The organism is Pseudomonas sp. 31-12, from assembly GCF_003151075.1.
Lineage (GTDB): Bacteria > Pseudomonadota > Gammaproteobacteria > Pseudomonadales > Pseudomonadaceae > Aquipseudomonas.
In genome coordinates, this window is the sequence record NZ_CP029482.1 from 4,003,121 (window position 1) to 4,118,463 (window position 115,343).

The following is a 115,343-nucleotide window of genomic DNA, read 5'->3' on the forward strand; positions in this document are numbered from 1 at the left end:
GATCACCACGCGGCTCAAGACAAGATCGCCGTGATGAAGGCACTGGGCGCCGAAGTCCGGTTTGTCGCGGGGACCTACCGCGAAGATGAAGTCGCCGTGGTCGAGCGCCAACGGTTAGCGGCCGAACTCGCGTCGCAGATTCCGGGCGCGGTGTTCATGAACCAATCCGACAATGCCGCCAACGCCGGCGGGTATAGCGATTTCGTGCGCGAAACCATTGCCCAGGCCGAAGGTCGTGTCGGCGCCTACGTCGGTTGTGTCGGCACCGGCGGCTCGATGACAGGAATCGCTCGAGGGCTGAAACTGCACAACCCCGACACCGTCACTGTCGCTGTCGAACCGGCCGGTTCCATCGTCTTTGGCCATCCCGGCTATCCGTACTATCAATCAGGCACCGGCACCCCGGCCGGGGACACCGTGGGCCTGGTGCTCGACTACAGCTGCATCGACCTGGGTGTGCAAGTCACCGATTCCCAAGCCTTCGAAACGGCACGGTACATCGCTCGCAACCTGGCCTTGCTGGTCGGTGGATCCACTGGTGGCGCCATCTTCAAAGCACTGGAACTGATTCACAAAGGCGTGCTGACCGGCAACGTCGTGGTGCCGATCGCCGATGGCGGCGAGAAGTACCTGCGCACAGTATTTGACGACAAATGGCTGGAAGAACGCGACCTGCTGGACCCGAATGTCGCGCCGCAACTGGATATCTGGCTGGGTAAAACCCAATGGCTGGACTCCGTCTCCACGCCTCTGCAATTGAGCGTCGCATGACGCTTCTCCCACACAGGAACGCCTCTCAATGAAACCGCTGAAAGTCGCCATCTGTGGCGGAGGCAGGACCGGTCACCTCAATGCCATCCTGTTCAAACAGCTGCCCAATGTTCAGGTCTCGATGCTCACCAGCAACCTGGAGATCGTTGATCAACACGCTCGCCATACGCCGATGCAGGCGTTGATGCCGGACGGCTCGACGCTGAGCGCCCGGCTGGACCGGGTGACCACGGATGCCAGCGCAGCCGTCGAGGATGCCGACATCGTCATCATTACCGTGCCGGCCCATGCCCGGCCGCACACCCTGCAAGCGATTGCCCCGCATCTGAGTTCGAGCAAACCGGTGTACATCGGTGCGATCCCCGGCTTCTGCGGTTTCGACTGGCTGGCCGAAGCCACGCTGGCCGACCGGCCGAACCTGGTGATCTGGGGCATGAAAGATGTCCCGCACACGGCGTTCGATCTCAAGCCCGGGCTGTCGATCAAAATGGGCGGCGGCAAAAGCCAGTTATACGTGGCGACCCACGCCAGGGAGTCGCAAGCCTCCCGCCAGCACCTGCAGGACATGCTCACCGTGCTCTACGGCCCGTGCGTGACGATGCTCGACAACTACCTCGAAATCACCCTCACCCCGGGCAACCCGATCATGCACAGCTCGGTGATTTACGGGCTGATCGGGCCCTACGGCCAATGGCATCGCAAGATCTTTCCCCAGCGCATGTGCTGGTGGACCGAATGCCCCGAATTGGGCGCCTATTTCCTGGAGCGCATGGATCAGGAAAGTCAGGACCTGTGCGCCGTCATCAGCCAGCGAATGGGTGTCGACCTGTCTTCGGTCAAATCCCTGAAGCAGGAAATTGTCGAGGCGTACGGTGAACAGATTCGCGACCAGAGCAGCATGCTGTCGATCCTGCGCACCAATCAGGCCTACAACGACATCCTTGCGCCCATGGTGCCCGCCGATGACAACCGCGCCGGTTACGTGATCGAACGCGAGAGCCGCGCCTTCAACGAAGACGTCGCCTACGGCCTGGTGCTGCTGGTGGAAATGGCCAGGCGTTTCGAGCTCAAAGTTCCCTACATCGAGGAAGTCCTGCACTGGAGCGTTTCCTACATGCAAGGCCTGCGCGATTCGGCGCTCGATTACTTTCCAAGCCAATGGCCGCGCACGGCATGAGTCGCGCCCTCGCCTCTTCATTTACTTATCGACGAGCAGATAGCTGATATGGATGACCTCAAAACACTGATCGCCTACTCCCGCAAAAACGCCATGCGACGGTTGATTCGTTGCCTGTTTGCCGAAAACATTCTGGACCGTTCGACCCTGGTTTTTTCCGCCGAGGGGAACCAGGCCACCTACCCACTGAAGAACGCCCCTGCCCACGTGTTTTTCACTGAAATCGCCATGGGACCGGCCGACACCCTGGTCAACGACGGTGACGTGGTGCTGGTGACCGATGAAGGCGTCCGCCAGGTGATTCACAGTCATCAGGACTTGCTGTACGTGCTGCGTGACAGCTTCGACTTCGAACCGACGGATGAAGGCATGGCCGGGCTCAAGTCGGACATGGAAAACAGCCTGCTGAACGATGCCCATGCTCGCCAGTATCGCCAGGAATGGAACGCGCGCCTGGCCGACGCCGCCAAAAGCCATGGCCTCGACAGCCTTACCGACTATCTTCGCCAACACGCCAGCACCAAAGATGCGGCCATCCTGCTGGACCAATGGGGCTCGCTGGAAGGTCACCCGTATTATCCGACGTGGAAATCCCGCCCGGGCCTGAGTGACGCCGAAGTCGAGCAACTGTCGCCTGAATTCAACGCCCACGTACCGCTGCGTATTGCAGCGTTGCGCGCCGACATGGCCAAAAGCGAAAGCATGCCGCACGTCACCAGTTACCACGCCTGGTTTGCCACGAACTTCCCGGTGCAATGGGAACAATGGAAGGCTTCGCTGAATGACAAAGGCCTGGACGAAACCCGGTGGCTACCGCTGCCGATTCACGCCTGGCATCTGCAGGCCTACGTGCTCAAGACGTTTGCCGCGGAAATCGAAGAAGGCATCCTGATCACTGAGGGGCCGGACCTTCAGACCCTGCCGACCATGTCGTACCGCACGATGATGCCGGTGCTCGACGAAACAGCGCCGCTGATCAAATTGCCGATCGCGTTGTGGATGACCAGCGAGCTGCGCAGCCTGCAAGCGAAGTCAATTCACATGGGGCCGCGCATCAGCACGGTGATCACCAAGATCCTCGCCGCCGAAAACGGCTTCGACCAGCAACTGGAGATTTTCCCGGAAGAGATCGGCGTGCGTTATAAAAACGCGATCACCCAGGACGATGCGCCTGGCCGTCATCTGTCAGTGGTCTATCGCGCCAGCCAGCAGGCGTTTGAACGCAGCGACGATTGCCTGCCGATTACCGTGGCATCGTTGTTCACCCGGTTGCCCGGCAGCGGTCGTCCGCTGTTTACCGACCTGATCGAACGCGACGGCGTTCGGGCCAGCGCCGACACGGTCGAGACCTGGTTCCGCCAATACGCCAACGTGGTCACCCGCCCGGTGGTGGCGATCTATCTGCTGTACGGCATCGGGCTTGAAGCACATCAGCAAAACACCATGGTGCTGTTTTCCCCCGATGGCAAAGCACGTAGTCTGCTGATCCGCGATTTCGGCGATGGCAGGACCTATGCTCCGTTGCTGGAGGAACGCGGTTACACCCTGCAACCGCATGTTCAGCCCGGCATCTTGCCGACGGTGTTCGTCGAGGATATCGAGCCGGTGCGCATGTTCGTACTGGACGCGGCGTTCCTCACGCACCTGCACGAAATGGCCCTGTGGCTGACGAAGGAGTACGCGTTGAACAACACCCGGATGTGGGAGATCTTGCGTGAAGAAACCGAGAACGCCTTCGCAGCCGTGCGTGACCGGGTCTCGCCAGCGCTGTGGGAAGTCGAGCGCAAAGCGTTCGTTCAGGACCCATGGCCCACCCGGTCGTTGTTGCGCATGCATTTGATGCAGTACTCCAACTATCGTTTGCAGCACACGCTGACCAACCCGCTTGATGCTGTTTAACCACCGAGGCTGACTCATGTCCCATGCAGGTCCCATCCAGGGTTCGCGAGTAAGAATCCTGATTTATCTTCTGTTCGCGATCCAGCTCATCTCCATGGGCGCGATGGAAATGAGCGGGCCGTTCTGGCCCGTCCACCTGCGTGGGCTGACCGCTTCGGAATCGGTATTCAGCTTCGCCAGCATCGCCGTCTACGTCGGTCCGATGCTGGGCATTATCCTGACCAGCGCCTTCTGGGGCCGTATCGGCGATCGCTACGGCCACAAGCTGATGATGATCCGCGCCCTCGCCGGTTTGTCATTGACCCAGCTTGGCCTGGCCCTGTTCAGCGACATCTGGGTGATCCTGATCCTGCGCTTCCTGCAAGGCGCTTTCGCCGGGTACATCGCCCCGGCACAGGCTTACGGTGTCAGCATCGAAGCACCCTCGCGGCGGGCGCGATTGTTTGCGATCCTGCAGATATCGACCAACGTCGGCTCGTTGCTCGGCGCCGTCGTCGGTGGCCTCATCCTCGATTACGCGACCTTCTTCTGGATCAACATCATCGCTTCGGTCCTGTGCGCCATTTGCACCGTGGTGGCGGCCGTGACGTTGCCGGATGTTCCGCCCGTAAAGAAAACGCCGGTCGTGGACACGGCGACTCCGGTCAGGCGCTCAGGCAGCGTCTGGCAAGGTTCGCCCCTGTTGTCGCTGCTGGGCGTCATGGGCATTCTGCTGTTGGCGCGGATGCTGCCGCAGACCTCCTTCTCGCTGTATGTCAGCTCGGTGTTCGAGGTCAGCAACTCGGTCGTCGGCTTGTGTTACGGCTTGCTGGCACTGGGTTTCATCCTCTCGGCCACCGCGTGGTCGCGCTACTTCGAGCACCGCACCCAACAGGAAACCCTGCACCGCATCACCTACATTGTCATCGGCTGCGTGGTCCTGACCGCGGTCGCTGGTGTCACACGCAGCCCCGCCGTGTTTGTCATTGCCTACTTCATATGGGGCGTACTGCTGGGCGCCACCACACCAGTGCTGATGGCCCTGATCTCGAAAACAGCCGACAGCTCACAACAGGGCTATGTGCTGGGGATTGCGCAGAGCACCGCGCAATTCGCCTCGATTGCGGGGATCTCGGCCGGTGGTTTGCTCAGCCAGGTCTATGGCTTGCAGTACACCTACCTGTTTGTGTGTCTGGCCTATGTCGTCGCGCTGATTCCCATCATCGCCCTGCGTTACTGGCCGGTGGTCATGCAAACGAGCCAAGCCCCACCCGGCGACTGATTTAGGAGTCTTGCGTTGAACATTGCACAACTGCGTGCCGACACCCCCGGTGTCGAGCAGCTGATTCACTTTAACAATGCCGGCGCGGCCTTGATGCCCGACCCGGTGATCGATGTCATGACCCGCCACCTTCAATTCGAAGCCAGACTCGGTGGCTACGAGGCGGCCGGGCAACGTGCGGCTGAACTGGAGAATGTCTACGGCGCCATCGGCCGCCTGATCAATGCTGACCCCGACGAAATCGCCGTCATCGAAAACGCGACCCGCGCCTGGGACATGGCCTTTTATTCATTGCCGCTGCAACCCGGTGATGTGGTGCTGACCTCCACCACCGAATACGCCGGCAACTTCATTCCTTATCTGCAGCTGAAACAGCAGCGCGGCATTGAAATCCGGCTCATTCCCAACGATGAACAGGGCCAGGTTTCACTTGGCGCCTTGCAGGACATGCTGGGCGATGAGCGCGTCGCGTTGGTGTCTTTGCCGATGATCGCGACCAACGGCGGACCGGTTCAGCCCATCGAGCAGATCGGTGCGCTGGCCCGGGATGCCGGCGTGCTGTTTTTGCTCGATGCCTGCCAGGGTGTCGGGCAAATGCCGATCGATGTGCGCAAAATCGGCTGTCACCTCCTCGCCGCGACCAGCCGAAAATACCTTCGGGGGCCCAGGGGCATGGGCTTTCTATACGTTGAAAAGTCGCTGTGCCAAAACCTTGAACCGGCGTTTCTCGACCTGCATGCCGCATCGTTGCTGACGCCAGACACCTTCAAGATCCGTGACGATGCCCGCCGCTTCGAAAACTGGGAATGCAACGTGGCCGCGAAACTGGGCCTGGGGGCAGCGGTTGAATACGCACTGGCACAAGGCATCGAGCCGATGTGGCAGCGCATTCAGCAACTGGCGAACCACTTGCGGCATCGACTGGCCGAAGTCCCTGGCGTCACACTTCGCGACAGAGGTGCCCTCACGTCCGGGATCGTGACGTTCACGCGCCAGGACAGCAGCGCCGCACACGTACAGCAATGGCTTGCGGGACAAGATAAACGGATCAACGTCTCCACCTCGACATTCCGCTCAACCCTGCTCGACATGCAGCAACGAGGTTTGCAGGAAGTCAGCCGCGCCTCGGTCCACGCTTACAACACCGAAGGCGAAATCGACGCCCTGATTGAAGCGCTGATGCGCATGCCGCGAATCTGAAAACGGGATGCAGAATCGCCCTTGCGTCGGAGCGTCTTTGTCACTTAGCATTGGGAATACTTCTCAATTGCAAAAAAGCCGCCGCCATGAGCGATACCCTTCCCGCGAATAACAGCAATCATCTGCGCGCGATCGAAGCCCTGTACAGCGGCCATCACGGCTGGCTGTACGCCACGCTGCGAAAAAAACTGGGTAACGCCATGGATGCGGCGGATCTGGCGCAGGACACCTTCACTCGCATACTGGCCTCCCAGGTCACGGTCATCGAGCAACCCCGGGCCTACCTGAGCTGCGTGGCCAAGGGCATTCTGGTCAATTGGTATCAGCGCAAGGCACTTGAACGCGCCTACCTTGATGCCCTCGCGCACCTGCCCGCGCCCGAAGTGCCTTCGCCGGAATTGCGCTTCATCGTGCTGGAGACCCTGCACGAGATCGACGCGATGCTCGACACCCTTCCCCCGCTGGTCAAACGCGCATTTTTGCTGTCGCAGATCGGCGGCCTGAAATACGACGACATTGCCGAGCAGTTGAACGTCTCGCTGATCACCGTCAAGCGCTACATGAAGCAAGCCTTCGTGCAGTGCCTGATGCTGGTGGAATAAATGCTCACTCGGCGCAATGACCCGCAGCTCGACCCCAAGGTGCTTGAAGAAGCAGCCGAATGGCTGATGCGCTTGAGTGAAAGCGAGCTCAGCGACGCCGAGCATGCCGAATGGGAATGCTGGAAGGCCAGCACGCCCGAACGTAATCGTGCGTGGTCGCGCGCGCAGTTGCTGCAGAGCAAGCTCGGCGGGCTGCCATCGTCCTTGGCGATGTCGGCACTGGATCGCCCGAGCAATCCCGAACGTCGCGTCGCCCTGGGCAAACTGGCGATGCTCCTGGCCGTTCTGCCTGCCGGTTGGGGCAGCTGGAAACTGGTGGAATCACAGCAATGGTCCGCCGATTACCGGACGGCCGTGGGTCAGCGACGCGAATTGACCCTCGCCGACGGGTCGAATATCACCCTGAATACCGACACCGCCATCGATGTGATCTTCGACGCCAATCAGCGGCTCATCAACGTGCGCGAAGGGGAAATACTGGTGCAGACCGCCCCCGATACTTCGCCGCTGGCACGCCCCTTCCTGGTCAGCACACGCCAGGGCCGAATGCAGGCATTGGGCACGCGATTTACGGTTCGCGAACTGCAGCCCCGCACCCATCTTGCTGTACTGGACGGCGCGGTGAGGGTCGAATTGTCAGATAGCAGCCAAGCAGTCCCGCTGATCATCAACGCCGGACAACGCACCGATTTTTCATCCCGCACGTTTGGCCAGGTGACCCCGACAGACCGCTACGTCGGGGCCTGGACCCAAGGCATGCTCATGGCCGACAAGATGCGTCTTGCGGATTTCGTCGCCGAGTTGGCGCGTTATCGCAGAGGCTTCGTGCGGTGTGATCCGACCATTGCCGAGCTGCGCATTTCCGGCGCCTTTCCGATCAGCGATACCCAGCGCACGCTGAACATGCTGGTGCAAACCTACCCGATACTCGTCACCGGTCACTTGAGCGGTTACTGGGTGACGCTCTCTCCCGCCTGACCTCGTGCCAAAAAAGTTGCCGCAAGGGTGATACTTTTTTTGATCTCAACTGGCAAGGACAGGAACAACCTTTTCACCTCGTCCATAGGTCATCCATTCATGCTCGTTGCGCGGCAACCACGGCCGGACCGTCTGCTCAAGCCAGTGATTCGCAGTGTGTTGCTCAGCCTTGCCTTGGCCGGTGCCGCGTGCCCGCTTGTCTTGGCCGCCGTACCGTCGCAACAGGACTCCACGGTTGTCCGCGCCTACAACATTGCTCCCGGACCGCTTGGCGCAACCCTGTCGAGTTTTGCCGTGGATGCCGACATTGCCTTGTCGTTCCAGCCCTCGATCACCGAAGGCCTGGTCAGTCCGGGGCTGTCCGGTACTTACTCCACACAGGAGGCGACTACACGGCTGCTGGCCGGAAGTGGCCTGGAAATGGTTTTACGCGACGACGGCAGCTACACCCTGGTGGTACACCAGTTGACCCTGGAAGAAACGGCGATCAATGGCACCGACCGACGTACCCAAGGCTTGCCCCCGGTGTATCCGGGAGGCCAGGTCGCCAGCGGCGGGCGCCTCGGCATGCTGGGCAATACCGATGTAATGGACGCACCCTTCAGCGTCAGCAACTACACCTCGACGTTGATCAAGGATCAGCAGGCGGTCACCGTGGGCGATGTGCTGGAGCGTGACTCCTCGGTGCGTTCCACGGGCCAGACCGGAGGCATAGTCGATTCGTTCTTCATTCGTGGATTTCCGGTCGGTGAAGGCAATCTCGGTGAACTGGCGTTCGACGGGGTTTACGGTGTGGCCTCCAACTACCGGGTGTTCACCGAGTACGTCGAACGCATCGAAGTGGTGAAAGGTCCTGGTGCCCTGCTCTATGGCATGTCACCCAACAGCGCCGTTGGTGGCGTGATCAACGTCGTGCCCAAGCGTTCTCTTGACGAGGATTTGACCCGGTTCACCGCCAGTTACGCCATGGATTCGCAGCTCGGCGGCCACCTCGACGTCAGTCGACGGTTCGGTGAGGAACGCCGGCTCGGTGTTCGGATCAACGGCAGTGTCCAGCAAGGCGACACGGCCATCGACAAGCAAACCCGGGACATCGACATCGGCGCCATCTCCCTGGACTATGCGGGTGATCGCCTGCGGACTACCTTGGACCTGATCAGCCAGCAAGAACAATTTGACGCCGCGTCCCGACCGTTTCTCATCGCTCCCGGCGTACCGATCCCCTCTGCGGCCAACGGTCGTACCAGCGTGAGCCAGGACTGGGGTTGGTCCGAAACCCGTGATCAGTCGGCGTTGTTCGGCGGCGAATACGACCTTGACGATGCCCTGACCGTATTTGCTCACGCCGGTGGCGGCAAATCGGAGGTAGCGCGGATGTCCGATCAGACTCCGACGATCATCAATGCGGCCGGCGACACCTCTTCGATTCCCGGCTACTACAAATTCGAAGTCCAGCGCTACACGGTCGACGCTGGTGCCCGCCTGCGCTTCGAGACCGGGCCGATCAGTCACAGCACCGCACTGCAAGTCACCCGTTATCGCGATGAGTTGTCCCGAGGCATCATTTCCGGCCCGGCAATACTGTCGAATATCTACCACCCGGTGGACCGTCCAGAACCCTCGATCGCCACACCGGACACCCCGAAAGTCTCCGAGAGCGAACTGTCAGGCGTGGCCCTGGCCGACACCCTTTCAGTGCTGGACGAGCGCTTTCAAGTCACCGTCGGCTTGCGCAAACAGAACATCAAATCCGATAACTACAATGCGGCCGGGACGGTCACGACCTCCTACGACAAAAGCAAAACCACGCCGCTGTTCGGCGTCGTCGCCAAACCCTGGGACCACGTGTCGTTCTACTACAACTACATCGAAGGCTTGAGCAAGGGTGACACCGCACCGTCCGCCGCCTCGAATGCGGGGGAGATATTTTCACCTTACATCTCCCGGCAACAGGAAGTCGGGGTCAAGGTCGACTACGGCAGCTTCATGTCCACACTTGCGCTGTTCCAGATCAAGAAGCCCAGCGGCGAATTGGCCTCTGGCGTGTTCTCGGTACAAGGCGAGCAACGCAATCGCGGTGTGGAGCTCAATGTGTTTGGCGAGATCGCCCCAGGCACCCGCCTGCTCGGTGGCGTAACCCTCCTCGACGGCGAACTGACCCAGTCCGGCGTTGCCGCCAACCGTGGCAATAAACCGGTCGGTGTCCCTGACGTTCAGGCCAACCTCTGGGCCGAATGGGACACGCCGTGGGTCGAGGGCCTGACGCTGACCAGTGGCGCGATCTACACCGCCAGCCAGTACGTGAACCAGGCCAACACCCAGGAACTGGATGCCTGGACCCGCTTCGATGTCGGTGCGCGCTTCGCGACCCGCATTGCGGAACACCCGACCACATTGCGCGCCACCGTGCAGAACGTGTTCGACCGCGAGTATTGGTCGGGCGTCGCCTCGTACGGAGCGTTCTCCCAAGGTTCACCCCGCACCCTGCTGCTGTCGGCCACCGTCGATTTCTGAAACGTTCGGCCCGGCGACTTGCGTCGTTGTCCGATCTGACTTCTGTAAAGGAATAAACCATGGTTACCTTCTTCCGACGATCTCAAACCTTCGCTGCGCTGCTGTTCGCAGGACTGCTGGGCCTGTCGCTGTGCGCTCTGACGCCACGCCACGCGCTCGCCGCCGACCCGGATCCCGCGCTCGCCACGGTGACCGATTTGCTCGGGCGCAAGGTCAAGGTTCACCTTCCGGTCAGGCGGGTCATTCTCGGCGAGGGTCGCCAGTTGTACCTGGTCGCCGCGCTGGATACGCAAAACCCCATTGAACGCATCGTCGGTTGGCGCAAGGACCTGATCCAGTCGGACCCGGACACCTACGGCGCCTATCTGCGCAAGTTTCCCGCCATCGCCAAGATCCCGACATTCGGCGGTTTTGAAGACGGCACTTTCGACATCGAGCAGGCGATCTCCCAGCAACCCGATGTGATCATCCTCAATATCGAAGCGCAGCACGCCACCGAAGACGCGCGCTACATCGAGAAACTCGACGCCCTGGGGATTCCCGTGGTGTACGTCGACTTTCGCAACAACCCGATGCAAAACACCGAGCCGACCATGCGCCTGTTCGGCCAGCTGTTCGGCAAGGAAGCGCGCGCCGAGGCCTTTATCGATTTTCGTAACCAGCAGATCCACCGAGTCACCGACGTCATTGAAGCGCGCCACCCTTCCCGCCCCAGCGTGTTTATCGAGCGCATCGGTGGCTACACGGATGATTGCTGCCTGAGTTTCGGCAACGAGAATTTCGGACTTTTTGTCGACATGGCCGGTGGCAACAACATTGCCCGAAACATCATCCCCACCACCTTCGGCCAGTTGAACCCCGAGCAAGTCATCGTCGCCAACCCGGACCAGGTGGTTGTCACCAGCGCCAACTGGGAAGCCTTTGCACCCGGTGGTCATTGGGTCGGGGTAGGCCCCGGTGCAGACATGACCCAAGCCCGGCACAAACTGGGGTGGTACACACAACGTCCCGCCTACGCGGGCATCAAGGCTCAGGACGACCACGCCTTTCATGCCATCTGGCACCAGTTCTACAACAGCCCCTACCAGTTCGCGGCCATCCAGCAACTGGCGAAATGGTTTCATCCGACGCTGTTTGCCGATCTCGATCCGGACGCGTCATTGCGCGAACTGCATGAGCGATTTCTGCCGGTGCCTTACGAGCCCGGCTACTTTGTCAGCCTGGACAAGCCTGAGGTGAAGCAATGAGTTCATTGAACGAAGCAATGGTCGTTCAACGCGACACCTACCGTCGACTGGTGCTGCGCAAACGCCTGATCCTTGGCGGGCTCCTGGTGTTATTGATTTGCAGCGTGCTGCTTGACCTGGCCCTTGGGCCAGCGAGCTACAGCCTCACTGAAGTGCTCGGCGCGCTGTTTTCGCCGGACACCGCTTCAGCGCAAGTACGCGTGGTGATGTGGGAAATCCGTCTGCCCGTGGCGCTGATGGCCGTCGCGGTCGGTGCCGCGTTGTCATTGGCGGGCGCACAGATGCAGACGATCCTCAACAACCCGCTGGCCAGTCCGTTCACCCTGGGCATTTCTGCTGCCGCCAGTTTCGGCGCTGCCATGGGGCTGGCCTTTGGTGTGGCGCTGTTCCCTCTGGCGGCGCAGTACATGGTGCCCGTGAATGCGTTCATCATGGCCATGCTGTCCGCGCTGCTGATCCACTTCCTGAGCCTGCGCCGTGGTGTCACCGCCGAGACCATCGTGCTGCTCGGCATTGCCCTGGTGTTTACCTTTAATGCGCTGTTGGCCCTGGTGCAGTTTTTTGCCACCGAACAAGCCGTCGCGGCCGTCGTGTTCTGGACCATGGGCAGCCTGACCAAAGCCACCTGGCCGAAACTCGGTGTGATTTGCCTGGTCATCCTGATCACCCTGCCGATCTTTGCCAAGCGCGCCTGGGCATTGACGGCCCTGCGGCTGGGCGATGACAAGGCCGCGAGTTTCGGGATCAACGTGCGCAGTCTGCGTTTTCAGACGCTGATCATGGTCAGCCTGCTCGCCTCGTTCCCGGTGGCCTTTGTCGGCACCATCGGGTTTATCGGACTGGTCGGTCCGCACATCGCACGGATGCTGATTGGCGAGGATCAACGGTTCTTCCTGCCAGCCTCTTTGCTAACGGGCTCGCTGATACTTTCCGCCAGTTCGGTCGTCAGCAAAACCCTGATCCCGGGCGCGATTTTCCCCATCGGCGTCGTCACGTCACTGATCGGCGTGCCGTTCTTCATATCTCTGATTCTCAGCGGGAAGAAAAACTCATGGTGAAGATCCAGCTCGATAACCTCGGCGCCCGTTATGGGCAGCGCGAGATCATTTCAGGCGTCACCACGGCCGCCTTCACGGGGGGTCAGGTGGTTGCCGTGGTCGGGCCGAACGCAGCGGGTAAATCCACCTTGTTCAAACGCATGGCCGGGCTGATTGACGGGCCGGGCCAGGTCATTCTGCAGGACTCGAAAAAGGGTCATCAGGGCATCAGCTACATGCCGCAGGGCCTGAACGCCAGTGCCCGCCTGACGGTCTACGAATCAGTGCTGCTGGCGCGTAAGCAACTGACACCGGGCTGGGTCGTCCACGACGATGAATTGAAGCTGGTCGACGAGATTCTCGGCGCGCTCGGAATTACCGAACTGTCCTTTCGCAACCTCGGTGAACTCAGCGGCGGCCAGCAACAGTTGGTGTCCATCGCACAAACGCTGGTGCGCGAACCGGAGATCCTGCTGATGGACGAGCCGACCAGCGCACTGGACATGCACCGGCAGGTGCAAGTACTGAATTTCATGCGGGCACTGGCTCGAAAACGCGAGGTCATCGTGTTCATCGCGATCCACGATCTGAATCAGGCGTTGCGCTTTGCCGACCAGGTATTGGTGATCGCCAACGGGACGACCCAAGGCAGTGGACCGAGCAACGAAGTGATTACCGAGCGGATGCTGCGTAACGTTTACAAGGTCGAGGCGCGGATAGAAACCTGCAGTCGCGGGCAGCACCATATCCTGATTGACGATATCGTTTGATCACGTGAGCCATCCCGGATTGAGTGACGTGTCAACCACTGGCGGCCGAGCCGGATTCAACGAGGATCCGGACTCAGGGCTGGCGCTGGACCATTGAGAAAAGCACTCCAGACTTCATAAGCATCGTGATGTCGTTTAGTCGCAACGTCCCAGTCGGGCCCGGAAACACAACGGGATGACACCAGCGTCATCATGCCCATCGTGGCAGCATCCAGTTCGATCAGCAGTGCATGAGAATGGATTCTGAAGTCTTCTAGCGAAGTCATAATGTAAGTCCCAGCGGATATCACCGCTATCGAGAAGCAAGCACCTCTCAGGGTGTTGAGTGCCACCACCCCGAATAATTCATATTTTCCAACGTCATCCTGCAATCACCTGTTGCTCTCCTCGATTGTCCCTTTCTGGTTGACAGTCAAACCGTTTTCACCCTCTTTTCCCCCTTCCTGCAGATCATTAATCTGAGCCCATGTTGAACGAAGCCACTTACCCCTCTCGATAAAGGATTTCATCATGAGCAACGCCACTTACAACCGCCTGAACAAAGACGACGCCGTAGTGTTGATGATCGACCACCAGACAGGTCTGATCTCGCTGGTGCAGGACTTCTCGCCCAACGAGTTCAAAAACAACGTACTGGCCCTGGCTGACGTGGCGAAGTTCTTCGAACTGCCAACCGTCCTGACCACCAGCTTCGAACAAGGTCCCAACGGCCCACTGGTACCGGAGCTCAAGGAAATGTTTCCGGACGCGCCTTACATTGCCCGTCCTGGCCAGATCAACGCCTGGGACAACGAAGACTTCGTCAAGGCGATCAAGGCGACCGGTCGCAAACAGCTGATCATTGCCGGCGTGGTGACCGACGTCTGCGTGACCTTCCCGACGCTGTCGGCCCTGGCTGAAGGATTTGAAGTGTTCGTGGTCACGGATTCTTCCGGCACCTTCAACACCACCGTGCAACAGGCGGCGTGGAACCGCATGACCCAAGCCGGTGCGCAAATGATGAACTGGTTTTCGGTAGCCTGCGAGTTGCAGGGCGACTGGCGCAACGACATCGAAGGCCTGGGCAACCTGCTGTCCCAGCGCATTCCGAACTACCGCAACCTGATGAACAGCTACTCGGCATTAGCAGCCCGCCAGGCGTAAACCTGACGCGCAAAAACCAAGGCCCGCTTTTGCGGGCTTTTGGCCGTCTCCTGCCTGTACACCCCGATTTTCAATCGAACCCCTCCTACCCCGAAAGGTCTGCATCTGTATTGCCCCTCTGGATTAAGCTGCCATGTCTGCGCACCACAGCCTTGTTGTACTCGCTCGGGGCGGATATGCCGCTCGAGGCGTTCTTTACCTGATCATCGGCATCTTCGCGTTATTGGCGGCTCAAGACTCGACTAAACCGAAGGACAGTCACCGGAGCCTCGAGGCAGTGTTAAGCCAGCCTTTCGGTTATGTATTGGTCGGATTGGTGGTGGCCGGCCTGCTCGCATTCGCCTGTTGGCGAGTGTTGCAAGCCATACGCGACGTCGATCATCACGGTAACGATATGAAGGGGCTGGTCATCCGGGCAGGATTGTTCGCAGGAGGTTTGGTCAACGGCGCGCTGGCGTTTTTTGCGTTGGGCTTGCTGATCAGCGGCATCCGAAACTCGGGGGATTCGGGCGGTGGGCAAACCAAGGATCTATTGGCAGATCTGTTGTCCTGGGAACACTCGAATGTATTGGTGTACCTTGTCGCACTCATCCCTCTCGGCGTAGGCATCGCTCACATCATCAAAGGCTGGAAGTCCACGTTCGAACAATATTTTGAAGCGGACGAAGACGTGATGCGCTACGTCCGCCCGGTCTCTCGGTTCGGCCTTATCGCCCGTGGCGTGGTGTTTATCGAGATCGCCCTGTTGCTGATCATCAGTGGCTCCCGCTATAAAGCCATGGACCCACCCGGCATGAAGGAGGCGCTCGATGCGCTGCAGAATCTGCCGGCCGGCGGCGTGATTTTGATGGTGATGGCCTTGGGCTTGATCGCCTTTTCGGTCTACAGCTTGTCCGAAGCCGCCTGGCGCAAGATCAACATGGATGTGCCTGGCGTACCGGGCGCATAACGGCATGAACGGCATGAACGGCCGACAGCATCTTGCAAACCCACACCGCTGACCTCAACCAAAGGACTGATGATGACCTTTCTGATTTTTCTTCTGGCCTGCGCGGCCGCGGCCAGTACAGGCATTCTTTTCAAACCGGGCCAATGGTACGAATCGCTCGTCAAACCCAGTTTCACGCCACCCAATTGGCTGTTCCCGGTCGCCTGGTCGATTATCTATCTGCTGCTGGCCTGGGCCGGGTACCGGTTGTCCCTGATACCTGGAAGTCAGGTGGTGCTGGCGTTATGGGCGGCGCAGATTGCCCTGAATACGCTGTGGACACCGGTGTTCTTTGGCGCGCACCGCATTTTCGCCGCCATGGTGATCCTGGCGCTGCTCTGGCTGGTGGTGGCAGCCATGGTGGTGATGGCAATGCGGCTGGATGTAATCACGGGCCTGATCCTGTTTCCATACCTTGTGTGGCTGTGTGTGGCGGCTGCGTTGAATTTTTCTATCTTGCGCAATAACCGCTGATGGAGCATTCCGAACTCGCTACTCAAACACCTTGGCCTGCTGGCGAGCAGACGTGGGCGCAAGTGCGCAACTTCAACAAGAAGCTCGCCTGGTTGCCGCGCTTTCGCATCCGCAATCGCATCACGCCTCGGGTGATCCAGGCGCTGCTGCGCGCCAGCCAGATCGGCGGCGCGGGTCAATTGCTCAAGCATGGGCTCAAGGCGCAAACAAAGGTGATTGGGGCGGGCGGCGTGCCCGTGCGGATCATCCGGCCGAAAGGCAAAGCAAAGGGCGTTGTGCTTGATTTCCATGGCGGCGGATGGGTGATCGGCAATGCGCAGATGAATGACGGTTTTAACGTTGCCATGGTGAATGAGTGCAACGTCGCAGTCGTCTCGGTGGATTACCGGCTTGCCGTATCGACTCCGATTGAAGGCCTGATGGAGGACTGCCTTTCTGCCGCTCGCTGGTTACTGAAGGACTGCACCGAGTTTGCGGATCTGCCCGTCATTGTCGTGGGCGAATCGGCCGGGGCTCATCTGGCGGCGGCAACGTTGCTGTCGCTGAAAAAATCGCCCGGCTTGCTGCAAAGGGTGAGCGGCGCGCTGTTGTATTACGGCGTCTACGATTTGACTGGAACCCCGAGCGTTCGCGCAGCACCCCCTGAAACGCTGCTGCTGGACGGTCCTGGCATGGTTGAAGCGTTTCGCATGCTGACGCCGGGCCTGAATGACGAGGAACGCCGGCAGCCACCGTTATCACCGCTGTACGGCGACTTTACGGATTTCCCGCCGGCGCTGCTGTTTGCCGGCGAGCTGGATCCCCTGAGAGACGACACTCTCGACATCGCCGAGCGCTGGAGGCAATCGGCACCTGTCGAGATGCACTTGCTGCCGTCTTCTCCCCACGGGTTCATTCATTTTCCGACGGCGATTGCACAGAGCGTGCTTGCGTACAGCCGGCAGTGGATAACGGCTCGAATCGACGGGTGAGGTCAGTCCGCTGTGACTCACGATTCGCCGTCAACCAGCCTCACCCTGTGGCAGTCAGAGGGTCCGAGTTTATGCCCACTTGATGAACGAACATCCATCGGCATCAGAGGTTGGCCAGACGCGTTGTCCAGCAGTACAGAACGCGTCTCCTGGGGCTGGAACAGGTAACGTTCGCCCCACTGCCTCATGCTGACCACCACCGGAAAGATCTCCCGTCCTTTGTCCGTCAGGACGTACTCCTTGTAGGCGCTTCCATCTGATGCGGGTCGAACGTCGAATACCCCGACCTCAACCAAGGTTTTCAGGCGCGAAGCCAGAATATTTTTGGCCACGCCCAAGCTTTTCTGAAATTCACTGAAGCGGCGAATGTCGTCAAAAGCGTCGCGAATGATCATGAGCGACCAGCGATCCCCGATGGCCTCCAGTGTTCTCGCTACCGGGCATTCGCTGCTCTGCGGTGAAATGCCTTCAACCATCGTATTTACCTTTTGGATAAGGGTTGCCAAGTCTGCCGACCAAGCTGGTTGCAATTTGAAACTTGATTCAGCAATATTCGAATCCAGTTTTTATTTGAAACCAGTTTAACGCCATGGAGGCGTGCATGACAGCAGATACCGACACAGTCGCCCAACGTAGCACCAGGCAGCCTTCGGGATTGCCGCCTGGGGAAACCAGGACCGACCAGTCTGCGGGGCTTTCTCCGGCGCTCACGTTATTGTTTTCGGTCACCTGCGCACTGGCCGTCGCCAACGTCTACTTTGCCCAACCCCTGCTCGCTTCAATGGCTGAAAGCCTTGGCGTCAGCTCAGGATTGATCGGAGTGGTGGTGACGGCCACTCAGGCTGGATACGCACTGGGGTTGCTGTTCATCGTACCGCTGGGCGACCGGGTCAACCGTAAAAGGCTGATTTTGACCCAAGTGATACTGTCTGCCATTACGCTGGCGGCCGTCGGCGCCTCACAGCAATGGCTGGCGCTTTTAGGCACCATGATCGTGATGGGTTTACTGGCCGTGGTGGTTCAGGTGCTTGTCGCCTATGCCGCCGCGCTGGCAACGCCCTCGCAACGTGGGCAGGCAGTGGGGACCATCACCAGCGGAGTTGTCCTGGGCATTCTGCTGGCGCGGTTTACCTCTGGACTGATTGCAGACATCGCTGGCTGGCGCGCCGTTTATTTCGTTTCCTCAGGATTGATGCTGAGCCTCGCGGTGGTGCTATGGAAGTCGGTGCCTGCCGCCGTGTCGGCACGCAATCAGGACACCTACCCAGCGCTCATCGGGTCGCTCTTCAAGCTGTTCATGACCGAACCGGTTTTAAGGATCAGGGGTTTGTTAGCCTTGCTGATCTTCGCTGCGTTTTCCGTGCTGTGGACCGCCATGGTGCTACCGCTGAGCGCCCCGCCACTGTCGCTTTCACACACCGCCATCGGCCTGTTTGGCCTGGCCGGCGTCGCCGGTGCCCTGGCGGCGAGAAGAGCCGGCCAGTGGGCCGATAGAGGTTGGGGACAACGCGTGACCGGCATTTCGCTGGGGCTGCTGACGCTTTCCTGGTTGCCCATTACTTTTGCCGAGACGTCCTTAGTCGCGCTCGTCTGCGGTGTGGTCTTGCTCGACTTCGCGGTGCAAGCCGTACACGTCACCAACCAGAGCCTCATTTTTGCGGCACGCCCCGACGCCCAAAGTCGCATGGTCGGCGCCTACATGTGCTTCTACTCGGTCGGCAGCGCGCTCGGCGCGGCATCCGCAACCCAGGTTTATGCGCTCTGGGGCTGGACGGCTGTGAGCCTGCTGGGCGCGTTGATCAGTGCTGCAGCGTTGCTGCTGTGGATGCTTACGAGCCGACGCTCAATGACCCTTCAAGGAAGATCAGCATGAAAGCCAGACACTTACTACTCGCCATCTCGATTACAGCCATTTGGGGCGTGAATTTCTCGGTGATCAAACTGGGCCTCACCACCGTTGACCCGCTGATTCTTGCCGGCATTCGCTTCACGCTTTGCGCACTGCCAGCGATCTTTTTCATTCCGAAACCCGACGTACGGACAGCGTGTCCTCCGTGCCGTGCTCAGGCATCAACCGGGTTGATCCGCGACCGTGATCTGCGTCAGCCCTACCCGCTCGGCCTGTTGCAGAATCTGCGCCGGCGTCGCGTCTGCGGTGGGCATCATCAGGCTGTTCTCAGCGTCCCCATAATGCAGCTGTAGCAAGTGCATCGCGGCCTCATGGACGGGCAGCTGAGGCTGTTCCAGTTCAAACAGGTAGGTGCGGGGTTCGCCGTTGAACAGGTAATTCAGGGTCCATTCGTGCATGGTGGAATCCTCTTATTGGAAAAGTGCAGCTGATTATCCTGACTTAACGATCAGCTTTTCGTTCAACTCTTCGACCAGGAAACAGCCATAGGAAAACTCGTCGAACTCTGATGGAGCCGTCGTTACCATGGAAATCGTTTCAACAGGAGGAATGCAATGGAGCTGAAGTTCAGTCACGTCGATGTACTGGTCAAGAATCTCGAAGAAGCCTGCGCTTACTACGCACAGATTCTGCAAGCCAGGATCTCTAAAACGCTCGTCTGGGAACGCGGTGGCCTGCACGTGCGCTACGCGATTGCGTTGATCGGTCAGGAGCGTTTCATGCTGGTGCAGCCGTTGGCGGGGAACCTGAAGGATCTGCTGGATTGCGCGGGCGAAGGCATGATTTACCGCCACTGCTACTCCACACCGGACATCGAGAAGGCCTATGACGACTTGATCGCCGCGGGTGTTCAGCCAGAAGACGAAAACGGAAAACCACTTGCCCGCGCGAACCTGCAATCCCCGTCAGGGACCCGCATCATCTGGTTGCCCAAGCGCTTTGGGCACTTCTCCATCGAGATACTGGAAGACAAGGCGCTGGAGGCATTTATCGAGGAGGCGTTTGCTTAAGGGAGGAGGCGGCGAATGCCCGCTTCCGCCCCGCCCCCGCTTCACGCCCTCAGGAAGTCATGTCCATTTTAGCGGCCGTCAGTCGTAGAACGGCTCAACCGACACCCGACTGCCGACAAAAAAGCTGTCGGCCACCAACCGCAGCGGCTGGAGGTCCAGGTCGCTGGCTTTGTCGCCAATCAGCTGTTGGAAATGTCGATACACCGCCGCGTACTCGCCCTCCTCCGAGACGGCCTGGCGCACGCCGTCGATAGTCAGGAGTGCACCACCGTTGTCCAGGCGCAGGGTGCCTTCGGTGCTGCGGATTTCGATGCTCCAGAGTTCGTCATGACCGTGGTCGAAATCGAACTCCGCGCGGACATCGAGGTGACGCGCGTCAGACATTTTGATCGAAGCGGCAATCGGCGACTGGCAGTTATTGGGGACTCGCAGTTCGGCAGACTCGACGAACAGCGGCAGCGCCAGCAAATGGGTGACGATCGACAAGGCATTGATGCCCGGATCGAAGACGCCCAGGCCTCCGGGTTGCCAGATCCAGGCCTGGCCGGGGTGCCATTTGCGCACGTCTTCCTTCCAGTCGATCTGCACGCTTTGCAGGGTGCGGGTGGCCAACCAATCACGGGCGGCCTCGATACCCGGCGCGTAGCGTGAATGCCAGGCGAACAAACCGCTGACGCCTTGTTCTTCGGCCTGGCTCACCAACGCCATCGCCTCACCCAACGTGGCGCACGGTGGTTTTTCTACCAGCACGTGTTTGCCTGCAGCCAGCGCTTGTTGCACCAAAGCAAATCGTCCCTGCGGCGGTGTGCAAAACGCAATCGCATCGACCTGCGGGCCGTTTTCGAGCAACTCGCTCAGGGACTTAAAGTTCTCGACCCCGGCGCAAGGCTGCCCTTGCGTGGCGACAGACACCAACTGGAACGCGGGGTTGGCGTGGATAGCGGGGACGTGTTGATCCTGGGCAATCTTGCCGTAGCCCACCAGACCGAGACGGATCGGTTGCATCGATGACTCCTGATTGTTTTTGTATTGGTACGCAAGCCGGCAAGATTACGTTTGTACAGCGGCGAAGTCATTGATGACGTGCTGACGCTGCACCCAACAGGCGAATTTGAACGCTGCCAGCGCCTGGAAACGACCTTTACCCGGGTCCGCCAGCTATTGCCAACCGCCTCCAGCAGCGCTCTGCGCCGTCCATTCGGTGCCCCCCCCCCAAGAAGGCTGCTATGTGCGCCAGCGAACAGACGAACAGCCCTTCAGGTCTCCACACTCAAGTTGAAAAGCTACGTCCGGCAAGTACTGCCCGGTGCTGGCGCAATGCGTTGGCGTACCTATCAAAATGCACGCAATCGCATCATGCGTTTCAGGCTCAGGACCTTATGAACAGCATATGGACACGCATACAGAAGGTATTTCCCCGCTCGTCCGGCTTTTGGCGGACTCATCTGTTTCCCCAGCCCCGATTCAAATACGAGCCCATCTTGCGCTCGGAGCTTTTTAGCGCCGACCAGATGGCCAGTCACGGCATCGCCCTGGCCGGGCAGCATCGCCTGACAACGCTGTCTGCGCGGGACTCGATGCTGCACCGGCTCGATGATAACGAGCAGTTGCTCAAACGCAGCTGCACGGCGCTGACCAGCGCTCAATTGTCCAGCCGACGAGTGACTCCGGCAGCGGAATGGTTGCTGGACAATTACTACCTGGTCGAAGACCACATCCGCACTGCCAGGACGCACCTGCCCAAAGGCTACAGCCGTGAGTTGCCACGCCTGATCAACGGCCCGTCCGCGGGACTGCCACGCGTCTATGACATCGCACTGGAGACCATTTCCCATGGCGACGGTCGGGTCGACGAAGACAGTCTGAGCCGCTTCATTTTCTCTTATCAGACCGTGATGCCACTGGCGCTGGGCGAACTGTGGGCAATACCGATCATGTTGCGCCTGGCGCTGATCGAAAACCTGCGGCGCGTGGCCTCGCGGGTCATGGCCAACGCCGACGAGCGCAATCTGGCTGATGACTGGGCCGAACGCTTGATCGAAACCTCGGAACAGGACATCAAGAGCGTGGTGCTGACCGTTGCCGACATGGCTCGCTCCGCACCGCCGATGACCCCCGCCTTTGTCGCCGAATTCACCCGCCGCCTGCAGGGCCAAAGTGCAGCCCTGGCCCTGGCGCTGAACTGGATCGAGCAAATGCTCGGTGAGACCGGCTCCAGCATCGAACGCCAGGTGCAGCTCGATGCGCAACAACAGGCAGCGGATCAGGTGTCCATAGGCAACAGCATCGGCAGCTTGCGTCTCTTGTCCGCCACGGACTGGCGCGAGTTCGTCGAGTCAATGAGTCACGTCGAACAGATTCTCCACGAAGACCCGGCGCAGGTTTACCGGGCGATGGATTTCAAAACCCGTGACAGCTACCGGCATGTCATTGAGCGCCTTGCCCGACGAAGCCCCCAGCACTCGGAAATCCAGATCGCCCGCGCCGCGATCAATCTCGCCGCAGCCGGAGCCGCCTCGGTCTCCTGCCCAGTGCTGGCTCACCACGTCGGGTATTACCTGATCAGCGCCGGGTTGCCGACCCTGGAGCGACGGCTCATCGCCCGAGTACCGCTTCATGAGCGCTGGAAACGGCTGTTGCAGCAGTCGCCGCTGGTGTTTTACCTGGCGCCGGTGGCTTTCCTGACGCTCATCTTCGCCTGGCCCCTGCTGGCTTCTGCACAGCGCGATGGAATGCCCGATGCGGCGCTTCTGCTGATGGCGATTCCATGCCTGATCATGACCAGCCGACTGGCAATCAGCCTGATCAACTGGTTAGTGACGTTCAGCCTGTTGCCGACGACGCTGCCGAAAATGGATTTTGCCAACGGTATTCCCGATGGCGCGCGAAGCCTGGTGGTGATCCCGACGCTGATCGCCAGCCTGGCCGATGTGGACGAACTGGCGGAAGGTCTCGAAGTGCGCTTTCTCGCCAACCGCGACAGCAACCTGTATTTCGCGTTGCTCAGCGATTTCCTCGATGCGCCTGAAGAGTCTCAGCCACAAGACGCCGAACTGCTCACACAGGCGTCCCGTGCAATCACCCTGCTCAATGAAAAATACGCGGATGGACTCGGCGACCGATTCTTTCTGTTGCATCGGCCACGGCGCTGGAACGCGAGCGAACACGTTTGGATGGGCCACGAGCGCAAACGCGGCAAGCTGATCGAGCTCAATGCCCTGCTGCGCGGCAATGGACAGGACCGTTTCAACGCCATTGTCGGCGACATCACGCCGTTGCGCGGCGTGCGTTACGTCATCACGCTGGACACAGACACCCTGCTGCCGCGCGATGTCGCTCGCCAATGTGTGGCGGCGATGATGCACCCGTTGAATCGTCCGTTGTTCGACAGTGCTGGCGAGCAGATCATTTCCGGCTACGCGGTGTTGCAACCGCGAGTCGGCATCGGCCTGACCAGCGCCACGCGCTCGATCTACGCCCGGCTGTTTGGCAGTGATGCCGGTGTCGATCCTTACACCCGGACGGTGTCGGACGTTTACCAGGATCTGTTCCAGCAAGGTTCCTTCATCGGCAAGGGCATCTACGATGTCGATGCGTTCACCTGCGCACTGGAAGGCTGCTTGCCGGATAACCAGATTCTGAGCCACGACCTGATCGAGGGGTGTTATGCACGATCCGGCCTGCTCAGTGACGTGCAGGTCTACGAGCAATACCCCTCGCGCTACGGTGCCGATGTCAATCGCCGGCATCGCTGGATACGCGGCGACTGGCAGCTGCTGCCGTGGACTTTACCCTGGGCGCGCAACGCCGATGGCAAATGGGTGCGCAACAGGCTGAGCGTCATGGCACGCTGGAAGATTCTGGATAATCTGCGACGCAGCCTGGAACCGCTGGCGCTGTTGTTGATGTTTGCATGGGGCTGGTTTGCCAGCAGTCAGCCCATGAACTGGACCCTGACAGTCATCGGGTTGATGGTGATTCAACCGTTGCTCCGGGCGGTGACCGATCTGATGCAGGCCCCCGCCGATGTGTCCTTTGGACAATACCTGAGGGCGTTGCTGGCAGATCTTGCGAAGGACCTGGCCCGGGCATGCCTGACGCTCGCCTGGCTGCCCTTCGAGATGTTCTACAGCGCCGATGCAATCCTGCGCTCGCTCTGGCGAATCGGCTTTAGCAGACGCCGGCTGTTGCAATGGCAGCCCTCGCGCGAGGTGGAGCGCACGACCGATAACCGTCTGTCCGGCCTCTATCGCCAGATGTGGATCGAGCCGGCATCGGCCCTCATCGCGGTGGCCCTGTTGGTGAACGACCCGCAGACGCTGGCCATCGCCAGTCCGCTGCTGTTGTCGTGGCTGGTGGGCCCCTGGATCGCCTGGCGGCTCAGTTTGGCGCCCAGGCAGTCGGTGTTTGCCCCCTCGGCAGATGATCTGCGTTTCCTGCGGTTGCTGGCGCGCAAAACCTGGGCGTTCTTCGATCAATACGTCGGGCCGCAAGATCACTGGCTGCCACCGGACAACGTGCAGGAACAACCCCGGCCTGCCGTTGCCCATCGGACCTCGCCGACCAACATGGGCATGTCCCTGCTCGCCCATCTGGCCGCTCGCGATTTCGCGTACTTGAGCACCGAACGACTGCTGTCCCGGCTTGCGGCATCGCTGGACAGCATGGACGGACTGGAGCGTTATCGGCAGCACTTCTACAACTGGTACGACACGCTGACCCTCGAACCGCTGCGCCCGCATTACGTCTCCACCGTCGACAGCGGTAACCTGGCGGGCCTGCTGCTGACCTTGCGCACCGGCATCGAGCAGCTTGCAGACGCCCCGCTGTTCAGCCCTGCCGTGATCAAGGGTCTGCGCGATACCCTCGATATCCTCATAGAGTCCCAACGCGCTTCAGGGACGGATGAAAACGCCCTGAATCAATTGCGAAAAAGCCTTGAACAAGGCTCGCAAACGGCGACCACTGACGCGTTGGCAGAGCTGCTGCAAACCTCTCACCTGATCGTCACAGGCCAGCAAGCGGACACCGATGAGGAAAGCCTCTACTGGCGAGAAGCGTTTACCCGTCAATGCATCGACTGGACAGAAGAACTGCAACGCTATCGCCTCCCTACCCCCCTGGTGACGATGGAGTCGCCTGGCACCTTGCGTCAGCTGGCAGCGCTGAATTGCGCTGACTGGGCAATCGACCATCACCCTCGAATCGAGCAGGTCCGCACCGACGCCAGGGAGCGCCTGAAGACCCTGGAACGTCTGGCCTTATTAGCGACGTCATTGGCGCAAATGGATTTCTCGTTGCTTTACGACAATCAGCGTGACCTGTTCGTCATCGGTTACAACGCCGAAGAATGCCGGCTCGACACCGGCTATTACGACCTGCTGGCATCCGAGGTGCGGCTCACCAATTTCGTGGCCATCGCCCAAGGACAGATTCCCCAACGCGCCTGGTTCACCCTGGGAAGACTGCTGGGCGAAAACGCTGGCATACCGACGTTGCTGTCCTGGTCGGGGTCAATGTTTGAATACCTGATGCCAATGCTGGTGATGCCCAACTATGAAGGCAGCCTGCTGGACCAGACTTGCCGCGCCGCCGTGTCGGTGCAAATCGAGCATGGCAACAGGCTGGGCATTCCCTGGGGCGTTTCGGAATCGGGTTACAACACCGTCGACGCGCACTTCAATTATCAATACCGCGCCTTCGGCGTTCAGGCGCTCGGGCTCCAGCGCGGGCTAAGCAATGACGTCGTCATAGCGCCTTATGCCAGCGCCCTGGCGTTGATGGTCGATGCCGATGCGGCCTGCAAAAACCTGCAACGCCTTGCCCTGCAAGGCTCTTCGGGGCGTTTCGGCCTGTATGAAGCGGTGGATTACACCGAGGCCCGCTTACCGCGCGGCCAACCCTTCGTCGTGGTCCGGTCGTTCATGGCGCACCACCAGGGCATGAGCCTGCTGGCCTTGATCAGCCGACTGCTCGATCAACCGATGCAACGGCGATTCGAGTCCGACCCGGCGCTGCAATCAGCCCTGCTGCTGTTGCAGGAGAGGGTGCCCAAATCCGCCGCGCCCTACCTGCAAACCGCCCAGGCGCCGGCACTCGGCGATGTTGGCCAAGGCCAGGATTCGGGGCTTCGGGTGTTCTCGGATCCGGGACGCAAACGTCCAGCCGTGCAATTGCTCTCCAACGGTCGCTACCACGTCATGCTGACCAGCGGCGGCGGTGGTTACAGCCGCCGCAATGAAATGGCCGTCACCCGTTGGCAGGAAGACACTTCACAGGACAATTGGGGGATGTTCTGCTACCTGCGCGATGTCCAGACCAACACGGTGTGGTCGGCTGCGCATCAACCGACTTTGCATAAACCCGAGAGCCACGAGGCGATCTTCTGCGACTCCCGGGCAGAGTTTCGCGCACGCAACCTGGATTTCGACACGCATCTGGAGATTGTTGTCTCGCCTGAAGACGACATCGAACTGCGCCGCCTGCACATCACCAACCGAGCCTCATCCGCCAAGACACTGGAGATCACCACCTACGCCGAAGTCGTGCTGACTTCTCCCGGCAACGACGCGATGCACCCGGCATTCAGCAAGCTGTTCGTGCAGACCGAATTACTGCCGGCGCTCCAGGCCATTGTCTGCAGCCGCCGCCCCCGGGCCAACGATGAACCGACGCCGTGGATGTGCCATTTGCTGGCTGCACACGGGGTGGACATTGATGCGATCTCGTACGAAACCGATCGCGCCCGGTTCATCGGCCGAGGGCGCAGCCTGGTGTCACCTGCCGCCCTGGATGCCGATTGCCAGCGCTTGTCAGGCAGTGCAGGCCCGGTGCTTGATCCGGTGGTCGCGATTCGCTGCAGGATTACCCTGCAACCCGGCCAACAGGCAACCATCGACCTGGTCACCGGAGTCGCCGACAGTCGCGACGATTGCCTCTATCTCATCAACAAATACCGCGACCGTCACCTCGCCGACCGGGTGTTCGACCTGTCCTGGACCCATAGCCAGGTGCTTTTGCGTCAACTCAATGCCACGTTGTCCGACGCCCGTCTGTTCGAGCAGATGGCCTCGTCGCTGCTTTATGCAAACGCCTCGATGCGCGCCGACAATGCAGTGCTGATTGCCAATCGACGCAATCAGCCGGGACTCTGGGGTCAGGCCATTTCCGGCGATCTGCCTATCGTTCTGCTGCAGATCCAGAGCCTGGACAATATCGCCTTGGTGCAGCAGTTGATTCAGGCCCACGCCTACTGGCGGCAAAAAGGGTTGGTGGTCGACCTGTTGATCTGGAACGAAGATCAGGCGGGCTATCGCCAGCAACTGCAGGACGCGATCATGGGCCTTATCACCTCCGGCAGTGAAGCCGCTTTGCTGGATCGTCCGGGCGGGATTTTTGTGCGCCCCGCGCAGCAGATGTCGACAGAAGATCGCGTGCTGGTCCTTTCGGTGGCCAGGCTGGTGCTGAGCGAAGAGCTGGGCAGTCTCGCGGAACAGATTCATCGACGCAAAGGATTGCCGTTGCACGCGCCGTTTGTTGCGAGCCGGCATTATCAGGCCGGGCCGGCACCGGTACGACCGAACCGTCCCTCACTGCTGCTGGGCAATGGATATGGCGGTTTCAGCGACGATGGCAGTGAGTACATTGTCACCGGGCTGGCAGCCAATCCGACACCCGCGCCCTGGGTCAATGTGATTGCCAATGCACACCTCGGCACCGTGGTCTCGGAAGCCGGCAGTGCGTATACCTGGGCCGAGAACGCCCATGAATTTCGCCTGACGCCGTGGCACAACGACCCGGTCACCGATCGGAGCGGAGAAGCCATTTACCTGCGCGATGAAGAGACCGGGCACTTCTGGTCGGCATCGCCTCAGCCCTGCCCCGGGCAAGGCCCATACCGGACCCGCCATGGTTTCGGCTATAGCGTGTTCGAGCATGAAGAGGACGGCATTTACAGCGAGCTGTGGATCTATGTAGCGCTGGATGCGCCGATCAAATTCTCGCGACTGTTATTGACCAACCGCTCGGGACGCAGCCGATCATTGTCGGTCACCGGGTATGTGGAATGGGTGCTGGGCGATCTGCGCAGCAAGTCGGCGATGCATGTGGTCACCCAATCGGATCCCGCCAGCGGTGCCTTCTTCGCCCGCAACGCCTACTCGGTGGAGTTTTCCGAGCGGGTGGCCTTCTTTGACACCGACACAGTCGATCACGGTATCAGCGGCGACCGTACTGAATTCATCGGCCGCAGTGGCAGCCTCGCCTCACCGGCAGCGATGCAACATGAAGGGTTGTCTGGGCGCATGGGGGGCGGCATGGACCCTTGCGCCGCCCTGCAAGTGTCGGTTGATCTCAACGATGGCGACAGCAAGGAAGTCATCTTGCGCCTTGGGGCGGCCTCGTCCAGCAATGCCGCTACCCAACTGGTGCAACGCTATCGGGGCAGACTGGCGGCCGCAGCAGAATTGCAAAAGGTACGGGAACACTGGCGCTCATTGCTCGGGGCCATTCATATCGAAACATGCGAGCCGGCGGTCGATGTCATGGTCAACGGCTGGTTGATGTATCAGGTCATCGCCTGCCGATTCCAGGCCCGAAGCGGCTACTACCAGTCGGGTGGCGCCATCGGTTTTCGCGATCAGTTGCAGGACAGTATGGCGATGATCCATACCGATCCGGCCACAGTGCGAGCGCATCTGTTGCTGTGCGCCGCCCATCAGTACGTGGAAGGCGACGTGCAACACTGGTGGCACCCGCCGATGAATCGAGGGGTTCGCACCGCCTGCTCCGACGACTTTTTGTGGCTGGTGGCCGCCACCAACCGCTATGTCGAAATGACCGCCGATGTGGATGTACTGGAAGAGCCCGTCGGGTACCTGGAAGGACGCTTACTGGCGGCTGGCGAGGAGTCCTACTATGACCTCCCGGGCGTATCGCACCTGCGAGAATCCCTTTACCAACACTGCGTGCGCGCCATTGAACATAGCCTGCGCCGCGGTCATCACGGGCTGCCGCTGATGGGCTCGGGTGACTGGAACGACGGCATGAATCGCGTCGGCCATCTGGGTGCAGGAGAAAGTGTCTGGCTGGGCTTCTTCAGTTATCAGGTGCTGGAGCAATTTGCGGTGACCGCCCGCCTGCACGGTGATCACGCATTTGCCAGGCGCTGCAGCGACAGCGCGGTGACACTGCAACGCAACCTCGATCAAAGTGCCTGGGACGGCGCCTGGTATCGCCGTGCCTGGTTCGATGACGGGCAAGTGCTCGGCTCGGCGAGCAATGAAGAATGTCGCATCGATTCCATTGCTCAAAGCTGGTCAGTGCTGTCAGGGGCCGGACCTGCCAACCGCCAGATCAAGGCCATGCAATCCTTGGATGAGCATCTGATCAAACGTCGCATCCGCGCCGTGTTGCTGTTTGATCCACCGTTCGACAAGGGCACCCTGGACCCGGGCTATATCAAGGGCTACGTGCCTGGCGTGCGCGAGAATGGAGGTCAGTACACCCATGCCGCCGTCTGGGCGGGCATGGCGTTTGCGCAGTTGGGTGAAGCCGGCAAATCGTGGGAACTGCTGAATCTGATCAACCCTGCCGCGCCGGCCAACAACGCTCGAATCGACACCTACAAGGTCGAGCCCTATGTCATGGCCGCGGACGTCTACGGCGCCGGTCCCCATGCCGGGCGCGGTGGCTGGACCTGGTACACCGGTTCCGCCGGCTGGATGTACCGGCTGATTGTCGAATCATTGCTGGGCGTACTACGCAGCGGCCGTACGCTCAGAATCGAACCGTTGATGCCCGCTCACTGGCCGGGTTTCATCTTGCACTACCGCTTTGGCAAAACCCTCTACCACTTTGATGTGCGTCAAGGCAGTTCGGCCTTCACCTCGATGACCCTCGACGGCCAGCCATTGACTGACGCAGCGCTGACACTGGAGGACGACGGCCTGGAGCGCTGGGTTCAGGTCGATTGTCGCGCCCGATCACCCAGGCCTCAGGCGCTGGAATACGAGCACACCGCCGATGAATAGACATTGACCACCCGCCGGATGCGCATGGGAGTACCCTGAGTCGGCACACCCCTGTTCCGCCAAGGATGCTCTGCCATGCCTGCTTCTCCCAAGCCAAGCGACAATCATCTCCTTGCAGCGCTGCCGGCCGACGACCTCCAGCGCCTTGTTCCGCACCTGGAGCAGGTCAGCCTGGCGCTAGGCGATGTGCTGTATGAACCGGGAGACACCTTGCGGCACGTTTACTTTCCGACGGACTCCATCGTGTCCCTGCTGCATGTCACGGAAAACGGCTCATCAGCAGAGATTGCCGTGGTCGGAAACGAAGGGCTGATCGGTATTGCGCTGTTCATGGGCGGCGAAAGCACGTCTAGCCGCGCGGTGGTGCAAAGTGCCGGAACTGCGTTTCGTCTGCCCGGGCAAAAACTCAAGAAAGAGTTCAACCGTCATGGCGACCTGCTCCTGCTGATGCTGCGTTACACCCAGGCGCTGATCACACAGATGTCACAAACCGCCCTGTGCAACCGCCATCATTCGATCGATCAGCAACTGTGTCGATGGCTCCTGCTGTCGCTGGAACGCCTGCACGGCAATCGCCTGAACATGACCCAGGAGCTGATCTCCAACATGCTGGGTGTGCGCCGCGAAGGCGTCACCGAAGCAGCCGGCAAACTACAGCGCCAAGGCGTCATCGAGTACAGCCGAGGCCAGATCACCGTACTGGATCGAGCGCGCCTCGAACGACTGAGCTGCGAGTGCTACCTTGTGGTCAAGACCGAGACCGATCGGCTGCTGCATTACACCCGCCGTCAGGACGAGTGATGCGTTCAGACTGATTGCCAGCTGCGATACCGACTTCTGTCAATCGTTCAGTACCGATAAGTTGCCTGCACCGAAATGCCATTCGCACTGTTTTCATAGTAGGCGCGGTATTCCGGTTGCAAACCGGAGTTGTTCGACTGCTTGACAGAGACTTTGGAATCCCAGAGATAACCATAAGCAAAGTCTATCGTCAGATCGGGGTTCGGCGAGTAAGCGCCGCCAAGGGTCACGGCCTGGCGATTCCCGACCGGAATGCGCACGCTGCGATCGGCATTTCTGATGGGCGACGGATCATAGGCGTAGCCTGCGCGCAACAGCCATTGCTGGTTCAATTGATAGGATGCGCCTACCGCAGTGGACCACGTGTCGCGCCAGTTCATTTCTTCAGTCACACGGCCCAGGCCGGCCGCCTGGCCCAGGGGGGAAAGACCGCTGTTGATGGCCTCGACCTGCTGGATCCGGCTCCATCGTGTCCAGGTAGTCCCCAGGTATCCGGTCCAGCGACTGTTGAATCGATGGGTGATGGACGTGTCCACTGATTCGGGCATGGTCAGATCCAGCTTGGCGTCATAACTTCCGTCCAGCGGGACAACGCTCGGGGAACCGGAAACGTCGGTATGCCCCTTGAGGTGATAGTTCACCTTCGAGTGATAGGTAATCCCCCAACTCGTTGCCTCACTGAAATCGACCAACAGGCCGACGTTGTAGCCAATCGCCGTGTCGTCGCCTTTGATGGTGACCAGGGTGTCCTGACCGTTGTTCAGGGCACCAGTGGCCAGGTAATTCTGAAGCTTTGCATTGAAACGGTTCAGGGTCGGCCCGCCACCAATGGACACGAAATCATTGATCCGCCAGGCAAGGGTGGGCTGAAGGGTTATCTCCTTGGTCGTGCTATAGGAACCATGGTAACGGCCTTGAAAAGAGCGCTCGTAATCATTGATCAGGCCACTCGGGGCATAGAGGCCCAGCCCCATCGAAAAACGCTCATCAAGGGGTGTCGACATATAGGCGAAGGGCACGACGCCCAAAGGGACCGAATCCCCTTTGTTGGTTCCTGCTGCACTGCTTTGCGCATCACTGATGTCGTCACTCACCGACACGAGCGCAGCCCCGCCGGAAATCTCGCTGCGTTTCAATTTGGTCAAGCCGGCAGGGTTTCCGTAAATAGTGCTGGCATCCAGCGCCGAAGACGACCTTCCCGCATACGCCGTTCCTGCACTGCTTGCACTTTGTTCGTTAAGGGCAATGCCATTGGCGCTTGCAACTGTAGAGGCGCCAAAGAGTGCCATGGCACCGGTGAACTTGATCCAGGCAACGCACTTTCGCTGAGCAAAGAGACACGGAATCACACGGCTTTTGAGTTTCATTTTCCACCTCTGGTTTATTGTTTTTATTGATTTCACGCAGGCAAGGCTTCGCCGTCCTGTGCACTTTTCAGTGCCGGTTGGCGTTGATCGACGTTGTGTAAAAGGCCCTGGCTAAACAGCGCCAGGGCTTGATGGCCGGATTAGAATCAGGGACTTAACCAAGCCACTCGATTTGAAAGCTGTAGCGCCCCAGGAGCGGAGCCAATAGTTCCTGGCCAGTTCCGGCCCGGATGCAGGCGACATGCCCACGGCGATTGTCCTGCACGACCTCGACAGCAATGTCCAAAAGCCCCAGGCGCCCTGCTTCCTGACGGACGACTCTGGCAATCTCGCGCTGCTGCAAGGCGGGTTTGAATATCTTGCCGACGGCCGTCAGTGGCAACGCACCAAGGATTTCAATGCGCTTGGGCACTGCTGCTCGCTCGCTGATGTGCAGATGCGCAAACGCCTCAAGTTCTTCGGCGTTGCACACTTGCCCGGGGCGCAGCTGAATGTAGGCTACCGGCACTTCGCCCGAGTAGGCATCGGGGCTGCCGATGGCAGCGGCCAGGGCGACGGCGGGATGCGCTTGCAGAGCCTCCTCGATTTGCTTGGGATCGATGTTGTGACCGCCGCGAATGATCAACTCCTTCTTGCGACCGGTCAGCCAGAAGTAACCCTGCGCATCCTGACGACCCAAGTCGCCCGTATTCAGCCAGCGCTGACCGTCGATATCGATCCAGAGGCCGTGGTTATGACGCTCCTCCAGATAGCCTTCGAAAAGATTCGGGCCGCTGATCGTGATGAGGCCGATCTCATCCACTTCGGCGTCACGCAGGTACGCTCCAGCATCGTCGAGCAAGACCGCGCGCATCTTCTGGTAGGCGATCCGTATCCCGATGGAGCCGATACTACGCTCGCCATGGGGCGGATTGATTGAGGAAACGCAGGCCCCTTCAGTCAGGCCGTAACCTTCCAGGATCTTTACCCCGGTCCGGCGCTCGAACTCGCGGAAAAGCTCGGCCGGCATGGGCGCGGCGCCACACATTGCAAAGCGAAGACTGGAGAGGTCGCGGCCCTGCCATTCGTTTTGCAGCAGTGCGGCATAGACAGTCGGTACGCCGGAAAAGAGGTTGATTCCGAAGTGCTCGACCATCTCCCAGAACCGTGCAATCACCCCCTCGCCACGGTACCCATGAGGTGTCCCGAGTATCACATGATCGCCTTGAGTCCACGACATCAACCCGGTCACCATTTGTCCATTGACATGAAACAGCGGCAGGCCACAAAAGATCACCTGTCCACCACTGCGTGGCTGCAAGTGAGCGGCCACGGCCCATGCATTGAAGACTTCCGAGCCATGGGTACGCGCGGCGATCTTGGGCAGCCCGGTGGTGCCGCCCGTACAGATGTAGGAAGAGCACTCATCCGGGCGGATTTGCCGACCGCTCTTCAGGTGGGTGTGCGGCTGAGTGCTCATCAGCGATTGCCAATCGTGGATCTCGATATCGCGGTGCTGGCCTCGCTCCATCAGTGCCGCGGCTTTCAGGGCACCACGCACCGGCTCGGGGGCATAGGGTTCCATGCTGACCCAGACCACCTGCCGGACCGTGGGTAGCTGATGCAGCTGCGAAGCCAGTTTGGGCCACAGATCGCTGCCCGGCGTCGGCGCGAGTGTCACCACCACGGATACCTTCGCGGCATTGAGCAAGCTCGCCATCTGCGTGGCCTCGAGCAGCGGATTGATAGCCATGACGATGCCGGCCGCCTCCCCGCCCCAAATCGTGAAATGGGTTTCCGGCAGATTGGGCAGGATGAAGGCCAGCACCTCACCCGATGTTATGCCCAGGTCATGGAAGGCATTGGCCGCGCGGGTGATCTCCGCGAAGAGCCGGGCGTAATCCCACTCAAAGGTGTGTTTGAAATCCGCAGCATCAGCGAAGAAACTAAGCGCCGGTGCCTGCGGGTTGCTCTCGGCCGCCTGGCGCAGCGCTTCATACGTGCTGGAAGCCAGGCCACGCTCCGACAACGGGACTCGTTCGAGACGTTCGATGTCGCACAGGGTCTGCACCACCATCAGGCTTGCTCCACGACGCGGTTGCGTTGCACGCCGAGGTCGACCACGCCATCGGCGCTGCGAATGCGTGCCTCGACCACGTCTCCGGCCTTGAGATATTGCGTGCGCCCCTCTTGCGCCTTGAGGAAAAGTTTCCATTTGGTGGCTTCTGGCATCAGGGCCGCAATGCGCTGTTTGGCAGGCGAAGGAATCGTCAGAGCGCAGCCCGCAGGCGTGCCGGTAGCGATCAGGTCGCCAACGTCGAGATCTTGCACGGACGAGAGCTCGGTCAGGGTTTCAGCGGGGCCGTAAACCAGGTTGGCCGTGCTGTCGTTCTGTCGCACCTGGTCGTTGACGGTCAGGCGCAGTTGCAATGCTTTGAGGTAATGCATGTCCTTGGCATCCAGCAGACAGAGGTACGGGCCGACCGGACCAAAAGTGCGGAAGCTCTTGCCCTTGTAGAACTGCATCTGCGGAATCTGAACGTCTCGCGCCGAGTAGTCGTTTACGATGACGACGCCTGCAATGAACTCATGCAGATTGGCGTCGGTGACAGCAACAGCACCGGTGATCGCGCGCTTCATCACCAGACCCAGTTCAATTTCGTAATCGAGGAAGCGCACGGTGCGCGGCTTGATCAGGTCGCTGTCAGCCGCCACCAGGCAACTGGTTGCCTTGCTGAAGATCATGTTGAATTTCTTCGCGTCGGGGTCCATGCCCGACTCGATCATGTGCTGACGGTAATTGGCGCCCTGGCAGACGAACTGCTGGTTACGGGTCACCGGCGACAGCAGCTTCACTTCGCCCTCCGCAAGCTCTGTACCTTTTAAGTGAGCGAGGTCATCGATACTGTTCTGGCGAATGAAGTCACCGGTGGTTTCAAAAACACCGGGGACCACCGTAATACGGCCCTGGCGAAGCACGCCCCAGTGGATACCGTTCTCAAATTCGAAGCGGACGATGTGTACAGCAGACATTGAAGGTACTCCTGGAGCGGCGTTTGTCCCGGGCTCGGTGGCGCGGGAACTATGGTGTTGTTCTGAAACGGGGCCGGCAACGGTGTAGACCCACGCACCGCCAGCAATCAAAGCGCCGGCTTTAAGTACGTCCCGTCGACGAAACCGGGTTGAGTTTTTCGACATGGCGGCTCTACCCGAACATCCGCATGAGGGTCATCAACTTGCGCAAGGTCAAATCCGGGCTGCGTCGTAGGTTGCGGATCAGTGCACGCAGGTTGGCCAGGCTTATCTTGGGTTTGGTAAAACTCTTGGGCATGCGCTGCCCCCACTGGGCCATTGCCTCTGGGCTTACCGGATGAATACCCGTCGGCCGAGTGGCCGTGAACAGATCCCCGTCGCAGTAATGCTCGTGCTTGTCGCCCCATGGGTCTTGCCAGTAATCGAAGATCTGGCTGCCCAGAATGTGCCGGCCGATGCCCCATGAGTGTTGCCAACCGCGCTCGCGCAGGACGCGTTGCCCCATGCCCACCGCGTCTGCATCGACGACTTCATAGGCGCTATGGCTGTAGGTCGCCATGAACCCTTGCGCAATCGCGAGCGTATGGTGATCCGCGGGACTGTCACCAAGATCAAGGCGCATGAAAGTGACGATAGGCGTGCCGTCGGGAAGCACCTGCACATCGCTGGGAATCAACCCGAAATGCTCCGTATACCAGGCGCAGGTCGCCTGATAGTCGGCCACTTCAATGACGATGTGGCCAAGTTTGAGGACTTCAGGGGGCGCAATCGGCGGGCGCTGCGTGGCATTGATTCGTGGCTGCTCGTGCGCCAGATTCCAGTGCAGAGGCGCTCTGTGTGCCAGCGCCTTGCCGGGGGCCTGGTCGCAAACCGCTTCCACGATAAAACCGGAAGGATCGGTCAGCCGGACGGAAAACCCTTTGCCAGGATGCTCCGACTTTTCTACCGATGACGCCCCTGGAATTTGAGCGAGCTTTTCCAGATCTTCAAGCGACGACACTGCGAGTCCGAAGCCGATAAATCGTGCCTGCTCGGCACGATGGACACGGTAGCAATAGGAAGTGGCGTCGGTGGCCCGCAGATACAGCGTATCGGCGTCCTGCCGATTGACCGTCAGGCCGAAGTCGGTCAGGAACCGCGCCGCCTCATTCAAGTCCGGCCGTTGAAAGATCAGGTGAGTCAGATCCCGGGCCTTCACGGTCGGTTGTGGATGCCGGGAGGGTTGTGGTGTCGCCAACCGGTGCAATTGGTTTATGTCATTCATTGTTTTTGTTTTCCGGTTTTTTCAGGGCAAAGCAGTCCCGAACCCCTGAAAAAACAGGGGTGTTTTCTAGTTGAATCAGTTAGGGCTCAGTCCAGAGACGGAAGCGCCGGCAACTCTATTGTCGCCATCGCGCGTGCCTCATCCGGTGGCACACCCAATGCCCGCAGTACCAGCTCGGCGGTGTCAGAGCCCGATTCGCGCCACGTCCGGTGACCTTCCAGCACCAAGAAAATCGAGCCCAGTACGCTGCTCGATATCAGCGTCAGCACTGAGAGCAACTGCGCCTGCTGAAACGTGTAGCGCCCGGTGGAAAGCCCGCTCAGAAGGTCCGTGGTCGCCTGGCTGCTGAACATTTCGCGCAATGACGCATTGCTCATGGCGAACTTATGGATGAATGCCCCCCACTGGGAATCCTCGTGCGCTCGACGGATGAAGAATCGAATGCCATTGGCCAGGCGCTGCGCCGGATCGGTGAGGGAATCGAAGCTCTTGTTGACGCGCTCATGCATCTCCCTCGCCAGTTGGCCAGCGACGGCTTCGAACAGGCTTTCCATGTTGTCGATGTTGCTATAGACGGTTCCACGCGCCACGCCGGCCTCTTGTGCGAGGTCGAGAATGTTCACTTGTGAGGTGCCTCTTTCAGCGAACAGCCGAAAGGCGGCTTGATGAATGCGGCGCTGTGTTGGATTCAGGGATTGCACGGTGCTCTCTCCAGGATTACCTTATGGCCATATTGAACACGCGTGTTCAGTTATCGTCAACAACGTTTTGGCGCTGAAGCACGTCCAACTCAACGGAAACCGTTATATGCCGATGGAAACGGATGGATACGACTAGACCGCCGGCAGGTTTGGCACATGAAAAATGAACACGCGCGCTCAGCTGCACCGTATCTCTGACAGGTGATCAATTTGGTTTGCTGAATCACATCAGATCAGGTGGGTAGCGGCTTACCAGCGATTTTCCGGGCTTTGGCGGGTGTCACGCCCAGAGCCTGGAGCGTCATTTCCGCGACCCGCACATCGTGCTCCGCGCCCGCACGCCCTTCGACAACCGAGCGCATTGCTCCGGTTGTGCAGGATAAGACGATGTCCAGGGCGACCCCTTCGTCCACGTAAGCAAAAGTGCCCGCGCGCAGCCCCTCACGCAGATCGCCCAGGACATGGGCAGCCAGACGCGAGCGCATGGTCTGGTCGAAATGGATGATGCGCAGCAGCGCATTCGCCCATTGGTGGTCGGCGGCGGCCCGACAGACAAACATGCGAACCCCAATCGAAAGCCGCTGCGCACCGCACTGCTCGTCCGCGCTCAAGACGGATATGGCATCGGAAAACTCGGCGGCCATGGCAATGCCCACGGCCTCCAGTACTTCGTCGCGCGTTCGAAAATAGTTGTAGATGGTGCCGTTGGATACCGCAGCTTCCGCGGCGACTTCGAGCAACGCGATTTCCCCCACTTCCTTGCGTGCAACAAGACGCAACGCCGCGTCCACCAGGCCGCGACGGGTGCGCTCGCGTTTCTTGTGGCCTCTCGTGAGAGGTTCTGGTTCAGCAGCTTCTAAAGGAAGAATGGGGGAATGCATGATCAGGCTCGTAATCTGGTGGGCTCGTTGATAGTAATGGAAACGCTATCAACCGTGGCGTCTTCGCTACCCAGCAGGCTCCTGCAATCTCGAAGCAGACTGCCCACCTCTGCGCCTGGGGCGTGATGCATGATGATCCGGTCGGGACGAACCGCGACCAGCGTTCCTTTGGGAGCCAGTGGCAGGATGTCATGGTTCATGTCTTCAATGAAGTCACAGCCGCCGCCGGAGCGTTGGCCGCGTGTTCTGACCTCGAGGAAATGGCCGCCCATTTTTCCCCAGGCAATGATCTGATCAGGGGTGAGCAGTGACAACGGGTCTACACCGAATCCAACCAGGGTCAGGTTGTCTCCAAGCGCATCGTCGCTCAGCTTGATCTGCTTTTGCAGGGTGCGAATCCAGGCTTGGGGAAACAGGCTGCCACGCACCAGTTTGTCGCCCCGCCGATGCTGCACGAACAGGCCGTGTGTGAAGGTGTTCTTCGGCTTGATGTCCAACTGCTCGAAGTACCTCCTGGTCGCGGGGGTCAACGCCAGCGTGCGCATCAGGCCGTGGATGAAGAACGCTGCAATCTTGTTCCTGGGCATCACCAGACGACCCATGAGTTTTGCCAGATTGATCATCGCCTGGGCATGGGGACGGCGCTCTACGTCATAGGTATCGAGTATTGCAGGGGCGGCATGGCCGCGAAGAACCCAGGCCAGTTTCCAGGCAAGGTTGGCGCCATCTCGCAGCCCCGCTACCAGGCCTTGCCCGACAAATGGAGGGGTGATGTGCGCAGCGTCGCCAGCGAGAAAAACGCGACCCTTGCTGAATCTTTTGCAGCAGCGCGCGTGGAATCGATACACCGCCTTGCGCTCGATTTCCAGCTCCTGCGGGTTGATCCATGGCGCGATCAACCGGGCGATGCTTTCCGGGCTTTCCAGTTCTTCCCGGCATTCACCGGGTTGCAGCATGAACTCCCAACGCTCCCTGCCGCCCGGGGCAGGCATGTGCGGCGTTGGGCGCTGCGGATTACAGATAAACTCAATGTGATCAATCGCTGACTCATGCCGGTTTTTGACATCGACAATCAGCCAATCCTCTGCATAGGTCTGCCCTTCGAACTCCTGGCCGATCAGTGCTCTGATCCTGGAGCTTGCGCCATCCGCACCGACCAGGTACTGGGCGCGAACGGAATGCGATTGCCCGTCTTGATCCCGTACGGAGGCGACAATGCCATCCGCCTCCTCGACCAGACTTTCAAGCTCGAAGCCACCCAGGCTGGTCACTGACTTCAACCGGGAAACCTGGCTGCGCATCGCGTGTTCGAGGTCGGGTTGATAGAACGTAACCAGCTTCGGATGACCGTCGATGCACCCCTCGGTATTGGCGCGACCGAATTGCCCGAGCACCGGGGAGTGCATTCTTACTTCAGGAATAGCGATCTTCTCGAAAGCGTCTTCCGACAAACCAGCGAGTTGCAGGATGCGCAACGCCTCGTTGTCCAGCGCAATGGCGCGAGGCATCAGGACGACCTCATGGGTCTTGTCCAGCACCAGGGTCGTGACCCCATAGCGGCCGAGCAGCGCCGCAATGGTTGCACCTACCGGACCGTTACCGATGACCAGCACGTCGACGGTGGAGGGAGGCAATTGGCAAACGTTCTTGTTGTTGTTCATCTCGAGCCCTTGTTGTGATTGAAGTCGTGAGGCACGCAGGTCTCATCGTCAGGCAGGGTCAAGGTATTCAATATTGAAACTAATTTCAATATTGAAATTGCTGTCATTACATTCGAAAGATCATTTCCGGACCACCATGAGAGAAATTCGAGGCGTCAGGCGCTTGCAAATCGAGTTCGAGTTGAAGCGAAGAATGCCCACTCATCGATTCCAAGGCGCTTCGTCAACAGCTTCAATGCCGTATTGCGCGCGGGCCTTGGCATGAGCCTGCGTATCCACCATGGCGAGCGCCGCCAGCACGATGTGATAGCGATCGACTTCAAAAAAGTCGCGCAAGGCCGAACGCGTGTCGCTACGGCCAAAGCCATCAGTTCCCAGGCTATTGAAGGGCGCCTGTACATAAGGCGCGATGAGTTGCACATACCCGCGGACATAGTCACTGGCTGCAACGATCGGAACGAGTCCTGGCAGGCAGGCCTGCACATGACTCGTGAACGCGAAGTCCCCGCCGAACAGTTGCTGACGTTGCACTTCACGTGCGTCGCGAGCCAATTCGGAAAAACTGCTGACACTCCAGATTTCGCTGCTCAGTTGCCATTGTTCGTCGAGGATCTGTGCCGCCGCTATCACCTCGCGCAAAATAGCCCCCGAGCCCAGCAGGCGGACTGCGGGGGTATCGGCGCCCACTCGTTCATACAAGCGCATGCCGCGGATGACATCCTCATACTGGCTCGGCTCGAGTGACGCCTGAACGTAGTTTTCGTTGGTCACTGTCAGGTAGTAAAACTCATCCTTTTGCTGCTCGAGCATGCGTCGACATCCATGATCAATGATCACGGCTGCTTCACTGGCAAATGCCGGGTCATAGGCCCGGCAGTTGGGCACAGTCGATGCTATCAACTGGCTGGAGCCATCCTGATGCTGCAGCCCCTCCCCGGCCAGCGTCGTCCGCCCGGACGTGGCGCCGATCAGAAACCCTCGCGCGCGCTGATCGGCAGCGGCCCAGATCAAGTCGCCGATGCGCTGGAAACCAAACATGGAGTAATAAATGTAGAACGGCAGCATGGCTTCGCCGTTGACGCTGTAAGACGTTGCCGCGGCCGTCCATGATGAGATTGCGCCGGCCTCGGTGATGCCCTCCTCCAGCAATTGCCCGTCGGTCGACTCCTTGTAGTACAACAGGGCATGGGCATCTTCCGGCTCGTAAAGTTGCCCGACTGACGAGTAGATACCGATCTGGCGAAACAGATTGGCCATGCCGAACGTGCGCGCCTCATCGGCGACGATGGGGACGATGCGGGGTCCCAGTTGTTTGTCCTTGATCAGGTGGGTGAACAGCCGCACCACGGCCATCGTTGTTGAAATTTCTCGATCATCGGCACTCAACGCGAAGCGCGCATAACTGTCGAGCGGCGGGACGCCAATGGTCGCTGCCTGGCTGCTGCGCTTGGGAAGGTAGCCGCCCAGCGCACGACGTTGCTGATGGAGATAACGCAACTCGGGACTGTCATCTGCCGGTCGGTAGAAGCGAAGCTCCTCCACCGCTTGATCGTCCAGCGGCAAGGCGAAACGATCACGAAAGGCTTTAAGGGCATCGACATCGAGTTTTTTCTGCTGGTGAGCGGTGTTGCGCGACTCACCGATCTGGCCCATGCCATAACCCTTCTTGGTTTTCGCCAGGATCACAGTCGGCCGGCCCTTATGCCGCCTGGCCGCCTCGAACGCCGCGTGCAACTTGCGAAAATCGTGTCCGCCCCGGCGCAGGGCTTCGATCTGCTCGGTGCTCATGTGTGAAACGAGTGCTTGCAGTTGCGGATCCTGGTTAAAGAAATGACTGAGGTTGTAAGCACCGTCATTGGCGCCCAGGGTCTGGTATTGCCCATCCACCATCTGCGAGAAATGACGCAACAACGCTTGCCCGTGATCCCGGGCAAACAAGGCATCCCAGTCAGATCCCCACAGCACTTTGATTACATTCCATCCGGCTCCGCTGAAAAGCGATTCCAGTTCCTGGATGATCTGGCCATTGCCCCTGACCGGACCGTCCAGGCGTTGCAGGTTGCAATTGATCACAAAGGTGATGTTGTCCAGGCTTTCACGTGCCGCCAGTGACAGCGCAGCGATCGACTCGGGCTCGTCCATTTCGCCATCGCCAAACACGCCCCACACCCGGCGGCTATCCGTCGTTGCAATGCCGCGGTGCTGCAAGTAACGCAGGAAGCGCGCCTGGTAAATCGCATTGATGGGGCCGATGCCCATCGAGCCCGTCGGAAACTGCCAGAAGTCAGGCATCAACCAAGGGTGCGGATAAGAGCATAAGCCTCCGCCGTCGACCTCTTGCCGATAGCGTTCCAGTTGCGCCTCTTGCAGACGCCCTTCCAGAAAGGCTCGTGCATAGACGCCGGGCGCAGAGTGCGCCTGGAAGTACACCAGATCGCCCCGCCCCTCGGCGTTATCGGCCCGGAAGAAATGATTGAAGCCGACCTCGAAAACTTCTGCGGCCGAGGCGAAACTGGCAATGTGGCCACCGAGTTCGCCGTAGGCTTTATTCGCTCGCGCCACCATCGCCAAGGCATTCCAGCGAATGATCGAAGTGATGCGTTCCTCCATCACCAGGTCGCCGGGGTACACCGGTTGTTGCTCTACCGCCAAGGTGTTCTGGTAGAGCGAATGGGCGTTGGACGCTGATTGAATCCCGAGGCGGTTGGCTTGCTCGGCCAGACGCTGCAACAGGAAGCGGACCCGCGGGGCGCCTGAGACCCGGGCGACACCCGCCAGGGCGTCAAGCCACTCGTTGGTCTCGATGACGTCAATGTCCTCGTGGACAGGTGTTGCAGCCTGTGGCTGTTGCGCAGAATCTTTCACAGCAGAGCCCTCGATACATAGGACTGACCATCAGACGCACTGAGTGCGTCTGGCCGGTTAAGTAGCTGATGCAGCACTGAGTCACTCTAAGTCGAAATCTGCTCAAGGAATATAAGCTGCAAGGGTTCGGCCAGCAGGTCGTCGCTGGCGGCGGCAAACCGCTGAAAGTACGGCATGGCAAAATGCGCATCGAGTGCAGCCGGATCCTTGAAGGCCTCGCGCATGAAGAACGTGCCGGGTTCATCCTGTCGTTCAAACAAGACGTAATCCAGGTTTCCTGGCTCCTCTCGTGTCGGTTCGATCAAGGCCAGGAGTGCTGCTTTCAAGGCCTGCTGCTTACCCGCTTTAGCCTTGAGGACCGCAATCGATAAGTGGAACCTGGGTTCCCGCGCCGATATAGCCCGGCGCTGGGCCATTGAAGGCGAAGGCATCGCCTACAAGTCCTGGCTGGATGTGAGCGCAGATGTCACGGCAGGACGACTTGTGGTGTTGATGGAGAATCATCCGGGTGAGGGTTTACCGCTGAGTCTGGTCTGTCCCCATCGCAAACAGGTATCCCCGGCTGTTTCCCGACTCCATGCCAGTTCGTGACACTAAAGCCAGTTTGACTGGTCACGCCACTTTCCTGCGGGCAAAACAAAACCCCAATTGCTTTCGCAATTGGGGTTTCGGAATTTAATCTTGACGATGACCTACTCTCACATGGGGAAACCCCACACTACCATCGGCGATGCATCGTTTCACTGCTGAGTTCGGGATGGGATCAGGTGGTTCCAATGCTCTATGGTCGTCAAGAAATTCGGTAGCCAGGTCGTGGGCCCTTGCGGGTTCACGCTCCAGCGAATGGGTATGTGACAGCTTGGTGTTTTGTGAGTATCTCGAACTTTCGGTTCGTTTCGTCTTCACACACCGCAATCTGGTGCTCTTTCGCCTTTGGGCTCGAAGCAAGCAAATTGCTTGGGTGTTATATGGTCAAGCCTCACGGGCAATTAGTATTGGTTAGCTCAACGCCTCACAGCGCTTACACACCCAACCTATCAACGTCGTAGTCTTCGACGGCCCTTCAGGGGACTCAAGGTCCCAGTGAGATCTCATCTTGAGGCTAGTTTCCCGCTTAGATGCTTTCAGCGGTTATCTATTCCGAACATAGCTACCCGGCAATGCCACTGGCGTGACAACCGGAACACCAGAGGTTCGTCCACTCCGGTCCTCTCGTACTAGGAGCAGCCCCTCTCAAATCTCAAACGTCCACGGCAGATAGGGACCGAACTGTCTCACGACGTTCTAAACCCAGCTCGCGTACCACTTTAAATGGCGAACAGCCATACCCTTGGGACCGGCTTCAGCCCCAGGATGTGATGAGCCGACATCGAGGTGCCAAACACCGCCGTCGATATGAACTCTTGGGCGGTATCAGCCTGTTATCCCCGGAGTACCTTTTATCCGTTGAGCGATGGCCCTTCCATACAGAACCACCGGATCACTAAGACCTACTTTCGTACCTGCTCGACGTGTCTGTCTCGCAGTCAAGCGCGCTTTTGCCTTTATACTCTACGACCGATTTCCGACCGGTCTGAGCGCACCTTCGTACTCCTCCGTTACTCTTTAGGAGGAGACCGCCCCAGTCAAACTACCCACCATACACTGTCCTCGATCCGGATAACGGACCTGAGTTAGAACCTCAAAGTTGCCAGGGTGGTATTTCAAGGTTGGCTCCACGCGAACTGGCGTCCACGCTTCAAAGCCTCCCACCTATCCTACACAAGCAAATTCAAAGTCCAGTGCAAAGCTATAGTAAAGGTTCACGGGGTCTTTCCGTCTAGCCGCGGATACACTGCATCTTCACAGCGATTTCAATTTCACTGAGTCTCGGGTGGAGACAGCGCCGCCATCGTTACGCCATTCGTGCAGGTCGGAACTTACCCGACAAGGAATTTCGCTACCTTAGGACCGTTATAGTTACGGCCGCCGTTTACCGGGGCTTCGATCAAGAGCTTCGCGTTAGCTAACCCCATCAATTAACCTTCCGGCACCGGGCAGGCGTCACACCCTATACGTCCACTTTCGTGTTTGCAGAGTGCTGTGTTTTTAATAAACAGTCGCAGCGGCCTGGTATCTTCGACCGGCATGGGCTTACGCAGTAAATGCTTCACCCTCACCGGCGCACCTTCTCCCGAAGTTACGGTGCCATTTTGCCTAGTTCCTTCACCCGAGTTCTCTCAAGCGCCTTGGTATTCTCTACCCAACCACCTGTGTCGGTTTGGGGTACGGTTCCTGGTTACCTGAAGCTTAGAAGCTTTTCTTGGAAGCATGGCATCAACCACTTCGTGTTCTAAAAGAACACTCGTCATCAGCTCTCGGCCTTAGAATCCCGGATTTACCTAAGATTCCAGCCTACCACCTTAAACTTGGACAACCAACGCCAAGCTGGCCTAGCCTTCTCCGTCCCTCCATCGCAATAACCAGAAGTACAGGAATATTAACCTGTTTTCCATCGACTACGCTTTTCAGCCTCGCCTTAGGGACCGACTAACCCTGCGTCGATTAACGTTGCGCAGGAAACCTTGGTCTTTCGGCGTGGGTGTTTTTCACACCCATTGTCGTTACTCATGTCAGCATTCGCACTTCTGATACCTCCAGCAAGCTTCTCAACTCACCTTCACAGGCTTACAGAACGCTCCTCTACCGCATCACCTAAGTGATACCCGTAGCTTCGGTGTATGGTTTGAGCCCCGTTACATCTTCCGCGCAGGCCGACTCGACTAGTGAGCTATTACGCTTTCTTTAAAGGGTGGCTGCTTCTAAGCCAACCTCCTAGCTGTCTAAGCCTTCCCACATCGTTTCCCACTTAACCATAACTTTGGGACCTTAGCTGACGGTCTGGGTTGTTTCCCTTTTCACGACGGACGTTAGCACCCGCCGTGTGTCTCCCATGCTCGGCACTTGTAGGTATTCGGAGTTTGCATCGGTTTGGTAAGTCGGGATGACCCCCTAGCCGAAACAGTGCTCTACCCCCTACAGTGATACATGAGGCGCTACCTAAATAGCTTTCGAGGAGAACCAGCTATCTCCGAGCTTGATTAGCCTTTCACTCCGATCCACAGGTCATCCGCTAACTTTTCAACGGTAGTCGGTTCGGTCCTCCAGTTAGTGTTACCCAACCTTCAACCTGCCCATGGATAGATCGCCCGGTTTCGGGTCTATTCCCAGCGACTAGACGCCCTATTAAGACTCGCTTTCGCTACGCCTCCCCTATTCGGTTAAGCTCGCCACTGAAAATAAGTCGCTGACCCATTATACAAAAGGTACGCAGTCACCCAACAAAGTGGGCTCCCACTGCTTGTACGCATACGGTTTCAGGATCTATTTCACTCCCCTCTCCGGGGTTCTTTTCGCCTTTCCCTCACGGTACTAGTTCACTATCGGTCAGTCAGTAGTATTTAGCCTTGGAGGATGGTCCCCCCATATTCAGACAAAGTTTCTCGTGCTCCGTCCTACTCGATTTCATGACTAAGAGATTTTCGCGTACAGGGCTATCACCCACTATGGCCGCACTTTCCAGAGCGTTCCGCTAATCTCAAAGCCACTTAAGGGCTAGTCCCCGTTCGCTCGCCACTACTAAGGGAATCTCGGTTGATTTCTTTTCCTCAGGGTACTTAGATGTTTCAGTTCCCCTGGTTCGCCTCTTAAGCCTATGTATTCAGCTTAAGATAACCATCTTATGATGGCTGGGTTCCCCCATTCAGACATCTCCGGATCAAAGTCTGTTTGCCGACTCCCCGAAGCTTTTCGCAGGCTACCACGTCTTTCATCGCCTCTGACTGCCAAGGCATCCACCGTATGCGCTTCTTCACTTGACCATATAACCCCAAGCAATCTGGTTATACTGTGAAGACGACATTCGCCGAAAATTCGATAATACTCAATTAAGAGCAACTCACAAATTTTACCTTAGCCTGATCCGTTACCAGTGAAAGTAACGTTCAGTCTATCTTTCTATCACATACCCAAATTTTTAAAGAACGATCTAATCAAAGACTAGAAATCAATATTCACAACGGAATACTCATTTCTAAACTTTAACTAAGCAGACCACCTTAAAGGCTGGCCTCTCGTCTTCTTCAATGAATCAAGCAATTCGTGTGGGAACTTATGGAGCAGCTGATGTCGTCGATTAAGGAGGTGATCCAGCCGCAGGTTCCCCTACGGCTACCTTGTTACGACTTCACCCCAGTCATGAATCACACCGTGGTAACCGTCCTCCCGAAGGTTAGACTAGCTACTTCTGGTGCAACCCACTCCCATGGTGTGACGGGCGGTGTGTACAAGGCCCGGGAACGTATTCACCGCGACATTCTGATTCGCGATTACTAGCGATTCCGACTTCACGCAGTCGAGTTGCAGACTGCGATCCGGACTACGATCGGTTTTCTGGGATTAGCTCCACCTCGCGGCTTGGCAACCCTCTGTACCGACCATTGTAGCACGTGTGTAGCCCAGGCCGTAAGGGCCATGATGACTTGACGTCATCCCCACCTTCCTCCGGTTTGTCACCGGCAGTCTCCTTAGAGTGCCCACCATTACGTGCTGGTAACTAAGGACAAGGGTTGCGCTCGTTACGGGACTTAACCCAACATCTCACGACACGAGCTGACGACAGCCATGCAGCACCTGTCTCAATGTTCCCGAAGGCACCAATCCATCTCTGGAAAGTTCATTGGATGTCAAGGCCTGGTAAGGTTCTTCGCGTTGCTTCGAATTAAACCACATGCTCCACCGCTTGTGCGGGCCCCCGTCAATTCATTTGAGTTTTAACCTTGCGGCCGTACTCCCCAGGCGGTCAACTTAATGCGTTAGCTGCGCCACTAAGAGCTCAAGGCTCCCAACGGCTAGTTGACATCGTTTACGGCGTGGACTACCAGGGTATCTAATCCTGTTTGCTCCCCACGCTTTCGCACCTCAGTGTCAGTATCAGTCCAGGTGGTCGCCTTCGCCACTGGTGTTCCTTCCTATATCTACGCATTTCACCGCTACACAGGAAATTCCACCACCCTCTACCATACTCTAGCTTGTCAGTTTTGAATGCAGTTCCCAGGTTGAGCCCGGGGATTTCACATCCAACTTAACAAACCACCTACGCGCGCTTTACGCCCAGTAATTCCGATTAACGCTTGCACCCTCTGTATTACCGCGGCTGCTGGCACAGAGTTAGCCGGTGCTTATTCTGTCGGTAACGTCAAAACACTTACGTATTAGGTAAATGCCCTTCCTCCCAACTTAAAGTGCTTTACAATCCGAAGACCTTCTTCACACACGCGGCATGGCTGGATCAGGCTTTCGCCCATTGTCCAATATTCCCCACTGCTGCCTCCCGTAGGAGTCTGGACCGTGTCTCAGTTCCAGTGTGACTGATCATCCTCTCAGACCAGTTACGGATCGTCGCCTTGGTGAGCCATTACCTCACCAACTAGCTAATCCGACCTAGGCTCATCTGATAGCGCAAGGCCCGAAGGTCCCCTGCTTTCTCCCGTAGGACGTATGCGGTATTAGCGTCCGTTTCCGAGCGTTATCCCCCACTACCAGGCAGATTCCTAGGCATTACTCACCCGTCCGCCGCTCGCCACCAGGTACAAGTACCCGTGCTGCCGCTCGACTTGCATGTGTTAGGCCTGCCGCCAGCGTTCAATCTGAGCCATGATCAAACTCTTCAGTTCAAACATCTTTGGGTTTTTAAGAAACCCTAAACTTGGCTCAGCAATCGTTGGCTACATCTTTGATTTCTCGCGGAGTAACTTGTGATGCTGATAATCTTGTTGACTATCAGTCTGACCCCACAAGCACCCACACGAATTGCTTGATTCAGTTGTTAAAGAGCGGTTGGTTAAGATCTTTCGTCTCAACCGAGGCGCGCACTCTACAGCACGACTCCTCAAGTAGCAACCCTTAAAAACTCCTGATTTTATTAACAAAATCAATCGCTTAAGCCAGAAGCAGCATCACACTGCTCGTTAGCGGGAGGCGAATAGTACAGTATTCAAATACGTGGTCAACCCTCTTTTGAAAATTCTTTTCCCTTGCCCACGCAGGTGAGTGCGGGCTGCAAGTGGCACCCTGTTGCAGCACGCCGCAATCCCCCATGGACTGTTGCTGGGCTCGATACTCGCGAGCGCGTTGATTGCCAGCAACCTGCACTTCTCGCCCACCCTGCCCTTCGGCCTTGGCTACGTGCAAATCGTGTTGGGGATCGCGACCGGTCTGATGTTCACCTCGTGGGACAACCGCACCGTGGCGGCCATGTTGCCCAGCCTCGGTTTCATGCTTCTGTGCCTGACAGTCCAAAGCACGGTGGCAGGTTTCTGGTTGTTCAGGGTCTCGGGCTGGAACGTCAAAGACTCAATGTTATCCGTGTACCCGGGCGCACTCGCCGCCGTTTTCGACTTGATCGAGTCCGAACGCGCGTCCGGCAAAGTGATCGTCGCGCACCTGGTTCGACTGTTGTCGATCACCTTGCTGGTCAGTTTTCGCATTCCCGGGCGCTGGCGTACATGCCGGGCGCCATCGAAACCATCGCCATCGTCACGTTCAGTGGCGGGCTCAACGTGGTGTTCATCCTGACGCATCACATGGTGCGGATGATCGTGCTGCACCTTGCACCGGCGCTGATCGTGCAGGCGCGGCGCTGGCGGGCACTGGCGGGCAGAGTGATTGCTGAACACAAACCGGCAACGCCTCCCACTGTGGAGGCGTTTTGCTTTGTGCTGACGGGAGGAAGGGACTAAGCGGGAGAGATCGTGGCCAAGGCGCCAATCAAAATGGTTAACACCAGAAATCCACCGAGGAAAATTGCCATCTTGCCCATAGGGCCTCCTACATTATGAGTTTACGGTGCAGTGACTGCGCGGCTGCGGACCGTGCTGTCATTGTGAGCTGCAGGCGGGGTGCATTACAGGGGCAGATGGCGACGGAAAATACGGATCAGATCGTTTAATTGGCAGCTACCGGTCAGCTCATTGTGGCGAGGGGGCTTGCCCCCTCGCCACAAATAGGTGGAGTTACTCTTTTGGCTCGACGTTATCCAGCGCCTGGTTCACGGCCAATTCCCCTAGCATCACCACTTGCGTGATGCCCAGCAGTGTCTTGCGGTATGAGTTGTCGAGCAATGCCGCGAAGTTGCTGAGCATGGTGGTGGCCGAACCCAGTGATTCGCTGGCGTTGGCCAGCAGGGATTCGGTGTCGTACTTGGGGTTGGCGAGGAACATGGGTTCGGGTTCATTAGTGCTCGCCATGATGTGGGCACCCGGGTTGAGGTGGTGGTCGAGGGCGCGTTCGGCGGCGTCGTGGAGTTTTTTCGAATCGAGGGATTCGTAGGGGGATGCCGGATCGGTTTCCGGTGGGTTTGGCGTAGGTTTGAACATAGATGAAACTCCTGGAATAACTAATGAGGAGCCATCACCCTTTGCTACCAAACGCAGGGTGGCGGCCATACACAGGTTGGTAGACCGGTCCAGGAACCCGGCGCCCCCGAAGGAGCCCTGCGCATGGCCACCATAAACAACAGAGATTCAAACGACCTCTGCAAACGGTGGCGATATGCGCCTGGAATACCGGGCTACCAAACCCGATCACTGTTTTTCAGTGACCCGGAAACGATAAAACCCGTGCCCCAGACGCACAAGCCGGCGGATTCTGTCTTACGTGTAGGGGGTGGCGCAAGGCGTTGTAGCCTCGATGCGGTAACAGCAAGCTTCATTTAAAAGTGTCTGGTTTTTCTGTTTAAACAAGCTGCGAGCGAGCCACATCCGATCGTCACTTCAACAACCACCGCGACATCAACCGCGTCGTCAACGGCATCAGCCAATACACCATATTGAACGACACCAACCCGGCAACCGTGACCTTGAATACCCCGACAGGCAGCCGTAGATCAGACAGCTCCAGCACCACCGCCAACCCCCAAGGCAAAAACACCGTCAACGGCAAAACGATCATCCACGACAGCACCCATTGCTTCCATCGCGCAACAGCCACCCGCCCCTGCACCGGCTCAAACCAGAATTTCGAATCATCGTCAGTGCGATGGTAGTCCTGCCGCAACCAAGGCAAAGACTCGCGCAACAACGCCTGCCGCACATGGGATTCCAGCCAAGCCACAACATGCCCCTTGCTGACAAAGCGCAAAATGATCGCGTACCGCAGGTGCGAGCCAACTGGCTTGACCACATCTGTCGCCAGGTAACCCGGAAACTGCCGATGGGCGTCGATGGTTTTGTTCATCCATTGCTCATACAACGCCTGATGCTGCGGATTGACCTCATGCACAATCACGCTGACGCCAATCTCGCGGTCAATGCTCATGGCTGCTGCCGCCTGAGCAGGGCCCGCTGGTAGATGCGTTCGCGCGCCAGAATCATCGGGTCGTGGCTCGGTGCAATGCCGTCTAGCAAGCGTCCGGGGTTGAAGTCGAGGCGCTGCTGGGCGAACTGTTGTTCCTCGGCGGGGACTAGCGCACCAAGGGTCAGAATCCCCAGTTCAACTTCATCGTGGCTTCGCGACCAAGGAATCGAGCCGTCTTCGATGGCATCCCCGGGCGCCGCCAATTGCACCACCAGACGCATCTTCACAACGCCCCGACCCAATCGTGCACCGATTTCGTCCTGCAAATAATCCGCCGGCATCGCGGCGGCTTGCTGCTCGCTCCAGGCCGGCTCTGCCCGCAACGGTTCAATCCGGTAGCGACCGACATGCGCTTCGCCCTGTCGGTTAGTGAACACCAGCGCGTTGATGCCGAAGTACTCGGCGGTCGCGTAACTGCTCGGCGCGGGCTTGGGCGTCTGCAGAAAATGCTCGGCTCTTGGGTGGCTGGCCAGGAAGGCTTGCAGCGGAAGCGGGTCCGGTGGTGTGGCGACATTGGCGGCAATGCCTTGCAGAAAACTCAGGAAGTCTTCGGGGGTGGCCACCGGAAAGCCGTCGAACGAATGGGTCACGATATCCGTGAGCCCGCCATCCGGCAGAGTAAACCGAACGGCCAAGCCATGAGGACTGGCCGTCGGGTCACCGTCCTCGGTAGCGGGCACGCCGCTAAAGTTGGAGAACCTCAGTAACACCGGCACCGGTTGTCCCTGCAAATGGGACGCCCGACTCAGTACAGGCGCGGGCGGCGACGCAATAAAGGTTCCGCTGAGCAATACACCCTTGGCATGGGTCGCACGGAATCCCGGGTGATGGCCGAACGTCGCGGTCAGCGCATCAAGTAACGCGTCGTAAAGTCTGTCCTTGGACATGAGGGCACTTCTCATGGGTGACACATCATTCTCATGGGCGGCAAAGGCAGAGGACGCGGTGAGCGTCCCTGCCAGCAGCGCGCCGATCAATAATCGGGTGGGCCGCACTGGATTCAACCCTGGCGCAGGCCGGGATTGAGGGCGATGTGTTTGTACTCGACAAAATCATCCATGGCCGCCACGCCGTTGAGGCGCCCCTGCCCCGACTGTTTGAAACCGCCCTCCTCAAACTCGTCGTAGACCACGGCCCAGTCATTGACCCACACCGTCCCCGCCTCCAGCTCGCGAGCCACCCGCAGCGCGCGGTCGACGTCGCGGGTCCAGACGCTGGCCGCCAGGCCGAACTCGCTGTTATTGGCCAACTCGATGCCCTCGGCTTCGCTGTCGAACACCTGCAGCGTCAGCACCGGGCCGAAGGTCTCGTGCTGGACGATGGCCATCTCCGGGTCGCTGACCCGCAGCAAGGTCGGGCGATAGAACGCACCCTTGGCCAACGGCCCCTCGGTCACCGGACCACCGCGAACGATGACTTGGGCGCCGGCGGTGATCGCCTCCTTCACGATTTGATTGACCCGTTGCACATTGGGCTTGTCGATCAATGGCCCCATCTCGCTGGCCGCATCCGCCGCCGGCCCAACACGCACCGCTTGCAGTTTTGCGGCCAAACGCTCGGTCAACGCCGTGGCGATATCCCGTTGCACCAGCAGCCGCGAACCCGTCATGCAGAACTGACCAGCGAACACCGTCAGGGCTTTCACCAAAGTGGGCACGGCGGCATCAAGGTCGGCGTCGTTAAACACCAGCATCGGCGTCTTTCCACCCAGCTCCAGGCCAAAGCGCTTGAGGTGCTGGGCACCCGCGGCTGAAATCGCCCGACCGGTGCTGGTGCTGCCGGTGAAACTGATCACCGGAACCCGCGGTGACTCCACCAGATGGATCGAGCCGGCTGCGCCCTGCTCGCTGAACAGATTGATCACGCCACGCGGCAGCGAGGGTGCCTCGCTCATGATCCGCGCCACCAGGCAGTTGGTCTGGGCGGTTTGCCCGGGCATTTTGATGACCGTGGTGCAACCGGCCGCCAGTGCTGGTGCCAGCGAACGAATCATCAGCACCACCGGCGAGTTCCACGGCACGATGATACCCGCCACGCCGACGGCCTGACGGATCACCAAAGAGATCTTGCCGGGTTTTGGCTCGGCCGCTCGCCCGTATTCGGCACGGGCCAGCGCGGCGTAATAACGCAACTTGGAGGGCACCATGCCGACCTCAAACCCGGCTTCGGGCCTGATCTTGCCGTTTTCCAAAGCCAAGGTTGCGATCAGCTCATCGGCGTTGCGTTCGAAGGCATCCGCCAATTCCAGCAACACCTGTGCGCGCAACTGGCGGTCATCTTTCCAGGGGGTTTCAGCAAACGCCCGTTGCGCAGCCTCGATGCCTTCTTGCGCTTCGTTCAAGCCGCCTTCGGCGTACCGACCGATCAGCTCGTAAGTCGCGGGGTCGATAGAGTCTTTGTAAACGCCGGAGTCCAGCCATTGGCCGTCGATCCAGTTCAATACCGGGGTGCTGTTCATAGAGGCAGGTTCCTGAGAATTAAGCGTAGAGACGGGCAATGTGCTCGGCAGTGGCAATCACGGTGATGTTGGTGGCGACCGAGGGCACGTCGGGGAAGATCGAGGCGTCCACCACGCGCAAACCCTGCACACCGATGACCCGCGCTTGCAGGTCGACCACCGCCCGCGCATCCCCCGGTTTGCCCATCGGCGCCGTCGAGGTCGGGTGGTGATAGGTGTCGAGGCTGGCTTTGACGCTGGCCAGCAACGCCTCGTCCGAGTCGTTGCCTTGACCGGGGTTGAGCTCGGAATGGATCAGGTTATTCAGCGGCCCCGTGGTGCCGATTTTGCGGGCCAGGCGGATGCCATCCAGCAGGCGCTGGCGGTCCTTGGGCTCGGCGAGAAAATTCAGGTCGATGTTCGGTGCCACGAACGGATCACGACTGGCCAGCGTCACCTTGCCCCGGGACAGTGGCCGCGTCAGCGCAACCGCAAGCACGAAGCCGACGCCGGTCGGGCTCTGCTCATGAGGAAACAAGTGAGTGGCGGTGATGTGCAGATCCAGCTCGCCATTTTCGGCACTACGGCTGTGGGTCCAGAGCTTGGCGCCGATGGCGGGCGACTGGCTGCCGATCACGTCAGGCTTGGCGGCATAAGTGTTGTAGTAGAACGGGTGATCCACCAGGTTCTGCCCGACCGTCAGCTCCGCGATTTGTGGAATCTGCAACGCACGCAGATCCTCGCCAGGCCCAATACCCGAACGCAAGAGGATCGCGGCACTGCCGTAGCTGCCGGCGGAAAGGATCACTTCACCGGCCAGCAACTTCTCACCGTTGGCCAGTTGCACACCGATCGCACGCTTGCCGTCGAACAGCACTTTGTCCACCAGGCTGTCGGTTTGAATGTGCAGGTTGTCACGGGCGCGCACCTCTTCGGTGAGATACGCCATACCGGTGTTGACCCGCACGCCGTTGACGATGTTCATCGGGTACGGGCCTACGCCATGGGCATCAGCGCCGTCGAAGTCCTCGATTACGCGGTAGCCATTGGCGAAGGTCGCGTAGATGAACGCGCGCTGCATCGGCGTGACGTCGGCCTTGCCGAGTTGATGCACCGGCAGCGGTCCTTCATGGCCGTGCAACGCGCTCGCACCACCGCTGTGGGTTTCCAGTTTTTTGAACGACGGCAGCAGCTCTTCATAGCTCCAGCCCGGCAAATCCCAGCGCTTGAAGTCGGTGGCGCGGGCACGGATGGCCACCGCGCCGTTGATCGCCGAGCTCCCTCCCAACACCTTGCCGCGCAAGGCGCCGATGGGGTGATCGATGTAGCCCGGCCGGCTCTTGTAACCCCACTCGAATTCAGGATTGGCGTTAGCGCCGACGATGTCGCTGCTGGCAACGATCTCGGGGTAATTGTGCGGGCCGTAGCTGTGGCCTGCTTCGAGCAATAACACCTTACGCGTGGTGTTCTCGCTCAAACGACGGGCCAGCACCGCGCCGGCCGAACCACCACCGACAACGATCACATCAACCGGCGCGCGGTGGGTGGCGCGCTTGCCGGCGATACCGCTGGACTCCAACGCCTGTGCCAAACCACTGCCCGCCGCCAACGTCGCAGCGGCCACAACTCCTCCGGCCAAAACCGCACGGCGAGCAGGATTGTTAAGGGTACTCTTCATCCGTCTTCTTCCCTGTCAGACGCCAGATTGCGTCTGTTGGGAAAAAGCATATGGGAGGGCGCGCCGGCTCATAAGCCACTGAAAAACGATTCGACGTTCCGTTTTTCTCGAACGAAATCAACTCGGTGGCGACGCGTGATCCGCGAGCATTTGCTCCCACACCGGTGGGCTGCCGATTTGTTCGATGAGGAAGCTGGTCAGCGCATGCAGCTTGGGCGACGCTCGCTGGGAACGCCGGTACACCGCCGAGATATTGCCGCCACGCGGGGCATAAGGCGCCAACACTTCTTTGAGTTCACCGGCCACAATCGCCTGCGCCGCCAGAAAGGTCGGCAGAATCGCCAGGCCCATGCCGGCCTTGGCGGCTTCCATGAGTTGATGGCCATTATTGGTGCGCATCCGACAGCGCACGCGGAACGATTCCAGGGTGTTGTTCACCGGCAGCGTCCACATGCCGTGGGGTTCGCGGTTCACATAGAGCATGGCAAAATGCTGGGACAACTCTTGCGGGGTTTGCGGCGTGCCGTGAGCGGCCAGGTAGTCCGGGCTCGCGCAGATGATGTGGCGGTTGGGCGTGATGGTCTTGGCGACCAGCGAGGAGTCCGGCAACTCGCCGATGCGGATGGCCGCGTCATAGCGCTCTTCGTGCAGGTTGACGTGACGGTCATCAAACTCGATATCCAGCCGCAACTCCGGGTAACGCACAGCGAAGGACGACAGGATCGGCGTCAGGTAGCGAATGCTGAAGGCCATCGGCGCAGCAAGTCGCAACACGCCGCGCAAGCTCGATTGAAACACCTGCACCGCGTCTTCGGCGTCCTCGACGTCGGCCAGAATCCGCACACAATAACGGTAAAACACATCGCCCGACTCCGTCAGCCGAGCCTGACGCCCGCGCTCCAGCAGGATGCTGCCCAGGCGTTTTTCCAGTTGCTGGATGCGCAGGCTGACCATTGATTTTGCGATACCCAAACGCCGAGCGGCTTCGGAAATACTGCCGGTGTCCACCACCATGACGAAAGAATGCATCTCGGACAGCTTGTTCAAATTTTAGTAATCCAGAGAAAAATCGGGGGCATGCCCAAATACTAGCCAGTTAAGCCGTAACGCAAACTTTGTAGCAGCTGGCGCAGCCTGCGTTCGGCTGCGCAGCAGTCGTCAATCCTGAGCACGCGGTTTTTCTGATCCACCGTGCCGTCTGATTTCACGACTGCTTCGCAGCCGAACGCAGGCTGCGCCAGCTGCTACGGATTGCGTTATGGCTTAAATGACTGACGGGATTGTTTGATGGCATCGGCCAACTTTTCCGCCGTCATGATGACGGTCGGGTTCAAGTTGATCAGCGGGATCTCGGGGAAAATAGAGGCATCAATAACGCGCAATCCTTGCAGGCCGTACACGCGCCCTTCCTCATCCACCACGGCGCCCGGGTCATCCGGTAAGCCCATCGGTGCCGTCGAGCACGGATGCTGCAAGGTTCCCACGCCTTTTGCCAGCGCCGCACGAATGTGACCGTCGCTGTCGTCAGTCGCTGGGCCTGGATAAAGCTCTTCCACGATCAGGCTCTTGAGCGGTTCGGTGGTGGCCAGTTTCCGGGCCAGGCGGAAGCACTCGATCATCCGATTCATATCCTCTTCACTGGTCAGGTGATTGAGTTCGATGACCGGTGCCTCTTTCGGATCGCGACTGTTCAAACGCAGACGACCGTGGGACGTGCAATGCATCAATTCCAGTCCCAGCGAAAAAGCGACGCCGGTTGGACTGATGGCGGGATCGAGCAGATGCGAAGGAGAAATCCCGATATCCAGTTCCTTATCCGAGCTGGCGTAGGACGAGTGGGTCCATAACTGTGCGCCCACCACCGGATGCTCTTGCCCTTTCAGCGCTTCTACCCCACTGAAGCTCATCCAGAAAAACGCATGATCGAGCAGTCGAACACCGACCGGCGCGTCTTTTACCAAGGGAATATCCAACGCTTCAAGGTCTGCCCTGGGGCCGATACCCGAGCGTAAAAGAATCGCAGCAGAGCCATAGGCACCTGCACTCAGAATCACTTCGTTGCCGTGGACTTTTTCACCGCCCGCCAACAACACCGACTGAACCTTGCCGTCTTCAAACAACACCTTGTCTACCAGGCTTTGATCGAGGATCGACAGGTTCTGGCGAGCGCGCACTTCACGCGTGAGGTAGGCCATCCCGGTGTTGACGCGAACGCCGTTGATCACGTTCATCGGGTTAGGGCCTGCACCGTTATTGGCCTCGGGGTCGTTGAAGTCGTCGACCTTTTTTGCTCCGCACGCCCATGCTGCCTCGACCATTGCGCGCTGCACAGGGGTGATGTAATCCAGCGACATCTGGTGAATCGGCAGCGGCCCGTTGCGGCCATGCCATTTATCTTCACCGTGGGCCGTGCGCTCCATTTTTTTGTAGTACGGCAGCACCTCTTCAAAGCTCCAGCCTTTCAGGCCTTTGGCGGTGAAGCGCGCAAAGTCAAAGGGCAACGCACGGCAGGCAACGGCACCATTGATGGCAGAGCTTCCACCCAGCACTTTTCCCCGCGGGGTGTAGACCGCTTGCGGTTGCTCGACCGGCGTTGCGAAATAGCCCCACTCATAACGCTCATCCGCGTTGGCGGCGATGATGTTGCTGCTGTAGATCTCTGCCGGGTATTCATCGGGGTCAAAGGCTCGACCCGCTTCAACCAACAGCACACTCCGTTGCGGGTCTTCCGACAAACGCGCCGCCAATACGGCACCGGAAGAACCGCCACCCAGAATGACAAAGTCGAATACCTTGCTGTGCACAGTCATTTTCATATCCCTATTGATTGATGTGGCGACTTGATTGGATATCGCAGGTCATGTTCAGCGCGTGGTGTTGAGCGCTTCGGTGATGACCCTGGCCACGTCTGCAGGTCGGGACTGATGCGGCACATGGCTGGTCGGCAGCGCCGTCGTAGTGGCGTTGATTTTCCGGGCGAGTGCGCGCTGCAAGTCAGGTGCAATCATGCGATCGCGCTCACTGACGATGTACCACGACGGTTTCTGCTTCCAGGCCGCCACGCTGATACGCTCGTCGAACGCTCGAGAGTTAATGGCGCCTTGCGTAGCGGCCATCACCCGACCCTGGGCAGCGGGCACGTCCGGAGCGAAATCCTGCTCGATACCCTGCTGGGTGAGCGACAGATACCCCGCCTTGTCGGCCAAGAATTGGCCCATGCCCGGCGATGGCGGATAGTCCTTGCCGACCTCAGCCGTGGTCTGCCCAACGTCAGGGACGAAGGCGGCCACATAGACCAGCGCCGCGACCTTGTCGCTCGCACCGGCCTCGGTGATCACACTACCGCCCCACGAATGCCCGACCAGCACGACCTTGCCCGGTGCCGTTTCAATGGCACGGCGGGTCGTGGCCACATCATCGGCCAGCGAATTCAAACCGTTCTGCACGGCCCGTACTTTCACGCCCTTGTCCTGCAGCAACCTGATCACCTTCGCCCAGTCAGAACCGTCGGCAAACGCACCGTGCACCAGCACCACGGACGGATCGTTGGCAGCGTTGGCATAACCCACCGAACCCAATATGGCCAAACCCAAAGACATCGCGAAAACTGTCCTGTGTAACATCTGAAGCTCCTTTAATGAACCAACCGAACGGCGGCAATCTAGGCGCTTCGCGGTCTTGTGAACCAGTCCCGAAAAACGGGTTTGTCTTTCCCATCCATTGGACGATCGTTCTTGTATAGTTGGCCTCTTTTGGCCGAATGGACGCCACCCGGTGCTCGACCTCAATGACCTTCAGTACTTTGTGATGGTAGTGGACCACGGTGGCTTCGCGCCGACCGCACGGGCGCTGGGCATTCCCAAATCCAATCTCAGCCGCCGAATTGCGCTGCTCGAAGAACGTCTGGGCGTGCGCTTGATCATCCGCAACACCCGCCATTTCACGGTGACGGAATTAGGGCAGACGTATTACGCCCATTGCCGCGCCATGCTCAAAGGGGCAGAAGCCGCTGAAGCCGCCGTCGCCCTGACCCGCTCAGAACCCGGCGGCTTGCTGCGCGTCACCTGCCCGACGGTGTTACTGGAAGAATGCGTCGGCGGCATCATCACCCGATTCATGGCCATGCACCCGCGTGTCGAAGTGCATCTGGAAGCCAGCGACCGTCAGGTCGACGTGGTCGCCGAAGGCGTTGACCTTGCATTGCGAGTGCGCCCGCCTCCCCTTCAGGACTCAGACTTGGTCAACCGCGTCATGTCCCAGCGGCCGCAATGCCTGGTGGCCAGTCCCGCGCTATTGAACCGCCTCGGTACACCCCAGGGGCCGGAAGACCTGGCGCGTTTCCCCAGCGTCCATCACGGCAGTCCGCAACGTGATTACAGTTGGACGCTGTTCCATCAAGATGGCGCGGAATTCACGATCCAGCACCGTCCGCAACTGATTACCAAGGGTCTGCCGATGCTGCGTTGCGCGGCGATAGACAGCGTTGGCATTGCGCAGATGCCGATGTCGCTGGTGCATGACTTTATTGAGCGCGGGCAACTGGTGGTGGTGTTGCCTGATTGGTCACCGCGGACCGAGATGATTTATGCGGTGTTTGCGAGCCGGCACGGGATGCTGCCGTCGATGCGGATGTTGATTGATTTTATGGTGGAGCAGTTCAGGTTGCTGGATGATCCGGCGCGGGGGATGCGCGGGGTTCCAGTGGCTTGATGTTTAGTTTCAGGGAAGTCGCCCGTGAACCCAACGGATCCGGATGCCGCACACCAAAAAGCCCTAACCCTTACCGATTTGACCAGCTACCCGCGAGTGTCCCCGAAAAAGTTGTCTCTACCGGCCCACTGAGAAACACCGATCCCACGCCATCCCATTGAACGGTTACGGTGCCACCGTCACATTCAACCTCAACCGAATCATCTAACAAACCACGACGAATTCCGTTAACAACGGCACCGCACGAGCAGGAACCTGAACCAAGCGGTATACCGCCGCAGCGTTCCCAAATGCGCAACCGGATATGCTTTCGGTCAATGATCTGGACGAAATGCACGTTCGTCCTGAGGGGAAACAGAGGGTTGGTTTCAATGGCGGGTCCGATTGTCGCGATATCAATCGCCGCAAGATCATCGACAAAATAAGTGCAGTGCGGATTGCCCATGCTGCACGCAGTTGGCCCCCCATCAAGGGGTAATTCAGCGGTATCCATTTCCTGAGCCAGCGGAACATCCGACCACCCAACAAAGGGCTTTCCCATGTCGACCGAAATGGCGCCGGTGGAGGTTCGTTCGCAAGTGAGCAGCCCCCGGTTGGTTCGGAATGCTATCGACATAGCATTCGATTCGCGCATCAGCATATCCGCAGCACCCCGCGTTGCGCTGCCACACACGTCCAGCGTGGAGCCATCTGCGTTCCAAAACATCAAGCGCGCATCGGCATCATCACAATCGAGCACCACTGCGAGTTGATTGAATCCAACGCCGCGGTTGCGATCACCCATTCGCCGAGCCATGGAGCCTGTTACTGGATTGACCGAGTTTCGCGAGTCCACAACAACGAAGTCATCACCATTGGCGTGCATCTTGTGAAATCTCAGTGGCATAGGTAGATCCTGGCGAGGGAGACATGGGCTTTATGGCGTCTGAATGCAATCTAACGTCATAGGGCTGCGCTGTCATCACCGTAGCCCGAAGGGTTCAAGCCGCACTATTTATCGTCCGTCACAGGGTGCCTCCTATGGCGCTTCTCCGGTGAAACTCTCGAAGATCAAAATCAAGCCCCGAAGGATTCAGGGCTTGATTGGATCAGACGTCATCAGGACTTACGTCCTCCACCTCCGCTCATCCCATCATCTTTGCGTGCTGAATCAGAGGACTTGTCGCGGTCATCGGCGAAATTGCCGCCGCGTCCGCTTCCTTGCCCGCCGCTGGACGATTGATCAGCCTTGTTGGGCTGTTGTCCGCCTGAAGCCTGGCCGCCTTTTTGGCCGGGTTTGGACATGTTTTCCTTATCGTCGGTAAATTCCCCTCCGCGATTTGTACCTTGTCCGCCTCCGGACATGCGGTCGCGATCGCGCGATGGTTGTCCGCCGGAAGCTTGCCCACCTTTCTGGCCTGCTTCAGACGCCCGTTGTGGATCATTGGCAAAGTTTCCGCCAGAGGCTCCTCCGCCTTTCTTGCCGGCTTCAGAGGCCTTGTCCCGATCATCGGAAAAACTGCCTGGATTTTTATTTCCTGTATTGGCCATTTTGTTCACCTCTACATCGTTAGCACGAGCATGGGCTCGTCTAATTCGGAGGACGCACAAAACAGAAAGTTTGAACGAAAACGGGGGGCGGGCGACGAGTGGATTCGGGGATTTGGTTCCATCGAAAAGCCGCGCGGTCGACTGGCGGCGTGTCATTCATCGATGGCTGGCTTTTCATATCAGATGTTCGATGTTTACTAGACTTAATACGCGTACACGCCCTCCAGGCATCACACTCGGGAGGTCAGTCGATGACTGAACACATCGTGCATTTTCATTGCCAGATCGACCAGGCAACGGCAGAACGCTTCAGGGATACCTGCCTTGAAGCCATCGATCAGGGTGCCACCTCACTTCTCCTGAACCTGTCCACTTGTGGCGGTAGTACCAATTTTGGCTTCACGCTCTACACGTTCCTGAAGTCATTGCCGGTACCGCTTTGCGCAATCAACGCCGGCAATATCGAATCGATGGGCATCATCATGTTTCTGGCGGCAGGCCGGCGCATCACATCACCTCATGCACGCTTTCTGATTCACCCGATGAACTGGTACTTCAGCCAAAAATCCGTCGACCATCAACGGCTGCGGGAATACCTGTCCAGTCTCGACAATGACCTCGCGCGCTACGTGCAAATCTTCATGCTTGAAACCGCTGATGCAGCGACCAAACTCGATATTTTTCATTGCTTGTCTGCGGAGGAAAAGGTCATCGCCGCGCATGAATCGCTGGCCTATGGCATAGCGCATGAGATGAAGCAGATGGTGTTTGCGGATGACGTCAAACACTGGAAGGTCAGTGGCGGATGATCAATCTTCGTCTTAGCGCCACAATTCAAATTCCGCACGCAAAAAAGCCCACTGACCGTCTCCGATCAGTGGGCTTCTTACTGCGTGAAGCGTTGAAACAACGCCCTCAGCTACTCCTGCGGATCGACCTGATCCAACACCCGATTCACCGACACTCTGCCTGGGAAATCATCTATTGGATGGCTAGCGACTTGCATTGCGGGCCGGTGAGGATCTTGAAGCGCAAGCCTAAGTAGAAAGGTAGGACTTCACAGTAACTTCGAGCATGTCCACCAGTTCAGGGTCCATGAAGCGAAAGTCGTCGGGAATATCCAGAGAGTGAATACGCTTGTGTTCAAGCAGACGAGCGTACTCGGCCTGCAGGCGATTCAGGTGTTTGCGTTCCATGACTAAGATGACATCGGCCCAACGAATATCCGCTGCGTCGATGGGTTTGCGTGCGTTCGGGCTAGTGCCCGCCGAACGGGCACTGAAGCCGGGTCGACGGCGCCAGATTGCTTCCGCGGTAGGGCTACGCCATTGGTTACGGCTGCAGACGAACAGGAGGTTAGTCACTCTTGATCCAACAATTGGCGGGGCGTGCGGATGGGATAGCTCATGCCGAGTTGCCGTGCCCTGACCAGCTTGTCCGCACGGGTGTACATCAGCTTCCAGTTCTTTTCCGGCTTGAACTTCAGCGGACGAACCGCTTTGTCATTGCCGCGTTGACGTGCCTGTGTGCGTCTCCAGGCGCGGGTTCTTTCCATGGTCATGTCCTCGTGAGTACCGGGTTCAGCAGCCGCGGTAATACGAGTTGCGAGTATGGTAAGCGTGAATCGGGGCAGTGGCCAGGCTGGTGTAGTTATCGAATTCCAGCGGCGGCAGTTTCTGGCCGAAAGCAGATGTAGACGAGTCAGTTTTGGGTCGGAAGGGGTCGTTAGCCGTTTGATAGCCATCGAAGGCAACACGGCCTGAGGATGCTAGGGCGTAAAGCCCTAGCGGATAACAAATGTCACTTTTTCTTTTTCGCCGGCTTTTCTGCCTTGTCTGATTTCTTAGCCTTTTCGGGCTTGCTATCAGCTTTTTTTGCAGATTTCTTTGGTTCGGCATCTTTTTTCTTATCTTTCTTTTCGGAAGATTTCGAAAGAGCCGAGGCCGCCGCTGATTTCTTTGCCTTCGATGACTTTTTGTCTTTCAAATCCTTGCTGGCGTTCGAAGCTTCATCTTTGCTTTTCTTCTCGTCTTTAGCCACGTTGATCACCTCTCGGAGTATGCCGGTATTGGCACATTGCCTGTGCGATTCATCCACAAGCTGATCATTAGGCGAACGCGTCCAAAGGCGGTTCAAATTTTTTGATGCGTGAGACAGGCTTCGGATGGTGCACCGATATGTACTGAGATCTGGAGATACTGAAAAGGCCAACAGCCAGATGAATCTACCCCTCGAAAACCATTCCCCCACAAAAAAGCCCACTGACGGTTACCGATCCAGTGGGCTTTTTCTGATTACGCTTCTACTTACAAAGCCATATCACTGGCAGCATTAGCCTTCGGCGCTTTCGCCTTATCAGCATCAGCCGGAGCAGCAGCCGGAGCCGCTACCTGACCAATCGCCGGCGGCGGAGTCAGTTGCAGCACCTTGGCGGTGTAAGCCCACTCCTGCGCAACCTTCTCAGGATTGCCATTCAGTTGAGTGCCATAGCTCGGCACGATCTGATGCAGCTTTTCCTGCCACGCTGGCGAAGCCACCTTGTCCTTGAACACTTTCTGCAGCACGGTCAGCATGATCGGTGCTGCAGTCGATGCGCCCGGCGATGCGCCCAGCAGGCCAGCGATCGAGCCGTCAGCGGAAGCAACGATCTCGGTGCCCAGTTTCAGCACGCCACCGGCAGCTTCATCACGCTTGATGATTTGCACGCGTTGGCCGGCTTGCCACAGGCGCCAGTCTTCGGCTTTGGCGTTCGGGAAGTATTCTTTCAGCGCGTTGAGGCGGTCTTCGTCAGACAGCATCAGTTGGCCGGCAAGGTACTCGACCAGCGGGTATTCCTTGATGCCGACCTTGGTCATTGGCCACACGTTGTGCGTGGTGGTGGTGGTCAGCAGGTCCAGGTACGAGCCTTCCTTCAGGAACTTGGTGCTGAAGGTCGCGAATGGGCCAAACAGGATGACGCGCTTGCCGTCCAGGACACGGGTGTCCAGGTGCGGAACCGACATTGGCGGTGCGCCAACGGAGGCTTTGCCGTAGGCCTTGGCCAGGTGTTGTTCGGCGATGGAAGGGTTCTCGGTCACGAGGAACGAGCCGCCTACCGGGAAGCCTGCGTATTCCTTGGCTTCAGGAATGCCGGACTTCTGCAGCAGGTGCAGTGCACCGCCACCTGCGCCGATGAACACGAACTTGGCGTCGGTTTCGGACTTGCTGCCGTCTTTCAGGTTTTTGTAGCTGACGCGCCAGGTGCCGTCGTCGTTCTTGGTGATGTCTTGCACTTCGCTAGACAGTTTCAAGTCGAACTTCGGCGTGGTTTGCAGGTGCGCGACGAACTGGCGGGTGATCTCGCCGAAGTTGACGTCGGTGCCGATCGGGCTCCAGGTGGCCGCGATTTTCTGGTTCGGGTCGCGCCCTTCCATCATCAGCGGAACCCACTTCTTGATCACTGCCGGGTCTTCGGAGTACTGCATGCCGGCGAACAGCGGGCTCGCTTGCAGGGCTTCGTAGCGCTTCTTCAGGAACTTGATGTTGTCATCGCCCCACACAAAGCTCATGTGCGGCGTGGAGTTGATGAACGAACGCGGGTTTTTCAGCACGCCTTGCTGAACCTGCCAGGCCCAGAACTGACGGGAGATCTGGAACGCTTCGTTGATTTCAACGGCTTTCGGGATCTGTACGTTGCCCTTGTCGTCTTCCGGGGTGTAGTTCAGCTCGGCCAGGGCGGAGTGACCGGTACCGGCGTTGTTCCAGCCATTGGAGCTTTCCAGGGCGACGCCGTCGAGGCGCTCGATCATTTCCATCGAGGTGCCAGGTTCCAGCTCGTTGAGCCAGACACCCAGGGTCGCGCTCATGATGCCGCCGCCGATCAGCAGTACATCGACTTTCTTTGCCTCTTCCGCGTGAACGGACGTGATCCCCATCGACAAAGCCAGCCCCAGCAGGGCCGTGTTCATTTTCTTAAACATCTGTAGCACCTATGATAAAACGCCATCCGCCCTTCCAATTCTCGCTCACGGCCCCTTGGTTCACGACCTTCAGGCAGGACGTCGTGGGTGCTCGTAAACAAGAATCGAAGGGTGGGCACACAAGGCCGACGTGTCTCCATCGACCTCAGTTTATATGTCCCTACTGAACTGACTTTTTATCATTATTGGCTTCAGCTACTTGAGCGACATTGATCCTGTTGGCACGTCTCAAGGACATGCAAACTGAATAGGTCAAACCAAGTTGGCGCGCAGAATATCATGGCTGGACGACCACGCGCTCCCAAAAGGACTTATGAGTCTAGTCCAGACGGGGCTCGTTAGCCGCGTCCCGGCCCAAACGATTCAGCACAAACACCTTGGCGTTGTGGGTCATTTGGTCCAGATGCCGGTCGCGTTGCTTTTCAGCATCGACCATTGCGCGCTTTCCGTGTTTTTGCAGCAAGTAGTTATGTATCTGCCGGACCTCTAAAGAACTGTAGATAAATGTGACATCCAACAGTCCCATCAGGCCTTCGCTACTGTGGTCGTGGGTGTTCATCAGCACCTGCGTGCCGCGCACGCCCAGCACCTGAAAACCCATCGACTCAAACCACGGCACCTTGGCGACGGTGCAGGTCAGTTCGGCGTGCGGGTAGCGGCTGACCATGTCTTGCAACATGGCCCGCGCGACGCCTCGGCGACGATGACCCGAATCGACGGCCATGTAGGCCACGCCGCACGCTTCGGGATCATCCTTGACCGGCAGGTACAGCACAAAGCCGATGACCTTTTCAGGGTCTTCATCGTCGGTGGCGACGATCAACTCGACCGCGATGCCTTTGCCCCCGCCGAGAGCCTCCAGGTACAGGTGCACTTCGTAGCCGACCGTGTACTGATACACGTTGTACAGCGGGTTGCTCGGCGCGATGCCGACCATGCTGATGTCGGTCAGGTTGTCGACGACCATCTGCAGGATCTGGCTGTTGATGTGCTCCGGGCTCGGGGCGTCGAAGTGGGTGAGTTGGGGCATTGAAATTCTGACTCCGGGATCGCTTTACTGGGTTTCGGCGGGGGTATTGTCACAGATTGATCGCCACGCCGCTTCTGCCAGCAATTCCCTATAGGCCTTCGGACTGCCAGCCACCCTCCCCGACAACCATGCGCGGCAGTAACTGTCAGCCTGGCCGATGATCAACGACGGCAGCAATTCGGCAGGAAACGCTCGCAGCTCATCGCGCCGGCCGGGCTCTGCCAGCCATTGTCCGAGCTTCTGGTTACGGGTTTTGTTGCGACTGGCCAGTTCTTCCTTGAACGGGCCTTTGGTGACGGCGAACCGTGCGTGGTACTGGAAACGCGCCCACTCGGGTTGGCTGTCCACCCAATCGACGTAGCTGTGGACCAGCGCGTGCACGCCCTCTTCCGTCGTCTGTGCCTCGGCGAGGTAGTTGTCGCGAAGCAGTGCCTGATCGTCCAGCGCGGTGAAAAACAGCGCGGCCACCAAGCCTTCCTTGTTGCCGAAATGATGGTAGATCGCACCGACGCTGGTATCGCATTCGGCGCGGATCATTTCGATGGTCGTGGCTTCGAGCCCTTGTTCGTTGAACAGGGCCAGGGCTTTTCTGAAGATGTCGCGCTTGAGTTCGGCTCTTCTGCCGGGGTAGCTGCGCTCGAGTAGATCTGCGGTTTCCATGCGGGATACAGGCCAGAAAATTCATGACAAGGCAGGCGGCTGCCGGTGAGAAAGCTGCGCTAGGTTGACAGATTTCATCGCGACAGAATACTGTTCCGTAACAGAACATTATTCTGTTACGGAAGATAATTCTGTAAAACCATCCCTCAGCGAGGCTTCAAAATGAGTCAGTTTCTCAGCATGTTTAACAGCGCCGGCCCGCAAGCGTTCAGCAAAATGGCCTGCCAGGTAGCACCCTACTTCAGCACCATCAACCCGCTGATCGCCGAGTTGCGCCCGGGCCATGCCACGGTGCAGGTGCCGTTCAGCAAGGAGATCACCAACCACTTGGGCTCGGTTCACGCAATTGCGATGTGCAACGCCGCCGAACTGGCTGCCGGGACGATGACTGACGTGTCCATTCCCGCTGGTGCGCGCTGGATTCCGAAAGGGATGACGGTTGAGTACTTGGCCAAGGCGAAAACAAACGTGACGGCGGTGGCCGATGGTGAGGCAGTGGATTGGCAGACTGAGGGCGACAAGATCGTGCCGGTGGATATTCATGATGCTGAGGGCAAGAAGGTGTTCACGGCGCGGATCACCATGAATGTGAAGCTCGCTTAAACACCCTCAAGAAAAGCCTCCCTGTTAGTAAAGGGGCTGTGAACACATGACCTGTGGTGAGGGGACTTGGCCCCCTGCGTTCTTCAGCCTAACTGTGTCGTCAGGTTTTGCGACTGCTTCGCAGCCGAACGGGGTGGTGCGGCATTCCGACAAGTCCCCTCGCCACAGGGTTTCACCAGGCTCAAGCTCTGTGTGTTAGCGAAGGCCCTCGGTGCTTTTTAGGTGCCGAAGGCTTTTACGTGAGTTGAGAAGTTACCAGTCGTAGCTCATTTCAATCGACGCCACCCACCCTTACTCCGAAACAGCCACCTGATTCCGCCCCCGCGCCTTGGCCCGATACAGCGCCTTATCCGCGTTATTCAGCAAACTTTGCAGATCGTTGTCGCCACTCTCCATCGCTGCAACCCCAAGACTCGCCGATATGCGATGAACAGGCCCGGTCATCAACCCACCGATCGACTGGATAAGGTGCTCGGCGATATGCAGGGCCGTTTCAATGGAGGTGTTCGGAAGCAGGATCGCGAACTCCTCGCCGCCCAGCCTGCCGAAGATGTCGGTATCGCGAAACGACCGGTTGATGATCACGCCCATTTGCCGCAACACCTGATCGCCGACCTGATGCCCATAGGTGTCATTGATGTGCTTGAAGTGATCCATATCCAGCATCACCGCGCACAGCGGTAGCCGGTTTTGTTTGCAGTCATGGAACAATTGCTGGGCATGCTGAAAAAAAGCGCGGCGGTTTTTCAGGCCGGTGAGTTCGTCGGTTTGGGCGGCATACGTGGCAATGCGATGGGCGCGTTCCATTTCGCGGGTTAGCTGGAAGGCGGTTTCCAGTGCTTCGGACAGTTTGCGTGTCGCGCTGGCCACGAATGAGGCGAACACAATAACGGCCAGCGCCATGCCGATTTGCATCGCCGACGGTTGGAACAGCAGCCAGAAGGTACACGGCAACAAGACCAGGCCAATAGACGCCAAGGTCATGTATCGATAGGACGAATAACACGACACCGCACTGACCGACATGCCGACGGCAAAAAGCATGACCAACGCTTGGGCCAGCAGGTCGTTTGTCGGCATGACCGCTAAAGCGCCTGCCCCCCAGATACCGGCGGACAACACCAGCGTGAACCAGTATCTCCTCTCCCAGCGTTCCGGGGTGCGTTCACTGTCCGGACAGCGAAACCAGGCAACAAACATCAGGACGCGCAGCAACGACGACGCCGTCAGCAGCCCTATCCACGTGAAAATGACGCGGTGGTCAAAACGCTCCCAACACAGTCCGCACAACATGATTGCAGCGAGAAAACTGCCGAAAATCGCAGGGAATGACTGGTGGAATAGCTGATGCAATCGATCACTGCGCACCTGCGCTGCAATGAAAGTATCCTGGTCGTGCCGAAATCCTGGGCCACCCATTTGATCCGCCTGATCATGATGCTGCGACAAAAAACGCGATTGTGGCACCCTGCCACTCAGGCAAACAAACAATTACGACTCTTGGGTACCTGCACATTCACCTAATGCGCCCCTGGAGGCCTCAGTGACAATCGTCAGAAAAGTAATAGCACACAAGTGCGCTTCTAACGTCTCGTAGTCATCAAGCCAAATGGCATCCATCGCCAACGTGCAACGCGTTCGTCCTGCTACGCTTTTGAAGCCTCCAATGGAATCGGGCGATAATCACAAATACGGGGGGAGCCCCTTGACTGTTGAGGGTGCGCAATGTGAGAGCCCAATTTATCAGCGCCATCGTTACCCTGACCATGATCGGTGTGACGACTTATGGATTTATAGAGTGGGACGCTGGCGAGCGCGCACGCCGGGATGCGGTGTGCAAGGCAGCGAAGGAACACAAGGAAACAGTGGAAATTCGCGCGCGGGCGATGGCTGCCGGGTTATCTGTTGATGCTTATGCCGAGGCCGAGAAGGCGGAAGTCGGCAAATTGGTCAGCTCCCTGGATAACGCGAAGAATGATGCAGAGGTTGAAGCGGTCATAGACGCCCACGCCGCCGAGTTGCAGGCACAGGACGCCGCCACCGATGCGGAATTGAAAAACCAGGGGAGCCAGCAATTCCTCGAACAGAAGTTCAAGGAACAGCGGATAAGCACGGACATCAAGCAGGAAATTGAACGCGCCGAGAAGGCGGTGGCGGACGCCTGTAGTTAGTTCAGGCTGCGGTTTGTTTCCCTTTTATGGCGATCCAGCCTAGCGTGTGCAACAGCTTCGATGAGCAGCTTTATCCCTGTGGGCTCGCTTGATTACTGCTGCGGCGCAACCATCCGGAAGCGGATATTGATGGCGTCGGAAACGACGGTGTCGCCCCATTCACCCTCGCCGACCTTGAAATCGCTACGCTTGAGCGTTAACCGGCCATCGAAGATCCCGATGGCGTTCTCCTCTTTGAGCAGGACCGGAACGGCCACCTCACGGGTGACTCCCCTGAGCGTGAGTTTGCCGGTGATCGAATAGCGGTTGTCACCCAGCGTTTTCACGCCGGTCGACTCAAACGTCGCATCGGGGTACTTCTGCGTGTCGAACCAGGCAGGCTTTTGCAGTTCGGTGTTGGCGTCTTCGCTGCCGGCATCGATGCTGTCGAGCTGGATGGTGAGCGCAGCGTGGCCCGCTTCGGGGTTGGCCGTGTCGAAATCAAGCGTGGCTTTGAACGTGCCAAACGTGCCGTACACCCGCGAGCTGAACTGTTTGTAGGTGAATGAGATCATGCTGGCGGTTTCATTCACTTGCGTGTATTTGGCCGCTTCGGCACAGGGGAAAAAGCCGAAGACAAGCGCAGCAGCCAGTACGGAAAACGACGGGAATCGAGAATTCATGGAGCGCTCCAGTCGTGGCCCACGCGGGCCAGCGATAGGTGGACTAAAGCAAAGAACCTTTGTTTATTCCACCTCGGACCTGGACTTCCGACCACCTGTCGGCCAACGCGACTCATCGCCCGATGCGGCCGCCCGCGCAGGTATTTAATGAATCAAGCACTCATCGCATCGGGAGACTGGACATGAAAATCGTCGTCATCGGTGGCACCGGGCTGATCGGCAGCAAGCTCTGCCAGAACCTGCAGGACCTGGGGCATGAAGCCCTGGCGGCATCGCCGAGCACCGGCGTCAATGTCATCAGCGGTGAAGGGGTGAACGAGGCGTTGAAAGGCGCGGACGTGGTGGTCGACGTGTCGAACTCACCCTCCTTCGAGGACCACGCGGCGTTGCACTTCTTCGAAACCGCCGGGCATAACCTGATCGCGGCGGAGAAGATCGACGGCGTCAAACACCATGTCGCCCTGTCGGTGGTCGGCACCGAACGGATGCTCGACAGTGGTTATTTCCGGGCGAAGATGGCCCAGGAAAAACTCATCAAGAAGTCAGGCATTCCCTACACCATCCTGCGGGCCACGCAGTTCTTCGAGTTCATTCATGCCATTGCTCACTCCGGGCGTGAGGAAGGCGACACCATCCACTTGACGTCCGCCGCGCTGCAACCGGTGGCCTCGACCGATGTCGCGGCGGCACTCACGGACATCGCGCTGAAAGCGCCGGTCAATCAGACCGTCGAAGTGGCCGGCCCTGAAAACCGCCCCCTCATCGAGTTCGCGAGCGATTACTTGAAGCATACAAAGGACCCGCGCCAGACCGTGTTGGACGACACGGTTCCTTACTTTGGTGCGTCGATCAATGACCAGTCGCTGACACCAGGTGCCAATCCGATCATCGGTGCGACGCGGTTTCAGGACTGGCTTGAGAGCCACTAGGCAGACTGATGACCTCTGCATCCGAAGTCTGGGAAAAATCCATGTACCAGCGGGTGAACCCGCAGCGCGTGCTCATTGGGGATCTGGATGCCGCCACTGGCAATCGCGCTCATCGCAAACTCTTCATGGGAAGGAATGCCCAGCTTGCGCACCAGCATCAGGTCGAGGCGAACCTCCAGATCACGCCTGTCGGTTCGCGTCTCGGGTCACTCAGGATTGTTGGTCGGACAGCGGTTTGCATCAAGTTCAGACCTGAGTTACCCACGGCGTCAGCGCGAACTCATACAGGGCTCTTCACAGAGGTATTGAATACCTGGAAGCATGCGGCCTTTTTACTTAAAACCAAGCGACCTCCTTGATGCAGGCTTTTATGATCACCTGCACTAAGAAGGTCGCGCTTTTCAGGCTCAGGACAAGCCCGCAAGTTTTACGCAGTGAACCGGCCTATCGTGCGCTCGCTACTGTCCCCGGAGAGATAACGATGGCGTCCTGTGTTTTCAGACGCTGAGTCAATGCCAGCATCGTTAGGAAGCCCAGTGCAATCAGGAGCGGATATGCCATCAACAGTTCTGAGAGAGAGTATTTCCAGGCCAACGGGCGACCGACACCCAGCATGGCCGCATACATCCAGGACACGGCCGACAGCGAGCCACAGAACAGCGCCATCATCCGTGCGCTGAACCCGAGATTGAGCAACGAGCCGGCCTTTTGCAGCGAGGGCAGTACCAGGCGATGCAACATGAGGCCGTTATAACTCAGCAACACGACAATAATTACTTTGGCGTGAAGCTTCGGATTCATAAAGTAATTCATACCTTTTTCGAGGTAATCAATACCGATGATAGCGGCACCCGTCACCCACAACGCTATCAACGCAGCGATGACCGACTTCTGCAGACTTTCCATGTGAGCATTATCATGCTCCGTGAATGTTTTTCTTTTTAACAAGTCTCTGACCATCGCAACATCACTGGTCAATACCAAACCAATGGCCACACAACACGACACTAAATGAACGTAAATAACGCCCAATCGCAAAAATTCCATGCACTCTTTATTTTCGAGCAGGCTCATAATTGTATTTATCGCCACGGTACTTTCTCCACCTTATTCGATAGTACAGATCGATATTAAACAGGGTATTAAACTCTTCGAAACCCTGCGCGATCTTACTTTTATAAGATATGCCAACTCATCGAGTTGGCACTGCTTAGCCCATTGATTCGGCTGGCAAATCAATGACCGTCTTATTTGTTGCCTCCTGAATTTCGGGTAAAAAAATCCCCATTAGCATTCAATGCACATGAGGTTAATTTTCCACTTCTTTTCTGCGGCTGCAGGAGCAGGTCTTGGGTGACGTGCTGCAGGATCAGAGGCCAGGGATCCCGGAATGTTCATTTTTTGAGCAGCGCACCGACAAACGGCGGTTATTGTAAACGTCCCACAAGCCGGTACTAACGTATCAACTTCGCTGTCAGCCCCATGACAACTGGGCTGGTGAATTACAGGGATTTCTAGTAGTGCTTATTGGATCCATTAGTTGTTAGGTTACTTACGATAAGTGCAATAACGAGCTGCTCGCATTTAGGACTTCTGCCACTGAAACAGTCAGACTTTTACCATTCCACTCGCCGAGAAAAGTGAAGACCTGATTACTGGCGGAACTTGCGTCGCAGGTCCGGACATCAATCAGGGACAGATCGTTGGGGTCGCTCCCCTACACCAACCTCTCGATCTTCTGATGCTGCCAGACCATTTTGTAATACGCCGTCTGCAACACCAGCATCCCCAGATACGCTACCGGAAACGCCATCCACACGCCCTCCAACCCGAACCGCGCGTCCAGCACATACGCCACCGGCAACTGCACGCCGACCACGCAAAAAATCGAAATCGCCATCGGCACCAGCACCGAACCGCTGGCGCGCATGATGCCGCCGACAATCGCCTGGAAGCCGAACACCAGCAGACTCCAGAGCATGATGTGCAACAGATGCTCAGCCTTCGCCCGGGTGGAATCCTCCGTGAGAAACAACCCCAGCAACCAGTGCGACAGCAGATAACCCAACACCACCAGGCCACCGGTCAGGCACACGTTGATCAACAGCCCCGTGCGCAGAATCGGCCCCATGCGCTCAAGGCGCCCTGCCCCGATCGCCTGAGCACCAAGGATCGACGCCGTGATCGCAATCGACAACGCCGGAAACTGCACGTAATTGACGATCTGCGTCACCGCGCCATACGCCGCCGTCGCCTGCGAACCGTGCTGATTCACCAGCGCCAGAATCACCAGTTCCGACACCGACAACACCACCATCTGCAACCCGGTCGGCAAGCCGATGCGCAACACCTTGCCGAGAATCACCAGGTCCAGGCGCATCGCCGCAAACATCTCCCGATCCGGCGCCAACGGATGCCCCTTGCGAATCAACCGCCACGCCAGCCACCCCATCGCCGACAAATTCCCCGCCAACCCGGCATACGCCGCACTCTGAATCCCCATCATCGGCAACCCGAACCAACCGCGAATCAACGCCGGCGTCAGCGCCAGCCCGATACACGTCGACACCACCAGCGCGATCAGCGGCGACACCGTATCGCTCACCCCGCGCAGCAGTTGAGTGAAGAGCACGTAGACCAGCAGCGACGGCATGATCCACATCATCACGTGAGCGTAGGACACCGCGTCGTCGAGCACGTCGGCCGGCGTGCCCAGGCCTTGCAGGGCGGGTCTGGCGAAAACGCTGCCCAATATCGCCGCGACCAGGCCGATCATTGCGCCCAGCAGCAAAGTGGTGCCGGCGATGGTTTTCACCAGATGCGGTTCACGCGCGCCCCAGGCTTGGCCGATCAGCACGCCCGCCCCCGCACCGAGGCCGATGACCAGGGCGATGAAGAAGAAGACGATGGGGAACATGCCGGAGACGGCGGCCAGGGCTTGGACGCCCAGCATTTGGCCGATGTAGATGCTGTTGATGGTGCCCGACATGGATTGGAGAAAATTGGAGAGGACCATCGGAGCGAGGAAAAGGAGGTAGGTTTTCCAGAGGGAGTGTTGAGTGGTGGGGGTTTGCATTGAGGTTCCGTCTCGGGGTGGGGCTGGCGGTGTGCAAATTCTACGCTAGGGAGCCGACACCAACGCGCTCCGATTTCGAAGATTTAAAATCAATGAAGTTGCCGTTGCCTCTGTAGTTCCCGCTTCAACCACATGCTTGCCGGTTCTACGCCTTGCGAACATCGCACCTCATACTTGGAACCCGTAAACATTGTCAGCCGATTTATTGATTGGCTATGTCAGCCAGGGTTGATACCAGCCGCTCGACAGAAGTCGCCATTCAATCCCGAGCAATCTTGTCATTTGCCAAGGCTTAGGGCAGGGTCGATACCACTGACATCTCTGCCAAAGGAGTCACCCATGTCCAAGCTATATCCCAGTATCGATCCCGAGGGGCTGGTCGAGTACTCAGTGGTCTACACCGACCGCTCGCTCAACCACATGTCGCAGGCGTTTCAAGGTGTGATGAAGAACATTTCAACGACCCTGAAACAGGTCTACAACGCCCAGGCTGTTGCGGTGGTCCCGGGCAGCGGCACATTCGGCATGGAAGCGGTGGCGCGACAGTTTGCCACCGACCAGCAATGCCTGGTGATACGCAACGGCTGGTTCAGTTATCGCTGGAGCCAGATCCTTGAGATGGGCAACATCCCGGCGGCCACCACGGTGCTGAAAGCCCGACCGGTCGAGACGGGTCGTCAGGCTGCCTACGCCCCACCCCCTCTGGACGAAGTGCTGGCAGCCATTGAGGCGCAGAAACCGCAGATTGTCTTCGCCCCCCACGTTGAAACCTCATCAGGGATTATCCTGCCCGACGAGTACCTGCGGGCCGTCGGCGACGCCGTGCATGCGGTGGGTGGCCTGTTCGTGCTGGACTGCATCGCCTCAGGCACGCTTTGGGTTGATATGCACAAATGCGCAGTCGACCTGCTGATCAGCGCACCGCAAAAAGGCTGGAGCGCCTCCCCTTGCTGCGCCCTGGTGATGCTCAGTTCTTTGGCCCTCGAGCGCATCGAGCAGACGCAAAGCAGCAGCTTCGCCTGCGACCTGAAAAAGTGGCTTCAGATCATGCAGGCCTACGAACAGGGCGGACATGCCTACCATGCGACCATGCCCAGCGATTCCCTCGCGCGATTTAACGAAGTGATGAAAGAGACGCAAGCCTACGGTTTCGACAAGGTCCGCGACGAACAACAGGAGCTGGGCGACCGGGTGCGCGCGATGTTGACCGGCAAAGGCATCAAAAGCGTGGCCGCAGCCGGCTTTCAAGCCCCTGGCGTAGTGGTGAGCTACACCGATGATGCCGACATCAAGAGCGGCAAGAAATTTGCCAGCCACGGCCTGCAGATCGCCGCTGGAGTGCCGTTGCAATGCGACGAGCCGGCCGACTTCCAAACCTTCCGCATCGGTCTGTTCGGACTCGAAAAGCTGCACAATATCGAGCGCACGGTCAGCACCCTCGAGCAGGCACTGGACGAGGTGATGGTTAACTAAGCCTCATCTTGCCCGCAACACATACCGAACTTGTGAGTTCGAGGAAGGCATACCCGGACGTCATGTCAGAACCACAAGGGAAAGCCCGTGCATGCGTCTTGCTGACACGGGCGCCCTTCAGCGCAATCAGAAAAGGTTTCCAATAAAACCTTTCACGGGGCGGCTGTATGACCTGGATCGACCCTCACACCTGATCCACAGCCTCGACCACGCCCTTATCCTCACCCAGGAACCCGCCGCTTTGATGGTGCCAAAGCCGCGCATAAACGCCGTTCTTTCCAAGCAATTCGGCGTGAGTGCCCTGTTCGATGATGCGCCCGTCATCCATGACGATGAGCCGGTCCATCGCCGCAATCGTGGACAGCCGATGGGCTATCGCGATCACGGTCTTGCCCTGCATCATTTCATCAAGGCTTTCCTGAATGGCGACTTCGACTTCCGAATCCAGCGCGCTGGTGGCCTCGTCAAGCAGCAGGATCGGGGCGTTCTTGAGCATTACCCGGGCAATCGCGACGCGTTGGCGCTGGCCGCCCGACAGCTTGATGCCGCGCTCGCCCACAAGGGTGTCGTAGCCGGTGTGACCTTGCCGGTCGCTCAGTTGGCTGATGAACCCATCAGCCTGGGCACTGGCCGCGGCGCTGCGAATTTGCGCGTCGGTCGCATCGGGACGGCCATAGGCGATGTTGTCGCGAATGGAACGGTGCAGCAGGGAGGTATCCTGCGTGACCATGCCAATGGAGCCGCGCAGGCTGTCTTGCGTCACGTGTGCGATGTTCTGGCCGTCAATGCAAATCTCCCCGCTGTCGACGTCATAGAAGCGCAGCAGCAAGTTGATCAGCGTGGATTTGCCGGCGCCAGAGCGGCCAACCAGGCCGATTTTTTCGCCCGGGCGGATGTTCAGGTTCAGGCCATCGAGCACCTGGCGTTCGCCATTGTAGTTGAAGCTCACATTGCTGAAGGTTACCGCCCCGCCGGAGGTCACCAGCACGCCCGCGTCCGGCGCATCCTGCACCTTGGCGCCCTGGGTCAGCGTCGCCATGCCATCCTGCACAGTGCCGATGCTCTCGAACAACGAGGTCATTTGCCACATGATCCAGTGCGACATGCCATTGATACGCAACGCCATGGCAGTGATTGCCGCTACGGCACCTGCGCCGACCTGACCCTGATGCCATAGCCACAGCGCATAACCACCGGCTGCCATGATCAACGCCACCACCAAGGCCTGGTTGACGATCTCGAATTGGCTGACCAGGCGCATCTGGCGGAAGCCGGTTTGCTTGAAATCCTCCATCGCCGCGCGCGCAAAGTGCGCTTCACGATTGGAGTGGGAGAACAGCTTCACCGTCGTGATGTTCGTGTAGGCGTCTGAGATACGCCCGGTCATCATCGACCGCGCATTGGCCTGTTCCTGCCCGACTTTTCCCAGGCGTGGCACGAAGTACAGCATGGCCAGCCCGAACAACACGATCCAGGCCACGAAAGGCAGCATCAGTTTCAGAGCGAAGCCACCGGCCAGTGCGATGATCGCGATGAAATACACCCCGATCCCGGGTGCGATTTCGATAAGGGTGAACAGCACGTCGCGCACCGCTAGCGCCGTCTGCATCACCTTGGTCGTGACTCGGCCGGAAAACTCATCGGAAAAAAACGAAAGGCTTTGCCGCAACATCAGGCGATGGAAGTCCCAGCGCAGCCGCAACGGCAAGTTAATTGCCAATATCTGGTGCTGCACCATGGTGCGCAACGCCACCAGCCCGACACTGGCCACCATGACGATGCCCATGCCCCACAACACGCGACTTTCCTGTTCTGCCGCTTCACCGCCGGCCTGCCAGGTCGAGAGCAGGTCCACGACCTGCCCGAGGAAGGAAAACAGCCAGGCTTCGTAAATCGACACACCGGCACTGAGCAGCGCAAGCGCAAGGATGTAACCGCGGGCGCCCCGGGTGCAGGCCCACAGGAAGCGAGCCAGGCCGGCGGGTGGCGGTGGTACCTCGTCAGGAGGAAAAGGGTCGAGTCTTCGTTCAAACGCACGAAGCATGGTGGTCTCCAAAACGATCAAGTTGAGGGGGATTCTGCCATTGATCGGTTGCGTTGAGGGTTTTGCGAACTTGAGGTCGCTCGTGAACAGCGCAAGGCCGCTACAACGCAATGCATCGCAGCGGCTAAGCTTTTTCTAAGGAACCTCGTCGTTCAAGGGAGACTCCATGAGCAGCGCCCCTCTGTCTGAACTGGATGCCGCGCTACCCGGTCTGGCGCGCAAGATCCGCGTACTGGATGCCCTGTCCTGGCCGGATGGCGTCGAGGAAATTTTCCTGGCGCATTGGCGCGCAGGGAAACCAGCCTTGCCGGAAGTCGAGCAGCACCCACGCGAGCACAGCGCCGACATCGCCGCCCTGGAAGCCTTTATTGGTCGTTGCGATCAGGGGCATCCGGCCGGGAGCTTCCTCGCCATGACAGCGCGCAGCTATGCCACGGCGGGACGCATGCTTGGTGCGATTGGCACGCCCGCCTTCACTCAATATTCATCCGCGTTGTACCGGCGCCCGGATTTCTATTATCCGAACCAGAATCTCAGCATGCTGGACGCGGCCAATTTCTTTCTCACCACCACCGACGCCCTGCTGGGTGGTGCCCGGATTCCACCGACTCAGGCTGAAATCCCGGCCGAGGCATTCGCCGCTTGGATGCAGCCGGAACTGGACCGTTTCTTCGGCGAAGGCCGGGTCACGGTCGTACTCGATCCGACCCTGGCTGCCAAGGCAATCGCCGGGTCCAGCCGCATTCGTCTGCGTAGCGGCGCACTGTTCTCTGAACTGGACAAGAATCAGCTATTGCAGCATGAGGCCTTCGTGCATGTCGCTACCGCACAAAATGGCGCGCTCCAGCCCAACCTCAAAAGCCTGGGTTTGGGAGCGCCACGCACGACTCAAACGCAGGAAGGCATTGCCACCCTCGCAGAACTGTTCACCGGCAGTATGGACATCAGCCGATTGCGCCGCCTGGCCCTGCGCGTGCTGGCGGTCCAGCAAGCGTTGGACGGCGCCGATTTCATACAAGTATTCGAGGGTTTTCTTGCCGCCGGCCAGTCGCAAGAGGAATCCTTCCGCTCAACCCAGCGGGTCTTCCGTGGTACCGACCTGCGGGGTGGTTCGGCGTTTACCAAGGATGCCGCCTACCTGACGGGTTTGCTGGGTGTCCATACCCTGCTGCGCATCGCGATCCGCGACAATCGACCGGAGCTGGTGGGTCATTTGTTTGCGGGACGCCTCAGTCTGGCGGATACCGTACGCCTGGCTCCTCTGTTCGATTCCGGCTGGCTGCAAGGGCCAACCCACCTACCGGCCTGGGCCTGCGATCTACGTCTGCTCGCCGCCAACCTGGCCTTCTCCGCTTTTATCGCCCAGATAAAACTGGATGTACTCGATCTGGAGGTGCTCATGGCCTTTGCCGATGAACACGAAAATGATGCGAGCGCGGTGTGATCACGGTACCGATACATTCGCCCTGTTTCAGGAGGGAAAAATCATGCGAAGGACTATCGCAACGGGAGCGCTCTTGCTGGCCTTGGGCGGGTGCGTAACATCACCTATGCGGGTTTCTGATGCCCGGCAAGTGCCGCCCGATAAGATGTACGCGATCAAAAGCCAGGGTACGGAAGACCCGGGACGCCTGACCATTCTCCGTGATGACGGGTTTGTCGGTGCGGGGTGTGACGCCATGTTTTACATTGAGGGTCAGCGCGCAGCCAAGATAGGTCCCGGTCAAAAGGCATCTTTCCTTTTGCCGGCCGGCGAAGTGAATCTCGGCACCGGGCTTGCCGAGTCTGGATTATGTGCGGGGGCCGCGATCAAAACGGTTGTGGCCAAGATCAAGTCAGGGAAAGAAGTGGTTTATCGAATCAACTGGGATACGCAAGGTTTCGACTTGGGGCCCTACGTTGAACATGGACGTTGAGCCCGGATAGTTCCGACCTGTTTCGCACGCCAGACCACCTCTCCTTTTCCGATGTTGTTTTATTTCAGTTCCGTTCGTATCTCGGTTCCGGGTACGAAAAGTTTACCGGGATCATCGACCTGCTTCAGGTCAACCAAGGCTCGGCAGATGCAATGTGAGAATTGTTTCTGCAACGTTTCGGGGTCTTGCCATGCCATTTGCGAGGCTTGCAAATGCTGTGCATCGGCCGATTTATAGCAAACACAATTGTCCAGTCGGGTGACACCATTGTCATTGGTGCTCTGACACGCAGTGGTCAGCAAAGAGATCGCGACGAGCATTGCGCAACGTTTCATTGGCTCCCCTCCGAGGCTGTTGTGAAGGGCTGACGTTCAAGATCGGGTTGGCAGTTGTAACGACGTGGTGACCGCTGAAGGCGGTTAGACGCCATGGCCGCAAAGCCTAATCTGTTCAATAAGCCCGACAGTAGAAGGAAGCTTAGCTCTCATTTTGCGTCGCTCCATTCACTGGCTGTTTTTCTCCGATCCCAGTTAATAAAAGGCCCGTATTCAACACCACCTTCCTACTCGGCTGTTTTGCAGCGCGTGGCCGCTTTGACATAGACAACTGTCCGGTTTGATCTAGCCTTGAATGAGATCACGCGGGAGAAAAACCCATGCCCCTCGCTCTCAGAAATCTATCCGCCCTGGCGTTGGGTGCGTTCTTTTGCATCGCCGCGTGGGGTCAAGAGGTAGCCGACACCCACCAGCCACCGGCCATACTCCCAGTGGAATCTGAGACGGGGCCAAAACTCATTGCCTATCCGCCGCTCGCCGCGCCGCTGGCCCGCGGAGTTGTCATCATCCAGTATCGAACCGAGAACGCCCGGATCATGCCGGTATTTGGCAAAACGGCTGTTGAAGTATCACCACGGCTCGGCCACCTTCACGTGACCGTCGACGACTGGAAAGGTACATGGGCGCACACCAGTGAAGACCCGATTATTTTGGTTGGGCTGACGCCTGGTGCTCATAAGGTGCTTCTTGAGGTGGCTGATCCTAGTCATAAGATTTTGACGAGTACGGTGGTTAGTTTTGTGGTTCCGGAGAAGAAGCCGTGAATTAAGGGGTGGGTGACTTATTTAGGTCACACCCTTATTCAAATAAAGCTTTCGCCTTTGCTCGATTGGCCGTGATAAGCAAAGGTCCTAGGACAACCATAAAATTCCTACATAAGTCTCGGAATCCCTCACCTTGCCCACCGTTCCGATGAAGCTTAGAGTCCGCTGCGTCGCCCACAATGGCGACTCGGGTTTGGCGACCTGATCGATCGGATGCAAAAGCGCTGTGCTTTAATGCAAGCGCTTCTGCATGCCCGCAAAGTTGTCTTTATGGCAGCTGTGCGCGGGAGACCTTCGGGTCTGCCGGTATTCCGATCCCGGTTCGCCAACCTGCGTACAGCTGTCACCCATTCGTTTGGCGACGATTGAGGGACAGTCAACCTTTGCCTTGATCGGAGTTTTACCTTTGGAAAGATACATGCCCCTCACCGGAATCGACCTGATCCCGGCCTCCCTGCTCATCGACACCCAAGCCCCACTCGACGTCCTGCAAGCCATGGCTGACTACCGCATCCGCACCGTCACGCAGGTGCTGGAAAACATCGCCTTCCGCGCCGAGCTCGGTTGCGACACGGTAGTGTTGACGGACTTTTCCAAACTGCTAGCCATTCCGTTGCGCGATGGCTGTGACTTGATGGATGTCATCGGCCGACGCTTGCGGGCGCAGGCGGCGGAGTAAATGAAAACGGGCGTCTTGTCAGGCGCCCGTTTTGTTTGTGCTCAGGAATGCTTTACTGGAACGTAGCATCAGATGACACGATACCTCCCCGGAGATGCAGTCCATTACGCCAAGCAGCTAAGCTTTATCAGGGGATTACTTCACGAAATTCCGACAAGTCAGGAGGCGAACCATGAGCAAACAACCTCAACCCCGCAGCCGCTCCAACCCTCAGCCCAGATCCCGCCCGATGGTGCCCAACTTGCCCAGCAAAACAGGCAATAAGTCCGGTGGCTTGCGCGGTAATTACCCGCCTAAACAGTCGAAATGAGCGATGAGGGTTCGTTTGCCGAGCCGTGCAGCAAGGCCGAGCACCAGGACTTCCTCAACTTTTGAAGCGAGGCTTCATGACCACCGGTAACCCTGCCCGAGGACCGGCGGGGCGGGCGTAAGGCGCATCCATTGCCGCCATCGATAGTCACCATCAACTCAATGAAGTTCTCTTAAAAACTCCGGGGCGTAACATCGCCTCCATACCAAACAACTACACCCCGGAGCACACCATCATGAAACGCCAAATCCTTCTCAGCATCGCTTTCTCGGTTTTTGCAGTTAACGCTTTCGCCGCTTCTTCTGCTCACCCGGTTGTCGCTGAAGGCGGCTCGGATCGTTTGATCGAAAGCCGCGTCGCTGAAGGTGGCTCCGACCGTTTGATCGAAAGCCGCGTAGCTGAAGGTGGCTCCGACCGTCTGATCGAAAACCGCGTTGCCGAAGGTGGTTCCGACCGCCTGATCGAAAACCGCATTGCCGAAGGTGGCTCCGACCGCCTGATCGAAAACCGCGTTGCCGAAGGTGGCTCCGACCGCCTGATCGAAAACCGCGTTGCCGAAGGTGGCTCCGACCGTCTGATCGAAAGCCGCGCGGCCTGAATGAATGGCTTTACTGCGGCATCCAACAAGAAGCCCGGCCTGATCAGCCGGGCTTTTTTACGCGTTCCGTTTACTCAGCCAAGCTCCGGACAGGCAGATTTCGGTTCAATGCCAACAAAGGTGGGCGGCATCTGACTCGAATGGATGCCGCTCCGCTAATGCCAATCAAGCCCTGCGCGTGGAGCAATACGCCACAATGAGCTGAGTGACCGCTGCTACCATCGCTTGATCCGCGTCAGGTGAGGTGAACAGCCGACATTGCGCATCCGGCAATTCCGGCAACCCTTGTTCAGCCCCAAGAACCGCCAGTCCCTGCCCCAACCGACTCAGTGGCATAGGCGCTATCGCGAAGCCTGCCAGGGCCGCCGCCCGCAACCCGGCCGTGCTGCTGCACAACATTGCCGTGCGTTGGGCGATGCCCGCCTGCGCCAGCCTCGTCAGCGCGGCCTCGCGATATGGACACGGAGCGGGGAACAGGGCCAGCGGCAACGGCGTCGGTAAGCGGGTGACGGGTTGCGCCGACCACGCCCACACCAGCGGCTCTTGCCACAGCAGCAACCCCGCTTCGCTGGTTTCGCACAACGAACCGATGACCACGTCCAGTTGCCCTTGCTTCATCAGCGCCAGCAACGAACCGGGAATGTTCACCTGGACCTCGACTTCCATCCCGGGGTACTGCGCCGCGAAATCCTGAACAGTGCGCAGCAATCGAGACTCGACAAAGTCTTCGGACACCCCGATCCGCAGCCGTCCGTGAAACGGCGTGCGTGTCAGGTCTGTCCAGGCATCACGGTTCAGCGCGAGGATCGTGCGCGCATAAGCAACCAGGCGCTCGCCATCGGCCGTCAGTTGCTGAGAACGGGTGGTACGCGTCAACAGGGGTTTACCAATCTGTTCTTCCAATCGCCGCACATGGCCACTGACCGCCGACTGAGTCAGGTGCAGCTTCTGGGCGGCACGGCTGAAGCCGTCTTCATCGACGACCGTGACAAATGTCTTGAGAAGCAAAGTATCGAACATAGTTTTATTCGTGATTAATCGCGCTTAAATTTACGATTTATATTTCAAATACAACTATGTTGCAATGCTCCCACCTGCCCCGCCCTCATCATTCAAGGTGTGCCATGACGACGCTTCTCCATATTCAATGTTCTCCACGCAAGCAGCGCTCCGCTTCCCTTGAAGTCGCCCGCAGCTTCATTGCGCGTTATCAAGCAAACACCCCGGACACTGAAATCGTCACCCTCGACCTCTGGAACATGGTTCTGCCGGAATTTGATGATCTGGCGATGGAGGCCAAATACGCCGGGCTCAATGGCACGCCGTTGACCACGGCGCAACAGGACGCCTGGAACACGCTGAAAGATCTGGCTGCGCACCTGCACCGCGCGGATGTACTGGTGATGTCCGTACCGCTGTGGAATTTCAGCATTCCGTACAAACTCAAGCACTTCATCGACCTGGTATCGCAGAAGGACATCCTGTTCAGCGTTGACCCGGAACGCGGTCTGGAAGGCATGCTGCACAATAAACTCGCCGTGGTGATGTACGCCCGCGGCCTGGACTTTTCGGCGCAGTCGAGCACACCGGCGCAGCGCTTCGACTTCCAGAAGCCCTACGTGGAAGCCTGGCTGACATTTATCGGCGTCACGGATGTGCATTCGGTGATTGTGGAGAAAACCATTCTGGGGGAAGAGGTTGATCGGTGCGCGCGTGAGGGCGCGACTCAGCAGGCCAGGCGCCTGGCAGACCGTTTGTCGCTCACGCTTCAGCCCCTCTGCGCAATAATGCCAGCAGGTATCTGAGGGTTTTGAAACACGAACTCACCCTGCCCGCTCGGGTACACCACGGCGGGCAGGAAAGCCCGAGTGGTGTGATGATGGTGTGCAACGATTGTCGCTCAGCAACGGTTACACGATTTGATGCCTAGCAACGTATAGACAGGGCAGAAACGGAAAATGCCAGTGGCCAGCGGCACTAAACCTATCCAACCCCACACGCCGATCACTCCGGACAAACTGAGGCCAATGAGAAGCAGACCGGCGACGATGCGCAGGCTTCGATCAATGGTTCCAATATTTGCTTTCATGGCGATCTCCCGATCAATGGTTGCGCCGGGTCTCCAGCGCAGTAAACAACAACATGCCGGCCAGCATGGCCAACATGAATACGATTATTTGCCAGCGTCCTGTCAGCAGAATGGCCACTGCGGGGCCAGGGCAGATGCCCGCTATTCCCCAGCCGATGCCGAACAACAGGCTCCCGCCAATCAAGCGCGGGTCCAACTCACGTTTGATCGGCAGCTGCATTGGCCTTCCCAGCAGCGAACTGGATTGTCGGCGTGCCCAGGATAGCGGGCCAATGGCTATGCCGATTGCCCCGACCATGACCAGCGCCAAGGAAGGATCCCAGGCACCGGTTAAATCGAGGAAAGCGAGTACTTTGCTCGGGTTGGCCATGCCTGCCAGAAGCAGACCCAAGCCGAACAGCAGGCCAGCAATGAATGCGATCAGTTTGATCATATCCACCCCCCCAGAAGATGACGCAAGACAAACACTGTGGCGAAACCACTGAACATGAAGCACGCAGTGGCAACCATCGATCGCGGCGAAAGGCGCGAGATGCCGCACACTCCATGGCCACTGGTGCAACCGGAGCCGTATCGGGTGCCGATGCCCACCAGTACACCGGCGACGATCAGGCCTAACCAGCCACTCTGGAACTCAATCTGCGGCAGCGTCGCGAACATGCCCCATAGAAGCGGCGCGATGAGCAGGCCCAGGAGAAAAAGTGCTTTCTCACCCACCCCCTCGCTCCCACGCTGTAAAAGACTGCCGATCAGACCGCTGATGCCTGCGATTCGCCCGTTGGCGACGACGAATAGACTGGCCGCCAGGCCAATCAATGCGCCGCCGGCAAGGGATGACCAGGGCGTGAAGTTGAGCCAGTCGACATTCATGAAGATTCTCCGGCACGAAATGGTTGATAGCGGGTTTGGATGACTGCCAATGCGGCGGATCTACTGATGCGATAGAACTCCTGCTTTGCGTCACGGCAGCTCATGCACATGACTAAATAGCTTTCACTAGCAAGGCCACCGCCACCACCATGGAAACAGCGGCGAACCCTTTCTGTAAGTGTGGACCTGCTAGCCGGGCCGCGATCAGGCGCCCGCACACCATTCCAACCAATGCGCCAATGGAAAACGGAAGTGCGACCGCCCACTGCAAATGCCCGGCTGCAGAGCTTGCAGCAACGCCGGAAATTGAAACCAGCGCAATAACGGCCAGAGACGTTGCAAGCACCGACTGCGCAGTCAAATTGGTGTATCGCTGGAGCGCCGGCACCATCACAAAGCCACCGCCGACGCCGAGCAATCCAGATAGCCCTCCCGCGACAATGCCAGAGACGGTGAGTGCCCAAGCACACGGCCCCGTCCAGTTAAGCTTTCCCCGGTTCACGTCCAATAGACAAGGCGGTGGTTTGGATGTGACGGGGGTCTTCGACTCCGTGGAGGGCGCGAGCGATCGTTGATAGACCCGGAACGCCACGTACATCAGCACGATGGCAAACATGATCGTCAACGGACGGTTAGGCGTGCGCTGCGCCAGCCAAAGGCCGAGAGGAGAACAGACGATCCCCGCGCCGGCAACTAAAAGCGCCGCTTTATAGCGGACGGTGCCGTTTTTGAGTCCCATCACGGCACCCAGGGTCGCGGCTAAACCGACTGCCAGTAAACCGATTGGCCCTGCCTCGGCCATGCTCAACCCCACTCCAAACACCAGTAATGGAACCGCCAGTATTCCCCCTCCGGCGCCGGTCAGCGCCAGAATGACTCCAACAGTAAGCCCGAGCAGTAAGACGACGATCATCTCAGTCTCCTTGCTTTCAGGTCTGGTTTCATACGTCAGCCAACTCAGGCTTCGCCATCCACTCATGGCCCTTGAGCATTCCCTTCCAATACAGCGGTGGAAGAATCCGCTCTTTGAGCAGCCATGCCAGCCTCGATGGCCGGGTACCGTCAATCAGCCAGGATGGAAAGCTGGGGGCGACCTTGCCGCCATAGGTGAATTCAGCCAGCACGATCTTGCCGCGTTCAACCGTCAGCGGGCAGGAGCCGTAACCGTCGTAATGGGCGCTGCCTTTCGCTTTACCCATTGCAGCCAATACATTATGGGCAACGACTGGCGCCTGCTTGCGTGCTGCTGCCGCGGTTTTGGCGTTGCTGGAGTTGGCAGCGTCTCCCAGCGCGTGAATATTGCCCCAGGTTTTATGGCGCAAAGTGGCTGGGTCGACATCAATCCAGCCAGCCGCGTCAGCAAGAGGGCTGACGCGAATGAAATCCGGTGCAATCTGGGGTGGCACCACATGAAGTAGATCAAAGTCGCGCGTAACAATATGGGAGCTGCCATCCGGATTGACGCAGTTGAACGTTGCAGTCCGTGCAGGTCCATTCACGCTGGTGAGTGTGTTGCCGAAATTCAGGTCGACACCATAGGCCTTGATGTACTCCATCAGTGCCGGCACATAGTCGGGAACTCCGAACAGCACCGCGCCGGCGCTGCAAAACTCGATCTCGACTTTGTCCAATACACCGGTACGTTTCCAATGGTCGGCAGATAGGTACATTGCTTTTTGCGGCGCCCCGGCACATTTGATCGGCATGGGCGGTTGCGTGAAAATGGCTCGGCCGCCACGCAGTTGCTGCACCAGTTCCCACGTGTAGGGGGCAAGGTGATACAGGTAGTTTGAAGTCACGCCGTTGCGGCCCAGGGTATCCGACAAACCTTCGATTGCATGCCAATTGAGCTTGAGGCCAGGGCACACGATCAGTTGTTCGTATTTGACGACTCGGCACCCATCAAGAATGACGGCATTTCTCTCGGGTTCGAAAGCGGCGACCGCCGACTTGATCCAATGCACACCGCGAGGGATGGTGGTGCCCATCGTGCGGGCAGTTTGGGGTGCATCGAAGACTCCACAGCCGACAAGTGTCCAGCCAGGCTGGTAGTAGTGCACATCTGCCGGGTCGATGATGGCAACGTCTAGTCCAGGATCTCGCGCCAGTAAACTGGATGCAGTCGCGATACCTGCCGCACCGCCCCCGATGATGACCACGGTATGCTGCGCCTCAGCCACTTCGACCGGCGTGCGCCCCTGATTCGCAATCCGGCGAATGACGCCTTTCATATCGAACCCGGCTTTTTTGGCGGTCTCGACGATGTGTGGCAGGGATTGTTGGCCCGCTTGCGACAGTGCCCACATCGTTGTCGAGCGCATACCGGAACGGCAATAGGCCAATACTGGTTTTGGAAGCGTTTCAAGGAGCTTGGCGAAGGCAATGCCTTGCTCGTCAGTGACTTTGCCTGACTCCGCGGGAAGGTAGTGCGCCTCGATGCCGACCGATTCGGCGGCTCGTTTGATTTCGGCAAACAAGGGCTGATCACTGCCTTCGCCATCGGGACGGTTACACACGACGGTGCGAAAACCGGCTTCTTTCAGTTCAGCCAATTGGTTGGGGAAAATCTGTTCTGATACTGACAGTCCGGGCGCAAGGTGGCGAATGTCCATAAGGTTCTCCGTTATGGGTATCTTTCTTATAGGTTGTTCGGGGAATGCAACGTCAGGCGACGTTGAGCGGGATTTTCAGGTAGCGCGTTCCGTTCGCTTCAGGCTCAGGCAAGTGCCCTGCTCGCATGTTGACCTGAACCGATGGCAGGATCAGTGTCGGCATTTCCAACGATGCATCACGCTTTGTGCGCATCGCCACAAACTCTTCCTCACTGATGCCGTTACGGACGTGAACGTTGTGGGCGCGCTGGTCGGCAACGGTGCTGACAAACTGCACCTCGCGGCCACCCGGCTGATAGTCGTGGCACATGTAGAGCAAAGTACTGGCCGGCAGGCTCAGCACCTTGTTGATTGACTGAAACAGCGTGCGAGCATTTCCACCGGGAAAGTCGCAGCGTGCAGTACCGTAATCGGGCATAAACAAGGTATCGCCGACGAATGCAGCCGTTTCGGTTCCATCGCTGATCACATAAGTCATACAGGCTGGCGTATGGCCAGGTGTATGAAGTGTGTGGCATTGCAGCGTGCCAATGGCGAACGGTTCGTCATTGACGAACAGGTGATCGAACTGACTTCCGTCGCGGGGCATATCGCCAGCTGTATTGAACAGCGTGCCAAACACCTCCTGCACCGTCGAAATCTGACTGCCGATCCCTATTTTCCCGCCGAGCTTTTCCTTCAGGTATGGCGCAGCCGTCAGGTGGTCTGCGTGGACGTGGGTCTCGAGAATCCAGTCGACCCTCGCATTGAGTTCGTTCACCCTCGCAATCAGCTTGTCGGCAGAGGTTGTGGAGGTGTGGCCGGACTTAGGGTCGTAATCAAGCACGCTGTCTATTAAAGCGCAGTGGTGGGTGGCCTCATCCATCACGAGATAGCTGACGGTATTGGTAGCAGAATCGAAGAATCCTTCGACGTGAAGTTTTACGCTCATGACCTGTCTCCTTAGGGGGGCTTTTATCAAGCCGCTCACACTAAGAACAGACATAGCAATAAGTCTGCCAGGCCGACATGAACAGATATGACTCTATTATCTATATGTTTTTATTAGTAATTTTTTAATTATCGCGATTCGGTTTTTCTCCACCACCGTGGATTCACTGCCATTGGCAGTGCTTGTTGACAGAGGTGGCAGTGCCACGACAGGATGGATGGATTCTCAGGAGCCACGATGAAGACTATCCTGCCCACCCCTACCCATTTACTCCCGCACTCGGATCAAGTGCAGTCACTTGTTTCGTTTCTTGAGCACGAACCCCAGCCGATGATCGTGCTCGATCCGGACTACAACATCCTGGCTGCCAACACGGCCTATCAGCGGCAGTTTGGCAGCGCTGATAAACCCTTTATCGGCCATAAGTGTTATCAAATCTCACACCACTACGATGTACCTTGTGATCAGGCGGGTGAGAACTGCCCGATGAAAAAGGCGCAGGAAATGCGCGGGCCGGATCGTGTTTTGCACATTCACCACACGCCTCGCGGTCCAGAGCATGTCGACGTCGAATTGCGCCCGATTCTAGACGAGCACGGTGTTATTACTGCCTATGTGGAGCGTCTCACACTGGTTCGCAGCGCATCAGCGCGGCCCAGCAACGAAGGGTTGGTCGGCCGTTCACCCGCTTTCAACCGTGCTCTGTCGGAGCTTCAGCGGGTGGCACCATCAATGCTGCCCGTGCTGTTGCTAGGCGAGTCCGGTACGGGCAAAGAGCTGTTTGCCCGTGCCGTACATGAAACCAGCGAGCGAGCGACTGGCCCCTTTGTCGTCGTTGATTGCTCTGGACTGACCGAAACGTTATTCGAGAGCGAACTGTTCGGTCATGAAAAAGGAGCATTTACCGGTGCCACCACGCGTAAGCCTGGCCTGGTTGAAACGGCCCAGGGCGGCACGTTGTTTCTCGATGAAATTGGCGATGTACCACTGGCCATGCAGGTGAAGCTGTTGCGCCTGATCGAATCGGGCACTTATCGCCGTGTCGGGGGTGTCGAGACCCTTCACGCTAACTTCAGGTTAATTGCTGCGACCCACAAACCACTGGAAAAAATGATGGAAAAAGGTGAGTTCAGGCAGGACCTGTACTACCGCATCAGCGCCTTCCCCATTCAGTTACCGCCCTTGCGCAACCGGGTTGAAGACATTGGTTTGCTTGTGAATTCATTTCTGCAACGTGCCGGTACAGGCAAACGCCGACTGACGATAGATGCAGATGCTCTGACGCAATTGCAGCGGTATTCCTGGCCCGGCAATATCCGTGAATTACGCAATGTTCTGGAAAGAGCCCGTCTGTTTGCTGACGATGGTGTGATTCGCTCCATACATTTGCCTCAGGTATCCGCGGTGGCATCTCCTCAGACCTCTACTTCAACTGCTTTCGATGGCAGCTCGCTGGTACAGGAACTGGCTACTTTCAAAGGTACCCGCGCTGAACTGGCCAAGCACCTTGGAATTAGCGAACGGACTTTGTACAGACGATTGAAAGAACAAGGTCTGGCCTAGTAGTCAGAGCTCACGCAGTAAGACTGCCAATGACTGCCAGCCTGGCAGATTGGCAGCGCACTGACCTGCCAACACATTCCGCGCATCACCGGCTTACTGATTAAGTGACTGTTTAAAAACGAGAAAACCAACCTGCCCCCCCTTGGCATGCCATGTGCTAACTGCATAGTCATGACCATTTCCGACAAACGACTGCGACGCAATCTGCTCACAGCAGTAGTGATCAAGCTACTGGTGCTGACAGTGCTGTGGTGGCTGTTCATCCGGGATTCGCACGTCAGTGTCGACTCGAACACCATCGGAAACCGTTTCGGTGTACCCACCTCGACTCAAGGGGCAAGCAAGTGATTTCAGAACACCTGGTGGATTTGTCTCGGCTGCAGTTTGCAGCCACTGCGCTTTATCACTTTCTTTTTGTACCGCTCACGGTTGGCATGGTCTGGCTGCTGGTCATCATGGAAAGTGTCTATGTGATGACCGGTAATGTTATCTGGAAAGACATGACGCGCTTCTGGGGCAAGTTGTTCGGCATCAACTTCGCCCTGGGGGTGACTACGGGCATCACCCTGGAATTTCAGTTCGGTACCAACTGGGCGTATTACTCGCATTACGTCGGCGACATCTTCGGAGCCCCACTGGCGATCGAGGGCATGATGGCGTTCTTTCTTGAATCGACCATGATCGGCCTGTTCTTTTTTGGTTGGGATCGTCTGAAGAAAGAGCACCACTTGCTGGTCACTCTGCTGATGGCGATTGGTACAAACCTTTCAGCCTTGTGGATTCTGATCGCCAATGGCTGGATGCAGAACCCGGTGGGTTCAGAATTCAGTTACATCACCATGCGCATGGAGATGGTTGATTTTTGGGCAGTGGTTTTCAATCCGGTAGCACAGGCCAAGTTTGTGCACACCGTCTCAGCCGGCTACGTCACCGGTTCGATGTTTGTGCTGTCGATTTCCAGTTGGTACTTGCTCAAGAATCGTGATGTCGAGTTTGCCAAACGCAGTTTCCGGGTGGCGGCGGCCTTTGGTCTCGCATCAGTGCTGAGCGTGATCGTGTTGGGTGACGAGTCGGGTTACACGGTGGGTGAGGCACAACAAACCAAGATGGCAGCCATGGAGGCCATGTGGGAAACGAAGCCTGCACCGGCAGGCCTGACATTGGTGGCAAGTATTAATGAAGCCGAGTCCAAAAATAACTGGGAAGTTGAAGTGCCATGGCTGATGGGCCTGATTGGCACACGATCAGTCAGCAAGCAAATTCCAGGCATTCATGAGATTAAAGAAAAGAACCGCGCTCGAATTCTCCGAGGCATTACCGCCGTCAATGCCCTTGAAGCCGTCAGAGCCAATCGCACCGATTCGGCAGCTCTGAAGACATTCGATGAATACAAAACCGATCTGGGCTTTGGCCTGTTACTTAAAAAGTATGTCGAGGACGTCAACCAGGCCACGCCGGCCATTATCGAAAAGGCCGTAAACGATACCGTACCACGCGTGACACCTATGTTCTGGGCGTTCCGGATCATGGTCGGCCTTGGTTTTGCCATGCTGCTGCTCTTCGGTCTTGCCTTCTGGAGCACCTTGAAGTCGACCTGCACACGACGCCGCTGGTTACTGCGTTGGGCGCTCTGCATGCTGCCTGCGCCATGGATTGCGTGCGAGCTTGGCTGGTTCGTCGCTGAATACGGCCGCCAGCCCTGGACCATATACGGCGTGCTGCCGACTCACATGAGCGTATCCACGCTTAGCGTCAACAACCTCTATGGCTCGCTGGCGGGATTCATCGTTTTCTACACCGTGCTGCTGGTGGTTGAAATGTTCCTGATGGTCAAGTTTGCCCGTCAGGGTCCAGGCAGCCTCGGTACCGGACGTTATGTTCACGATGCCCATTTGAAGGAACTCCTCCATGCTTGATTACTTCACCCTGAAAATTATCTGGTGGGCGCTGGTCGGTGTACTGCTGATCGGCTTCGCCATCATGGACGGTCACGACATGGGGGTTGGCACGCTGCTGCCCTTTGTTGGCCAAAATGACATGGAGCGTCGCGTCGTGATCAATACCGTCGGTCCGCATTGGGACGGGAATCAGGTTTGGTTCATTACTGCAGGTGGCGCATTGTTCGCGGCGTGGCCTGTGGTGTATGCCACCGCATTCAGCGGATTCTACTGGGCGATGATTCTGGTCCTCTGGGCGCTGTTCTTCCGCCCGGTGGGTTTTGACTATCGCAGCAAGATCCACAACTCCACTTGGCGCAGCACCTGGGATTGGGGACTCTTTGTAGGTGGAGCAGTGCCGCCTCTGGTGTTCGGGATTGCGTTTGGCAACCTGCTGCAAGGTGTACCGTTCCAGTTCAACGATTTTCTGGTGTCGACGTATACCGGCAGTTTCTGGCAACTGCTCAATCCCTTCGCGTTACTGACCGGCGTTGTGAGCAGCGCAATGATCACCCTGCAAGGTGGTGCTTATCTGGCACATCGCACTGAAGGGGTTATCCAGGCAAGGGCAATAAAAGGTGGGGTGGGTGCAGCGATCGTGCTGGTGTGTTCATTTATCGTTGCCGGCATTTGGCTGCAATGGATTGATGGCTATCGCATTACGTCGGTAGTTGATACGGCAGGACTGCCTGACATTCTCAGCAAGTCCGTGGTGCGCGAAGCTGGAGCCTGGATGGCCAACTATGGCCATAGTCCTTTGCTGTGGCTGCTGCCCGCACTGGGATTGATCGGCGCAGCAGGTGCCGCCGTGTTGTTGATGGCGCGCCGTACACTTTCAGCGTTTATCGCGTCATCGCTTTCAGTCATCGGTGTTATCTGCACGGCGGGCGTATCGATGTTTCCGTTCGTCATGCCGTCATCAACGATGCCTGCGGCAAGTCTTACCGTGTGGGACAGCGTCGCCAGTCATTTAAGCCTGGCCATCATGTTCTGGGCCGCGTTGATCTTCATGCCACTGATTGTGCTTTATACCTCGTGGGCTTATCGCGTCATGCGGGGCAAGGTCACCATCGCGAAAATCAAAGCCAACGAACATTCCGCCTATTAGTGCCGGCAAAGGAGTAATGAACATGTGGTATTTCGCTTGGATGCTGGGGGTCGGCTTTGCATTGCTACTGGCTATTTTAAATGCGATGTGGGGCGAGAACGAAGTTGGCCGAGCCTTGAGCGACAACGACGAGACACGGTCATGATGCCGCGCGTCGCTAACCCTCAACCAACCTCACACCTTCATTTGCTGAGTTTGGTTATCGCTTTAGCAATCATGCTCGCTTGTACGCTCTATCCTCCCATGATGGTCGCTCCTGACGGGAAGCCTGACCACGCGCTGGCTACTGCATTATTTGCAGCCATGAGTATGGCCTTTGTGAAAGGTGTGGGTTTTGTCCCGCGGACGCGCGCCTGGCGTTGGCTTCTCTCAGGCTGGACCTGTTTTGCGTCACTTGCAGTCGCAGGCTGGGTAAAGTTTCTACATTGAGGACTGACGACACGATTTGACCTTTGAGTATTCAACATAAGGAACTGCGCCAGTACTTATCTTCAGTTAGGTGGAGACTTACACAATCAATCTGAGCGCCATCTGACCGGCCTCCCCCTACCTCTCGGTGGTGACGCAAAACTCAAAGTACGAACGTGGTCTTTTGTTGTGAGGAGGCCGTGATGAAACTCTGTGGGCATAGACTTGCATTCGAACAACCGTGTTGTGGTGATTACCAACGAACCCGCCCAGCGCCCAGAGGTCAAAGCAGTTGATGGCATCGCCAATGATCAAAGGCCTCTCGCCTATTTCATTCAAGGACGAAGCCAGTCGTTCACACACTGTAGGGTGCGCCGGATAAATTTCAGTAGGCTCGAACTCTGCTCAGGGCAGGGGCTGACTGCTGCTCACATCCAATGCTCCCTTATCGGAGTACGAAAATGACTCAGTCAATGCGGTTCTTCCTATCCATAGTCCTCGCGACTGCCTCACTGGCATCGGCGAGTTTCCTGAACACTGCCGGTGCGGCAACCGCCGAGGACCTGAATACCGACTCTCGGCAAGCGTTGCAAACGCTCTACAAGACTCATCCATTTGCCGAGACCATGTCGCACAACGCCAAAGCGATACTGGTTTTCCCGAAAATCATCAAGGCAGGCCTTGTGTTTGGCGGCAGCTATGGCGAAGGCGTTTTGTTCAAAGGCAAGACCGTTGAGGGTTATTACAACTCCGTCACCGGGTCATGGGGGTTGCAGGCCGGTGCCCAGTCGTATGGCTATGTGGTTTTCCTCATGACCGACAAAGCCGTGAACTATGTTCGCGAAACCAAGGGCTGGGAACTCGGCGTAGGGCCCACCGTCGTTGTAGTGGATGAAGGGATCTCGAAGAACTTGTCCAGTTCGACGCTGAAGGACGACGCCTACGCGTTCATATTTGATCAGCAAGGGTTAATGGCCGGAGTCAGCATCGAGGGCACGAAGATTTCCCTGATCAAGCGCTGAAAGCCATCTATAAGGGCGCCTTGCGTTGTCTGCAAGACGCCCCGACAGCGCGTTATCACCGTCCTCGCCAAGAGGTAGCCTGATGAGTCTTCTAACCAGATGCAAGGGTGTATGTATTCCTCTGGTGCTGTGCGTGGCGGTGTTCCTGACAGTGGTGATTTCCTGCAGTACATTGCCGAGGATAGTGCCCGACATGGCTCGCGCGCCCTCTGCGCCAGTGCAACTGGACGGGGTCCACGGGCCTCTGTCAGCCGAGCGCAGCAAAGCCATTCTCGACCGACTCAAGTCCACAGGCGCAGAAACCAACATCTTCGATGTGCACCTCGCTATCGAAGAATCCGTTGTCGGTAGTCCGCTAACGGAAGGAAATAAGGTCGACTTGCTGCAGGACGGCCCCACCACCTACCAGTCGATGATCAAAGCCGTGGAAGGTGCGCGCGACCATATCAACATGGAGACCTACATCCTCGACGATGATGAAGTCGGCCAGCGCTTCGCCACCGCACTGATCGCTCAGCAACACAAAGGTGTGCAGGTCAATCTGATCCGTGACAGCGTCGGAACCCTTGGAACACCCTCAGCGTTTTTCGCTCGATTGACCGACGTGGGCATCAAGGTGCTGGAGTACAACCCGGTCAATCCGGCGACGGCCAAAGCGGGCTGGGACGTGAACCAGCGCGACCACCGAAAGCTGCTGATCGTGGACGGCCGTGTTGCCTTTCTTGGCGGGATCAACATCAGCAGCGTCTATTCGGGGGGCTCGTTCAGCACTCACTCGAAGACTCGCCCCTCTGGTGATTTGCCCTGGCGCGATACTGACTTGCGCGTCGAGGGGCCGGTGGTTGCGGATCTGCAGAAGCTGTTCATCGAAACATGGACGACCCAGAAAGGTGAACCGCTCGCCGCTCGCGACTACTTTCCGCCACAGGAGCGCAAAGGCACCGAGGTGGTGCGCGCCATCGGCAGCTCGCCAGATGAGCCGTTCAGCCTGATCTACGCGACGCTGATTTCGGCGCTGCATAGCGCGCAGACCGAGATATGGCTGACGAACGCCTACTTTGTGCCCGATCCGCAGTTGCTGGCGGCACTCAAGGAGGCGGCGGCCCGTGGCGTCGACGTCAAACTGGTGCTGCCCAGCAGCACTGATTCGGCGCTGGTGTTTCATGCCGGACGCGCTCACTACAGCGAGCTTCTGAAGGCCAACGTCAAGCTTTACGAACGCCGTGACGCGCTGCTCCACGTCAAGACGGCAGTCATCGATGGCGTGTGGTCGAGTGTCGGCTCCACCAACCTCGACTGGCGCAGCTTTCTGCACAACGATGAAGTCAACGTGGTTGTGCTGGGCACCGGGTTCGGAAAAAAGATGCAGGCGGCATTCATGGCTGATCTGGCGAAGTCGAACGAAATCAAGCTGGACGAGTGGCAGCGCCGCTCGCTCGCGGTGAAAGCCAAAGAGCAGATGGCGCTACTCTGGGAATACTGGCTCTGAGTCGAGTGGCGCATCGCCGGGATGCGCTCTTCTGCTCCCTGATGGGTATTTCGCCAACCTACCGAGTCACTGCCGCACGGCGAGTCCCCGCAAACGCACTTGTACCGAGCCAGCGCCACAAGTTCTCCGCATCCTTCACCGCGCCATCCACACGCAACTCCCGCGACTGAAGCACCTCCCGGGGTGTGCGGTCGCCGGTCCAGACCTCAGTCAACGCGCGCACGCTTGAATCCACGACCAGCGTCAGTTCGCGGCCCGGGTCGTCGCGGCATAGATCCGCCACGCCCTGCTCCACCACCAGCCACCACGCTTGCTCGCCGGGTCGCGCATCGCGGAATGTGAACTGGATGACCACCGGTCGGGACGGGAAGGTTTCGATGCGCACGAACCGGCGTACGTCCCACATCAGCAGGCCGGCGTCGAGTTGATCGTCACGCAGGCGACTGCCGATCCAGCGTGCGCCCCAATGCCCCAGCGCCATGATGATGGGGCGCAGTTCCTCGCCCGCCTCAGTCAGGCTGTATTCCCAGACTTTGCCGGTGGCCGTGCGGTGGATGACGCCGATTTCTTCCAGGTGGCGCAGCCGTTGTGCCAGCAGGTTGGTGGACATCCGGGGGACGCCGCGGTGCAGTTCATTGAAGCGTTTGCTGCCGCACAGCAGTTCGCGCACCACCAAAGGTGTCCAGCGCTCGCACAGGGCTTCAGCACCGCGGGCGACCGTGCAGAACTGACCGTAGCCTTCTTCCATCGCCTGGACTCCGCAATTGCAACGCTTCACTTTTTGAACTAGCCCGACCCCTTCGCCACGCGCACGCTCAAGCCTTCGAAAGCCAATTTTCAAAGGAGAACGCCATGACCACGGTAGCCATCATTCAGCGCCCGCCCGTGCTGCTGGATCGCAGCGCAACGATTGCCCGGGCCGTGCAATCGGTCGCCGAGGCTGCGGCGGCGGGAGCCTCGCTGATCGTTTTGCCCGAATCGTTCATTCCCGGCTATCCATCGTGGATCTGGCGGCTGGCGGCGGGAAAGGACGGGGCTGTCATAGGCCAGTTGCACGCGCGGCTGCTGGCCAACGCCGTCGACATCGCCAACGGTGACCTGGGCGAATTGTGCGAAGCCGCCAGGGTTCATGCGGTGACGATCGTGTGCGGCCTCAATGAATGCGACCGGCGCACGGGAGGCGGCACGCTCTATAACAGCGTAGTCGTTATCGGTCCGGACGGCGCCGTGCTCAACCGACACCGCAAGCTGATGCCGACCAATCCAGAGCGCATGGTGCATGGCTTCGGTGATGCGTGCGGGTTGCGCACGGTCGACACACCGGTTGGCCGCGTGGGCGCGCTGATCTGCTGGGAAAACTACATGCCGCTGGCGCGCTATTCGCTGTATGCCCAAGGGGTGGAAATCTACGTCGCGCCCACGTACGACACCGGCGAAGGCTGGATCAGCACGATGCGGCACATTGCACTCGAAGGGCGCTGCTGGGTGCTGGGCAGTGGCACTGTGCTGCGCGGCAGTGACATTCCCGAGGACTTCCCGGCGCGTGCGCAACTGTTTGCCGATCCGGAGGAATGGATCAACGACGGCGACTCGGTGGTGGTCAGTCCGCAAGGCCGGATCGTGGCCGGTCCACTGCACCGGGAGGCCGGCATTCTGTATGCGGACATCGACGTCGCACTCGTGGCGCCAGCACGGCGGGCGCTCGACGTCACCGGGCATTACGCGCGCCCGGACATTTTCGAGTTGAAAGTGCGGCGCACGCCGGCGACAGCGGCGCATTTCATCGACGAAGGAGTCATGCCATGAGCATTGAACGGTCTTACAAGGGCAGTTGTTTCTGCGGCGCGGTCGAGTTCACCGTCAGCGGCGAGCCAGCCGGAATGGGCTATTGCCATTGCGAGTCGTGCCGGCACTGGTCAGCAGGACCGGTCAACGCCTTCACGCTGTGGAAACCCGACGCGGTGCACGTGACGCGGGGCGCCGACAACATCGGCACCTTCAACAAGACACCTCGCAGTTACCGCAAGTGGTGCAAGACGTGCGGCGGACACCTCTTCACTGAACACCCTGAGATGGGACTGATCGATGTATATGCCGCGATCATTCCGGATCTCGAATATTCGCCGGGCGTTCACGTGCACTATCAGGAGACGGTGCTGCGGATCAAGGATGGGTTGCCGAAGTTAAAGGATCTCCCCGGCGAACTAGGCGGATCGGGTATCAGCGTGGAGGAATAACGCTGGCAAGGGTGTCCGGGATCCCGACTTGCCAGGTTATACCGGTTGCTGTCTGTTCGGCGCTCAAGCAGCGGAACAAAAAAACGGGCGCCCTGAAGGCGCCCGTTTTTTATCCTCGTCGCTGACTTAAGCCGATGCGCTTGCAACGCCTGGCCAGTTCACACGCCGATGTTCATTCTTGCGATCATTGCGTTTTTTTGGATCCTGAGGTGGCAGCGTTGTGCAACCCTTTGGTGTTGTGCTCGCCTGGAGTCGAGGTCGAAATGGCACCGGCCTTGGTGACGCCGCGGGTATCTCGCGATTGGGCGATGCCTGAAGTCGTCGAGCCATGACCGCGACTTTCTCCGCGATCATTGCCGTAATGGTTTCCGCTTTCACCACGGTCTCGAACGGCCTTGCCGGCATGATCGCTGGCCAGTCCATTGCCACGGCCATTACTGTCAGCATTGCCGGAGTGACCTGAGCCGCTGTGACCGCCACCCGTACCACCGCCATGGCCGCCACCATTGCCACCGCCACCGCCATTGCCACCGCCGTTACCGCCTCCGTTGCCACCACCACCACCACCACCACCACCACCACCACCCTCTTTCGCATAGGCGGAATTCATGACGGAAAGGTCAGCAGGGAGTAATGGAGCGGCTGCAAGCATCATGGCGCAGGACATGACAGCAAAAAGACTCTTATTCTTCAAAAGCATGGTGGCTTCCATAGGTTGATATCACGTGCCATAGGACGCGATTACCCTGTTTCAGTTCCAAGCCCTGCGACAGACGGGAGGCAAGATACGCAACCTCCCTTTTGTAAGTGGATTCCAATCGCATTCGCCCCGCAGGCGCTAGTCAAAAGCACCGTTGAGCACTTCATAGATGAGCCCGGTGGCCAGCGCGACGAGGATCAAATCGGTCCCGGCCTGTTGCCATTCATACCCATCGTAATGAGGCAGCCTGCCGATCAACCGGCCATCCAGTTTTTTGGCAATGCCGGGGGGAAGCGGCTTGCCACGAGCGAGGTTCTTTTGAATGCCAGGTGGCAACGCAGGCCCGGGACTCCAGTAGTCCCGGTAGCCGCCCACAATTCCCAGAATGTTGCTGCGATTGATGCTCGGCCCATGATCCCAATCGCCGCCTCCTGAGTTTTTACCTTTGCCCGCCTGACCGCCCTGATTGCCATGGGTCTGGCTGTTTTGCGGGTTTCCCTTGCCGTTGCCCTGGCCTTTTCCATTCCCGGGATCGGCCAATGCAGTTACCGAACCGCAGGCCAGAGCAAGACTTGTCACAGCAGCAATCAACGAGTGGGATCTGAACATCGGGTCGTTCCTTCAGTAGGCGATAGCCCTCTGACTGTAGACGCTTTGGACGGTGTGGGTTCCATGTACCGATGAGAGACTCGAAGATCATGGCTCAATGCTTTCGCAGTATCCCGGCATCGCCCCCATCTGGCTCACCCATGCATTGTTGATATAGCTCAATGATTTTCCGTCACTCAGGCGTAGAAAGTACGGACAGGGCACACACGGTCTGTCAAATCTCGCGCAATTCACAGAGGACTTCATCATGAACGACCTGAGCCTGCGTAATGCCATCCTGGATGAACTGGAATTCCAGCCTGAAATCGATGCCGCCAACATTGGCGTGGCCGTGGATAACGGTGTGGTAACCCTCTCCGGTCACGTCTCAAGCTACGCCCAGAAAATTCGTGCAGAACGCGCCGTCAAAAGCCTCAAAGGCGTACGCGCAGTCGCCGAAGAAATCCAGGTGCGGCCGGAGAAAGGCGCTGGCACGGCAGATGACACCATTGCGAGTCGCGCGTTGAAAATCATTAACTGGAGTTCCGACGTGCCCGACGGCGACATCAAAATCGTGGTGCAGAACGGATGGGTCGCCCTGGAAGGCGAAGTGGACTGGCAATACCAGAAGGAAACCGTGGAATGGGCCGTGCGCAAATTGTCCGGCGTGGTGGGCATCGATAATCGGCTGACCCTTCGTTCCCGGGTAGACGCCGGTAATATCCAGCGCTGCATTGAAGACGCACTCAAGCGCAGTGCCGAGATCGATGCCGAAGGGATTCACGTCAAGGTCCAAGGCGATGTGGTGATACTCGAAGGCAGGGTCCATTTATGGCGCCAGCGCCAGGTTGCAGAACGGGCGGCCTGGTCTGTACCTGGTGTAAAGGAAGTCATCGATCACATCCTGCTTGCCTGAGTCACGACCCCAAGTGCAGGAATAATCGAACATCAACTCAGAGGGCTAAACTTAAAACACCGTGTCGAGAACCGGCGATCTGATGTCTGGTGGTTGAGCGTCTGATGCAATGCAAGCGCAATGCCTGTGGCCGTTACCGACCCCTAAGGGGATGACAGTCATGAACACACCCTGCGAAGAACCGCTGGATAAACCGGAGGGCTCACCTCGGCACATCGACGCAGCCATCATCGCCCCGCTCCTGCGTCAGTACGCAGAGCCCTTGCCGACATTGGACTCCTCGACCTTTGGTGAAATGTTCGATCGCTACGGGGATGCGCGTGTAGTCATGATCGGTGAAGCCAGCCATGGCACCCGCGACTTCTATGAAACCCGGGCAGCGATTACCCAAAGGCTGATTGAACACCACGGGTTCAACATTGTGGCGGTGGAAGCCGACTGGCCGGACGCCGGCCATGTCGACCAGTACGTCCGCGGCCTGGCCCGAACGGCGTGGAAACGTCATATCTTCAGCCGGTTTCCGACCTGGATGTGGCGCAATACCGAGGTGAAGTCATTCGTCCACTGGCTGCATCAATTCAATCACCGGCTCGCCCCTGAACGTCGTGTCGAATTCCGTGGGCTCGACATTTACAGTTTGCGCAATTCCATTCATGAAGTGCTGCGTTACCTGGACCAGGTCGACGCGCAGCTGGCCCACGAAGCGCGCCGACGCTATGGCTGCCTGACACCGTGGCAGGATGATCCGGCGCTGTACGGTCACTTCGTCGAACGTGGCGGCCTGATGCCCTGTGAACAACCGGTAGTCGAGCAACTCAACGCCATGTTGGCCAAACAGCTGGCCGGGCTTGTCCGGGATGACGAAGGGTTCTTCAATGCGGCCCAAAACGCCCGGGTGGTGCAGGCGGCGGAACAGTACTATCGCGCAATTTATCGCGGCTCGACCGACTCCTGGAACCTGCGCGACCGACATATGTTCGACACCCTGCAGAGGCTGCTTGAGCACCGAGGCTCCCAGGGCAAAGCCGTGGTCTGGGCGCACAACTCCCATATTGGCAATGCGGCCGCCACCGAAATGGGCTGGAAAGGTCAGTTCAATATCGGCCATTTGTGCCGCAGTGCCTTTGGGCGCGAGGTCGTGCTGATCGGCATGAGCACCGACCGGGGCCAGGTGGCGGCGGCTGATGACTGGGACGGCGACATGCTCATCAAGGACATCAGGCCCTCGCACCCGGATAGCTGGGAGCATCAGTTTTTCAAGGCGGGGGTTCCGGCATCGTTGACTGACTGGCGAGACCCGCGCCACAAAGAACTGCGTAGAGTCCTGACCAAGCCGTTGCTGGAGCGGGCCATCGGCGTGATTTATCGTCCGGAAACCGAGCGTCGCAGTCATTACTTCGAAGCGGCGCTGGCCGAGCAATTTGACGCGATGATCTGGATTGAACAGACACGCCCCGTGACCGCACTGGCGCTGCCGAAGAACCAGGCGATCGAACCGGAGGATGAGACCTTTCCGTTTGGGTTGTGAGACGCAACAAGGGGCAGGAATCGCCTATGGAGCGGCGCCCCTGCGAAGTACGACGGCGTCATTCAAAGGCTCACGCGCCTGGCCAGTTCAACAGTGGGCACCCACAGGGCGTTGATGCAGACGTCCTCGTCCTTTTCCGTCACAGGCTCAAGGGCCAGCGGGTCAAGCAGGCGCCAGTTGACCATCGCCAGACGTGCAATGCCATTTTTGTCGAGTAGCGAATGCGCCAGACACTCACACAAGGACCGAGGCAGGGCTCTTGTGAGGGGATCGATGTCGGCATTCTCAAGCTCGATCTCAAAACGTGCTGTGCACGTGTCTGCCAAATTCTGCGCCGCCTGAGAGGCGAAGTGAGACACCGTAAAATATCCCGCCGTCAGCGCCATCAGGATCGACAGCAGGAGGGTTGCCTCACGTTTCCAGGAACGGGGGCCCGGCCAACGCAAGAGCCCGAGCACCGAGCCTCTGCCCCGGGCCACATGAAGCCCGCTGCTCACAAGTTTGTTGTCTGTCATGACCGGATCTCTCGCCCATGTTTATCAAGAGAATGGCGCCGATCGGCGAACGCCGTTTGATCTTGATCAACTTGCGTGCAGTTGTGTCCCGCCTGCTTGCCGCGCACCGTGCCAACGCAGGTACAGCTTGCGCAGCTCGCTAAACCAGAAGACCAGGCTGGCCATTGCCAAACTGGAAGACAGCAAGTAACGAAAAAACTTGCGGATATTGTCCAGAATCCCGCGCCCTTCGCGAACAGCCAGGACAATGCTCGCAAAGTTATCGTCGGCCAGAATCATTTTTCCCGCCTGCCTGGTCACCTCCGTTCCGGTGATGCCCATGGCGATGCCGATATCGGCTGACTTCAGTGCCGGAGCATCAATCACACCATCCCCCGTCATCGCCACCACATGCCCCTGCGCCACACGAGCATAAACCGAGGTCGATTTGACCGCTTCGGCCAGGGCCGCGTCATCCAGCTTATCTGGATCGGCCCCGCTTGGGCTTGCGCACTGGATAAGCCCGCGCGAAGATCAGCGTCCAGCTCGCGGACAATCGTTTCAACGTCTTCGAGGTGGGGCGAAACGATACGGTGTTTGCCAGTCTCAGCTGCGCTACTCATTTCATCCCCTTTTACAACGGAGTGTGCGCCGTTGATCCATTGATGGCGTAACGAACACGAATGCACGAAATGATAGGTGACGATAACGCGTCGAGTGCGTTGGTGTGTTGAGCCATTGCACCGAACGCTTGAGCAACATCAACAAATAGCCTATCCGCATGGGGTATCTTGACGCGACTCTTGCGCGCCGAGGATTCGCCATGCCTTCTACCCCCACCGAAGTGGACGTCGCGATTATCGGCGGCGGCCAGTCCGCACTCGCCGTGGCGTACTTTTTGCGCCGAACAGGGCGTTCGTTCGTGATCATTGATGCCGAAGCCGGCCCGGGCGGCGCCTGGCGGCACGGCTGGAATTCCCTGCGACTGTTTTCGCCCTCGACCTGGAGTTCCATCGCCGGCTGGATGATGCCGCCGGTCACGGATGGCTACCCAAGCCGCGACCACGTACTCGATTACCTGCGCCAGTATGAGCAACGCTACCAATTCCCTACCGCGCGGCCCTATTGGGTGAACGCTATTGAACGCCGGAACAGTCGCCTGCTCCTCAAGACCGATAGCCGTAGCTGGCTGGCCCGCACAGTGGTCAGCGCGACGGGCACCTGGCGCCATCCCTTCCTGCCGCATTACCCCGGCAGTGAAACCTTTACCGGCCAGCAATTGCATTCGGCTCACTACGTCGACGCCAAGCCGTTTGCCGGAAAAAAAGTCCTGGTGGTGGGCGGTGGCAACTCCGGTGCACAAATCCTCGCTGAAGTCTCGCAAGTGGCCGACGTCACCTGGGTCACCCCGCAGCCGCCACAATTTCTCGCCGATGACGTCGATGGCCGAGTGCTGTTCGAACGCGCCACCGAACGCTGGAAAGCTCAGCTCGCCGGCACGGTCATTGAACAACCGGTCGGTGGCTTGGGCGATATCGTGATGGTGCCGCCAGTCGTCGAAGCCCGGGAGCGCGGCGTATTGCACGCGGTTCGGCCGTTCTTGCGCTTTACCGAAACCGGCGTGGTGTGGGCCGATGGCTCGCAAACGCCGGTCGACGCGGTGATCTGGTGCACCGGCTTCCACCCTGCCCTCGGCTATCTGGAATCACTGGGCGTGTGCACCGCCGATGGGCGCGTGGCCGTCGAAGGCACGCACTCAATCCAAGAGCCGCGCTTGTGGCTAGTGGGCTATGGCGACTGGACAGGCGCCGCTTCCGCGACACTGATCGGCGTCACGCGCACGGCACGCAGTACCGTGGAAGAAATCGACCGATTTTTAACGGAGCACTGAATCCAAGGGTGATCGCCGCGGCGGGGTCGATTTACACCCCCAATGTCTTGCGTAAATAACTCGCCGACGCCGGGCATAACTGTTTGAACTGGACGGTCTGGCTGATAGCCGCGGGGGCCGTCTGCCGATCGAACCGTTCATAACCATTGGCCGAGAAAAACCCGGCCGCCCCTTGGGTCAACAAATGCAGGCGGAGTGCACCTTGGGAGGCGGCACACTGTTCCAATGCAAGCAACACGGCGTTGCCCAGCCCTTCGCCACGACGTGCATCACTCACCACGACGGATCGCAGCAACATGTCGGGCGCAGCGCCCTCCAGGCCCCCAAACGCCACCCACTTTCCGTCCGCTTCAAACCGGTAAAACTGCCGACCGGGTTCGCCGACATCGTCGCAGGGCAATGCCGCCTGACGCAGCGCATCACGGAGCTGATCCAGAGCGTTGTCGCCGACTTTAGTCATCTGCATATGAAACGCCTTTGAAGGTCCGAATGCGTTGAAGGCTAGCAGGCCGCTTGAGCCGCCGACGATGCCCGAAAGATTTTCATCGACACCACCTCGGCCTGAATCGCCACATCCTTGCCGGGGATGCGCAAGGAAGACGCACTGGCAACGATCTGCGCACCGCGAGTGCCTCCGGCCTGAAAGCCAAGGATCAGCAGGGTACTGCGTGGATTGGGCGACCGACATCGCGCAGCTGATCTTTATTAACGGCGCGCTACGGGGTGCCCTTCAGTCGAACCCGGCCAATGGCTTGACGATGGTCAAGCTACAGGGTGCGCGGTTCAACACGCTTTCGGCCGTGCTGCCGATGAACCGGTCGATCCCGTGCCGACTGACCGTGCCGAGTACCAGCATGTCGAAGGCATTCTGGCGGGCGAACAGGGCGATCACTTTGTGGGGGATGCCGGACAGTCGATGCTGGCATTTTTTCTCGATGCCATAACGCTCGGCAAGCAATTCAAAGGCCTCGTCCTGGGCATCGTTGACCGCGTCGCGCAAACTGCCATCCAGACTCCACGTCGGCACACTCATTGCAGAGTCGCCCACTACGGACCAGTTGCTGACGTTCAACACGTGCAAGACGGCGCCACAGGAAACCGCCAGCGTCGAGGCCAGGTCGAGAATCCGGTCATTGAGCCCTTGGGTCAGCTCCTCCAGGTGGGACAGGTCGATGGCCGCGAGAATGCTCGACGGTTTGGGATTGCGGGCATCAGTGACCAGGTGCAAATGGCCCGGACAATCGCGCAGCAACAGCCAATCCAGCGGGTGATGAAACGCACGGTCGAGTGCCGGCACATGCTGGGTGTCCTTGATCACCAGGTCCGCGTGGAAGTCATTCACATACTCAAGCACCTGCGCCAGGCTTGACCTGGCCCAGACCACTTCACTGGTCACCTGCAAACCGCTACACCGTTGAAACCGCGCTTGCTGCTCCAGCCAGTGGCGATGCACCTGCAAGTAGCCCTCGCGCGCCTGAGCCATCGCATCGTGGTCAAACAGCCCGGCCACGGCCAGCGCCTGCACATAGTCAAAGGCGACGATGTGCAATAAGGCGCCGGTGGCACACGCCAGTGCCTGCGCCCGGTCGAATGCCGGGGTGCGGACCATCTCCGAGGGGGCAAGCAATAAGATACGTTTGAGTTTCAGCATCACATACCTCGTCCCGTGAGCGACTTGTTGCCTTACCGCAAAATCGACTCCTGTCGGCGTTTGTGCAGCTCTTCAGGATCATGGCGGCTGGAAAGCTATTGTTTGAGTATCGGGCGTTATCCCGTGAAGGCTCTGATCTTTGTCAACTAATGGAAGGCTTTCGGCGGGCGTCTCATCGACTTCGGGCTCACAGATGCATTGTTGATTTAGCTCAATGATTTTTCGTCGCCCAGGCGTAGAAAACACTGAGCGGACTCACGGTTACGTAGTCAATGCTCGCCCCCACTCGCCGTAACACTCCGTTCTCGCTAGAGGTTCGCCATGCTCGCAGTCACGCTGATCAATACACTGGTGGTCATCGTCGTCGTGGTGATCCATTACGAGTGCCTGTTGCGGCTCAACGATTGGCTGCCCCGGCTCAAGCTCTGGAGCCGCTTCAGGATCGTCGTCGGGGTATTCGGGGCGCTGTTTGCCCACGCATTGGAAGTCTGGTGCTTTGCCTTGGTCTATTACCTGATGGCGCGTGACGGCCGATGGGGCAACCTGACGGGCAACTTCGATGGTTCGTTCATGGACTGCGTGTACTTTTCCTTCACCACCTACACGACCATCGGCTTCGGCGATATTTCACCGGTGGGCAACCTCAAATACCTGACCGGCCTGCAAGCCTTGACCGGTCTGGTCCTCATTACCTGGACAGCGTCTTTTCTGTTTCTCGAAATGCAGAAGTACTGGAAGCGCAAATAACCGGGCTCATGCACCGGGGTGGTCCCGGGCACCGGCGTCGAAAGCGGTTTCGCGCTGCCAGGCCCGCTGCAACAGGTCGATGACCTCTTGATCCGACGTCTGGGAAAAATCCATGTACCAATAACCGATCGACATGAGCCATTCGGGGATGATCGGACAGATCAGCTCATCCACCTCGCGGCGCAACGCCTCGACGGTTTCGAGCGGGGCGACGGGCACCGCAACCACAATCCGCGACGGCGCCTGTGCACGCGCCGCATGGATCGCCGCCTGCATTGAAGCGCCGGTCGCCAGGCCGTCGTCGATCAGGATCACCACCTGATCCTTGAGCGACACCGGCGCGCGCGTTCCCCGGTAAACCTGCTCGCGACGCAACAACTCGCGGGTTTCCCGGGCGACCACGGCGTCGAATGCCGCCTTATCGATGGGGTGAGCCCGCAGCGCTTGTTCATTGAGGATCTGGATGCCGCCACTGGCAATCGCGCCCATGGCGTACTCCGGGTGGGATGGCACGCCGAGCTTGCGGACCAGCATCAGGTCCAGGCGCACCCCAAGGGCAGTGGCCACTTCATAGGCCACCGGAACACCGCCACGGGGCAACGCGAGAATGATCACATCGGGTCTGTGAGCGTATTGCAGCAGCGGTTCCACCAGGCGTCGACCGGCGGCGGGCCGGTCCTGCAAAGTGGTGGGCAACGCGAGATTCGGACTCATCGAAAAACCTCCTCAGGCGATCAGGCCTGTCGGCTCGCATCACATCGGCGATCTATCGATTGTCGTGCTGAAGACGGCGGGCATCAACCCTGCCTCGATGCCGTCTAGACCGCCAGTACGTTGCACGGCACCTGATACAAAATGTGCTCGGTGGTGCTGCCCAGCAGCTTGTCGACGCCGGAGGACTGGACCTTGCCCATCACGATGACATCCACGTCATGCTCGTGGGCAAATTCACTCAGTGCCTGGACCGGATGCCCGGAAACCATGTGGCGACGATCCGCAGGCACACCGTATTGGCCGGCGAGTTTCACGAAGGCTTGTTGCAGGTCCTTGCGCAGCGCTTTGGTCAGGTCTGCCAGGGTCAAGCCATCCATGTCCGCCAGAAAAGCCGCCGAAATGTCACAGGCATACACCAAATGCAATTCGGCATCGCACTGGATGGCCAGGCTTGTGGCCTGACTGATGATCCGCTCGTTCAGCGTGTTGTCGGGTGACTCGGTATCGAACACTTCCACCGCCGCCACGATCTTGCGCGGCCAGCCGTCGCCATGCCCCCCGCCCACCAGATAGACCGGCATCGGGCAGTGACGCAGCAAGTACCAATCCAGCGGCGTGAAAAAGGCGCGTTTGAGCGCTGATTCGTGCTGCACCTGCTTGATCAACAGGTCGGGCTGCATTTCCGTGACGTGATCGAGGATGTCTTGCTCCATGTCCTCGGCCCAGGTCACCTCCGTGGTCACGTCGATGCCCTCGCAGCGCAGCGTTTCGGCCTGCACCTGGAGCCAGTCACTCTGATCCTGCAGGTAGCGCTGACGGGCCTGTTCCCGATCACCTTCCTCCAGCAGCGACAACAATTTGAACGAAGGAATGAACGCGGCGATGTGCAGGCTCGCGCCGCTGGCCTTGGCCAATGCCGCCGCATGCTTGATTGCCGGGGAATGGCGCAGGGCCGGGTTAATGATGAGTAACAAGCGTTGATACTGGCTCATGATTTTTCTCCCGTCAGGTGGGTATTGGCCGGCGTCCATTGCCAATTCAGCACCTCGGGCATGTCTTGCCCGTGCTCGATGAGGTAGAGCTTGTGCCGCTCCATCGTCGACCAGTAGCGCGACCGCGCGGTGTGCACCTGATCGTGCAGCCGTGGCACGCGCTCGATGACGTCCAGCGCCAATTGATAGCGATCCAGATTGTTGATCACCGCCATGTCGAACGGGGTGGTGGTCGCGCCCTCCTCCTTGAAGCCACGGACGTGGAAATTGTCATGATTGGTACGTTTGTAGAGCAGGCGGTGGATGAGCGCGGGGTAACCGTGGAAGGCGAAAATCACTGGTTTGTCGACGGTGAACAGCTCATCAAACGCCGAATCCGATAACCCATGGGGATGCTGAAAGGACGGCTGCAACACCATCAAGTCGACCACATTGACCACCCGCACCCGCAAGTCCGGCACGTACTCGCGCAACAGGGTCACGGCAGCCAGGGTTTCCAGGGCCGGCACGTCCCCGGCGCAGGCCATGACCACGTCCGGGTCTTCATCGTTCTGGCACGCCCACGCCCATCGGCCGATGCCGGTCTGGCAGTGGCAGATGGCGGCATCGATGTTCAGCCACTGCCATTCCGGTTGCTTGCCGGCGACGATGACGTTGATGTAATTGCAGCTTTTGAGGCAATGGTCAGCCACAGACAGCAGGCAATTGGCGTCGGGCGGCAAGTAGATGCGCACCACGTCCGATTTCTTGTTCGCCACCAGATCGATGAACCCGGGATCCTGGTGGGAGAAGCCGTTATGGTCCTGACGCCAGACATGGGAGGTCAGCAAATAATTGAGCGAAGCAATCGGTTTGCGCCACGGCACTTCACCGGCGGTTTTCAGCCATTTGGCGTGCTGGTTGACCATTGAATCGACGATATGGATGAACGCCTCGTAACAAGACAGCAGGCCATGGCGCCCGGTCAGCAGATACCCTTCGAGCCAGCCCTCACACACCTGTTCGCTGAGGATTTCCATCACCCGGCCATCAGCCGCCAAATGGATGTCATCCGCCTCCAATGGATCCATCCAGGTCTTGGCGCTGACTTCATAGACCGCGTCCAGTCGGTTCGAGGCGGTTTCATCCGGGCCGAACAGGCGAAAGTTGTTCGAGGCCAGGCTGTTTTTCATCACGTCGCGCAAAAACGTGCCCATGACTCGCGTGGCCTCGGCGCGAAGGCTGCCGGGCGCTTCGAGTTTCACCGCATAGTCGGCGAATCGTGGCAGGTCCAGCGGTCGCAACAATGCGCCGCCGTTGGCGTGGGGATTGGCACTCATGCGCCGGTGACCGGTCGGTGCCAGTGCAGCGATTTCAGGCAGCAACGCGCCGTTGGCATCAAAGAGCTCATCGGGACGGTAACTGTTGAGCCATTCCTCCAGTTGCCGCAGATGAACCGGTTGCTGGAAATCGGCCAAGGGCACTTGATGCGCACGCCAGGTGCCTTCGACGCGATGACCATCGACAAATTTTGGCCCGGTCCAGCCTTTGGGCGTGCGCAACACCAACATCGGCCAAAGCGGCCGCTCTGGCGCCCCGGACTGCCGAGGCTGGCGCGCTTCGCGTTGGATCTCGCGGATCTTCAGCACCATCGTATCCAGCGTCCGGGCCAGGGCCTGATGCACCTGCGCCGGCTCATCCCCTTCAACGAAATACGGGTCGTAGCCATAGCCATACATCAGGGCCGACAACTCATCCTCGCTGATTCGGGCCAGCACCGTGGGGTTCGCAATTTTATAACCATTGAGGTGCAGGATCGGCAATACCGCCCCGTCACGCGCCGGGTTGAGAAACTTGTTGGAGTGCCAGCTCGCCGCCAGGGTGCCGGTTTCGGCTTCACCGTCGCCAATCACGCAGGCGACGATCAAATCGGGATTGTCGAACGCCGCGCCATAGGCATGGGCCAGGCTGTAACCCAGTTCGCCGCCTTCATGGATCGAGCCGGGAATCTGCGCCGACACATGGCTGGAGATTCCGTATGGCCAGGAAAACTGCCGGAACAGGCGAACCAGCCCGTTGGTGTTGCGCTCCACCGAGGGATAACACTCGGTATAGGTGCCTTCCAGGTAAGTCTGCGCCACCACAGCGGGCCCGCCATGGCCAGGACCTGCCACGAACAGCATGTTCAAGTCGTACTGTTTGATCAGCCGGTTGAGGTGGGTATAGATCAGGTTCAGCCCCGGCGTCGTGCCCCAATGACCGAGCAAACGCGGCTTGATGTGCGTTAGGGTCAGCGGCTGGTGCAGCAGCGGATTGTCCTTGAGGTAGATCTGCCCGACGGCCAGGTAATTGGAGGCCCGCCAATAGGCGTCCAGCCCTTCCAGTTGCTCATCACTCAGGAAATCGCTCATGAAGTTCTCCGTAAAAGATCCGACCGGCCGGCAATCCTTGATCAATTCTGGGAGTCTGGAACGCTCGGGACTTGATTTACATCAAGTCTCCACGCCACTACTCAAGCTCAATGACATCAAGGGCTACGCCAGGTTGACCAAAACTGCCGATAGCGGGTTTCCCCGTTCGTCTATTACTTCAGCAATCGACTGAATGAAAAACACGCCCGAAGGCCCTCCCGCCTATGCTTAGCAGACCCCCAGACGGCGTCATTCCCCCATGCCTGAAACTCGTCCGCTGCAAGTTCATTACCTCAAGGCTGCGTGTTCCAGCTGCAGTGTGTTGGAGTTGTGTCTTCCCATTGGTATGACCGGAACGGAGGTCGAACGGCTGGACAAGCTGATCGTGCAACGCTTCAAGGTTAAAAAGGGCACCGCGCTGTACCGCACCGGCGACCCTCTGCGTTCGCTTTATGCGGTGCGTATCGGCTCATTCAAGACCTGCGTGGTGTCCGTCGATGGCCGTGAACAAGTCACCGGTTTTCACATACCCGGCGAAATGCTCGGTCTGGACGCCATCAGTGCCGAGGAGCACGCCTGTACGGCGATTGCCCTGGAGGACAGCGAAGTCTGTCCCATTCACTTTGCGCAGCTGGAAAAACTGGCGCAAACCCTGCCGTCGTTGCAGCACAACCTCAACCGGCTGCTGAGCCGCGAAATCGTGCGCGATCACAGCATGCTGATGTTGATGGGCAACATGAACTCCGATGAGCGCCTGGCGGCGTTTCTGCTGAACCTGTCCCAACGGTTCAGCATCCGTGGTTATTCATCCAAAGAGTTTGTGCTGAAAATGCGTCGCGAAGAAATCGGCTCCTACCTGGGGCTACGCCTGGAGACCATCTGCCGGGGCATTGCACACCTGCGGGACCAAGGGCTGGTGGAAATCGCCGGCCGCGACGTCAAGATCCAGAACATGGAAGGGCTCAAGCAGATGGTCGCCGGCTGTCATCGCCAACCCCGCTGATTTCGCCCGACTGGAGCTTCGTCATGCGCGCCATGGTTCTGTCTATCCCCGGCCAGCCGTTGCAACTGCAAGAACGCCCCATCCCGATACCCGGCCCACACCAACTGCTGCTTAAAGTGCTCGCCTGCGGCGTGTGCCGCACCGACCTGCACCTGGTGGACGGTGAGTTGCCGCAAGCCGTGCTGCCACGGGTGCCCGGCCATGAAATCGTCGGCGAAGTCACGGCGGTGGGCAGCGAGGTCACGCCCGACTGGATCGGTCGGCGGGTCGGCGTTCCGTGGCTTGGCTGGACCTGCGGTCAGTGCGGGTTCTGTACCTCGGGCCGGGAAAACCTGTGCGACCGTGCGCAGTTTACCGGTTGTCACCTGGACGGCGGATATGCCGAGTACACGGTGGCCGACCAGCGCTTCTGTTTCCCTATTCCCGAGGCGCTCTCGGACATCCAGGCTGCGCCGCTACTGTGTGCCGGCCTGATCGGCTTTCGCGCGTTGCAAATGGCCAAGGGCGCTCGCCATTTGGGTCTTTTTGGCTTCGGGGCCGCCGCGCATCTGGCGATTCAGGTGGCGCGGGGCCGGGGTCAACGGGTATCGGCCTTCACTCGACCTGAGGACAGCGAAGGCCAGGCCTATGCCCGGTCACTGGGCGCCGAGTGGGCCGGTCCATCGGACCAGCCTCCGCCGCACCTGCTCGATGCCAGCCTGATTTTCGCCCCCGTCGGTGCGCTGGTGCCGCTGGCACTGGCCGTCACTGCCAAGGGCGGCTGCGTGATTTGCGCCGGTATTCACATGAGCGACATTCCCGCGTTCCCTTATCGGCTGCTGTGGGGCGAACGCAGCGTGCGTTCGGTGGCCAACCTGACCCGTGAAGACGGCACCGCGTTTTTCGAAGAGCTGCAACACACGCCGGTGCATTGCGACGTCACCCGTTTTGCCCTGGAGGATGCCAATCAGGCCTTGGCGTGTTTGAGGGCCGGCCAGTTCAAGGGCGCAATTGTCCTCACGCCCTGACGTTTGACCTGACCGCCACAATGCTGCCCGGCACCGAGTACAGCGCTCGCTCCGTGTTACTGCCGATCAATCGGTCGATCCCCACCCGGTGCACGGTGCCCATCACCACCACATCCGCCAGGTATTGCTCGACGAATTCACTGATTACCGGCACGGGCAGGCCCATGACGAAATGCCGTCGCTCCGGCGGCACACCGTAGCGATCCGCCAGGGTGACAAAAGCCTGGTGCAAGGATTGGCGCAGCTCCTCGATATAATCCACACCCCAGCCACCCCCGGCCAGCGGCGCGTCGCCGTTGAAGGCTGGCGACAAGTCATAGGCGTAAAGCAGATGCAGCGGAGCGTCGCATTGCAGCGCGAGGGCGTTAGCGGTCTGGATGATGGTGTCATTCAGACCATTGATTTGGGTTAAAGGGTCGAACGGGTCCACCGCCGCCACGACCCGGTGCGGCAAGCCGTAACGCGTCTGGTTGACCAGGTGCACGGGGACCGGACTCTCGCGCAGCAAGTGGCAATCGAGCGGCGTGATGAATACCCGTTTGAGCAGCGGTTCGAGGGTGACGTCCTTGATCAGCAGATCCGGCTGGAAGTCTTCGACCGTTTTCAGAATATCCAGCAGCGGATGGGTGGTGAACACCACGTCAACCGTCACCTTCAGCCCCATCTCGTCAAGCCGGTCGCCCTCGTCGGCTGCCCAGCGACGAAAGCGGCGCAAATAGCCCTGATACCTTGCATCGTCGATCTTGTCTTCCCACAAATGCACCACCGGTGCCGGTTCGACAAAGGCCCGCACCGCCAGCTCGGCGCCGCTCGCCCTGGCCAGCGCGACGGCCCGCAGCATGGCGGGGGACTGATGCAGGGTTTGGTCGGCGATCAGCAACAGACGTTGATATTGGCCCATCACACACCTCGGCTCGACACCGGTCGTTGAACGCCGGCAGGTGTCCAAGACTGCGCTCGTTACGCCCTCCTCCAGGTTGATTTACATCAAACATGAGCCAATGAATGCCTGCCGTCGCGAGTCTCTGATCCAGATCAGGTTCTGGCACCGCCAACGGCGTAGAAAGGAAGTAACCGAACGGCTCGTCACCGTGCGCCCACCTTTCAAACCAGATGGAGGATCACACCATGCTGACTGTCAAAGACCACAATGACCGAGCCGCTGCTGCCTACGCCGCAGTCACCGGTAAATACTGGATTGAAGCACTCAAGGATGGACGTCATGTACTGATCCGGCCGCTGGCGGAAAAAGACCGCGAGCGCGAACTCGCCTTTATCAAGCGGCTGTCGCCCGAGTCCCGGCACATGCGCTTTCTCGCGCAGATCAACGAGCCCGGTGCGGCGATGCTCAACCAACTGATGGACACCGATAACAAACAGCGCACGGCCTACATTGCGCTGGTCCACGAAAATGGCCAACTGATCGAGATCGGTGTCAGCCGTTACGCCGCCACGGGCGAGCATGAATGTGAATGCGCCGTGACCGTCGCTGATGAATGGACGCACCTGGGTCTGGGCTCTTTGTTGATGGAGCATTTGATCAAGGCCGCGCGCAAGAACGGTTTCCGCCAGATGTATTCGGTGGACGCCTCCAGCAATGCGCCGATGCGCGACCTGGCCAAAGCGCTGGGTTTCGAGACGCACAATGATCCCGATGACACCCGTCAGGTCATTCATCGTCTTTCCCTGTAAAAAATTGCCCCGCGATGTTCCGGCCAACGGTTCATCGCGGGGCGATCCAGCCTTCAGGATTGCAGGACCCTGCCCGGTTTGATGGCCAGCACGCTGCAAGGCGCCCGATGCAACAATTGCTCGGCCGTGGTCCCCAACAGTTTGTTCAGCCCCTTGTGCTGCACCGTCCCCATCACGATGACATCGGTGTGGTGATCAGCGGCAAACTCACAAATGCTCGTCAGCGGCACGCCTTCGATGAAGTGACGATTCTGCGGCGCTATGCCGTGGCG

Annotated in this window: 102 protein-coding genes, 3 rRNA genes and 5 pseudogenes (2 of these 110 running past the window's edge); 53 read left to right on the forward strand and 57 right to left on the reverse strand. The window is 58.6% G+C overall.

All coding sequences use genetic code 11. The features are described from left to right. The 15 genes from DJ564_RS18845 to DJ564_RS18920 form a co-directional block, all read left to right on the forward strand. A protein-coding gene (locus tag DJ564_RS18845) for a PLP-dependent cysteine synthase family protein (protein WP_109632314.1) crosses the window boundary here: on the forward strand, positions 1 to 771 show its 3' portion. Its footprint begins 273 nt before the window's first position; the window shows 771 of its 1,044 coding nt (coding positions 274-1,044); its start codon lies off the left edge, out of view; it ends in the stop codon at positions 769 to 771. A gap of 28 nt (positions 772 to 799) precedes the next feature. Continuing rightward, the gene (locus DJ564_RS18850) at positions 800 to 1,948 is read left to right on the forward strand and encodes an NAD/NADP-dependent octopine/nopaline dehydrogenase family protein (protein ID WP_109632316.1); all 1,149 of its coding nucleotides are present in this window, start codon (positions 800 to 802) and stop codon (positions 1,946 to 1,948) included. 48 nt (positions 1,949 to 1,996) lie between these two features. Beyond that, a complete protein-coding gene (locus tag DJ564_RS18855) occupies positions 1,997 to 3,847 on the forward strand; it encodes an IucA/IucC family siderophore biosynthesis protein (protein ID WP_109632318.1) in 1,851 nt (616 codons plus the stop codon). 16 nt (positions 3,848 to 3,863) lie between these two features. Next, entirely contained in the window at positions 3,864 to 5,108 is a 1,245-nt protein-coding gene (locus DJ564_RS18860) for an MFS transporter (RefSeq protein ID WP_109632320.1), read from the forward strand. Between the two features lie 15 nt (positions 5,109 to 5,123). Continuing rightward, on the forward strand, positions 5,124 to 6,308 hold the full coding sequence (locus tag DJ564_RS18865) for an aminotransferase class V-fold PLP-dependent enzyme (protein WP_109632322.1): 1,185 nt from the start codon (positions 5,124 to 5,126) through the stop codon (positions 6,306 to 6,308). 86 nt (positions 6,309 to 6,394) lie between these two features. Beyond that, positions 6,395 to 6,910 (forward strand): sigma-70 family RNA polymerase sigma factor, encoded by a 516-nt coding sequence (locus tag DJ564_RS18870; RefSeq protein ID WP_109632323.1) that lies wholly within the window; start codon positions 6,395 to 6,397, stop codon positions 6,908 to 6,910. Then, the gene (locus DJ564_RS18875; RefSeq protein WP_109632325.1) at positions 6,911 to 7,888 is read left to right on the forward strand and encodes a FecR domain-containing protein; all 978 of its coding nucleotides are present in this window, start codon (positions 6,911 to 6,913) and stop codon (positions 7,886 to 7,888) included. A gap of 99 nt (positions 7,889 to 7,987) precedes the next feature. Next, a complete protein-coding gene (locus tag DJ564_RS18880; RefSeq protein ID WP_109632327.1) occupies positions 7,988 to 10,402 on the forward strand; it encodes a TonB-dependent receptor in 2,415 nt (804 codons plus the stop codon). 59 nt (positions 10,403 to 10,461) lie between these two features. Beyond that, complete coding sequence (locus DJ564_RS18885; protein WP_109632329.1) at positions 10,462 to 11,649, forward strand: ABC transporter substrate-binding protein; 1,188 nt, start codon at positions 10,462 to 10,464, stop codon at positions 11,647 to 11,649. Next, a complete protein-coding gene (locus tag DJ564_RS18890) occupies positions 11,646 to 12,707 on the forward strand; it encodes an iron ABC transporter permease (protein WP_109632332.1) in 1,062 nt (353 codons plus the stop codon). The genes DJ564_RS18885 and DJ564_RS18890 overlap by 4 nt, the downstream gene beginning before the upstream one ends. After that, entirely contained in the window at positions 12,701 to 13,456 is a 756-nt protein-coding gene (locus DJ564_RS18895) for an ABC transporter ATP-binding protein (RefSeq protein ID WP_109632334.1), read from the forward strand. Before DJ564_RS18890 ends, DJ564_RS18895 begins: the two co-directional genes overlap by 7 nt. A 510-nt stretch (positions 13,457 to 13,966) precedes the next feature. Next, positions 13,967 to 14,599: an isochorismate family cysteine hydrolase YcaC gene (gene ycaC / locus DJ564_RS18905; protein WP_105348963.1), complete on the forward strand. Its 633-nt coding sequence runs from the start codon at positions 13,967 to 13,969 to the stop codon at positions 14,597 to 14,599. Between the two features lie 133 nt (positions 14,600 to 14,732). Beyond that, the gene (locus tag DJ564_RS18910; protein WP_109632336.1) at positions 14,733 to 15,548 is read left to right on the forward strand and encodes a DUF1206 domain-containing protein; all 816 of its coding nucleotides are present in this window, start codon (positions 14,733 to 14,735) and stop codon (positions 15,546 to 15,548) included. A 72-nt stretch (positions 15,549 to 15,620) separates the two neighbouring features. Further along, on the forward strand, positions 15,621 to 16,061 hold the full coding sequence (locus tag DJ564_RS18915; RefSeq protein ID WP_109632338.1) for a TspO/MBR family protein: 441 nt from the start codon (positions 15,621 to 15,623) through the stop codon (positions 16,059 to 16,061). After that, complete coding sequence (locus tag DJ564_RS18920) at positions 16,061 to 17,032, forward strand: alpha/beta hydrolase (protein ID WP_109632339.1); 972 nt, start codon at positions 16,061 to 16,063, stop codon at positions 17,030 to 17,032. Before DJ564_RS18915 ends, DJ564_RS18920 begins: the two co-directional genes overlap by 1 nt. A gap of 17 nt (positions 17,033 to 17,049) precedes the next feature. Here the strand turns inward: DJ564_RS18920 and DJ564_RS18925 are convergent, their stop codons facing one another. Beyond that, entirely contained in the window at positions 17,050 to 17,508 is a 459-nt protein-coding gene (locus DJ564_RS18925) for a helix-turn-helix domain-containing protein (protein WP_109632341.1), read from the reverse strand. Positions 17,509 to 17,633: 125 nt separating this feature from the next. Between DJ564_RS18925 and DJ564_RS18930 the strand changes: the two genes are divergently transcribed. Both DJ564_RS18930 and DJ564_RS18935 read left to right on the forward strand, forming a co-directional pair. After that, positions 17,634 to 18,905, forward strand: coding sequence for an MFS transporter (locus DJ564_RS18930; protein WP_109632343.1), 1,272 nt, complete (start codon positions 17,634 to 17,636; stop codon positions 18,903 to 18,905). Then, a pseudogene (locus DJ564_RS18935) lies at positions 18,902 to 19,069 on the forward strand (EamA family transporter); the annotation flags it as partial. The gene DJ564_RS18930 and the pseudogene DJ564_RS18935, both read left to right, overlap by 4 nt. A gap of 33 nt (positions 19,070 to 19,102) precedes the next feature. Here the strand turns inward: DJ564_RS18935 and DJ564_RS18940 are convergent. After that, a complete protein-coding gene (locus tag DJ564_RS18940; protein WP_109632345.1) occupies positions 19,103 to 19,339 on the reverse strand; it encodes a hypothetical protein in 237 nt (78 codons plus the stop codon). A 156-nt stretch (positions 19,340 to 19,495) separates the two neighbouring features. Between DJ564_RS18940 and DJ564_RS18945 the strand changes: the two genes are divergently transcribed. Further along, positions 19,496 to 19,951: a VOC family protein gene (locus DJ564_RS18945; protein ID WP_109632346.1), complete on the forward strand. Its 456-nt coding sequence runs from the start codon at positions 19,496 to 19,498 to the stop codon at positions 19,949 to 19,951. Positions 19,952 to 20,029: 78 nt separating this feature from the next. On the opposite strand, the gene DJ564_RS18950 is transcribed toward DJ564_RS18945, so the two are convergent. Next, entirely contained in the window at positions 20,030 to 20,956 is a 927-nt protein-coding gene (locus DJ564_RS18950) for a Gfo/Idh/MocA family protein (protein WP_109632348.1), read from the reverse strand. 374 nt (positions 20,957 to 21,330) lie between these two features. Between DJ564_RS18950 and DJ564_RS18955 the strand changes: the two genes are divergently transcribed. Both DJ564_RS18955 and DJ564_RS18960 read left to right on the forward strand, forming a co-directional pair. Then, complete coding sequence (locus tag DJ564_RS18955) at positions 21,331 to 29,982, forward strand: GH36-type glycosyl hydrolase domain-containing protein (RefSeq protein WP_109632350.1); 8,652 nt, start codon at positions 21,331 to 21,333, stop codon at positions 29,980 to 29,982. Between the two features lie 75 nt (positions 29,983 to 30,057). Further along, positions 30,058 to 30,783 carry a Crp/Fnr family transcriptional regulator gene (locus DJ564_RS18960; protein ID WP_109632352.1) on the forward strand — a complete coding sequence of 242 codons (726 nt, stop codon included), beginning with the start codon at positions 30,058 to 30,060 and terminating at the stop codon, positions 30,781 to 30,783. Positions 30,784 to 30,830: 47 nt separating this feature from the next. On the opposite strand, the gene DJ564_RS18965 is transcribed toward DJ564_RS18960, so the two are convergent. The 9 genes from DJ564_RS18965 to DJ564_RS19005 form a co-directional block, all read right to left on the reverse strand. Continuing rightward, complete coding sequence (locus tag DJ564_RS18965; RefSeq protein ID WP_109632354.1) at positions 30,831 to 32,150, reverse strand: outer membrane protein transport protein; 1,320 nt, start codon at positions 32,148 to 32,150, stop codon at positions 30,831 to 30,833. Between the two features lie 154 nt (positions 32,151 to 32,304). Then, positions 32,305 to 34,206, reverse strand: a complete 1,902-nt coding sequence (locus DJ564_RS18970; protein WP_109632356.1) for an acyl-CoA synthetase — start codon at positions 34,204 to 34,206, stop codon at positions 32,305 to 32,307. Beyond that, the gene (locus tag DJ564_RS18975; RefSeq protein WP_109632358.1) at positions 34,206 to 35,162 is read right to left on the reverse strand and encodes a fumarylacetoacetate hydrolase family protein; all 957 of its coding nucleotides are present in this window, start codon (positions 35,160 to 35,162) and stop codon (positions 34,206 to 34,208) included. Before DJ564_RS18975 ends, DJ564_RS18970 begins: the two co-directional genes overlap by 1 nt. Before the next feature lie 172 nt (positions 35,163 to 35,334). Then, positions 35,335 to 36,426 carry a VOC family protein gene (locus tag DJ564_RS18980; RefSeq protein WP_109632360.1) on the reverse strand — a complete coding sequence of 364 codons (1,092 nt, stop codon included), beginning with the start codon at positions 36,424 to 36,426 and terminating at the stop codon, positions 35,335 to 35,337. An 86-nt stretch (positions 36,427 to 36,512) separates the two neighbouring features. Next, the gene (locus DJ564_RS18985) at positions 36,513 to 37,127 is read right to left on the reverse strand and encodes a TetR/AcrR family transcriptional regulator (protein ID WP_109632361.1); all 615 of its coding nucleotides are present in this window, start codon (positions 37,125 to 37,127) and stop codon (positions 36,513 to 36,515) included. A gap of 233 nt (positions 37,128 to 37,360) precedes the next feature. Further along, positions 37,361 to 38,008, reverse strand: a complete 648-nt coding sequence (locus tag DJ564_RS18990; RefSeq protein WP_109632363.1) for a TetR/AcrR family transcriptional regulator — start codon at positions 38,006 to 38,008, stop codon at positions 37,361 to 37,363. Between the two features lie 2 nt (positions 38,009 to 38,010). Continuing rightward, positions 38,011 to 39,669 carry a bifunctional 3-(3-hydroxy-phenyl)propionate/3-hydroxycinnamic acid hydroxylase gene (locus tag DJ564_RS18995; RefSeq protein WP_109632365.1) on the reverse strand — a complete coding sequence of 553 codons (1,659 nt, stop codon included), beginning with the start codon at positions 39,667 to 39,669 and terminating at the stop codon, positions 38,011 to 38,013. Between the two features lie 201 nt (positions 39,670 to 39,870). Beyond that, a complete protein-coding gene (gene mdeB / locus DJ564_RS19000) occupies positions 39,871 to 42,534 on the reverse strand; it encodes an alpha-ketoglutarate dehydrogenase (RefSeq protein ID WP_109632367.1) in 2,664 nt (887 codons plus the stop codon). An 86-nt stretch (positions 42,535 to 42,620) separates the two neighbouring features. Further along, positions 42,621 to 42,860: a putative quinol monooxygenase gene (locus DJ564_RS19005; RefSeq protein WP_371921935.1), complete on the reverse strand. Its 240-nt coding sequence runs from the start codon at positions 42,858 to 42,860 to the stop codon at positions 42,621 to 42,623. Between DJ564_RS19005 and DJ564_RS19010 the strand changes: the two are divergent. Continuing rightward, positions 42,820 to 43,125 (forward strand): annotated as a pseudogene (locus tag DJ564_RS19010) (LysR family transcriptional regulator); the annotation flags it as partial. The gene DJ564_RS19005 and the pseudogene DJ564_RS19010 overlap by 41 nt on opposite strands. An 88-nt stretch (positions 43,126 to 43,213) precedes the next feature. On the opposite strand, the gene rrf reads toward DJ564_RS19010, so the two are convergent. From rrf to DJ564_RS19025, 3 genes are all read right to left on the reverse strand, one after another. Next, positions 43,214 to 43,329 (reverse strand): 5S ribosomal RNA (gene rrf / locus DJ564_RS19015). Positions 43,330 to 43,502: 173 nt separating this feature from the next. Then, positions 43,503 to 46,394: ribosomal RNA gene (locus tag DJ564_RS19020) — 23S ribosomal RNA — on the reverse strand. Positions 46,395 to 46,709: 315 nt separating this feature from the next. After that, positions 46,710 to 48,248, reverse strand: a 16S ribosomal RNA gene (locus DJ564_RS19025). The 16S, 23S and 5S rRNA genes sit together here, the layout of an rRNA operon. 376 nt (positions 48,249 to 48,624) lie before the next feature. On the opposite strand from DJ564_RS19025, the gene DJ564_RS19035 reads away from it, so the two are divergent. Both DJ564_RS19035 and DJ564_RS32865 read left to right on the forward strand, forming a co-directional pair. Beyond that, positions 48,625 to 49,149: an AbrB family transcriptional regulator gene (locus tag DJ564_RS19035; RefSeq protein ID WP_371921936.1), complete on the forward strand. Its 525-nt coding sequence runs from the start codon at positions 48,625 to 48,627 to the stop codon at positions 49,147 to 49,149. Continuing rightward, complete coding sequence (locus tag DJ564_RS32865) at positions 49,080 to 49,313, forward strand: hypothetical protein (RefSeq protein ID WP_371921937.1); 234 nt, start codon at positions 49,080 to 49,082, stop codon at positions 49,311 to 49,313. The genes DJ564_RS19035 and DJ564_RS32865 overlap by 70 nt, the downstream gene beginning before the upstream one ends. Positions 49,314 to 49,586: 273 nt before the next feature. On the opposite strand, the gene DJ564_RS19040 is transcribed toward DJ564_RS32865, so the two are convergent. From DJ564_RS19040 to DJ564_RS19075, 8 genes are all read right to left on the reverse strand, one after another. Next, positions 49,587 to 49,949 carry a DUF6124 family protein gene (locus DJ564_RS19040; protein WP_109632372.1) on the reverse strand — a complete coding sequence of 121 codons (363 nt, stop codon included), beginning with the start codon at positions 49,947 to 49,949 and terminating at the stop codon, positions 49,587 to 49,589. Between the two features lie 391 nt (positions 49,950 to 50,340). Beyond that, positions 50,341 to 50,889, reverse strand: a complete 549-nt coding sequence (locus tag DJ564_RS19045; RefSeq protein ID WP_109632374.1) for a hypothetical protein — start codon at positions 50,887 to 50,889, stop codon at positions 50,341 to 50,343. Beyond that, on the reverse strand, positions 50,886 to 51,815 hold the full coding sequence (locus DJ564_RS19050) for a catalase family peroxidase (protein WP_109632376.1): 930 nt from the start codon (positions 51,813 to 51,815) through the stop codon (positions 50,886 to 50,888). Before DJ564_RS19050 ends, DJ564_RS19045 begins: the two co-directional genes overlap by 4 nt. A 113-nt stretch (positions 51,816 to 51,928) precedes the next feature. After that, on the reverse strand, positions 51,929 to 53,386 hold the full coding sequence (locus tag DJ564_RS19055) for an aldehyde dehydrogenase family protein (protein ID WP_109632378.1): 1,458 nt from the start codon (positions 53,384 to 53,386) through the stop codon (positions 51,929 to 51,931). A gap of 19 nt (positions 53,387 to 53,405) precedes the next feature. Then, the gene (locus DJ564_RS19060) at positions 53,406 to 55,043 is read right to left on the reverse strand and encodes a GMC family oxidoreductase (protein ID WP_109632380.1); all 1,638 of its coding nucleotides are present in this window, start codon (positions 55,041 to 55,043) and stop codon (positions 53,406 to 53,408) included. Between the two features lie 117 nt (positions 55,044 to 55,160). Beyond that, a complete protein-coding gene (locus tag DJ564_RS19065) occupies positions 55,161 to 56,090 on the reverse strand; it encodes a LysR family transcriptional regulator (RefSeq protein WP_109632382.1) in 930 nt (309 codons plus the stop codon). Between the two features lie 209 nt (positions 56,091 to 56,299). Further along, positions 56,300 to 57,853, reverse strand: a complete 1,554-nt coding sequence (locus DJ564_RS19070; protein WP_109632389.1) for a GMC family oxidoreductase — start codon at positions 57,851 to 57,853, stop codon at positions 56,300 to 56,302. A 54-nt stretch (positions 57,854 to 57,907) separates the two neighbouring features. Beyond that, the gene (locus DJ564_RS19075; protein ID WP_256597431.1) at positions 57,908 to 58,642 is read right to left on the reverse strand and encodes an alpha/beta fold hydrolase; all 735 of its coding nucleotides are present in this window, start codon (positions 58,640 to 58,642) and stop codon (positions 57,908 to 57,910) included. Between the two features lie 175 nt (positions 58,643 to 58,817). Between DJ564_RS19075 and DJ564_RS19080 the strand changes: the two genes are divergently transcribed. Next, a complete protein-coding gene (locus DJ564_RS19080) occupies positions 58,818 to 59,753 on the forward strand; it encodes a LysR substrate-binding domain-containing protein (RefSeq protein WP_109632393.1) in 936 nt (311 codons plus the stop codon). A gap of 70 nt (positions 59,754 to 59,823) precedes the next feature. On the opposite strand, the gene dapF is transcribed toward DJ564_RS19080, so the two are convergent. Next, on the reverse strand, positions 59,824 to 60,639 hold the full coding sequence (gene dapF, locus DJ564_RS19085; protein WP_109632395.1) for a diaminopimelate epimerase: 816 nt from the start codon (positions 60,637 to 60,639) through the stop codon (positions 59,824 to 59,826). 482 nt (positions 60,640 to 61,121) lie between these two features. Then, a pseudogene (locus DJ564_RS32870) lies at positions 61,122 to 61,235 on the reverse strand (general stress protein); the annotation flags it as partial. Between the two features lie 299 nt (positions 61,236 to 61,534). Between DJ564_RS32870 and DJ564_RS19095 the strand changes: the two are divergent. Further along, on the forward strand, positions 61,535 to 62,092 hold the full coding sequence (locus DJ564_RS19095) for an ATP-dependent Clp protease proteolytic subunit (RefSeq protein WP_109632399.1): 558 nt from the start codon (positions 61,535 to 61,537) through the stop codon (positions 62,090 to 62,092). Between the two features lie 228 nt (positions 62,093 to 62,320). Here DJ564_RS19095 and DJ564_RS19105 read toward each other — a convergent pair whose 3' ends face one another. The 6 genes from DJ564_RS19105 to DJ564_RS19130 form a co-directional block, all read right to left on the reverse strand. Further along, positions 62,321 to 62,647: a low molecular weight protein tyrosine phosphatase family protein gene (locus tag DJ564_RS19105; RefSeq protein WP_109632403.1), complete on the reverse strand. Its 327-nt coding sequence runs from the start codon at positions 62,645 to 62,647 to the stop codon at positions 62,321 to 62,323. Then, the gene (locus tag DJ564_RS19110; RefSeq protein WP_109632404.1) at positions 62,644 to 62,838 is read right to left on the reverse strand and encodes a hypothetical protein; all 195 of its coding nucleotides are present in this window, start codon (positions 62,836 to 62,838) and stop codon (positions 62,644 to 62,646) included. The genes DJ564_RS19105 and DJ564_RS19110 overlap by 4 nt, the downstream gene beginning before the upstream one ends. A 245-nt stretch (positions 62,839 to 63,083) precedes the next feature. Next, positions 63,084 to 63,323 (reverse strand): hypothetical protein, encoded by a 240-nt coding sequence (locus DJ564_RS19115; RefSeq protein ID WP_256597432.1) that lies wholly within the window; start codon positions 63,321 to 63,323, stop codon positions 63,084 to 63,086. Between the two features lie 266 nt (positions 63,324 to 63,589). Next, positions 63,590 to 65,242: a malate dehydrogenase (quinone) gene (gene mqo, locus DJ564_RS19120; RefSeq protein ID WP_109632406.1), complete on the reverse strand. Its 1,653-nt coding sequence runs from the start codon at positions 65,240 to 65,242 to the stop codon at positions 63,590 to 63,592. A gap of 319 nt (positions 65,243 to 65,561) precedes the next feature. Next, entirely contained in the window at positions 65,562 to 66,272 is a 711-nt protein-coding gene (locus DJ564_RS19125) for a GNAT family N-acetyltransferase (protein ID WP_109632408.1), read from the reverse strand. A 24-nt stretch (positions 66,273 to 66,296) separates the two neighbouring features. Further along, complete coding sequence (locus DJ564_RS19130; RefSeq protein ID WP_109632410.1) at positions 66,297 to 66,932, reverse strand: TetR/AcrR family transcriptional regulator; 636 nt, start codon at positions 66,930 to 66,932, stop codon at positions 66,297 to 66,299. Positions 66,933 to 67,094: 162 nt separating this feature from the next. Between DJ564_RS19130 and DJ564_RS19135 the strand changes: the two genes are divergently transcribed. After that, a complete protein-coding gene (locus DJ564_RS19135; RefSeq protein ID WP_109632412.1) occupies positions 67,095 to 67,535 on the forward strand; it encodes a hotdog fold domain-containing protein in 441 nt (146 codons plus the stop codon). A gap of 291 nt (positions 67,536 to 67,826) precedes the next feature. Here the strand turns inward: DJ564_RS19135 and DJ564_RS19140 are convergent, their stop codons facing one another. Continuing rightward, the gene (locus tag DJ564_RS19140; protein WP_109632414.1) at positions 67,827 to 68,954 is read right to left on the reverse strand and encodes a diguanylate cyclase; all 1,128 of its coding nucleotides are present in this window, start codon (positions 68,952 to 68,954) and stop codon (positions 67,827 to 67,829) included. A 308-nt stretch (positions 68,955 to 69,262) separates the two neighbouring features. Between DJ564_RS19140 and DJ564_RS19145 the strand changes: the two genes are divergently transcribed. Next, positions 69,263 to 69,706 carry a hypothetical protein gene (locus tag DJ564_RS19145; protein ID WP_371921938.1) on the forward strand — a complete coding sequence of 148 codons (444 nt, stop codon included), beginning with the start codon at positions 69,263 to 69,265 and terminating at the stop codon, positions 69,704 to 69,706. A gap of 92 nt (positions 69,707 to 69,798) precedes the next feature. Here the strand turns inward: DJ564_RS19145 and DJ564_RS19150 are convergent, their stop codons facing one another. Further along, positions 69,799 to 70,368, reverse strand: coding sequence for a YceI family protein (locus tag DJ564_RS19150; protein WP_109632415.1), 570 nt, complete (start codon positions 70,366 to 70,368; stop codon positions 69,799 to 69,801). Positions 70,369 to 70,550: 182 nt separating this feature from the next. Here DJ564_RS19150 and DJ564_RS19155 point away from each other — a divergent pair, with 182 nt between their 5' ends. Continuing rightward, positions 70,551 to 71,297: an SDR family oxidoreductase gene (locus DJ564_RS19155; protein ID WP_109632417.1), complete on the forward strand. Its 747-nt coding sequence runs from the start codon at positions 70,551 to 70,553 to the stop codon at positions 71,295 to 71,297. Positions 71,298 to 71,329: 32 nt separating this feature from the next. On the opposite strand, the pseudogene DJ564_RS32500 reads toward DJ564_RS19155, so the two are convergent. The 3 genes and pseudogenes from DJ564_RS32500 to DJ564_RS19170 all read right to left on the reverse strand — a co-directional run. After that, positions 71,330 to 71,476 (reverse strand): annotated as a pseudogene (locus DJ564_RS32500) (phosphoribosyltransferase); the annotation flags it as partial. A gap of 265 nt (positions 71,477 to 71,741) precedes the next feature. Then, a complete protein-coding gene (locus DJ564_RS19165) occupies positions 71,742 to 72,389 on the reverse strand; it encodes a hypothetical protein (RefSeq protein ID WP_109632419.1) in 648 nt (215 codons plus the stop codon). A gap of 625 nt (positions 72,390 to 73,014) precedes the next feature. Continuing rightward, positions 73,015 to 74,373 carry an MATE family efflux transporter gene (locus tag DJ564_RS19170; RefSeq protein WP_109632421.1) on the reverse strand — a complete coding sequence of 453 codons (1,359 nt, stop codon included), beginning with the start codon at positions 74,371 to 74,373 and terminating at the stop codon, positions 73,015 to 73,017. Positions 74,374 to 74,712: 339 nt separating this feature from the next. Between DJ564_RS19170 and DJ564_RS19175 the strand changes: the two genes are divergently transcribed. After that, positions 74,713 to 75,846: an aminotransferase class V-fold PLP-dependent enzyme gene (locus DJ564_RS19175; RefSeq protein WP_109632423.1), complete on the forward strand. Its 1,134-nt coding sequence runs from the start codon at positions 74,713 to 74,715 to the stop codon at positions 75,844 to 75,846. A 184-nt stretch (positions 75,847 to 76,030) separates the two neighbouring features. On the opposite strand, the gene DJ564_RS19180 is transcribed toward DJ564_RS19175, so the two are convergent. Next, positions 76,031 to 77,890: an ABC transporter ATP-binding protein gene (locus DJ564_RS19180; RefSeq protein WP_109632424.1), complete on the reverse strand. Its 1,860-nt coding sequence runs from the start codon at positions 77,888 to 77,890 to the stop codon at positions 76,031 to 76,033. A 166-nt stretch (positions 77,891 to 78,056) separates the two neighbouring features. On the opposite strand from DJ564_RS19180, the gene DJ564_RS19185 reads away from it, so the two are divergent. From DJ564_RS19185 to DJ564_RS19210, 5 genes are all read left to right on the forward strand, one after another. Further along, positions 78,057 to 79,334, forward strand: coding sequence for a flavohemoglobin expression-modulating QEGLA motif protein (locus DJ564_RS19185; protein WP_109632426.1), 1,278 nt, complete (start codon positions 78,057 to 78,059; stop codon positions 79,332 to 79,334). Between the two features lie 43 nt (positions 79,335 to 79,377). After that, positions 79,378 to 79,806, forward strand: a complete 429-nt coding sequence (locus DJ564_RS19190; RefSeq protein ID WP_109636109.1) for a hypothetical protein — start codon at positions 79,378 to 79,380, stop codon at positions 79,804 to 79,806. 655 nt (positions 79,807 to 80,461) lie between these two features. Continuing rightward, positions 80,462 to 80,905, forward strand: coding sequence for a DUF6130 family protein (locus tag DJ564_RS19200; RefSeq protein WP_109632429.1), 444 nt, complete (start codon positions 80,462 to 80,464; stop codon positions 80,903 to 80,905). A 406-nt stretch (positions 80,906 to 81,311) separates the two neighbouring features. Next, on the forward strand, positions 81,312 to 81,584 hold the full coding sequence (locus DJ564_RS19205; RefSeq protein WP_042932149.1) for a hypothetical protein: 273 nt from the start codon (positions 81,312 to 81,314) through the stop codon (positions 81,582 to 81,584). Positions 81,585 to 82,129: 545 nt separating this feature from the next. Beyond that, positions 82,130 to 82,492 (forward strand): hypothetical protein, encoded by a 363-nt coding sequence (locus DJ564_RS19210; protein WP_109632431.1) that lies wholly within the window; start codon positions 82,130 to 82,132, stop codon positions 82,490 to 82,492. Positions 82,493 to 82,657: 165 nt separating this feature from the next. Here the strand turns inward: DJ564_RS19210 and DJ564_RS19215 are convergent, their stop codons facing one another. Then, the gene (locus tag DJ564_RS19215) at positions 82,658 to 83,512 is read right to left on the reverse strand and encodes a LysR substrate-binding domain-containing protein (RefSeq protein WP_109632432.1); all 855 of its coding nucleotides are present in this window, start codon (positions 83,510 to 83,512) and stop codon (positions 82,658 to 82,660) included. 104 nt (positions 83,513 to 83,616) lie between these two features. Between DJ564_RS19215 and DJ564_RS19220 the strand changes: the two genes are divergently transcribed. After that, positions 83,617 to 84,297 (forward strand): FMN-dependent NADH-azoreductase, encoded by a 681-nt coding sequence (locus DJ564_RS19220; RefSeq protein ID WP_109632434.1) that lies wholly within the window; start codon positions 83,617 to 83,619, stop codon positions 84,295 to 84,297. Positions 84,298 to 84,392: 95 nt separating this feature from the next. On the opposite strand, the gene DJ564_RS19230 is transcribed toward DJ564_RS19220, so the two are convergent. The 6 genes from DJ564_RS19230 to DJ564_RS19260 form a co-directional block, all read right to left on the reverse strand. Beyond that, a complete protein-coding gene (locus DJ564_RS19230; RefSeq protein WP_109632436.1) occupies positions 84,393 to 84,581 on the reverse strand; it encodes a DUF2892 domain-containing protein in 189 nt (62 codons plus the stop codon). Between the two features lie 13 nt (positions 84,582 to 84,594). Next, on the reverse strand, positions 84,595 to 85,014 hold the full coding sequence (locus DJ564_RS19235) for a DUF6691 family protein (protein WP_109632438.1): 420 nt from the start codon (positions 85,012 to 85,014) through the stop codon (positions 84,595 to 84,597). Continuing rightward, positions 85,011 to 85,451, reverse strand: a complete 441-nt coding sequence (locus DJ564_RS19240; RefSeq protein WP_109632440.1) for a YeeE/YedE family protein — start codon at positions 85,449 to 85,451, stop codon at positions 85,011 to 85,013. The genes DJ564_RS19235 and DJ564_RS19240 overlap by 4 nt, the downstream gene beginning before the upstream one ends. A 112-nt stretch (positions 85,452 to 85,563) precedes the next feature. Next, positions 85,564 to 86,364, reverse strand: coding sequence for a sulfite exporter TauE/SafE family protein (locus tag DJ564_RS19250; RefSeq protein ID WP_109632442.1), 801 nt, complete (start codon positions 86,362 to 86,364; stop codon positions 85,564 to 85,566). 28 nt (positions 86,365 to 86,392) lie between these two features. Further along, positions 86,393 to 88,063: a bifunctional protein tyrosine phosphatase family protein/NAD(P)/FAD-dependent oxidoreductase gene (locus DJ564_RS19255; protein ID WP_109632444.1), complete on the reverse strand. Its 1,671-nt coding sequence runs from the start codon at positions 88,061 to 88,063 to the stop codon at positions 86,393 to 86,395. A gap of 52 nt (positions 88,064 to 88,115) precedes the next feature. Continuing rightward, positions 88,116 to 88,994: an MBL fold metallo-hydrolase gene (locus DJ564_RS19260; RefSeq protein WP_109632446.1), complete on the reverse strand. Its 879-nt coding sequence runs from the start codon at positions 88,992 to 88,994 to the stop codon at positions 88,116 to 88,118. Positions 88,995 to 89,231: 237 nt separating this feature from the next. Between DJ564_RS19260 and DJ564_RS19265 the strand changes: the two genes are divergently transcribed. The 8 genes from DJ564_RS19265 (at position 89,232) to cls (ending at position 96,521) form a co-directional block, all read left to right on the forward strand. After that, a complete protein-coding gene (locus DJ564_RS19265) occupies positions 89,232 to 90,557 on the forward strand; it encodes a sigma-54-dependent Fis family transcriptional regulator (RefSeq protein ID WP_109632448.1) in 1,326 nt (441 codons plus the stop codon). Between the two features lie 171 nt (positions 90,558 to 90,728). Continuing rightward, positions 90,729 to 90,905: a cytochrome oxidase putative small subunit CydP gene (gene cydP, locus DJ564_RS32185; protein WP_178082310.1), complete on the forward strand. Its 177-nt coding sequence runs from the start codon at positions 90,729 to 90,731 to the stop codon at positions 90,903 to 90,905. After that, entirely contained in the window at positions 90,902 to 92,473 is a 1,572-nt protein-coding gene (locus tag DJ564_RS19270; protein ID WP_109632450.1) for a cytochrome ubiquinol oxidase subunit I, read from the forward strand. The genes cydP and DJ564_RS19270 overlap by 4 nt, the downstream gene beginning before the upstream one ends. After that, positions 92,466 to 93,602: a cytochrome d ubiquinol oxidase subunit II gene (gene cydB / locus DJ564_RS19275; RefSeq protein ID WP_109632452.1), complete on the forward strand. Its 1,137-nt coding sequence runs from the start codon at positions 92,466 to 92,468 to the stop codon at positions 93,600 to 93,602. Before DJ564_RS19270 ends, cydB begins: the two co-directional genes overlap by 8 nt. Positions 93,603 to 93,624: 22 nt before the next feature. After that, the gene (gene cydX, locus DJ564_RS19280) at positions 93,625 to 93,747 is read left to right on the forward strand and encodes a cytochrome bd-I oxidase subunit CydX (protein WP_109632454.1); all 123 of its coding nucleotides are present in this window, start codon (positions 93,625 to 93,627) and stop codon (positions 93,745 to 93,747) included. Beyond that, the gene (locus DJ564_RS19285; RefSeq protein ID WP_256597524.1) at positions 93,747 to 94,031 is read left to right on the forward strand and encodes a cyd operon YbgE family protein; all 285 of its coding nucleotides are present in this window, start codon (positions 93,747 to 93,749) and stop codon (positions 94,029 to 94,031) included. Before cydX ends, DJ564_RS19285 begins: the two co-directional genes overlap by 1 nt. A gap of 440 nt (positions 94,032 to 94,471) precedes the next feature. Next, positions 94,472 to 95,032 (forward strand): YSC84-related protein, encoded by a 561-nt coding sequence (locus DJ564_RS19290; RefSeq protein WP_109632458.1) that lies wholly within the window; start codon positions 94,472 to 94,474, stop codon positions 95,030 to 95,032. A gap of 82 nt (positions 95,033 to 95,114) precedes the next feature. Beyond that, complete coding sequence (gene cls / locus DJ564_RS19295; RefSeq protein ID WP_109632460.1) at positions 95,115 to 96,521, forward strand: cardiolipin synthase; 1,407 nt, start codon at positions 95,115 to 95,117, stop codon at positions 96,519 to 96,521. A gap of 58 nt (positions 96,522 to 96,579) precedes the next feature. Here the strand turns inward: cls and DJ564_RS19300 are convergent, their stop codons facing one another. Further along, positions 96,580 to 97,269, reverse strand: a complete 690-nt coding sequence (locus DJ564_RS19300) for a helix-turn-helix domain-containing protein (protein ID WP_109632462.1) — start codon at positions 97,267 to 97,269, stop codon at positions 96,580 to 96,582. A gap of 104 nt (positions 97,270 to 97,373) precedes the next feature. On the opposite strand from DJ564_RS19300, the gene DJ564_RS19305 reads away from it, so the two are divergent. Together DJ564_RS19305 and DJ564_RS19310 are read left to right on the forward strand one after the other, a co-directional pair. After that, on the forward strand, positions 97,374 to 98,327 hold the full coding sequence (locus tag DJ564_RS19305; protein WP_109632464.1) for a carbon-nitrogen hydrolase family protein: 954 nt from the start codon (positions 97,374 to 97,376) through the stop codon (positions 98,325 to 98,327). Further along, positions 98,324 to 98,758, forward strand: coding sequence for a GFA family protein (locus DJ564_RS19310; RefSeq protein ID WP_109632466.1), 435 nt, complete (start codon positions 98,324 to 98,326; stop codon positions 98,756 to 98,758). Before DJ564_RS19305 ends, DJ564_RS19310 begins: the two co-directional genes overlap by 4 nt. 184 nt (positions 98,759 to 98,942) lie before the next feature. Here DJ564_RS19310 and DJ564_RS32065 read toward each other — a convergent pair whose 3' ends face one another. Continuing rightward, on the reverse strand, positions 98,943 to 99,458 hold the full coding sequence (locus DJ564_RS32065; protein ID WP_162556223.1) for a hypothetical protein: 516 nt from the start codon (positions 99,456 to 99,458) through the stop codon (positions 98,943 to 98,945). Between the two features lie 138 nt (positions 99,459 to 99,596). Next, a complete protein-coding gene (locus DJ564_RS19315; RefSeq protein ID WP_109632467.1) occupies positions 99,597 to 100,067 on the reverse strand; it encodes an anti-virulence regulator CigR family protein in 471 nt (156 codons plus the stop codon). A 247-nt stretch (positions 100,068 to 100,314) separates the two neighbouring features. Here DJ564_RS19315 and DJ564_RS19320 point away from each other — a divergent pair, with 247 nt between their 5' ends. Together DJ564_RS19320 and DJ564_RS19325 are read left to right on the forward strand one after the other, a co-directional pair. Then, positions 100,315 to 100,962 carry a BON domain-containing protein gene (locus tag DJ564_RS19320; RefSeq protein WP_109632469.1) on the forward strand — a complete coding sequence of 216 codons (648 nt, stop codon included), beginning with the start codon at positions 100,315 to 100,317 and terminating at the stop codon, positions 100,960 to 100,962. 160 nt (positions 100,963 to 101,122) lie between these two features. Further along, positions 101,123 to 102,490, forward strand: coding sequence for an erythromycin esterase family protein (locus DJ564_RS19325; protein ID WP_109632471.1), 1,368 nt, complete (start codon positions 101,123 to 101,125; stop codon positions 102,488 to 102,490). A 62-nt stretch (positions 102,491 to 102,552) separates the two neighbouring features. On the opposite strand, the gene DJ564_RS19330 is transcribed toward DJ564_RS19325, so the two are convergent. Beyond that, complete coding sequence (locus DJ564_RS19330) at positions 102,553 to 103,005, reverse strand: hypothetical protein (RefSeq protein WP_109632473.1); 453 nt, start codon at positions 103,003 to 103,005, stop codon at positions 102,553 to 102,555. Between the two features lie 66 nt (positions 103,006 to 103,071). Then, positions 103,072 to 103,410: an HAD-IC family P-type ATPase gene (locus DJ564_RS19335; RefSeq protein WP_371921939.1), complete on the reverse strand. Its 339-nt coding sequence runs from the start codon at positions 103,408 to 103,410 to the stop codon at positions 103,072 to 103,074. Positions 103,411 to 103,807: 397 nt separating this feature from the next. Here DJ564_RS19335 and DJ564_RS19340 point away from each other — a divergent pair, with 397 nt between their 5' ends. After that, a complete protein-coding gene (locus DJ564_RS19340; protein WP_109632477.1) occupies positions 103,808 to 104,875 on the forward strand; it encodes an ArsO family NAD(P)H-dependent flavin-containing monooxygenase in 1,068 nt (355 codons plus the stop codon). A 31-nt stretch (positions 104,876 to 104,906) separates the two neighbouring features. Here DJ564_RS19340 and arsN2 read toward each other — a convergent pair whose 3' ends face one another. The 3 genes and pseudogenes from arsN2 to DJ564_RS19355 form a co-directional block, all read right to left on the reverse strand. Next, positions 104,907 to 105,341, reverse strand: a complete 435-nt coding sequence (arsN2, locus tag DJ564_RS19345) for an arsenic resistance N-acetyltransferase ArsN2 (protein WP_109632478.1) — start codon at positions 105,339 to 105,341, stop codon at positions 104,907 to 104,909. 62 nt (positions 105,342 to 105,403) lie between these two features. Continuing rightward, positions 105,404 to 105,556, reverse strand: a pseudogene (locus DJ564_RS32505) (MBL fold metallo-hydrolase); the annotation flags it as partial. Positions 105,557 to 105,605: 49 nt separating this feature from the next. After that, positions 105,606 to 106,526 (reverse strand): universal stress protein, encoded by a 921-nt coding sequence (locus tag DJ564_RS19355; protein WP_109632480.1) that lies wholly within the window; start codon positions 106,524 to 106,526, stop codon positions 105,606 to 105,608. Between the two features lie 321 nt (positions 106,527 to 106,847). On the opposite strand from DJ564_RS19355, the gene DJ564_RS19360 reads away from it, so the two are divergent. Further along, a complete protein-coding gene (locus tag DJ564_RS19360) occupies positions 106,848 to 107,273 on the forward strand; it encodes a potassium channel family protein (protein WP_109632482.1) in 426 nt (141 codons plus the stop codon). Between the two features lie 6 nt (positions 107,274 to 107,279). Here the strand turns inward: DJ564_RS19360 and DJ564_RS19365 are convergent, their stop codons facing one another. The 3 genes from DJ564_RS19365 to DJ564_RS19375 all read right to left on the reverse strand — a co-directional run bounded on the left by DJ564_RS19365 (position 107,280) and on the right by DJ564_RS19375 (position 111,369). After that, positions 107,280 to 107,987 carry a phosphoribosyltransferase gene (locus tag DJ564_RS19365; protein WP_109632483.1) on the reverse strand — a complete coding sequence of 236 codons (708 nt, stop codon included), beginning with the start codon at positions 107,985 to 107,987 and terminating at the stop codon, positions 107,280 to 107,282. Positions 107,988 to 108,091: 104 nt separating this feature from the next. Beyond that, on the reverse strand, positions 108,092 to 108,979 hold the full coding sequence (locus DJ564_RS19370) for a universal stress protein (RefSeq protein WP_109632485.1): 888 nt from the start codon (positions 108,977 to 108,979) through the stop codon (positions 108,092 to 108,094). Continuing rightward, on the reverse strand, positions 108,976 to 111,369 hold the full coding sequence (locus DJ564_RS19375) for a phosphoketolase (RefSeq protein WP_109632487.1): 2,394 nt from the start codon (positions 111,367 to 111,369) through the stop codon (positions 108,976 to 108,978). Before DJ564_RS19375 ends, DJ564_RS19370 begins: the two co-directional genes overlap by 4 nt. On the opposite strand from DJ564_RS19375, the gene DJ564_RS19380 reads away from it, so the two are divergent. The 3 genes from DJ564_RS19380 (at position 111,368) to DJ564_RS19390 (ending at position 113,379) form a co-directional block, all read left to right on the forward strand. Then, positions 111,368 to 111,562 carry a hypothetical protein gene (locus DJ564_RS19380; protein ID WP_109632490.1) on the forward strand — a complete coding sequence of 65 codons (195 nt, stop codon included), beginning with the start codon at positions 111,368 to 111,370 and terminating at the stop codon, positions 111,560 to 111,562. The genes DJ564_RS19375 and DJ564_RS19380 overlap by 2 nt on opposite strands. Positions 111,563 to 111,628: 66 nt before the next feature. Further along, a complete protein-coding gene (gene fnr / locus DJ564_RS19385; RefSeq protein WP_109632492.1) occupies positions 111,629 to 112,372 on the forward strand; it encodes a fumarate/nitrate reduction transcriptional regulator Fnr in 744 nt (247 codons plus the stop codon). Between the two features lie 23 nt (positions 112,373 to 112,395). After that, positions 112,396 to 113,379, forward strand: a complete 984-nt coding sequence (locus DJ564_RS19390; RefSeq protein WP_109632494.1) for a zinc-dependent alcohol dehydrogenase family protein — start codon at positions 112,396 to 112,398, stop codon at positions 113,377 to 113,379. Here DJ564_RS19390 and DJ564_RS19395 read toward each other — a convergent pair. Beyond that, on the reverse strand, positions 113,369 to 114,280 hold the full coding sequence (locus DJ564_RS19395) for a universal stress protein (protein WP_109632496.1): 912 nt from the start codon (positions 114,278 to 114,280) through the stop codon (positions 113,369 to 113,371). The genes DJ564_RS19390 and DJ564_RS19395 overlap by 11 nt on opposite strands. Positions 114,281 to 114,507: 227 nt before the next feature. On the opposite strand from DJ564_RS19395, the gene DJ564_RS19400 reads away from it, so the two are divergent. Next, entirely contained in the window at positions 114,508 to 115,071 is a 564-nt protein-coding gene (locus tag DJ564_RS19400) for a GNAT family N-acetyltransferase (protein ID WP_109632498.1), read from the forward strand. A gap of 53 nt (positions 115,072 to 115,124) precedes the next feature. Here DJ564_RS19400 and DJ564_RS19405 read toward each other — a convergent pair whose 3' ends face one another. Further along, on the reverse strand, positions 115,125 to 115,343 hold the 3' end of the coding sequence (locus DJ564_RS19405; RefSeq protein WP_109632500.1) for a universal stress protein. Its footprint extends 705 nt past the window's final position; the window shows 219 of its 924 coding nt (coding positions 706-924); the start codon falls outside the window, past its right edge — the gene reads right to left on this strand; it ends in the stop codon at positions 115,125 to 115,127.

Coding starts and splice junctions, on each gene's coding strand:
- arsN2 (WP_109632478.1), bottom strand. CDS start 105,341: ATGCAGATGACTAAAGTCGGCGACAACGCTCTGGATCAGCTCCGTGAT.
- DJ564_RS18850 (WP_109632316.1), top strand. CDS start 800: ATGAAACCGCTGAAAGTCGCCATCTGTGGCGGAGGCAGGACCGGTCAC.
- DJ564_RS18915 (WP_109632338.1), top strand. CDS start 15,621: ATGACCTTTCTGATTTTTCTTCTGGCCTGCGCGGCCGCGGCCAGTACA.
- DJ564_RS19380 (WP_109632490.1), top strand. CDS start 111,368: ATGAAGTTCTCCGTAAAAGATCCGACCGGCCGGCAATCCTTGATCAAT.
- DJ564_RS19055 (WP_109632378.1), bottom strand. CDS start 53,386: ATGAACAGCACCCCGGTATTGAACTGGATCGACGGCCAATGGCTGGAC.
- DJ564_RS19135 (WP_109632412.1), top strand. CDS start 67,095: ATGAGTCAGTTTCTCAGCATGTTTAACAGCGCCGGCCCGCAAGCGTTC.
- DJ564_RS19325 (WP_109632471.1), top strand. CDS start 101,123: ATGAACACACCCTGCGAAGAACCGCTGGATAAACCGGAGGGCTCACCT.
- DJ564_RS32865 (WP_371921937.1), top strand. CDS start 49,080: ATGCCGGGCGCCATCGAAACCATCGCCATCGTCACGTTCAGTGGCGGG.
- DJ564_RS19110 (WP_109632404.1), bottom strand. CDS start 62,838: ATGGAAAGAACCCGCGCCTGGAGACGCACACAGGCACGTCAACGCGGC.
- ycaC (WP_105348963.1), top strand. CDS start 13,967: ATGAGCAACGCCACTTACAACCGCCTGAACAAAGACGACGCCGTAGTG.
- DJ564_RS18880 (WP_109632327.1), top strand. CDS start 7,988: ATGCTCGTTGCGCGGCAACCACGGCCGGACCGTCTGCTCAAGCCAGTG.
- DJ564_RS19185 (WP_109632426.1), top strand. CDS start 78,057: ATGAGCAGCGCCCCTCTGTCTGAACTGGATGCCGCGCTACCCGGTCTG.
- DJ564_RS19310 (WP_109632466.1), top strand. CDS start 98,324: ATGAGCATTGAACGGTCTTACAAGGGCAGTTGTTTCTGCGGCGCGGTC.
- DJ564_RS19235 (WP_109632438.1), bottom strand. CDS start 85,014: ATGATCAAACTGATCGCATTCATTGCTGGCCTGCTGTTCGGCTTGGGT.
- DJ564_RS19215 (WP_109632432.1), bottom strand. CDS start 83,512: ATGTTCGATACTTTGCTTCTCAAGACATTTGTCACGGTCGTCGATGAA.
- DJ564_RS18890 (WP_109632332.1), top strand. CDS start 11,646: ATGAGTTCATTGAACGAAGCAATGGTCGTTCAACGCGACACCTACCGT.
- DJ564_RS19260 (WP_109632446.1), bottom strand. CDS start 88,994: ATGAGCGTAAAACTTCACGTCGAAGGATTCTTCGATTCTGCTACCAAT.
- DJ564_RS19050 (WP_109632376.1), bottom strand. CDS start 51,815: ATGTCCAAGGACAGACTTTACGACGCGTTACTTGATGCGCTGACCGCG.
- DJ564_RS18860 (WP_109632320.1), top strand. CDS start 3,864: ATGTCCCATGCAGGTCCCATCCAGGGTTCGCGAGTAAGAATCCTGATT.
- DJ564_RS18930 (WP_109632343.1), top strand. CDS start 17,634: ATGACAGCAGATACCGACACAGTCGCCCAACGTAGCACCAGGCAGCCT.
- DJ564_RS19070 (WP_109632389.1), bottom strand. CDS start 57,853: ATGACTGTGCACAGCAAGGTATTCGACTTTGTCATTCTGGGTGGCGGT.
- DJ564_RS19155 (WP_109632417.1), top strand. CDS start 70,551: ATGAAAATCGTCGTCATCGGTGGCACCGGGCTGATCGGCAGCAAGCTC.
- DJ564_RS19240 (WP_109632440.1), bottom strand. CDS start 85,451: ATGAATGTCGACTGGCTCAACTTCACGCCCTGGTCATCCCTTGCCGGC.
- DJ564_RS18955 (WP_109632350.1), top strand. CDS start 21,331: ATGAACAGCATATGGACACGCATACAGAAGGTATTTCCCCGCTCGTCC.
- DJ564_RS18925 (WP_109632341.1), bottom strand. CDS start 17,508: ATGGTTGAAGGCATTTCACCGCAGAGCAGCGAATGCCCGGTAGCGAGA.
- DJ564_RS19395 (WP_109632496.1), bottom strand. CDS start 114,280: ATGGGCCAATATCAACGTCTGTTGCTGATCGCCGACCAAACCCTGCAT.
- DJ564_RS19045 (WP_109632374.1), bottom strand. CDS start 50,889: ATGAGCATTGACCGCGAGATTGGCGTCAGCGTGATTGTGCATGAGGTC.
- DJ564_RS18975 (WP_109632358.1), bottom strand. CDS start 35,162: ATGTCTGCTGTACACATCGTCCGCTTCGAATTTGAGAACGGTATCCAC.
- DJ564_RS18885 (WP_109632329.1), top strand. CDS start 10,462: ATGGTTACCTTCTTCCGACGATCTCAAACCTTCGCTGCGCTGCTGTTC.
- fnr (WP_109632492.1), top strand. CDS start 111,629: ATGCCTGAAACTCGTCCGCTGCAAGTTCATTACCTCAAGGCTGCGTGT.
- DJ564_RS19125 (WP_109632408.1), bottom strand. CDS start 66,272: ATGCCCCAACTCACCCACTTCGACGCCCCGAGCCCGGAGCACATCAAC.
- cls (WP_109632460.1), top strand. CDS start 95,115: ATGAGTCTTCTAACCAGATGCAAGGGTGTATGTATTCCTCTGGTGCTG.
- DJ564_RS19130 (WP_109632410.1), bottom strand. CDS start 66,932: ATGGAAACCGCAGATCTACTCGAGCGCAGCTACCCCGGCAGAAGAGCC.
- DJ564_RS18990 (WP_109632363.1), bottom strand. CDS start 38,008: ATGCATTCCCCCATTCTTCCTTTAGAAGCTGCTGAACCAGAACCTCTC.
- DJ564_RS19200 (WP_109632429.1), top strand. CDS start 80,462: ATGCCCCTCGCTCTCAGAAATCTATCCGCCCTGGCGTTGGGTGCGTTC.
- dapF (WP_109632395.1), bottom strand. CDS start 60,639: ATGCCACTGAGATTTCACAAGATGCACGCCAATGGTGATGACTTCGTT.
- DJ564_RS19400 (WP_109632498.1), top strand. CDS start 114,508: ATGCTGACTGTCAAAGACCACAATGACCGAGCCGCTGCTGCCTACGCC.
- DJ564_RS18920 (WP_109632339.1), top strand. CDS start 16,061: ATGGAGCATTCCGAACTCGCTACTCAAACACCTTGGCCTGCTGGCGAG.
- DJ564_RS18965 (WP_109632354.1), bottom strand. CDS start 32,150: ATGAAACTCAAAAGCCGTGTGATTCCGTGTCTCTTTGCTCAGCGAAAG.
- DJ564_RS19315 (WP_109632467.1), bottom strand. CDS start 100,067: ATGTTCAGATCCCACTCGTTGATTGCTGCTGTGACAAGTCTTGCTCTG.
- DJ564_RS19040 (WP_109632372.1), bottom strand. CDS start 49,949: ATGTTCAAACCTACGCCAAACCCACCGGAAACCGATCCGGCATCCCCC.
- DJ564_RS19305 (WP_109632464.1), top strand. CDS start 97,374: ATGACCACGGTAGCCATCATTCAGCGCCCGCCCGTGCTGCTGGATCGC.
- DJ564_RS19150 (WP_109632415.1), bottom strand. CDS start 70,368: ATGAATTCTCGATTCCCGTCGTTTTCCGTACTGGCTGCTGCGCTTGTC.
- DJ564_RS18870 (WP_109632323.1), top strand. CDS start 6,395: ATGAGCGATACCCTTCCCGCGAATAACAGCAATCATCTGCGCGCGATC.
- DJ564_RS19265 (WP_109632448.1), top strand. CDS start 89,232: ATGAAGACTATCCTGCCCACCCCTACCCATTTACTCCCGCACTCGGAT.
- DJ564_RS19230 (WP_109632436.1), bottom strand. CDS start 84,581: ATGAAAGCAAATATTGGAACCATTGATCGAAGCCTGCGCATCGTCGCC.
- DJ564_RS19290 (WP_109632458.1), top strand. CDS start 94,472: ATGACTCAGTCAATGCGGTTCTTCCTATCCATAGTCCTCGCGACTGCC.
- DJ564_RS19095 (WP_109632399.1), top strand. CDS start 61,535: ATGACTGAACACATCGTGCATTTTCATTGCCAGATCGACCAGGCAACG.
- DJ564_RS19355 (WP_109632480.1), bottom strand. CDS start 106,526: ATGCTGAAACTCAAACGTATCTTATTGCTTGCCCCCTCGGAGATGGTC.
- DJ564_RS19170 (WP_109632421.1), bottom strand. CDS start 74,373: ATGCAAACCCCCACCACTCAACACTCCCTCTGGAAAACCTACCTCCTT.
- DJ564_RS18980 (WP_109632360.1), bottom strand. CDS start 36,426: ATGAATGACATAAACCAATTGCACCGGTTGGCGACACCACAACCCTCC.
- DJ564_RS19340 (WP_109632477.1), top strand. CDS start 103,808: ATGCCTTCTACCCCCACCGAAGTGGACGTCGCGATTATCGGCGGCGGC.
- DJ564_RS19255 (WP_109632444.1), bottom strand. CDS start 88,063: ATGGACATTCGCCACCTTGCGCCCGGACTGTCAGTATCAGAACAGATT.
- mqo (WP_109632406.1), bottom strand. CDS start 65,242: ATGTTTAAGAAAATGAACACGGCCCTGCTGGGGCTGGCTTTGTCGATG.
- DJ564_RS19180 (WP_109632424.1), bottom strand. CDS start 77,890: ATGCTTCGTGCGTTTGAACGAAGACTCGACCCTTTTCCTCCTGACGAG.
- DJ564_RS18960 (WP_109632352.1), top strand. CDS start 30,058: ATGCCTGCTTCTCCCAAGCCAAGCGACAATCATCTCCTTGCAGCGCTG.
- DJ564_RS18895 (WP_109632334.1), top strand. CDS start 12,701: ATGGTGAAGATCCAGCTCGATAACCTCGGCGCCCGTTATGGGCAGCGC.
- DJ564_RS19175 (WP_109632423.1), top strand. CDS start 74,713: ATGTCCAAGCTATATCCCAGTATCGATCCCGAGGGGCTGGTCGAGTAC.
- DJ564_RS19190 (WP_109636109.1), top strand. CDS start 79,378: ATGCGAAGGACTATCGCAACGGGAGCGCTCTTGCTGGCCTTGGGCGGG.
- DJ564_RS18970 (WP_109632356.1), bottom strand. CDS start 34,206: ATGGTGGTGCAGACCCTGTGCGACATCGAACGTCTCGAACGAGTCCCG.
- DJ564_RS18910 (WP_109632336.1), top strand. CDS start 14,733: ATGTCTGCGCACCACAGCCTTGTTGTACTCGCTCGGGGCGGATATGCC.
- DJ564_RS18940 (WP_109632345.1), bottom strand. CDS start 19,339: ATGCACGAATGGACCCTGAATTACCTGTTCAACGGCGAACCCCGCACC.
- DJ564_RS19320 (WP_109632469.1), top strand. CDS start 100,315: ATGAACGACCTGAGCCTGCGTAATGCCATCCTGGATGAACTGGAATTC.
- DJ564_RS19220 (WP_109632434.1), top strand. CDS start 83,617: ATGACGACGCTTCTCCATATTCAATGTTCTCCACGCAAGCAGCGCTCC.
- DJ564_RS19285 (WP_256597524.1), top strand. CDS start 93,747: ATGCCGCGCGTCGCTAACCCTCAACCAACCTCACACCTTCATTTGCTG.
- DJ564_RS18855 (WP_109632318.1), top strand. CDS start 1,997: ATGGATGACCTCAAAACACTGATCGCCTACTCCCGCAAAAACGCCATG.
- DJ564_RS19370 (WP_109632485.1), bottom strand. CDS start 108,979: ATGAGCCAGTATCAACGCTTGTTACTCATCATTAACCCGGCCCTGCGC.
- DJ564_RS19210 (WP_109632431.1), top strand. CDS start 82,130: ATGAAACGCCAAATCCTTCTCAGCATCGCTTTCTCGGTTTTTGCAGTT.
- cydX (WP_109632454.1), top strand. CDS start 93,625: ATGTGGTATTTCGCTTGGATGCTGGGGGTCGGCTTTGCATTGCTACTG.
- DJ564_RS18950 (WP_109632348.1), bottom strand. CDS start 20,956: ATGCAACCGATCCGTCTCGGTCTGGTGGGCTACGGCAAGATTGCCCAG.
- cydP (WP_178082310.1), top strand. CDS start 90,729: ATGACCATTTCCGACAAACGACTGCGACGCAATCTGCTCACAGCAGTA.
- DJ564_RS19330 (WP_109632473.1), bottom strand. CDS start 103,005: ATGACAGACAACAAACTTGTGAGCAGCGGGCTTCATGTGGCCCGGGGC.
- cydB (WP_109632452.1), top strand. CDS start 92,466: ATGCTTGATTACTTCACCCTGAAAATTATCTGGTGGGCGCTGGTCGGT.
- DJ564_RS18875 (WP_109632325.1), top strand. CDS start 6,911: ATGCTCACTCGGCGCAATGACCCGCAGCTCGACCCCAAGGTGCTTGAA.
- DJ564_RS19365 (WP_109632483.1), bottom strand. CDS start 107,987: ATGAGTCCGAATCTCGCGTTGCCCACCACTTTGCAGGACCGGCCCGCC.
- DJ564_RS18945 (WP_109632346.1), top strand. CDS start 19,496: ATGGAGCTGAAGTTCAGTCACGTCGATGTACTGGTCAAGAATCTCGAA.
- DJ564_RS18995 (WP_109632365.1), bottom strand. CDS start 39,669: ATGAACAACAACAAGAACGTTTGCCAATTGCCTCCCTCCACCGTCGAC.
- DJ564_RS19360 (WP_109632482.1), top strand. CDS start 106,848: ATGCTCGCAGTCACGCTGATCAATACACTGGTGGTCATCGTCGTCGTG.
- DJ564_RS19140 (WP_109632414.1), bottom strand. CDS start 68,954: ATGGGTGGCCCAGGATTTCGGCACGACCAGGATACTTTCATTGCAGCG.
- DJ564_RS32065 (WP_162556223.1), bottom strand. CDS start 99,458: ATGCTTTTGAAGAATAAGAGTCTTTTTGCTGTCATGTCCTGCGCCATG.
- DJ564_RS19300 (WP_109632462.1), bottom strand. CDS start 97,269: ATGGAAGAAGGCTACGGTCAGTTCTGCACGGTCGCCCGCGGTGCTGAA.
- DJ564_RS19375 (WP_109632487.1), bottom strand. CDS start 111,369: ATGAGCGATTTCCTGAGTGATGAGCAACTGGAAGGGCTGGACGCCTAT.
- DJ564_RS19060 (WP_109632380.1), bottom strand. CDS start 55,043: ATGAAGAGTACCCTTAACAATCCTGCTCGCCGTGCGGTTTTGGCCGGA.
- DJ564_RS19075 (WP_256597431.1), bottom strand. CDS start 58,642: ATGTCTTTGGGTTTGGCCATATTGGGTTCGGTGGGTTATGCCAACGCT.
- DJ564_RS19390 (WP_109632494.1), top strand. CDS start 112,396: ATGCGCGCCATGGTTCTGTCTATCCCCGGCCAGCCGTTGCAACTGCAA.
- DJ564_RS19250 (WP_109632442.1), bottom strand. CDS start 86,364: ATGATCGTCGTCTTACTGCTCGGGCTTACTGTTGGAGTCATTCTGGCG.